This window comes from Pandoraea pnomenusa, from assembly GCF_040391475.1.
Classification (GTDB): Bacteria; Pseudomonadota; Gammaproteobacteria; order Burkholderiales; family Burkholderiaceae; genus Pandoraea; species Pandoraea pnomenusa_C.
Genome location: NZ_JBEBXS010000002.1, coordinates 115344 through 230686 on the forward strand (window position 1 = coordinate 115344; position 115343 = coordinate 230686).

At 64.9% G+C, this 115343-nt stretch carries 81 protein-coding genes (2 of these 81 cut by a window edge); 42 read left to right on the forward strand and 39 right to left on the reverse strand.

Annotation, left to right across the window (positions count from 1 at the left end; translation table 11 throughout):
* A protein-coding gene (locus ABWO90_RS03240) for a RidA family protein (protein WP_353189758.1) crosses the window boundary here: on the forward strand, window positions 1-38 show its 3' portion. Its footprint begins 316 nt before the window's first position; the window shows 38 of its 354 coding nt (coding positions 317-354); its start codon lies beyond the left edge, outside the window; its stop codon occupies window positions 36-38.
* A 15-nt stretch (window positions 39-53) separates the two neighbouring features.
* The gene (locus tag ABWO90_RS03245; protein WP_353189759.1) at window positions 54-1286 is read left to right on the forward strand and encodes an NAD(P)/FAD-dependent oxidoreductase; all 1233 of its coding nucleotides are present in this window, start codon (window positions 54-56) and stop codon (window positions 1284-1286) included.
* Between the two features lie 146 nt (window positions 1287-1432).
* Here the strand turns inward: ABWO90_RS03245 and ABWO90_RS03250 are convergent, their stop codons facing one another.
* Complete coding sequence (locus ABWO90_RS03250; protein WP_353189760.1) at window positions 1433-2890, reverse strand: M81 family metallopeptidase; 1458 nt, start codon at window positions 2888-2890, stop codon at window positions 1433-1435.
* 139 nt (window positions 2891-3029) lie between these two features.
* On the reverse strand, window positions 3030-4022 hold the full coding sequence (locus ABWO90_RS03255; RefSeq protein ID WP_353189761.1) for an ATP-binding protein: 993 nt from the start codon (window positions 4020-4022) through the stop codon (window positions 3030-3032).
* A gap of 365 nt (window positions 4023-4387) precedes the next feature.
* Between ABWO90_RS03255 and ABWO90_RS03260 the strand changes: the two genes are divergently transcribed.
* Both ABWO90_RS03260 and ABWO90_RS03265 read left to right on the forward strand, forming a co-directional pair.
* Window positions 4388-6706: a TonB-dependent receptor gene (locus tag ABWO90_RS03260; RefSeq protein WP_353189762.1), complete on the forward strand. Its 2319-nt coding sequence runs from the start codon at window positions 4388-4390 to the stop codon at window positions 6704-6706.
* 30 nt (window positions 6707-6736) lie between these two features.
* A complete protein-coding gene (locus ABWO90_RS03265; protein ID WP_353189763.1) occupies window positions 6737-8371 on the forward strand; it encodes a serine hydrolase domain-containing protein in 1635 nt (544 codons plus the stop codon).
* Between the two features lie 70 nt (window positions 8372-8441).
* On the opposite strand, the gene ABWO90_RS03270 is transcribed toward ABWO90_RS03265, so the two are convergent.
* From ABWO90_RS03270 to ABWO90_RS03300, 7 genes are read right to left on the reverse strand one after another with little or no spacing between them, the layout of a single operon-like run.
* Window positions 8442-10118: a serine hydrolase domain-containing protein gene (locus tag ABWO90_RS03270; protein ID WP_353189764.1), complete on the reverse strand. Its 1677-nt coding sequence runs from the start codon at window positions 10116-10118 to the stop codon at window positions 8442-8444.
* A gap of 16 nt (window positions 10119-10134) precedes the next feature.
* Window positions 10135-11151 (reverse strand): dipeptide epimerase, encoded by a 1017-nt coding sequence (locus ABWO90_RS03275; RefSeq protein WP_353189765.1) that lies wholly within the window; start codon window positions 11149-11151, stop codon window positions 10135-10137.
* Window positions 11152-11157: 6 nt separating this feature from the next.
* Window positions 11158-12510 carry an MFS transporter gene (locus tag ABWO90_RS03280; RefSeq protein ID WP_353189766.1) on the reverse strand — a complete coding sequence of 451 codons (1353 nt, stop codon included), beginning with the start codon at window positions 12508-12510 and terminating at the stop codon, window positions 11158-11160.
* A 56-nt stretch (window positions 12511-12566) separates the two neighbouring features.
* Window positions 12567-12995 carry an ExbD/TolR family protein gene (locus tag ABWO90_RS03285; RefSeq protein WP_353189767.1) on the reverse strand — a complete coding sequence of 143 codons (429 nt, stop codon included), beginning with the start codon at window positions 12993-12995 and terminating at the stop codon, window positions 12567-12569.
* Between the two features lie 29 nt (window positions 12996-13024).
* Entirely contained in the window at window positions 13025-13459 is a 435-nt protein-coding gene (locus ABWO90_RS03290; protein ID WP_353189768.1) for an ExbD/TolR family protein, read from the reverse strand.
* 4 nt (window positions 13460-13463) lie between these two features.
* Window positions 13464-14294, reverse strand: a complete 831-nt coding sequence (locus ABWO90_RS03295) for a MotA/TolQ/ExbB proton channel family protein (protein WP_353189769.1) — start codon at window positions 14292-14294, stop codon at window positions 13464-13466.
* A gap of 54 nt (window positions 14295-14348) precedes the next feature.
* Window positions 14349-14987, reverse strand: a complete 639-nt coding sequence (locus ABWO90_RS03300) for an energy transducer TonB (RefSeq protein ID WP_353189770.1) — start codon at window positions 14985-14987, stop codon at window positions 14349-14351.
* Between the two features lie 242 nt (window positions 14988-15229).
* Here ABWO90_RS03300 and ABWO90_RS03305 point away from each other — a divergent pair, with 242 nt between their 5' ends.
* Window positions 15230-15949 carry a response regulator gene (locus tag ABWO90_RS03305; protein ID WP_353189771.1) on the forward strand — a complete coding sequence of 240 codons (720 nt, stop codon included), beginning with the start codon at window positions 15230-15232 and terminating at the stop codon, window positions 15947-15949.
* A gap of 57 nt (window positions 15950-16006) precedes the next feature.
* Here the strand turns inward: ABWO90_RS03305 and ABWO90_RS03310 are convergent, their stop codons facing one another.
* From ABWO90_RS03310 to ABWO90_RS03355, 10 genes are all read right to left on the reverse strand, one after another.
* Complete coding sequence (locus ABWO90_RS03310; protein WP_353189772.1) at window positions 16007-17545, reverse strand: TolC family protein; 1539 nt, start codon at window positions 17543-17545, stop codon at window positions 16007-16009.
* Entirely contained in the window at window positions 17542-19722 is a 2181-nt protein-coding gene (locus tag ABWO90_RS03315) for a peptidase domain-containing ABC transporter (RefSeq protein ID WP_353189773.1), read from the reverse strand. The genes ABWO90_RS03310 and ABWO90_RS03315 overlap by 4 nt, the downstream gene beginning before the upstream one ends.
* A 2-nt stretch (window positions 19723-19724) precedes the next feature.
* A complete protein-coding gene (locus ABWO90_RS03320; RefSeq protein ID WP_353189774.1) occupies window positions 19725-20978 on the reverse strand; it encodes an HlyD family secretion protein in 1254 nt (417 codons plus the stop codon).
* Window positions 20979-21082: 104 nt separating this feature from the next.
* Window positions 21083-21274 (reverse strand): hypothetical protein, encoded by a 192-nt coding sequence (locus tag ABWO90_RS03325; protein WP_353189775.1) that lies wholly within the window; start codon window positions 21272-21274, stop codon window positions 21083-21085.
* A 44-nt stretch (window positions 21275-21318) separates the two neighbouring features.
* Window positions 21319-21489: a hypothetical protein gene (locus ABWO90_RS03330; RefSeq protein ID WP_353189776.1), complete on the reverse strand. Its 171-nt coding sequence runs from the start codon at window positions 21487-21489 to the stop codon at window positions 21319-21321.
* A gap of 228 nt (window positions 21490-21717) precedes the next feature.
* Window positions 21718-23526: an SLC13 family permease gene (locus tag ABWO90_RS03335; RefSeq protein ID WP_353189777.1), complete on the reverse strand. Its 1809-nt coding sequence runs from the start codon at window positions 23524-23526 to the stop codon at window positions 21718-21720.
* Window positions 23527-23555: 29 nt separating this feature from the next.
* The gene (gene ggt / locus ABWO90_RS03340; RefSeq protein ID WP_353189778.1) at window positions 23556-25217 is read right to left on the reverse strand and encodes a gamma-glutamyltransferase; all 1662 of its coding nucleotides are present in this window, start codon (window positions 25215-25217) and stop codon (window positions 23556-23558) included.
* 62 nt (window positions 25218-25279) lie between these two features.
* Entirely contained in the window at window positions 25280-25498 is a 219-nt protein-coding gene (locus ABWO90_RS03345; protein ID WP_353189779.1) for an EmrB/QacA subfamily drug resistance transporter, read from the reverse strand.
* Between the two features lie 10 nt (window positions 25499-25508).
* On the reverse strand, window positions 25509-27143 hold the full coding sequence (locus ABWO90_RS03350) for an L-lactate permease (protein ID WP_353189780.1): 1635 nt from the start codon (window positions 27141-27143) through the stop codon (window positions 25509-25511).
* 200 nt (window positions 27144-27343) lie between these two features.
* Window positions 27344-28015 carry a SagB/ThcOx family dehydrogenase gene (locus ABWO90_RS03355; RefSeq protein WP_353189781.1) on the reverse strand — a complete coding sequence of 224 codons (672 nt, stop codon included), beginning with the start codon at window positions 28013-28015 and terminating at the stop codon, window positions 27344-27346.
* A gap of 502 nt (window positions 28016-28517) precedes the next feature.
* Between ABWO90_RS03355 and ABWO90_RS03360 the strand changes: the two genes are divergently transcribed.
* From ABWO90_RS03360 to ABWO90_RS03380, 5 genes are all read left to right on the forward strand, one after another.
* Window positions 28518-30044, forward strand: coding sequence for a methyl-accepting chemotaxis protein (locus tag ABWO90_RS03360; RefSeq protein ID WP_353189782.1), 1527 nt, complete (start codon window positions 28518-28520; stop codon window positions 30042-30044).
* A gap of 40 nt (window positions 30045-30084) precedes the next feature.
* Window positions 30085-30597: a hypothetical protein gene (locus tag ABWO90_RS03365; protein ID WP_353189783.1), complete on the forward strand. Its 513-nt coding sequence runs from the start codon at window positions 30085-30087 to the stop codon at window positions 30595-30597.
* Window positions 30598-30686: 89 nt separating this feature from the next.
* Entirely contained in the window at window positions 30687-31283 is a 597-nt protein-coding gene (locus ABWO90_RS03370) for a TetR/AcrR family transcriptional regulator (RefSeq protein ID WP_353189784.1), read from the forward strand.
* 153 nt (window positions 31284-31436) lie between these two features.
* Entirely contained in the window at window positions 31437-31931 is a 495-nt protein-coding gene (locus ABWO90_RS03375; protein ID WP_353189785.1) for a hypothetical protein, read from the forward strand.
* A gap of 161 nt (window positions 31932-32092) precedes the next feature.
* Window positions 32093-32386: a hypothetical protein gene (locus tag ABWO90_RS03380; RefSeq protein ID WP_353189786.1), complete on the forward strand. Its 294-nt coding sequence runs from the start codon at window positions 32093-32095 to the stop codon at window positions 32384-32386.
* Window positions 32387-32431: 45 nt separating this feature from the next.
* Here the strand turns inward: ABWO90_RS03380 and ABWO90_RS03385 are convergent, their stop codons facing one another.
* Together ABWO90_RS03385 and ABWO90_RS03390 are read right to left on the reverse strand one after the other, a co-directional pair.
* Window positions 32432-33157 (reverse strand): ABC transporter substrate-binding protein, encoded by a 726-nt coding sequence (locus ABWO90_RS03385; RefSeq protein ID WP_353189787.1) that lies wholly within the window; start codon window positions 33155-33157, stop codon window positions 32432-32434.
* A gap of 41 nt (window positions 33158-33198) precedes the next feature.
* Window positions 33199-33963 (reverse strand): DeoR/GlpR family DNA-binding transcription regulator, encoded by a 765-nt coding sequence (locus ABWO90_RS03390; RefSeq protein WP_353189788.1) that lies wholly within the window; start codon window positions 33961-33963, stop codon window positions 33199-33201.
* Between the two features lie 354 nt (window positions 33964-34317).
* Here ABWO90_RS03390 and ABWO90_RS03395 point away from each other — a divergent pair, with 354 nt between their 5' ends.
* From ABWO90_RS03395 to ABWO90_RS03410, 4 genes are all read left to right on the forward strand, one after another.
* A complete protein-coding gene (locus ABWO90_RS03395) occupies window positions 34318-35307 on the forward strand; it encodes a 2-keto-3-deoxygluconate permease (protein WP_353189789.1) in 990 nt (329 codons plus the stop codon).
* Window positions 35304-36620: a four-carbon acid sugar kinase family protein gene (locus ABWO90_RS03400; protein ID WP_353189790.1), complete on the forward strand. Its 1317-nt coding sequence runs from the start codon at window positions 35304-35306 to the stop codon at window positions 36618-36620. The genes ABWO90_RS03395 and ABWO90_RS03400 overlap by 4 nt, the downstream gene beginning before the upstream one ends.
* A 68-nt stretch (window positions 36621-36688) precedes the next feature.
* Window positions 36689-37690: a 4-hydroxythreonine-4-phosphate dehydrogenase PdxA gene (pdxA, locus tag ABWO90_RS03405; RefSeq protein WP_353189791.1), complete on the forward strand. Its 1002-nt coding sequence runs from the start codon at window positions 36689-36691 to the stop codon at window positions 37688-37690.
* Window positions 37691-37799: 109 nt separating this feature from the next.
* Window positions 37800-38231 (forward strand): hypothetical protein, encoded by a 432-nt coding sequence (locus ABWO90_RS03410; RefSeq protein ID WP_353189792.1) that lies wholly within the window; start codon window positions 37800-37802, stop codon window positions 38229-38231.
* A 48-nt stretch (window positions 38232-38279) separates the two neighbouring features.
* Here the strand turns inward: ABWO90_RS03410 and ABWO90_RS03415 are convergent, their stop codons facing one another.
* The 3 genes from ABWO90_RS03415 to ABWO90_RS03425 are packed head-to-tail and all read right to left on the reverse strand — an operon-like array spanning window position 38280 to window position 41470.
* Complete coding sequence (locus ABWO90_RS03415) at window positions 38280-39044, reverse strand: class II aldolase/adducin family protein (RefSeq protein WP_353189793.1); 765 nt, start codon at window positions 39042-39044, stop codon at window positions 38280-38282.
* A gap of 48 nt (window positions 39045-39092) precedes the next feature.
* On the reverse strand, window positions 39093-40082 hold the full coding sequence (locus ABWO90_RS03420) for a substrate-binding domain-containing protein (protein ID WP_353189794.1): 990 nt from the start codon (window positions 40080-40082) through the stop codon (window positions 39093-39095).
* A 14-nt stretch (window positions 40083-40096) separates the two neighbouring features.
* Window positions 40097-41470 carry an MFS transporter gene (locus tag ABWO90_RS03425; RefSeq protein WP_353189795.1) on the reverse strand — a complete coding sequence of 458 codons (1374 nt, stop codon included), beginning with the start codon at window positions 41468-41470 and terminating at the stop codon, window positions 40097-40099.
* Window positions 41471-41663: 193 nt separating this feature from the next.
* Here ABWO90_RS03425 and ABWO90_RS03430 point away from each other — a divergent pair, with 193 nt between their 5' ends.
* On the forward strand, window positions 41664-43001 hold the full coding sequence (locus ABWO90_RS03430; protein ID WP_353189796.1) for a citrate synthase: 1338 nt from the start codon (window positions 41664-41666) through the stop codon (window positions 42999-43001).
* Window positions 43002-43073: 72 nt separating this feature from the next.
* On the opposite strand, the gene ABWO90_RS03435 is transcribed toward ABWO90_RS03430, so the two are convergent.
* Window positions 43074-43340: a hypothetical protein gene (locus tag ABWO90_RS03435; protein WP_353189797.1), complete on the reverse strand. Its 267-nt coding sequence runs from the start codon at window positions 43338-43340 to the stop codon at window positions 43074-43076.
* Here ABWO90_RS03435 and ABWO90_RS03440 point away from each other — a divergent pair.
* From ABWO90_RS03440 to ABWO90_RS03480, 9 genes are all read left to right on the forward strand, one after another.
* The gene (locus tag ABWO90_RS03440) at window positions 43327-43932 is read left to right on the forward strand and encodes an STN domain-containing protein (protein WP_353189798.1); all 606 of its coding nucleotides are present in this window, start codon (window positions 43327-43329) and stop codon (window positions 43930-43932) included. The two genes, ABWO90_RS03435 and ABWO90_RS03440, sit on opposite strands and share 14 nt — an antisense overlap.
* Window positions 43922-44425, forward strand: coding sequence for an RNA polymerase sigma factor (locus ABWO90_RS03445; RefSeq protein WP_353189799.1), 504 nt, complete (start codon window positions 43922-43924; stop codon window positions 44423-44425). The genes ABWO90_RS03440 and ABWO90_RS03445 overlap by 11 nt, the downstream gene beginning before the upstream one ends.
* Window positions 44426-44633: 208 nt before the next feature.
* Window positions 44634-45623 (forward strand): FecR family protein, encoded by a 990-nt coding sequence (locus ABWO90_RS03450; RefSeq protein WP_353189800.1) that lies wholly within the window; start codon window positions 44634-44636, stop codon window positions 45621-45623.
* A gap of 161 nt (window positions 45624-45784) precedes the next feature.
* The gene (locus ABWO90_RS03455) at window positions 45785-58030 is read left to right on the forward strand and encodes a filamentous hemagglutinin family protein (RefSeq protein WP_353189801.1); all 12246 of its coding nucleotides are present in this window, start codon (window positions 45785-45787) and stop codon (window positions 58028-58030) included.
* Window positions 58031-58102: 72 nt separating this feature from the next.
* Window positions 58103-58930, forward strand: coding sequence for an RNA polymerase sigma factor (locus tag ABWO90_RS03460; protein WP_353189802.1), 828 nt, complete (start codon window positions 58103-58105; stop codon window positions 58928-58930).
* 253 nt (window positions 58931-59183) lie between these two features.
* A complete protein-coding gene (locus tag ABWO90_RS03465; protein WP_353189803.1) occupies window positions 59184-59915 on the forward strand; it encodes a secretin and TonB N-terminal domain-containing protein in 732 nt (243 codons plus the stop codon).
* The gene (locus ABWO90_RS03470; RefSeq protein WP_353189804.1) at window positions 59912-60466 is read left to right on the forward strand and encodes an RNA polymerase sigma factor; all 555 of its coding nucleotides are present in this window, start codon (window positions 59912-59914) and stop codon (window positions 60464-60466) included. The genes ABWO90_RS03465 and ABWO90_RS03470 overlap by 4 nt, the downstream gene beginning before the upstream one ends.
* Window positions 60467-60556: 90 nt before the next feature.
* Window positions 60557-61603 (forward strand): FecR family protein, encoded by a 1047-nt coding sequence (locus ABWO90_RS03475; protein WP_353189805.1) that lies wholly within the window; start codon window positions 60557-60559, stop codon window positions 61601-61603.
* Window positions 61604-61822: 219 nt separating this feature from the next.
* Window positions 61823-74020, forward strand: coding sequence for a filamentous hemagglutinin family protein (locus ABWO90_RS03480; RefSeq protein ID WP_353189806.1), 12198 nt, complete (start codon window positions 61823-61825; stop codon window positions 74018-74020).
* Between the two features lie 84 nt (window positions 74021-74104).
* Here ABWO90_RS03480 and ABWO90_RS03485 read toward each other — a convergent pair whose 3' ends face one another.
* Window positions 74105-74740, reverse strand: a complete 636-nt coding sequence (locus ABWO90_RS03485; protein WP_353189807.1) for a trimeric intracellular cation channel family protein — start codon at window positions 74738-74740, stop codon at window positions 74105-74107.
* A 537-nt stretch (window positions 74741-75277) separates the two neighbouring features.
* Here ABWO90_RS03485 and macA point away from each other — a divergent pair.
* From macA to ABWO90_RS03500, 3 genes are read left to right on the forward strand one after another with little or no spacing between them, the layout of a single operon-like run.
* Window positions 75278-76525, forward strand: a complete 1248-nt coding sequence (macA, locus tag ABWO90_RS03490; RefSeq protein WP_353189808.1) for a macrolide transporter subunit MacA — start codon at window positions 75278-75280, stop codon at window positions 76523-76525.
* 41 nt (window positions 76526-76566) lie between these two features.
* Window positions 76567-78645, forward strand: coding sequence for a MacB family efflux pump subunit (locus ABWO90_RS03495; RefSeq protein WP_353189809.1), 2079 nt, complete (start codon window positions 76567-76569; stop codon window positions 78643-78645).
* A 41-nt stretch (window positions 78646-78686) separates the two neighbouring features.
* Window positions 78687-80132, forward strand: a complete 1446-nt coding sequence (locus ABWO90_RS03500) for an efflux transporter outer membrane subunit (RefSeq protein ID WP_353189931.1) — start codon at window positions 78687-78689, stop codon at window positions 80130-80132.
* A gap of 80 nt (window positions 80133-80212) precedes the next feature.
* Here ABWO90_RS03500 and ABWO90_RS03505 read toward each other — a convergent pair whose 3' ends face one another.
* Both ABWO90_RS03505 and ABWO90_RS03510 read right to left on the reverse strand, forming a co-directional pair.
* Entirely contained in the window at window positions 80213-81805 is a 1593-nt protein-coding gene (locus ABWO90_RS03505) for a sensor histidine kinase (protein ID WP_353189810.1), read from the reverse strand.
* 27 nt (window positions 81806-81832) lie between these two features.
* Window positions 81833-82435, reverse strand: a complete 603-nt coding sequence (locus tag ABWO90_RS03510; protein WP_353189811.1) for a response regulator — start codon at window positions 82433-82435, stop codon at window positions 81833-81835.
* A 687-nt stretch (window positions 82436-83122) separates the two neighbouring features.
* On the opposite strand from ABWO90_RS03510, the gene ABWO90_RS03515 reads away from it, so the two are divergent.
* From ABWO90_RS03515 to ABWO90_RS03545, 7 genes are all read left to right on the forward strand, one after another.
* Window positions 83123-86527: an autotransporter outer membrane beta-barrel domain-containing protein gene (locus ABWO90_RS03515; protein WP_353189812.1), complete on the forward strand. Its 3405-nt coding sequence runs from the start codon at window positions 83123-83125 to the stop codon at window positions 86525-86527.
* Between the two features lie 221 nt (window positions 86528-86748).
* Window positions 86749-87831 (forward strand): ubiquinol oxidase subunit II, encoded by a 1083-nt coding sequence (gene cyoA, locus ABWO90_RS03520; protein ID WP_502922532.1) that lies wholly within the window; start codon window positions 86749-86751, stop codon window positions 87829-87831.
* Window positions 87832-87834: 3 nt separating this feature from the next.
* Window positions 87835-89841: a cytochrome o ubiquinol oxidase subunit I gene (gene cyoB / locus ABWO90_RS03525; protein WP_353189813.1), complete on the forward strand. Its 2007-nt coding sequence runs from the start codon at window positions 87835-87837 to the stop codon at window positions 89839-89841.
* On the forward strand, window positions 89841-90476 hold the full coding sequence (cyoC, locus tag ABWO90_RS03530; protein WP_353189814.1) for a cytochrome o ubiquinol oxidase subunit III: 636 nt from the start codon (window positions 89841-89843) through the stop codon (window positions 90474-90476). Before cyoB ends, cyoC begins: the two co-directional genes overlap by 1 nt.
* Window positions 90473-90844: a cytochrome o ubiquinol oxidase subunit IV gene (gene cyoD / locus ABWO90_RS03535; RefSeq protein ID WP_353189815.1), complete on the forward strand. Its 372-nt coding sequence runs from the start codon at window positions 90473-90475 to the stop codon at window positions 90842-90844. Before cyoC ends, cyoD begins: the two co-directional genes overlap by 4 nt.
* A 2-nt stretch (window positions 90845-90846) precedes the next feature.
* The gene (locus ABWO90_RS03540; RefSeq protein WP_353189816.1) at window positions 90847-91785 is read left to right on the forward strand and encodes a LysR family transcriptional regulator; all 939 of its coding nucleotides are present in this window, start codon (window positions 90847-90849) and stop codon (window positions 91783-91785) included.
* Window positions 91786-91974: 189 nt separating this feature from the next.
* Window positions 91975-92658 (forward strand): hypothetical protein, encoded by a 684-nt coding sequence (locus tag ABWO90_RS03545; RefSeq protein WP_353189817.1) that lies wholly within the window; start codon window positions 91975-91977, stop codon window positions 92656-92658.
* A 39-nt stretch (window positions 92659-92697) separates the two neighbouring features.
* On the opposite strand, the gene ABWO90_RS03550 is transcribed toward ABWO90_RS03545, so the two are convergent.
* Entirely contained in the window at window positions 92698-93495 is a 798-nt protein-coding gene (locus tag ABWO90_RS03550) for an IclR family transcriptional regulator (protein WP_353189818.1), read from the reverse strand.
* A gap of 61 nt (window positions 93496-93556) precedes the next feature.
* Complete coding sequence (gene pdxR / locus ABWO90_RS03555; RefSeq protein ID WP_353189819.1) at window positions 93557-95023, reverse strand: MocR-like pyridoxine biosynthesis transcription factor PdxR; 1467 nt, start codon at window positions 95021-95023, stop codon at window positions 93557-93559.
* A 302-nt stretch (window positions 95024-95325) separates the two neighbouring features.
* On the opposite strand from pdxR, the gene ABWO90_RS03560 reads away from it, so the two are divergent.
* From ABWO90_RS03560 to ABWO90_RS03580, 5 genes are all read left to right on the forward strand, one after another.
* Window positions 95326-96393, forward strand: a complete 1068-nt coding sequence (locus ABWO90_RS03560) for an ABC transporter substrate-binding protein (RefSeq protein ID WP_353189820.1) — start codon at window positions 95326-95328, stop codon at window positions 96391-96393.
* 15 nt (window positions 96394-96408) lie between these two features.
* Window positions 96409-97236 (forward strand): ABC transporter permease, encoded by an 828-nt coding sequence (locus tag ABWO90_RS03565; RefSeq protein ID WP_353189821.1) that lies wholly within the window; start codon window positions 96409-96411, stop codon window positions 97234-97236.
* Entirely contained in the window at window positions 97233-98048 is an 816-nt protein-coding gene (locus ABWO90_RS03570; protein WP_353189822.1) for an ABC transporter permease, read from the forward strand. The genes ABWO90_RS03565 and ABWO90_RS03570 overlap by 4 nt, the downstream gene beginning before the upstream one ends.
* 40 nt (window positions 98049-98088) lie before the next feature.
* Window positions 98089-99225, forward strand: coding sequence for an ABC transporter ATP-binding protein (locus tag ABWO90_RS03575; protein WP_353189823.1), 1137 nt, complete (start codon window positions 98089-98091; stop codon window positions 99223-99225).
* Window positions 99226-99486: 261 nt separating this feature from the next.
* Entirely contained in the window at window positions 99487-100599 is a 1113-nt protein-coding gene (locus tag ABWO90_RS03580; protein WP_353189824.1) for a porin, read from the forward strand.
* Between the two features lie 169 nt (window positions 100600-100768).
* On the opposite strand, the gene ABWO90_RS03585 is transcribed toward ABWO90_RS03580, so the two are convergent.
* The 5 genes from ABWO90_RS03585 to ABWO90_RS03605 form a co-directional block, all read right to left on the reverse strand.
* Window positions 100769-102319 carry an acetolactate synthase large subunit gene (locus ABWO90_RS03585; protein WP_353189825.1) on the reverse strand — a complete coding sequence of 517 codons (1551 nt, stop codon included), beginning with the start codon at window positions 102317-102319 and terminating at the stop codon, window positions 100769-100771.
* Window positions 102320-102556: 237 nt separating this feature from the next.
* The gene (locus ABWO90_RS03590; protein ID WP_353189826.1) at window positions 102557-103525 is read right to left on the reverse strand and encodes a membrane dipeptidase; all 969 of its coding nucleotides are present in this window, start codon (window positions 103523-103525) and stop codon (window positions 102557-102559) included.
* A 103-nt stretch (window positions 103526-103628) separates the two neighbouring features.
* Window positions 103629-104429 (reverse strand): hypothetical protein, encoded by an 801-nt coding sequence (locus ABWO90_RS03595; protein WP_353189827.1) that lies wholly within the window; start codon window positions 104427-104429, stop codon window positions 103629-103631.
* On the reverse strand, window positions 104426-106153 hold the full coding sequence (locus ABWO90_RS03600) for a hypothetical protein (protein ID WP_353189828.1): 1728 nt from the start codon (window positions 106151-106153) through the stop codon (window positions 104426-104428). The genes ABWO90_RS03595 and ABWO90_RS03600 overlap by 4 nt, the downstream gene beginning before the upstream one ends.
* A 330-nt stretch (window positions 106154-106483) precedes the next feature.
* Window positions 106484-107200, reverse strand: coding sequence for a helix-turn-helix domain-containing protein (locus tag ABWO90_RS03605; RefSeq protein WP_353189829.1), 717 nt, complete (start codon window positions 107198-107200; stop codon window positions 106484-106486).
* A 273-nt stretch (window positions 107201-107473) separates the two neighbouring features.
* Here ABWO90_RS03605 and gabT point away from each other — a divergent pair, with 273 nt between their 5' ends.
* Window positions 107474-108766, forward strand: a complete 1293-nt coding sequence (gabT, locus tag ABWO90_RS03610) for a 4-aminobutyrate--2-oxoglutarate transaminase (protein ID WP_353189830.1) — start codon at window positions 107474-107476, stop codon at window positions 108764-108766.
* A gap of 10 nt (window positions 108767-108776) precedes the next feature.
* Complete coding sequence (locus tag ABWO90_RS03615) at window positions 108777-110207, forward strand: aldehyde dehydrogenase family protein (protein WP_353189831.1); 1431 nt, start codon at window positions 108777-108779, stop codon at window positions 110205-110207.
* Between the two features lie 46 nt (window positions 110208-110253).
* Here ABWO90_RS03615 and ABWO90_RS03620 read toward each other — a convergent pair whose 3' ends face one another.
* Together ABWO90_RS03620 and ABWO90_RS03625 are read right to left on the reverse strand one after the other, a co-directional pair.
* Complete coding sequence (locus ABWO90_RS03620; RefSeq protein WP_353189832.1) at window positions 110254-111420, reverse strand: NAD(P)H-dependent flavin oxidoreductase; 1167 nt, start codon at window positions 111418-111420, stop codon at window positions 110254-110256.
* Window positions 111421-111583: 163 nt separating this feature from the next.
* On the reverse strand, window positions 111584-112441 hold the full coding sequence (locus tag ABWO90_RS03625; RefSeq protein WP_353189833.1) for an oxidoreductase: 858 nt from the start codon (window positions 112439-112441) through the stop codon (window positions 111584-111586).
* A 116-nt stretch (window positions 112442-112557) separates the two neighbouring features.
* On the opposite strand from ABWO90_RS03625, the gene ABWO90_RS03630 reads away from it, so the two are divergent.
* On the forward strand, window positions 112558-113511 hold the full coding sequence (locus ABWO90_RS03630) for a LysR family transcriptional regulator (RefSeq protein ID WP_353189834.1): 954 nt from the start codon (window positions 112558-112560) through the stop codon (window positions 113509-113511).
* A gap of 43 nt (window positions 113512-113554) precedes the next feature.
* Here ABWO90_RS03630 and ABWO90_RS03635 read toward each other — a convergent pair whose 3' ends face one another.
* Together ABWO90_RS03635 and ABWO90_RS03640 are read right to left on the reverse strand one after the other, a co-directional pair.
* Window positions 113555-114622 (reverse strand): DMT family transporter, encoded by a 1068-nt coding sequence (locus tag ABWO90_RS03635; RefSeq protein WP_353189835.1) that lies wholly within the window; start codon window positions 114620-114622, stop codon window positions 113555-113557.
* 145 nt (window positions 114623-114767) lie between these two features.
* Window positions 114768-115343, reverse strand: the 3' portion of a protein-coding gene (locus ABWO90_RS03640; protein ID WP_353189836.1) for an oxidoreductase. 258 nt of this gene lie beyond the right edge of the window; the window shows 576 of its 834 coding nt (coding positions 259-834); the start codon falls outside the window, past its right edge — the gene reads right to left on this strand; the stop codon is at window positions 114768-114770.

Genomic DNA, 115343 nt, shown 5'->3' on the forward strand with positions numbered 1-115343 from the left:
GCTTCGAGGTGGAAATTGCCGTGACCGCGCTGGCGTAGCACTGTGAGGTGTTCATGAAATTCGACGTACTTGTACTCGGGGCCGGGATCGTCGGCACCTCGACGGCCATTCATCTTCAGCGTCGCGGCCTGAAAACTGCGCTCATCGATCGCGGCGCGCCCGGGCGAGAGACGTCGTATGGCAACGCCGGCCTGATACAACGTGAGGGCGTGTACCCGTACGCGTTCCCTCGCGACATCGGCGCGCTGCTACATTACGCGCGCAATCGATCCACGGACGTTCGCTATCACCCGTCGGCGTTGCCGAGCATCGCGCCATTTCTTGCGCGGTATTGGCACCACTCTGCACCTCGGCGTCACGCACAAATCGCACGCCGGTACAGCACACTGATCGAGCATTGCGTGACGGAGCATGATGCCCTGATCGCGAGTGCCGGCGCGAATGACCTTCTGCGTGAAGGCGGGTGGTTGAAGATCTTCCACACGGCGGGCGCACTCGAGGCCGCGTGTCGCGAAGCCGAGCGTTGGCAGACCGAATACGGGGTGCCATTCGAGCGACTCGATGCGACACAACTACAGCGCGACGAGCCTTCACTTGCCGCGTCGCTTGTCGGCGCCATTCGATACACGGCATCAAATTCGATACGTGATCCCGGCGAACTGGTGACCCGCTATGCCGACTACTTTGCGTCGATAGGCGGACGCATTATTCGTGGCGACGCGACCACATTGACGCCCAACTGGCGAGTGCAGACCAGCGAAGGGGCAGTCGAAGGTCGACATGCCGTCGTCGCGATGGGGCCGTGGTCCGACACGGTAACGCGCCCCTTGGGCTATCGGCTGCCACTGGCGGTCAAGCGCGGATACCACCGGCATTTCCAGCCCGAAGCCGGTGTAACGCTCAACCAACCCGTGTTGGACGCCGAACGCGGCTTCCTGTTGGCGCCCATGAGTCAAGGAATTCGTCTGACGACAGGCGTCGAACTCGCGCTGCGCGATGTACCCAAGACACCGGTCCAGATGGCGGCTGTCGAGCCGTTGGCGAGAGACCTGTTTCCGTTGGGCGCGCCGGTGGAAGCCGAACCATGGATGGGCTGCCGCCCCTGCACGCCAGACATGCTGCCGATCATTGGGCCGGCACCGGTCCATCGCGATCTCTGGTTCGCATTCGGCCACGCGCATCATGGTTTGACGCTTGGGCCGGTCACGGGGCGCCTGATCGCCGAGATGATCACGGGCGCGCCGACGCTGGTCGACCCTGCGCCGTTTCGTGCCGACCGATTCTGACCCGGCTTGTTCGGCGCAACCGAGGCAAAAAAATGCCCTTCGCGAGGAAGGGCAAAATTTGCCGGAGTTTTGGCGATGCCCGGCAAACGGTCGGGGCAGCCCGCTCAAAGCGGGACATGACAATGTTGGGCGCCGATGGCGTCGGATCAAACGAACGGGTTTTCGACGCGCGGCCAGTATTTGAGATCGCGGTGACGAAAGGGCAGGGCTGCGAAGTCGGGCGTCAGTGCGCCTGGCGCCGCGACGTGAACGATGGCCTTCGCACGCGGCGCAAATTCGGCCTGGAAATGCTGCGTCGATTTCACGATCACGAGTCGCTTGGCGTCCATCGCAATGCCGATGCCGGTAAACGCATCCACGCCCATGACTTGTGTCCGAACGGACGCGAGCACGATGTCCAGGCCGTTCGGCCCTTCGACCCAGACCGAGCGGCCCAGTGGCATCGACATCCCGCAAATGCTCTGCGAATGCGCGTCGTGCACGGCGCGCACGGTGACACGCAAGTCGACGGGATCGCCCGACGCAGCACCGCACTTCCCGCCAATGCGAAGGTCTAGCGTGGCGCCAACGCCGGCATCTGCGCAGATCTGAATCGCGCCCAGATCCCAGAAGCAACCCAACGCGACATTCGCGATGCTCCGCTCGATCACCCGCCGAAGGAGGAACGTGCTGTCCCCGGGCGCGCCGCCTCCCGGGTTGTCGGCGACATCGGCGACGACCACCGGCCCCGTGCCGACGGCCAGCGCCACGTCGAGCCCGTGATCCATGTCGTGCCATTTCGGCTGGATCTCGTGTCGCAAGGCCCAGAACTCATCGCCCAGTTGCCTGGCCAGGGCGTGGGCACGCGCCGGGTCACGGTCCGCGATCACCCAAAGCTTTGCGCCGGCCTCGGGGACATCGCCCCAGGGGAAGCCATGTCCCAGCGATACCGACAAAATGCCGTCGTGGCCCTCGAACGACTTCATGCGTCGGACGAAACCGGCCATCGGCTCCGACGTGGTGTGCCAAGCGCCGACCATGCGGCAGTCATGCACGCCGGTGACCGGGGAGACTTTCCCGTCGGCCGTTTGCATCACCAGCCGATAGACCTCATGCAACCGGTCGATCGCATCGGTATGCGGATACTCCTTGTACGCGATGAGAATGTTGGCCGCGCACTGCATCAGTTCGGTGAAATGGCAGTGAGGATCAAGCGTTGCGGCGATCGGCACGTCGGGGCCGACAACCTCCCGAATGCGCGCGAGAAGATCGCCTTCGCAATCGTCGTGCGCCTGCGCGACCATCGCCCCGTGCAGCATCAGTACGACGGCGTCGAGCGGCAGCGCGGCGCGTACCCCGGCGACGATTTCGTCGCGCAGCGTCTCGTAGACTTCCTGAATCACGGGGCCCGACGGTTGAGCCTCCGTGCTCAACCCCTCGACGATTTCGTGTCCGTCCGATTCGGCAAGTCGGCGAAGTTCGGCCAACAAATAGCCGACGCCCTCAGGTGAACGGATGCTGGCGTCGCCGCGGAAGATCCCGTACTCCTGAAATCCTCCCCACCCGGTGGGGCACGGTGCGAAGGTATTGGTTTCGGTAGAAAGATGTGCCGCGAAGATCTTCATGGCGAGTCCAGAGGTGTGAAAAAAACCATTGCACACACTCTATGGGGAGCGCATTGCCTGATTGTGAGCAGTGTGTATCCACATTGACACATAGGCCGCAGCACACGCGTTCAGGCACCGCCGTCGGTGCCGCCCACGGCTATCGCCTTGGCAGCATCACGCGGGCGATCAGGCCACCGTCTCTTCCGTTGAGCAGTGTCAACGATCCGGCGTGCCGCTTCACCACGTCGTTGGCAATGGCCAACCCGAGTCCGGTGCCGCCCGTGTCCCGACTGCGGGATTGCTCCAGACGAAAGAACGGCTCCAGTACCCGTTCGAGATCGCGCTCGGGAATGCCGGGGCCGCGATCGACGATATCGATCTGAACGGCCGCATCGCCGTCGATCAATTCGATTCGCGCCTCGCCGCCGTAACGAATGGCATTCGCGACCAGATTGGTCAGGCAACGCTTCAACGCCAGCGGCTGCGCGAGCAGTGGCGCGATGGCGCCCTGGACGGAGACTTTCTGACCGCGCTCCATCGCGTCCTCGGCGATGGCATCCATGAGGGCATCGATGTCGATGGGACTGACTTCTTCGGTGACCGCCTCGTTGCGCAGAAACGAAAGTGTGGCATCGAGCAACTGCGTCATTTCGTCGATGTCGGCCACCAACCGATCGTTGATCTCCGATCCCTCCAGCGTACGCACGCGAAGACGCATCCGCGTGAGCGGCGTGCGCAAGTCATGCGAGACGGCGGCGAGGAAGCGATTGCGGTCGTTGACCTGACGCCGAATCGCCGCCTGCATCGAGTTGAACACGCGCGCGGCCTGCCGCGCTTCGATCGGGCCCGACTCAGGGATGGGGGGCGCGTCCATGTTGCGGGACAACGCTGCGGCGCCCGCGGCCAGCGACTTGAACGGCATGGACAACATGCGTGCGCCGATCCAGGAGGAGACGAGCAACGGAACAATCTGCACGGTGGCGGCAAGTCCCCATTGCAGCCCGGTCGACATGCCCGGGGGCGGCTTGAAGGCGGCTTCGGAGTACAGCGTGTACACCAGTATTCCGGAGCCGACCTGTGTGAGGGCCACCATGACGAGCATGACAAACAGCAGCCGATAGAACGCGGAGTCGAACGATGGCTTTTGCATGAGGGTCGCGGCTGGCGCCGTAGAAGAGAACGCGAACATGGGCGCCATTATCCCGCCCGCATGTAGCGCCTTCGTCAACAGATTGTTTCAAGTCGGAAACATACGGGCGGGGGCATGTCTCGCGCAAATCCCGAAGGGACGAGACGTCACCGTCGGCGATCAATGTTTCACGCGCGATACAAAGTCCACATGAACCAGAAATATCGCACAAATAACGTTCATCCCGGAGCTAAGACTCGAGCGAGCGCGGACATCCCGCGTGAAACGATCCATACCGCGACGGCACAAGTGATGACCGAATGGCGGAAATCCCGGAGGAGACGACAGTGGCAATCAGTCAGCATCGCAGGCATACCGCAGTCACTTTGCGCCGAATCAGACTTCGACCGAACGGCGGCACCTGGCTGGTCGGCTCGCTTCTGGGGCTGGCGTCAGCGTATGGCCATGCCCAGGCCGTGACGCCGCCCGGCGCCGCTTCGGCGGTCAGTGCCGATGCTGGCGACGCCAACCCTCAGAGCACCGAAAACGCAGCATCCAACGGCGCTGCGCAAACCGTGACCCCGGCGACGGCGAAGGGCGGTGCGACACTCAACACCGTCGTCGTGACCGCGACGCGACGCCGTGAGCCGGCACGTGAAGTGCCCATGCAGATCAACGTCATTTCGGCCGAAGAGTTGCAGAAGAGCGGTGCGAAGACGATGTCCGATTTTCTGTCGTCGGAGCCCGGCGTCGATCTCAATTCTCAGGGCGGAAGCGGTGCCGGTCAGATCAGCATGCGGGGCGTGACCACCGGCGAGCAAACCGGCCCGACCGTGGGTGTCTATGTCGACGACGTGGCATTCGGCGGGAGCACGCTGTTCTCGCAGGGCGCGACGTTCGCGCTGGACATGAGCCTGCTGGACCTGAATCACATCGAAGTACTGCGGGGACCGCAGGGCACGCTCTATGGCGCAGGAGCGATGGGCGGGTTGCTGAAGTACGTCACGAACGAACCGGATACCAACGAGTTTTCCGGCCAGGCGAGCGCCGGCATGTCGACGACGAAGCACGGCGGCATCAGCAATACCGTCAGCGGGGTACTCAATATCCCGATCAAGAACGACGTGGCGGCGGTGCGCGTGTCGGCATTCAGCCAGCATGACGGCGGTTATGTCGATGCCGTCGGGCCGCAGGCGGGCAGTCGAATCGACCGGGGTGATACGTATGGCGCGCGCGCGTCGTTGCTCCTGACACCCACAAGTCAATTCACCGTGCGCTTGAGCGCCATCACCCAGAACATCAATCGCAACGCGCCGAACTACATCGCCTACGACAAGAGCGGTCAACCCGTCGATGGCGATCTGACAACGCGCGTCTATGCGCCGGAGCCGTTCCATCAGAACGTCCAGCTCTATTCACTGGGCGTGGAATATGACTTCGGATGGTCGCGCTTCAACTCGATCACGTCGTATCAGTCGGTGAAGTCGGACCAGCCGCAGGATCTGTCGGTGGTCTACGTGCCGGCGCTCGCTGCGCAAGGGCTGAATCTGGCGTCGGTCGTCGCGGCGAATGTGGCGTCGACGAACAAGGTGACGCAGGAATTCCGCATGACGTCCCCCGCGAATCGACAGCTCGAGTGGCTCGGCGGGCTGTTCTTCACCCGGGAGCGCAGCCAGTCGGATCAGGGTATCGTGGCGGGCTTCCCCGATGGAGGCTCTGCCTCGCTGTCCGGGCTGACGGCACCCAGCACGTATACCGAATATGCCGCGTATGGCGATGTGACGTACCACGTCATTCCGCGACTGGCGCTCACGGCAGGGATGCGCATCGCCCATAACAATCAGACGTTCGAGCAGACCACATCGGGTCTTCTGGGCGGGCCGCCGCAAACGATTTCCGCGCCGTCGTCCGACACGAGCAAGACCTACATGTTCACGGCCAGCTATGGTTTGACGGAGAACAGCAACGTCTACGTCCGCGCGGCGAGCGGCTATCGTCCGGGCGGACCGAACGCGCAGCTCATCAGCCCGATCACCGGGCTGCCCGGCAACGGCAATGCCACGTTCCAGCCCGACACGCTCTGGACCTACGAAGCAGGCTACAAGGCCGATCTGTTCGACAAACGGCTGTCGTTGTCCGCCACCATCTACGACATCGAGTGGAAGAACATCCAGCAGCTCGGCGCAGTGGAAGGCGTCAATCAGGTGCTCAACGCGGGCAACGCGCGCATCAAGGGGTTCGAACTCGCCAGCAGCTTCCGTCCGGATCGGCACTGGAGCTTCGGCGTGGGCTTCTCGTACATCGACGCCAAGCTGACGCAGGGAAATGCGTCCACCGGCACGCAAACCGGCGACCCGCTGCCGAACTCTGCGCGGCTCTCCGCCACGCTGACGGGGATGTACCGCTTCTCGATCGGTTCGTATGCCTCATACGTCGGCGTTGCCGAGCGAATGGTCGGCCGCCGTCACTCGGGGTTCAGCGGCAGCACCGGCCGACCGGATTACCTGCTTCCGGGCTATGCCGTGACGGACCTGATGGCCGGCATCGACTTCCGCAAGGCGAGCCTGAACTTCTATGTGCGCAACGTGTTTGACCGCCGTGCACTACTCGCTGCCGGCACTGCGCTCATGCCGCTTGGCGGCCCGGCGCTCGTTACCGTGGAACGTCCGCGCACCATCGGCGCCGTGCTGACGGTGCCGTTCTGATACGTATCAGGGATCATCGGAGAACTTCAAATGACGTTGCAGCAACAAGACGTGCAGGCTCGTCTCGACGCCCATCTGGCGCGATTCAACCGGAGCGATGCGCCAGGGCTCGTGGTCGGCGTGGCGCGCGACGGTCGGGCGTTGTACCGCAAGGGGTTCGGTATGACGAGCCTCGAACACAGTGTCGCCAATACCCCGGCAACTCGCATGCGCATCGGCTCGACCAGCAAGCACTTTGCTTGCCTGGCTGCGCTGCTGCTGGCGGAAGAGGGCAAGCTCGATATCGATGCAGGGGTTCGCACGTATCTCCCGGCGCTGCCCGAATTGGCGGGCGAACCCACGCTGCGCCAGTTGATGACGCATACCAGCGGCTATCGCTGCTATCTGGACCTGTCCGTGATCGCGCAAGGCATTTCGGCGATCGGGCGGGGCGTGCCGCTGGAAATCGAGCTGCGTCAGCGCGATGTCAATTTCCCACCGGGGGAGCGCATGATCTATTGCAACGGCGGATACCACCTGCTGTCGCAGATCATCGGACAGGTCAGCGGGATGTCGTTCGAGCAGTTTCTCGAGCAGCGGATCTTCCGCGTCATGGAGATGCACGACACGGAGTCCGTCGGCGACGACCTGCGAATTCGTCCGCGCATGGCCACGCAGCACGTGCCCGACGGTGCCGGTGGTTACTTGCGCGGCTTGTTTCCGAGTCTCGATGTCCTGGGCGAAGGCGGTATCGTCTCCACGATCGACGACATGCTGAAGTGGGCTGCACATCTGCGTCACCCCGTCAGACTGGGCAGTCCCGACACGTGGCGAGAAATGCTCACGATGCCGCGATATTCGAGTGGGGAAACCGGCATTTACGCGTTGGGCCTGATGCGAACGCGGTACCGCAACGTCGACACCATCCATCACGCCGGCGGCGTTTTTGGCGGCACGTGCCAGATGCTGACGGTACCCTCGCACGCGCTGGATATCGTTCTGATGAGCAACGGCGCGCCGGTCGATCCCGTCTCGCTGGCGACCGAGATCGTCGATATTGTGCTCGGCGATGACGTGCTCGGTGCCCCACGGCCGGCAGCGCAGCGAACGTCCGAAAATCCCGGTTTGCTCGGCAAGTACCTGAGCGTTGCGCCGCTTCAGTTTGTCGAGATCGTGGAACGGGACGAGGGGCTGCATGCCGTGACGCATAACCAGCCGCATCATCCGCAGCCACTGATCGCGGCCGAGCGCGGCTATCGTATCTTCGACGGTGCGGGGGCGCAAACGCGCGTTGTTCCGCACGCGCGTACGGCAGCAGGGGAAGTCCCGGCCATCGATTTCATCGAGAGCGGGCATGCCGTTACGCTGACGCGATATGACGGTGCCCCGCCGACCGAAGCGTTGGGAATGGCAGGGGTCTGCGGTCGATACTTCAGTCACGACGCCGACGCGCACGCCGTCGTCACGGTGGAGGAGGGGCGTCTGACACTGTCCATCCGTGGCGCGACCGGGGGTGCACGCTATCACCTGGACGCGTTGACGCCTGACGTCTGGACCTTCGCCCCCGCCGATGCCTCGGCACTGTCTACGGGAACGGCGCTTTTCGAGCGCCATGAAGACCGCGCCGAGCGCTTCTCTCTGTACACCTCGCGTACGCGCGCTCTCGCGTTCTCTCGCGTCGACTGACGGTGTCTCGTTGGAGGAGGGACGCTGTCCCCCCTCCAGCAATGTCGCTAGTCGCTGCCGATGTTGACGTTCAAGACTTGGCGAATCGAAGGTTTCTCGTTCGGGCGGTGTTGATGGAAATCCCTTCCACGTTCCCGGTGTCGGCGTGCCTGACGATGGAAATCGTGCCGGTGGCGAGCGCGTTCGTTGCGCTGGGCGCGAAGCGAAAAAGGTCCGTATCGACCGCAAAGACGTCGTAACGGCATTCGCCCGCCCGGCCCGCGATCACGAGCGACATGACGGCGACGTTCACGTCATGCTGTCCTCGTCCCGTTCCGAAGAGCGTCGCGCGAGCGTCGGCTTCTTCGCTGGCGTAGGTGCCACACAGCGCATTGACGTCTTCCATGCTGACCGGCGCCGGGGTTCCGATCCACCGAAAGGTTCTCTCGTGAGCGCAATGTGTGATGCGCAAGTGATCGGCATCGTCCGGATCGGTGGCGGTTCCCCACTGCAACCGGAATGTCCCGTCGCCGCTGGACTCCAGCACGAATTCGCACGGACTGCCTTCGGGGGCGTCATGTTGGTACAGCCAGGGAACGCTCGGTTCGAGCGGACCGCTAAGCGCCATGTCTGCGCCGCGCTCAGCTACGTCATATACGAGGTCGCCGTTCACTTCGCGGTAGGTGCCGGTTCGGGCGACGGCGGGAAGCCGTCTGACCGGCGTCGGCACGGGGTGCTTTGCCATCGGTCCCGCCAGCAGCACATCCAGCATGCGAAGCGAAAGCGCCGTTGGCGCAGGAATTGCGCCGTTACTCAGCAGCACGATATCGATGCCGTGCTCGGGAACGCACAGCATCTGGCATGAACCACCGACGACACCGCCGGCATGATGGATCAGCTCGCACCCGCGATATTGCGTGCGCTTCAGGCCCATCATGTAATCGCTGCGCAGACCGCTGGAGAAGGTCGGTGACGAGAGCAGCGTCTCCCATGTGGCGCGGCTTCCGATCGATTTTTCGCCACGCAAATGGGCGCACCACTTGAGCATGTCGTCGATGCAGGAGACGACACCGCCTTCCCCGAGAATCTCCCGCGAAGGGAAGATCCCCCGGTCGTACGATCCTGCGTCGTTCCTGACATGACTTGCGGCCACATCGCTTCGGATCTGAAAGTCGTCGGGCAGGCAGAACGTATCGTTCATGCCCAGCGGTTCGAAGATCTCGGACGACAGGAACGCTGAGAAAGACTGCGCGCTGACGCGTTCGACGACCCGGGATATCAGGTGATAGCCACCGTTGCAGTACATCATTCGCTCGCCGGCGGGAAAGTTGACGCCGGTTTGCCGGCGCTGAATGTCGAGCATGTAGCCGTCTGGCGGCACGGCCAACCCGTTGGTGAGCAGGGAGATGTCGAGCGCGCAGCGCTGACCGCTCGTGTGGAACATGAGCGAACGCGGCGTCGCGTCTCCGGCGATGCCCGTCAGCGCCGGCAGATATCGCCGGATCGGCGCATCGATGTCCAGCGCCCCCGCTTCACTGAGCAGCAACGCGGCGAGGCACGTCATGTGCTTGGTGGTGGAGCCGATCCGCAAGCGGGTTCGTACGTCCAGAGCGCGCCCGAGTCCGAGGTTTGCCATGCCGTAGGCACGACGTAACACGATCTCACCGCCAATGGCGGCACCGACAACCACGCCGGGCGCATCGCCTCGGTTGAACGAATCAAACAGCGCCGTCAATGCGCTCAGATCAAATGGCTCTCGTTCCGACACGGCATACCCTCCCGAGTCAATTCCGTTCGCACACTGCACTGTCCAGGCCCCAGGGGGTGTCGGGGCCCAGCACGTAGCCGCGCCGGTATTGGAAAGCGGGGCTGCGATCCTCTGCCAGAAAGCAGGGGCCGTCGAGGTCGACCCGATCGCACGACTGTCCGAGGAGGTAGGCCGGGGCGACGCCGAGCGAGGTGCACGGCATGCAGCCGACCATGACCGACAGCCCGAGGTTGCGGATGGGGGCGACCAGCGAAAGCGCTCGCGTCAGGCCGCCGCATTTGTCGAGCTTGATGTTGACGACGTCGTATCTGCGCGCGACGGCGGCGAGGTCGTCCAGATCCTGAAACGATTCGTCTGCCGCGAGGCGAATCGGATATTGCATGGATTCCAGGCACTCGTCCTGGCCCGTCGGCAGGGGTTGCTCGAGCAGGTCGACGCCGATGCGCTGCAAGACAGGCAACATTCGCATCATGTGTGCCGGGGTCCATCCCTGATTGGCGTCGACCGAGAGGGCGACGTCGGGGCACGCGGCTCGAATGGCGAGGAGCCGGTCGGCGTCCGGTGCGCTGCCGTCGAGCTTGATCTTCAGCGCCACGGCACCTTCGTAACGACGCGCCGCCTCGGCCATGGCGTCCGGCGAATCCACGCCGACCGTAAGCGATGTGCGCAATGGCCGCAGGTGGGCGTATCCCGCCAGTTGCGCGACCGTTGTCGCACGACGGCTGGCGGCCAGTGACCACAACGAGGCATCGACGGCATTTCGCGCGCCGCCGGCAGGCATCAGCGCAATGAGATCCTCACGGGAGATACCGCGCTCGATGTCCGCGCGCACGGCGGCAATCTGCGCGGCCATGCTGTCTGGCGTCTCTCCCCGGTAGTAGACGCCGGCCGCTTCACCGAGGCCTTCGTAAGGCCCGGATTGCAGCGAGACGACCAACACATGGGCCGCCTTGACGGTGTGACCCGACACATGGAAGGGGGTGGCCAGCGGCCACTGTTCAATGCGAACCGAAAGCGTGCAGGGAAGGCGCATGTGGGTTCAGGCGTAGCGTTCGATGGCAAGGCGCACGGCGCTGGCGGCGCTGCGCATGAGGAGACAGGCGACGATGAATCCGGTCAGTGCCACCGCAACGATGGCCCATATCAGGCCGGAGGCGGTGTGTTGCAGGTGATCCGACATCAGGCCGATCGCGACAGGGCTGCCCGACTGCATCAGCACCGTTGCCAGCACCCCGATGGCCGCGACTCTCGAGCGCAGATAGGGCGGGCAAATGCTCTGCATCAGCCCCGGAAACATGATCATGCCGGCAACGACACACATGAACTGGGCGCCGAAGAGGAAATAGACGTACGAGACCGACGGCGCGACCAGATAGCCGAGGCTGACCACGCAGGCCCCGAGGGCGCCCCACTCGCACACGCGCAGCGGTGCGAGCACGCCGAGGCGTGTGCCGAGGCGGCGCGCGACGAGCCAGCCGAGCACGCATCCGATGACGCTGCCTGCCATGGCGGCGCTGCCGAGTCCCGCGCCGGCCGTTGCCGGCGTCGCACCGAAGAAGCGCACCGCGACGACCGGCATCCAGCCCGTGACCCCGGCGAAGGCCATGTTGATGAGTGCGATGGCACCGAAGAAGCGGATCATCATCGGCATCTCGCGGCGGAAGTACTCGCTTGCGAGCGGTCCGCGCGTCGGCGCGTCGCCGGTCTCGGGCCGGGGGGCCGAATGTGCGTAGCGCGGCCGGATCATCGCGACGATCAGCACCAGCAACGGGGCGGGGATCGCGACGGCGAAGAAGGCGATACGCCATGTGGACGTGTTTCCCAGACCGAAGGGGAGCGCGCCGTGCATGGTTTCGATCCCCTGGATCAGCAACCCGCCGAGCGCCATGCCCGCACCGGCACTCAACAGATTGACGAGCGCAAACACGGAATTGGCGAGGATGCGCTGACGTGCGGGGAAGAGGTCGGGGAGCAAGCCATAGATGATCGGCATGAGCCCCGCTTCACCGATGCCCAGGCCGATCGACGCGATGAAGAGTGTCCAGAATCCGGTCGCGAGACCGCAAGCGGCGGTCGCCGCGCTCCAGAGCAGGATGCACAGCGCCAGCACGACACGGCGATCCACGCGGTCCGCGAGCCAGCCGATGGGGATCGCGGCCGCGCCCGCGAACAGCGCGATACCTGCGCCTTGCAGCAGCCCCACCTGAATGTCGGCGAGGCCGAACTCCGCGCGGATGAGTTCGGCCAGAAGCACCAGCATCTGCCGATCGACGTTGGCGAAGAACGTCACGATGACGAGGGCAAAGAGCCCGAGCCATGCGCCGATCCCCGCATATCGCTCGCGACGCGACGCGGTGGCATACCGCGGAATTTCGGTATTTGAGTCGAACATTTGAAATCCAGAATTTGTGCGTCAGCGCGCGAAGGCACCGGCGGCCAGACGCGCTGTCATTGCGCGAAACGCTCGTTGCCCACCAGTCCGATGCGTGTCACGCCCAGCCGTTGCGCCGACGCCATGACCGTGGCGACAGACCGGTACGGCGCTTGCGCGTCGGCGCGCAGGTGAAGCTCGGTGGGCGGCGTGGACGTCGCGGCTTCGGTGAGATGGGTTTCCAACTGGGCGCGGTCGCTGAGCGGCAGTCCGTTCCAGGCGAGCGCGCCGCTCGCATCGACGTCGACCTGCACGACGACCGGCGGCGCAGGGGGCGCGGCATTGGAAGGCGTTGGCATGTCGAGTTTTACGGCATGCGTCTGAATCGGAATGGTGAGAATCAGCATGATGAGCAGGACCAACATGACGTCGATGAGTGGCGTCGTGTTGATCTCCACCATGATGTCGCTGTTCTCGCCGGCACCCGATGACAGGGTCATGGCCATGACAGTCTCCTGGGGGAGCGCTTCGCGCGCTATTGGCGCGGCGGCGCTTCGGTAATGAAATCGACCTTGGCGATGCCCGCGCGCTGGCACGTCAGGACAACGCGTCCGATGGCGGCGTAGCGGGCATCGAGGTCGCCGCGAATATGCACTTCGGGCTGGGGCGACAAGACGGCGACCGCCTTGAGTTTCTCCAGCAACGTTGCGGCGTCGGGAATCCGTCGTTCGTCCCAATACACCTCGCCATCGCGGGTGACGGCGAGGACAACGTTCTGGGGCGTGGTCTGCAGCGGTTGCACCGCTTCCTTCGGCAGCGTGACGGGAACGGTGTGCGAGACCACCGGAATCGTGATCAGGAAGATGATGAGCAACACCAGCATGACGTCGACGAGCGGCGTCGTGTTGATGGTCGCCATGACTTCGTCATGCTCTGCGCCGCCGCTCCCGCCGGAAAGGGACATTGCCATGACATCACCCTACGCGAGCGACTTGCGAGGTACGGGTCGCCACGATGGCCGAAGCCGTCGTCTTTCCCGTGAGCAGCACGTTGTGCAGTTCGCTGCCGAACTCGCGCACCCGCTCCATGACTGCCTTGTTGCGACGCACAAGCCAGTTGTATCCGAGCACTGCAGGCACGGCGACCGCAAGACCGATGGCCGTCATGATCAGGGCTTCGCCCACCGGGCCCGCGACCTTGTCGATGGAGGCTTGCCCGGCAATGCCGATTGCGGTGAGTGCGTGGTAGATGCCCCAGACGGTTCCGAACAGGCCAATGAAGGGCGCGGTGGAGCCGACCGTCCCGAGAAAGGACAGGCCGTCCTGGAGTCGATTCGACACGCCGGTCATGGCGCGTTCGATGGCGCTCGCGACCCAGGTATTCAGGTCGACCTGATCGAGCAAGGCACCGTGGTGGTGGTCTCGCGCCGAGAGTCCCGTTTCCGCGATGTAACGGAACGGACTCCCTTCGTCGAGCATGCGCACCCCTTCGGACAGCGACGCGGCGTTCCAGAACTTCTTCTCTGCCGCACGTGCGCGACGCAGCACCTTGGCCTGCTCAAGCAGTTTGGCGACGATGATGTACCAGCTTCCCATCGACATGATCACGAGAATGAGCAAGGTCCCGCGGGCGATCATGTCGCCCCCTTCCCACAGGGCTTCCAGCCCGTAAGGGTTGGCGACGCTCGCGGCGGCATGGGCGTTGAACGAGGCGAACGCCGCCAGCAGCGATACGATGGCTGTCGGCGCTTTGATGCCGCGAGCCATTGGCGTGAGCGGCGTGGCACGATGGGGGAACTGAAACATGGTCGTCTCCTTGACGTGAATTCAGGGTTTGAGGATGGGCTGTTGAGAACAGCCTCAATTGAGTTGGAAATCGAACGGCACCTGAACGCGGACTTCCTGGCCCTGTGCCACGCATTCGAACTGCCGGACGGCGTTTTCGGCTGCCCGGTCCAGCACCGGGGCGGCCGATCGGGCGATACGAAGCTGTTTGATCTGACCGTCGGTGCCGACCACGAACTCGACGAGCACGTTGCCGGTGACGTTGTCGCGGAGCGCTTCACGCGGGTATCGGATGCCGGCGCGAACCTGAGCGGAGTTCGGGCAAACGACGCCGACATTGGCCGGTACCGGCTTGCTCACGGGCGGCGCTGGCGGCGCAACCGGCGCCGTGGCGACGGGCTTGTCGGCTTGTGCGGCGATGGCGTTCGGTTGCGGCGCTGTCTGCACCTGAACTTCAGGCGGTGGCACGTACGCCTTGGGTTGAACGACGGGGCGCGGCGGGGGCGCGATCTTTTTCACCGGCGGGGGCGGGGGCGGCGGAGGAGGCGGTTTGATCTCCTCGATGATTCGTGTCTCAATGGGGGCCTGAATGATCGTCGCGACGCGGGTCGCGAGCCCGCTGAGCAAGGCATACAGAATCAGTGCGTGCAGCAGTAGCGCCACTCCGATACCGAGCAGTCGCCGGGCGGGCGGTTTGGGTTGGGCGTAATTCATGACTACGTGTCTCCTGCCTGCTTATGTCTTGTGTGGAGTCACGTTACGGCGCAGGTATTTCTGTTTGATCTCAACTTTGTATCGGGTTTGATACATACGAGATGCCGCGCGCAGGGGGGCGGAATATTTCAAGACTGCAACAATGCAGCAAGATTGTTGGCACGTTCGTCGCGGATAATCAGCCGGCAGGGGAAAGCGGACGACGATCCGACGTGGTGGGAGACAAGAAGAGGGAAATGACAATGGCAACGCACGTACTTGTCGTCGATGACGATGCACAGATCCGCAGTCTGCTTTGCGACTGCCTTGCCGACTTCGGCATGAGCTGCATGCAGGCGGCGAACGGGGAGGAGATGCATCGCGTGCTCGAGCACAGCGATATCGACATCGTCGTGCTCGATCTGATGCTGCCGGACAGCGATGGTCTGACGCTATGCCGGGAGCTGCGCACGACGTCGGAGATTCCCATCATCATGCTCACGGCGCGTGGCGAGACCACGGACAGAATCGTGGGGCTCGAGCTTGGGGCAGACGACTATGTCGTGAAGCCCTTCGAGCCGCGCGAGCTGGTGGCGCGCATTCAGACGATATTGCGTCGCACCCGAACACAGACGAGGCCGTCCCCCGAGCCGAAGGACGAGCGTCGGTTCGCCGGGTGGCGCCTCAGTCTGATCGGCCGCCACCTCATCGCACCCGATAACACGGTCATTCCGCTCTCCAACGCGGAATTCAGACTCCTGAATGCGTTTCTCTCTGCCCCGGGACGCGTGTTGAGCCGCGAATATTTGATGGATACGGCGCGAGGCAAGTCCATCGATGCGTTCGATCGCAGCATCGATGTGCAGATTTCGCGTCTGCGCCACAAGTTGCGGGAAGACATCAAGGAGCCGCGCCTGCTGCGGACGATTCGTGGCGAGGGCTACATGCTCGACGTTCGCGCACGATCGGATATGGAAGCGTGAGTTCCGGTGCGCGCCGGGTCTCCGATGGGGGCGTTCGGTCTTGAACCGGCCGCCGGATCACGGCTCCTGGCGTACCAGCTCCGGAGAGAGTCGTCCGACGTCGGCGGCCAGTTGCAGGCGCGCGGTCTGCCAGCCGGTGTATGCCGCAATGCGCTGTTGCTCGGCATCCGTCAGGTCGTTCTGGGCTTTGAGCCATTCGAGCAGCGTGCCCACGCCCGCCTTGTAGCGTCCGAGCGCGACATCCGTCGTCTCTCTCGCATGTGTCAGCAACGTCTCGGAGAGCTGCAAGGCGTCGGCGCTGCTGGAGAACACTTCGTAATGACGCCAGACATCCGCTGCGATCCGGCGCTTGACCAGATTCAGCGTCTCGCGGCGCCGGTCGGCCTCGGCCTGCGCGTCGCGTACGCGATAACCACGCGAGAAGCCCTCGAACAAGGGGATCGAGATCTGCACACCGATACTTCGGTTATTGATCACCTGACGGCTCGTGACCTGCGTGATCGGCGTATCGCCACGGTCGGCCCAGGCCACGAAAGAAACCGTCGGACGTCCCTGGGCGCGTACCACATCGATGTTCGCCTCCGCCGCCTCGAGTTCCGCCTGTGCGGCCAGTACCTCCGGGTGACCGGCCAGCGCCTGGTCGAGCATCGGGCCGATGGCCCGACGCTCGGCGATGACATTGACAGGTGGCAAGGGGGCAAGGGGCAGTGCCGTGTCCGGGCGTGCGCCGATAGCCAGCGCCAGTTGCCCCAGCGCCAGACGCGCGGCGCTCTCGGCCTGCAGCGTGGCGAGACGCATTCGCGACCAGGTCGTCTCCGCCTGAAGTCGGTCGGCGCGCGCACCGATACCGGCACCCAGCCTTGCGGCGGCGGCGTCGTAGCTCTCTTTCGCGATGCGCTCCGCTTCGCGTGCCGAGCGCAGCACGCCTCGCCGGGCTTGTGCTTCGTAGTATGCCCTCACGACGTCGAGGAAAACTGTCTGCAAGCCCGCTTCGCGAGACGAGACGGCGGCGTCGACCAACGCCGTCTCGCGAGCCACCGCCGCTGATCGCTGACCGAAGTCGTACAGTACCCACATCAGGTTCAATGCAATGTCTGTGCTACGCGTGTTCAGCGAGGAATTGAATTCCGGCGAATCGTCGTAGGCGACACGCTGGTCGACGCGTGCGACGCTTCCCGTGGCCGTCACATTCGGAAGATAGGCCGCGCGAGCGATGCCAAGACGCGCCTGCCGTGCCTGCATTTCCGCCCACGACTGACGTGTTCGCGGGTCGGAGGCCAATGCCATCGAAACGGCATCGGACAACGTCAGCGGTGTGTCGATCCTGTTGACGAAAGGGGGGGCGATAGCGGACGCCACCGGGGCACCTGTTGCCGCGGCGGTGGGCATCGCTGGCATGGCGATTCTGGGCGACGAGGCGGACGTGGGTGCGCTCGGCGGCACATCGAGCAGCGCCGGTGGCGGCGGCACCATGGCATGCAGCGGGTCGTCCCAGCCCCACGCGTGAGCCGTTTGAGGGAAGCCACCCGAGATCACTGCGAGACCGGCGAGGAACCCCGACATGCAACGGCTGGCGGTACGGTGCACAGTGCTCATGCCGATGCGGCGTCCGCCTCACGCACGACCGCCGCTTCAGCGTGAAGCACCTGCCCCGCTCGCCGAACATCGTGGACGATACGCCCGGCTGCCAGCATCAGTTCACGCGACGCCGTCACGATCGTCTCGGGCCGGTGCGCGACGATGATGCGGGTGATGGGCAGCATCGCAACGGCGGCGTTGACCTCCCGTTCGCGCGCAACATCGAGATGGCTGGTCGCCTCGTCAAGAAACAGCACGCTTGGGCGTTTGTAGAGCGCACGCGCGAGTAATACGCGTTGCTTCTGTCCACCGGAGAGCACGGTGCCCATGTCGCCGACGAGCGTGTTGTAGGCCATTGGCATGGCGGCGATGTCGTCGTGAATGGCGGCGACTTGCGCGCAGTCGCCCACCCACGACAGATCGGCATGCGGATCGAAGAAACTGATGTTCTCGGCGATGGTGCCGGCGAACAGCGTGTCGTCCTGCAGCACCGTCCCCGCAAGCTGGCGCAGCTTGTCCAGTCCGACATGCCCCACGGGCACGCCGTCGAGCAGCACTTCGCCCTCGGTCGGCGGCAGGATACCCAGCAGCACATTGATCAGCGTCGACTTGCCGCCACCGGAAGCGCCGGTGATCGCCACCGATTCGCCGGCTTCGATCCGGAAGTTCACGCCGTCGAGCACATAAGGCTCATGCTCGCTGTAGCGAAAGCGAAGATTGCGTACCTCGATGACCGGCACCGACGGCGTATCGCTCAATTCGGCGGCGTCGCGCCAGGTTGCAGGCGACGCCGGTTCCGGCGCATGCAGCACGATATCGGCCAACCGCTCGCCCTGCAGTTGCATCATCTTCACATCCACCCACTTGTCGAGCAGCGCACTCACGCGCGTGTCGAACATCAGCTTGTAGGCCATGAACGCGATCAATGCGCCGACCGTGAACGTGCCGCCCAGCACGAACCGCGCGCCCAGCCAGACGATGACGATGGTCTCCAGGCCGAACAGTACGCCGCTCAATGCGCGATAGCCGAGCGCCATCTTCTGGATCATGAGATCGGCGTTGATCTGATTGACGAGCAGGGTGAGCCAGCGCGAGCGCCGTTCGTCCTGCTGACGGAACAGCTTGATGGTCTTTACGCCGCGCACGGTTTCGAGGAAGTGCGTCTGCTGCTTGGCGGTGTGGATGATCTGGGCCTCGGTGGCGTCGCGCAGCGGCACGAACCACAGCCATCGCCCGAAGGCATAGAGCGCCATCGTGCCTACGGCGATCCACGCGAGCGGTGCGCTGAACACGAACATCATGGCGAGGGTGAGGGTCATCACGAGACCGTCGAGCATCGCCTCGAGAAACGACGTTGTCAGCGTACGCTGGATGGCGTCGATGGCGCCGAAGCGGGAGACCACGTCGCCCAGATGCCGCTTCTCGAAATAAGTGATCGGCAGGCGCAGCAGATGCATGAACACGTTGCTGCGCCATTGCAGGTTCAGCGTGGTACCAAGGAACATCAGCACCCAGCCGCGTGCTACCGTGGTGACCTGCTGCATCAGCAGCAAGAGCGCGAAGCCGATGGCCAGCGTGGTGAGCAGGTCGCGATCCGCACTCGGTAGCACATGGTCGATGACCCACTGCATCAGGAACGGTTGCAGCACCATCAGCACTTCGAGCACCAGCGCCAGCATGACCACGTGCGTGATCGAGGCGCCGAGGCCGGTAATCCGCCCGATCAGGCGTTGCAGGCGCACCGGGCTGCGCTCGCGCAGGGGCGAGAACTGGGCTGTCGGCCAGAGTTCCAGCGCGACGCCCGTGAAGCTTCGCGAGATCTCCTCGAACGAGCATTTCCGGATACCCATCGCCGGATCGAAGATCGTGACCGTGCGGCTACTGACTTCGCGCAAGACCACGAAGTGATTGAACTCCCAATGCAGGATGCAGGGCAGGCGCAGCCTGGACAGCGCATCGATGTCGAGCTTGACCGGGCGCGAGGCAAGCTCCATGCGGGCGGCCAGTTGCACCAGTGCACCGAGCGTCAGCCCTTTGAGCGAGACCGGGAAGCGTCCGCGCAGTGTTGCCAGATCGGTCTCGTGGCCGTGATAGCCGGCGATCATGCCGAGACAGGCCAGCCCGCATTCCGCCGCCTCCGTCTGCAGCATGAGCGGCATGCGTTGGCGAAACCCCAGTGCCAGACGTTCAAGCATGATTACAGTTTCCCCGACAGGCTCTGGACGGGATCGAACGCCCATTGATAAAGACGGCGACGTTGTTGAAGCAGATCGGCCTCGACCTGCATGCCCGAGCGCAATGCCCACGGTTGGCCGAGCGGCGACGTCGGCGTGGTGTTGAACGAGACCGTGATGCGATATAACGGTTCGGCCGCTCCCCCGCGCTGTGCACCGGCGGCGTCGCCGAGTTGTTCGGCGGGCAGCGCGGTCTGCGCCACGGCTTCGACGACACCGGGCTGCTGCCCGAAGCGCTCGTATGGGTAGGCCTGATAACGCAACAGCACCTTGTCGCCGGGTTTGACCGCACCCACCGACCGGCTGGGTGCATAGAGTTCTGCCTGAAGCCGCGACCCGGCAGGCACGATGGCGGCCAGTGGCCGACGCGCGTCGACGGCCTGTCCGACGTCGGCCACGACTGCCGTGACGATGCCGGCCTGCGGCGCCACGATCACGGCGCTGCGCTTGGCTTCGCTCTGACTCAGGGCTTCGGCGTTGCCCGATAGCTCCCGGTCGATGGCGGCGAGCTGCTTCTCGTGCTTCAGTGCGAGTTCGGCGAGGGCGTTTTGCTGCGACGTCAGGTCGGCGCCAATGCGAAGCCGCTCGCGCATGAGCGTCTGCAACTGGCTGCGTTGGTCGAGGGCGTCGGCCTGTTTCTGGTCGGCCTGCTCTTGCGAGATGTAGCCCTGACCGACCAGACCGCGGTATCGCAAGGCCGTCTGCTCGGCAAGCGCAGCGCGTTCGCGCTGTCCGGCGATCTGCACGTCGAGCGCACCGGCCTGGCCGCGCAGTCCTTTGACGGTGGCTTCGAGGCTGCTGTGCTCACCGGCCTGAATCGCGCGAGTTTTCTCGCGCGAGTCCCGCAGGCTTTCGTCGCGCTGGCGCACTTGCGCGCTGATGGCGGCCTGTGTGGCGCCCAGTGCGCTCTGACGCTCGCCGGAGACCACAAACAGGACATCGCCGGATGTCACCCGTTGCTCGTCGCGCACGCGCCGCTCGACCACGATGCCGCTGTCGGGAACGTAGAGCTTGATCAGGCCGAGTTCAGGGACGAGTTGACCGTGAACGGTAGCGCGTTGGGTATAGCTGCCGAACGCCAGAAAGCCGATCACGGCGATGGCGAACGATGTCAGCACAACGGTGAGCAGGCGCATCGAGAGCGGTTGAACGAGGACGATCTCCCCGAGGGAGGTCGTCTTTTGCGCGGCAAGCGCTTCTTCGCGGAATAGGGGCACGGTGTGGTTAGGTGGGCGTCGGGTGCGGCATCACATGGGCGGGAGTGATACCCGGCGTCGATCACTCGCGCATGGAAGAACCGGCGCGAGTGATTTTCGTGCAATCAGAACGTCGGGCCGGGACCACTCGGCACGACTTTGGTCACGCCGGCCGCATTGGTTTGAAACGGCGGCAATTTCAGGTTGGAACGTGTCATGCCCACGCCTCCGCCAACCTGTGCAATCTCTGCTGTCGACAGTTCCACTGGCGGCTGGACTTCGGTGCTCTGCGGCTTGGTATCAGTCTTGATTGTCATGGTCAGCGCTTCGGAAAAATGAAGAGTGATATGTGGCGGGTGCGTCAGTGCGCGGACCTGAAGTCCGGCCCGTTCACCAGCGGCCGGGCGGTGCCGATCGAAGTGTTGACGAACTTGCCGGCGCCCCCGCCGACCTGTGCGATCTCTTCAGCAGTCAGTTCGGCGGGTTGCTCGACGTCGGGGCTTTGCGAGGTCTTGGGTGTTTCGGTTGCCATAGCGATGGTCTCCAGAAAACGAATCAGGCGAAGGCGCTGAGAGAAAGCGAAGACAGCCGTCGTGCCGGGCAATCCGCTCAAGTTATTGCGGCGGACCTCGGCGCACGACCAAAATGCGACCTTCGATTGGGATGCTAGCCATCGGGCCGGTAGGGCGCATTGGACTAAAGTCGTATACGCGATGCGTATCGGGGAGGGGGACGTCAGGCAGGGAGCTGACAGGGGCCGTTAGAAGGGCCAGTAAAGCGGGGCGATGATCACGACGACCGTCAACGACCAGAGCGCGATCAACAGGCCGATTTTCCAGTAATCGCCGAATGCATACGCGCCCGGCCCGTACGTCACGATGTTGACGGGCGTACTCATCGGCGTGAGGTGAGCGGCCCCGGCGCCCAGCGCCACGGCGATCAGGAACGGCGTGACCGACACGCCCAGTTCCTGCGCGGTCGCCACGGCGATCGGCACCATCACCAGTGCTGCAGAATTGTTGGAGATCACCTGCGTCAGCACGCACGCCACGAGAAACAGGCCGGCCATCACGGCGCGAGGCCCACCTGCACCAACGACCTGAATCACGTAATCGCCGAGCAGATAGGCGAGCCCCGTATTCGACATGGCGGTCGCCAGCGGGATCAGTGCGCCGACCAGAATGCAGGTATTCCAGTCGATGCGATACAGCTGATCCAGCGTGATGACGCGCATGAGCACCATCGCCGTCACGCACATCAGGGTGGCGACGGCAGCCGGCACGACATTGGTCGCGAGCATGACGACCAGCGCGGCCAGAATGATCAGGGCTTCACGCGCCCCCCGACCCAGCGCCACGGTTTGCCGCCGCACGGTTTGCGGCGCTTCGACCATCAACAGTTGCGGGTCGGAGAAGTGCTTGTCGAGCGCTTCCCACGTGCCGCGAAACAGCAAATGGTCGCCGGCGCGCAAGGCGGTCGGCACATTCCCGAGATCCTGATTGCCGCGCTGCACCGCGAGTACGATCAGATCGCCTTCGTGTGTCGCCATGCCGGGGAACACGGTTTGACCGATCAAGGCGGAGCGCGACGGAATGACGACTTCGGCGAGTCCCGAGGATCGATTGAACAGCGCGTTCGTGAGCGTGTGCGCCTCCGACACCGGCTCCCGGATCGCCAGACCGAGATCGCTGGCGAGTTGTGCGATGTTCCCCGAATTGCCTCGCACGAGCAGATGCTGCCCCTCGGCGAGCGGCGCCGCATCGATGGGGTGATTCTCGTCGTCCACCACGCCCAGCAAATCGACGCCCGGATACGGCGCCGGGTCGATGTCGCCAAACGTCCTGCCGATGAGGCGAGAGCCTGACCGGATACGCAGGCGGTACGTCCCATCGGCAATCCGGTATTGCTCGACCAGGGTATTCGCATGCTGGCTGAAGTCGGCGGGCAGCGCGCTCGACTGCCGCTTGGGGAGCAACAGCGGCCCGAGTACCAGAATGATGAAGAGCGTGCCCGCGAAGAGCGGCAGGCCGACGATGGACCACTCGAAGAAGCGGATGGGGGTGCCGCCGGCTGCATCTGCCGCATTGGTGGCGATGACATTGACCGGGCTGCCCAGCAACGTCAGCTTTGCCCCGGTCAGACAGGCAATCGACACCGGCATCATCAGTTGCGATGGCGGAATCTTCATGCGCACGCAGATCACGACGGCGATCGGCAACATTGCCACCACGGCCCCGTTCATGCCGATCAATGCCGTCGATACGGCACTCAGGATCAGGAGCGAGGCGATGAGACGCTTCGGGTGACTGCCCGCATGGCGAATCAGCCACTGTCCGGCCCAGGTGCCCACGCCGGTGGTCTCCAGACCGATACCGATGCCCAGCAACGCCGCGATGAAGACGATCAGCGGGTCACCGAACCCGCTGAGCGCCTCGTGCATCGTGAGTACACCGCTCAGGTAGAGCGCGATCAGCGACATGACCGCGACGACAGCCGCAGGCAAACGGTTCCAGATGAACAGCGCCATCGTCACGACCAGCACCAGCGACGTCACGACCATCGGATTCATCGACGACCGCCTCCTGACGAATGAGACCGCTAGTAGCCGAGCGCCGCACCGTCGCCGCGTGGATCGGCGCCGCCTTCATAGCAGCCGCGTTCGCGATCGACAAGAATGCCGTGCGCATGCCCCATGTTGTCGTTCCAGTCCGTGACCATCTGCACCGGCTGTCCGCGACGCTTGAGTTCCCGCACCACCTGATCGGGAATACGACCTTCGAGCGACATATTGCGCGACTTGGTGCCCCACGTGCGCCCCATGAGCCAGCGCGGCGCTTCGATCGCCTGTTGCACGTCGTAACCGAAGTCGATGATGCGCGTGATCATCGCCGCTTGTGTCTGCGGTTGTCCTTCCCCGCCCATCGAACCGAAGGCGAGGTAGGGCTTGCCGTCGCGGGTCATCAGCGCGGGAATCAACGTGTGGAAGGTCTTCTTGCCCGGCGCCAGGCAGTTCGGATGGTTTTCGTCCAGCGAGAAGAACGCACCGCGGTTCTGCATGATGATGCCGGTGTCGCCACCGGTCACGGCGCTGCCGAAGTCGTGATAGATCGACTGGATCAGCGAGACCACCATGCCTTCCTTGTCGGACGCGCAGAAGTAGCACGTGTCGCCGTCCGGGGGCAGCCGCGCGTGGGCGTGCGCATAAGCGATGCCGGCCGGCACCGTGGCGATGTCCAGCGCGTGTGCGGGATCGATCAGTTTGCGTCGTTCGTCGCCGTACGCTTTGGAGATGAGCTTGTCGACGGGGATCGAGACGAAACGCGGGTCGGTGAGCCATTCTTCCCGGTCGGCGAATGCGATTTTCACGGCCTCGGCCAGAAAGTGATAGTAGTCCGCCGTGCCGTCGCCCCAGGCGCGCACGTCGAACCCTTCGATCATGTTGAGAATTTGCAGCGGCGTGAAGCCCTGCGTATTCGGCGGCAGTTCGTAGACCGTATGGCCACGGTAGTCGGCGCTGATCGGTGTGACCCATTCCGCCTGGTACGCGGCGAAATCGCTGGCCGCCAGCGGCGACCCGGCAGGCCCGAGGCCCTTGCAGATGCGCTCGCCGATGGCGCCCTCGTAGAAGCCGGCGCGCGCACCGTTCTCCGCAAGATGTTGCAACGATTGCGCCAATGCCGCCTGCACCAGACGGTCGCCGTCGACCGGCACGCGGCCGCCCGGCAGGAAGATGGCGGCGGTTTGCGGGTACTGCTTGAGGATCGGCTCGTCCTGCACGGTCCAGTCGACCAGCGAGCGCGAGACCGGCACGCCGTCGCGCGCGTAACGGATGGCCGGACCGAAGAGGGCAGCCCAGGGCAGACGTCCGAAACGTTCATGCGCCAGACGCCATCCGTCGATCGCCCCGGGCACGGTCAGCACGGCCTTTGGCCCGCGTGCACCGATCTCGGTCGCACCCGCTTTGCCGCGATACAGGTCCAGCGTTGCCGCTTGTGCGGCGGGACCGCTGGCGTTGATGGCGTGGATCTGGCCGTCCGCCGGGTCGGCGATCAGCCAGAAGCCGTCGCCGCCGAGTCCGGCCATGTGCGGGTAGGCCACGCAGAGGACCGCGTTGGCCGCGATGGCGGCATCGACCGCCGAGCCGTCGCGTTGCAACATCTCGACGCCGGCCTGACTGGCCAGATAGTGTGGCGTCGCCACCATGCCTTGCGGGGCACGCGTAGGGGGGCGGCCCGTGCGGGGGCCATTGGCATGACTCATGATGTTTGACTCCTGTGCGGGAGATCCGTCGGCGCGCGAGAGGGCAGGGGATCGATCGCGGCTTACGAGGCGCGGTCGTCGAACTCCATGCCGGCGTCTCTCACCTTGTCTTTCGAGTGATCCATGAACCGCGTGATGATCGGCAGCGCACCGGCCGCGATCACGCACAGCAGTCCGATGGTCACGAGGAACCCGTTGTTGCCGGTCGAGCCGTGACTCACGACCGGAAAGGCGACAAACATCAGGATCAGTGCAAGCGTTTCGGCAACGAGCTTGTCCATGACATTCCCCTCAGGCGAGGACCACGAGGGCGACCGTCCCGATGCCGGTCAGGATCGCCACGATGATGGTCCACGGAATGGCGAGCCGCATGACGGCGCCCTCTTGTCCCTTGATCCCCGTGATGCTGGTGCCGAGCACGATGTTTGCGGGGCCGATGGCGTTGCCGTACGCGCTACCTGCGGCCTGGGCGGCGATGATGGCCTCTACCGGCATCGAGTGAAGCTGGGCGACGTCGCTCTGCAAGCCGCCGAACAGCACATTCGACGCAGTGCTACTCGACGTCATGAAGGCACCGAGCGCGCCGATCACACTGGCAATCCCGGCGTAGACGAGCGGGGGCGATACGTCGGCGATCCCGTGGGCAAGCACCATGGTCTGGCCACTGTGGTCAAGAATTCGGCTGGTCACCAGAAACGCGATCACCGGCAGCGACGCGGGCACGCCGTCCGTCAACAGCGAGCGGCCCAGGTTTTCCCCACCGTGGCGCGCTTGCCACGCCGCGTAAAACCCGTTGGATCGATAGACGACCCACACGACGACTGCGGCGATCAACAACATCGTTCCCGGGTGCGTCAGCAGGGAAAACGGCGCATATCGCGCAGTGGCCGCATTGGTGACGCCAAAGCCCGTGGTGACCTCGGGAAACGGCAAGCCGATTCTGAACTGGCGCAGCGCGTTGTTCAGCGGATCGATCAACTGAATGCTCAACGTGACGATGGTTAGTACTACATATGGCATGAATGCCATACCGATGCTCATCACGGGCTTTTCTGCGTTGATGTCGGTACGCACGGCCGATTCGTCCATGGCGGGGCGCTCGGGGACTTCTTCGACCGGTACGGGGTCACTGTAACGGCGCCAGCGCGAGAGCGGGTACAGCGCGATCATCGCCACGGCGGCGGCCAGGAATGTCGACAGTTCCGGACTGAGGAAGGCGAACAGCAGTTGTCCGACGCCGAGAATCGTGCCGAGGATCAACACGAGCGGCCATGCGTGACGCACTGCGGGGCCGCGTCCGTAGAGCCACACGATGAGCAGGCCGCCCATATATGTCGGGATGAGCAGCAGCAGGCAGGATTCGAATGCGGCGCGGGTCACGTCCTGCACCTCCGCCACCTGCAACGTCGCCAGCCAGCCGACCCCCAATGTGCCGAAGAATCGGGCCCATGCGTGCGCGATGATGGAAATGGCGGCCGCGTATACGGGTCTCACGCCCATGGCGAGCAGGAGGGGGGCCACGACCACAATCGGCGCGCCGAACCCCGCTATGCCCTGAAGAAACGACGAGAAGATCCAGCCAAGGGCGAGGATGATGAACAGCTCGTTGCGGCTGAAGCGCGAGATGCCGTGCCGGAGCGCGTCATAACCACCGGCCTGTTTCGTGATCTGGTAGAGGAGCAGGGCCGGCCACATCACGTACAGAATGAAGATGGCGTCCCAGATGCCCTTCGCACTGGCGACCGTCAAGGTCGAGATGGGGGTGCGAAAGGCGAAGAAAGCGATCAGGCCCGCAACGAACATGGCGCCGGGGCCCGCCTCGGGGGCCCGCCACCGAAGCGGCACAAGGAAGACCAGCAGGGCAACGATGGAGAGCGTTGCCAGAATCCAATGGAGCAAATCGACTGGAACGGAAGCGTAGGTCATTGTGCCACCTTCTTATCATCGCGTTTGCCGCCCCCGGTGCGAATCGTTTGGTTCTTTATATGTAAGTGATTAATACTAGGTGCTGACGAGATTTCCGCAAGCCGATTTTCCTTCGTCAGCCTGCGGATTCCCGCGGAAATGCCTGATTTGGATTACAAGATAAATAACCGCTTTCGCCGGTTTTCTTGTGTGAATCAGCGTCAGGGCATGAAGCCCGTCGGAATGAGATAAATCACGGTTTGTCCGGGTGGCAGTGCGAGGGCTTGTGCAGCGCCTGCGCCATTCACGGCGCCGACGGGAACCGTCCCAAGGCCGAGCGCCGTGGCTTGAAGCAACAGGTTCTGTGCCGCATGTCCCGCTTCGATGTCGGCGTAGACATTGGCTCTTGCCCCGTACCGCGCAACGAGCCTGCCGGGATCCGCTGCGACCACCAGCACGGCCGGCGCCGAGGTGATGGAGGTTTGCTGTACCGCAAGGGATTTCAACTGCGGTCGAAGATCGGCTGTCGTTCGTGATTCGGCTCGGTGCCCGCTCGGGAGGTAGTGAATCACCTCGGACGCCGTTACGACATAGAGGTCGAGCGCGTACAGGGCGCCTGCGGACGGCGCGGTTCGCTTGCCGTCTGTGCTCGTGATCCCTTGCCCGGCCCAAAGCAGTTGTCCGAGGGTGTCGAGCGGCAACGCCGCAGCGCCGAAGGCGCGCACGGATCGGCGTCGGGCGAGCGCCTCTTCGAGCGACACCTTGCCGGCCAGCACGGGCTTAGGCAATGCGATTTGATTCGGGTATTGCGCTGGCGCTTGCTGCGCCAGGCTGGCGGGACTTTCGGCAACCGCACTCGCAGCGATCAGGGCCAACACTTCACGACGTTTCATCGAGACCTCCCCGACCAAGCCGGATTCGCGGGTGTGCCGACCTTCACCGTCCGCCGAAACACGATGCATGAGACATTGATAATAGAAGCTAATCGGCGTTTCGCAAGGACCGCCCGGTGAACAAAGCACCCGAACGCCCGCTGGCGCCCGGGCCGGCGCGGCAATCGCCTCAAATCACCGTATGCCGCCATCTATCGCCGGGGCGATCCGAATGAGGTCCTGCGTACGTCGCCGCGAAGCCGGCAACGGCGCTATCGAAACATCGCGCGGATTAGGCCGCCGTTTTGGGTGTTATTCGGCGGCGTAATGACGATCCGATTGCGGCATAATCGCTGCGCATTGCAGCACATGCGTAATAGGCGGGACGCTATACATTCGAAGTCCGTAGAAAATTATTCAAAATGAATCGGGACTGAATCGGAGTAAGTCATGGGACGGCGGTTTGCCCGGCGTGCCGACACGACAACAGTTCCTCACACACCGGGACACCGGCTCCGCACCTATGAGTTTCCAACGAAAACTAGCCCTGTGCCTGCTCGTGCCGGCGCTGTTCTTCTGCGTAGCCCTCGGCGTCGCGCTGTGGGGGCAATTGCGAACCCAAAGCGACTTCGACCGGTACATTGGCGTCTATCAGGCGGAAGTGACCGGGCTTACCGAAATGTACGCGCAGGGCCTTCAGGCCGAGCAGGCGCTGCGTAATATCGCGCTCGATCCGGGCAATACGACCGGTCATGACAACTTCCGTCGCTCGAACGAGAGCTACGACAAGGCTTACGAGGCGGTGCGACGACTGACCGGCGGGGCAAGTACGGCATCGGCGATGGACGAGATTCGGCGATTGGGCGAAGCCCGTGCCCGTATTCACGAACGTGTGCTCGGTCTGATCACATCGGGTTCCCCGGAGGTGGCTGGGGCGCTCAACTCGGAGGAGACGCCCGCCTGGCGAGCGCTGCGAGGCGCGCTGCTCAAGCAGATCGACCTGGGTCGCGCGCAAGCGGCCACCGTGCATGAAGTCACCCAGCGCAACGCGCGCGAAGTTACGTTGCTCGTGATGGTGGTTGCCGCGCTCGGCTGTCTGGTCGCCGTCTTGCTGGGGTGGCAGATGCGGCGCACCGTGCATCGCGAGATCGGCGCCGATCCGGCGGTCGCACGGCATGCGCTCCAGCGAATCGCGGAGGGGGATCTCAACTCGCGAGGCGATGAAAGCAAGTGCCCACAGGACAGTCTGCTCGATGTGCTGTCGGCGACCCGTTCGAGTCTGGTGGACCTGATCGGCAACGTGCGCATGGCAGCAGCCGGCGTTGCCTCGGGTGCTCGGGAGATTGCGATGGGCAGCGTCGACCTGTCCTCGCGTACCGAGCAGCAGGCAGCTTCGCTCGAACAGACGGCGGCCAGCATGGAGCAACTGGCATCGGCGGTGAAGCAGAACGCCGATAGCGCGTCGCAGGCGCGGGACGTGGCCCGGAAGGCCTCCGGTGTGGCCACCGATGCGCAGGAAACCGTGGGGCGCGTGCTCCAATCGATGACGGCCATCAGCGCAAGCTCGGACAAGATTTCGGATATCACCAGCGCGATCGAAGGGATCGCGTTCCAGACGAATATCCTCGCGCTCAATGCGTCGGTCGAAGCCGCACGGGCAGGCGAACAGGGGCGCGGGTTCGCAGTGGTGGCGAGCGAGGTCAGGGCACTCGCGCTGCGTTCATCCACGGCGGCCAAGGAAATCGGTGAATTGATCGCGCACTCGGTGGCTGAGGTACGCGAGGGTTCCGATCTCGCGAATGCGGCGAGCGCCACGATGGTCGATGTGACGGCCGCCGTCGAGCAGGTCACGAGGATCATGGACGAGATTGCCAACGCGTCGGTTGAACAGACGCACGGCATCGATGAAGTGAGCCGGGCGGTGACGCAGATGGATGACGTGACGCAACAGAATGCCGCGTTGGTCGAGGAATCGGCGGCGGCATCGAAATCGCTGGAAGCGCAGGGCGCATCGCTGCAAAGCGCCATCGCTTACTTCCGGCTTGCCTGAGGACGATGTGACGGATTGCCGAGGCACGACGCCGACCCCTGTGTCGAATCTGCTTTCGCTCGCGCACGATACGCGCGGCGACCTGCATATTTGCCCGCGTTGGCCCGCACGTCGCGTGCATGTCGACGAACTGGCGTTGCGAAAACTGGCGGCAGCGCAAGCGGCGCTACCGCAGGGCATCACGTTGATCCTCACGCGTGGCTACGAGCCGAAGGCTGCCCGGATCGGCATGGCGCGACGCCAGTTCCGCGCCGTGGGCACCCGCGTGTTCCGGATGTGCTACCCCGCCCGAACGGGGGAGATCGCGGACATCTTCGGTAGCAACGGTCATGACATCGACGGGACGCACATCGATGTGTCGTTTCGCGTGAACGGCCACCGGGTTCGGATGTTGCCGCTCGGGGTATTCACACCGCCGGCGCTGCAAAAGCGCCGCGCGAAACGCTACGCGGCGGCGCTCGCTGCGGTCAATTCCGCACTGCTCGAGCAGGGATTCCGCCTCCATCGCAATCCTACCGAGCGCCTACAGATTCATTGCGATCTGATCCGATGACGAGCATTGCCATGATGGTAAGGAGCGAAGGGCTTGACGCGAAACCAACCAACTAGTAGATTGGCTGCTAATCCATCGACCGAAGCGCCATGAGTATCGAGCTGTCACCCCGAGCGACCGAGATCGCCAATCACACGAAGCAGTTGCTGGCCGCAGGCGGGTATCACGGCTTCAGCTATGCCGACCTGTCCGAACGGGTCCATATCGGCAAGGCCAGCATTCATCACCACTTCCCGAGCAAGGCGGATCTGGTGTTGACGGTGGTGGCGCTGCACCGGGAGCAGACCCGCGAGGGGCTGGCGTCGCTGGATCGGCAGGTGCCTGATCCGCAAGCGCGGCTGATGGCTTACACCGGCTACTGGGCGGGATGTATTCGCGACGGTGCGTTACCGATCTGCATCTGCGCCATGCTGGCGGCCGAGTTGCCGATGATCCCGCCGGAGATCGCGCACGAGGTGCGGCGCCATTTCGACGAACTGGCTGCCTGGATTGCGTCGGTGCTCGAAGAGGGTGTCGCAAAGGGGCAGTTCACGCTGGGCGCGAGCGCGCACGTAGAGGCGCAGGCGTTCATGTCCACGGTCCACGGCGCGATGTTGACGGCGAGGGCGCTGGGTAGCACGGAAGCGGGCGACGCCTTCGAGGCGATTTCGGGCGCCGCCATCGGTCGTTTGTGTGCTCGGCCGTGACCGTTGTATTCGTTCGCAGGACGCTTCGGCGTCCATTTTTTGAGGTGGGCAACCAACCAACTAGTTGGTTGTGTGTTTGATGTCTGTCGCCGTTCCCTCCGTCGTCTGGTCTCGCGCCTACTGGGGCGGCTTTTTGAGAAGGAGTGCCATACCATGCCACATCCCCTGTCCACGTTAGGCGTGGGCCATACGGTCATTAGCATCGTGACGTTCGTCGCCGGTCTTTACAGCTATGTCCGGTATCAAAGGATCGACCTCGCCACGTCGTCCGCCAGGTTGTATCTGGCGACGATGGTGATCTCGGTCGTCACGTCGTTCGGTTTGTCCAGCACCGGCGGATTCAACGCGGGGCATGCCCTCGGGATTCTGGCGCTGCTGGCGATTTCGGGCGGCTTGCTGGCGCCAAGGATCAACGCCTTCGGGCGTGCGCGACCGTATCTGGCGCAGTTCGCTTTTGCCTTCAGCTTCTTTCTGCTGATGGTGCCCGGCATCAACGAGACGCTGACGCGGTTGCCTGCCAGCCACCCGTTGGCGAGCGGCCCGGACTCGCCGCTGGTGCGCGGCACCCTGGTCGCGTGGCTGGGCGTGTTCGTATTGGGATCGGTCCTGCAGTTCCTGTGGCTACGCTCGCGTCGCGCTAGGGCATGAGGCGACGTCGATGGGCCGCCACAAACGTTCACAAATGATCACAACTTTCCAATAGCAGCGCGCGGTGGCGTATCCGAGAATGCGAGTGACCGCTTCCGCGCCACGTGCCAGGGTTGGCAACAGGTGGCGTACACATCGCACTTCTTCAGAGGATGGGCACCATGTCGACCTTGTCACGCACGAAACGCCTGGCAGCTTTGCTGCTGCTGGGCGCATCGGCCTTCGCTTCGGCGCATCCCGCACAACCCGGAGGGCCGACCGAAGTCGGCCTCAGCCTGTCGCCCGACAAGGCCACGCCGCCCGGTCTCGTCGACCGGGTGGACCGCGTGCGCATCGGTCTGTCCGACAGCGACACCCAACTGATCCTGCCGTGGTTCGTCACCGAGCTTGCCGATGGCGTGAACGAACGCAAGTCTCTGGAAGACGTGGCCAAGGGGCTCGCCCGAGGCGTTTGATGCGCGCCTCGATGCAAGCACCGGACGCCGCGCACACGCAGTCGGTTACGGTGCGACCGACACGCCCGTAATGCCGTGACGTCGCAGCGCGTCGGCGACAAATCCCGATGTCTTCATTTCTTGCACGAACGCGGCGAGGAACGCGTTGGCTTTCTCGCCGCGTCCGATCGGCAGGCCCATCGCCTGGCGAATCACCATGAAGCGCTCGCCGAGCAGCCGATAACCGGGCGTGCCCGCGATGTCGGCCTCGATCTGCTGCTTCACGCCTGCCGCGACGTCATATCCCCCTTCGAGGAACGTCTTCACCACTGCCGGCGAGGTCGGTGCGCGCACGATTTCGGCGTGCTCGAGTTCGCGCGTCAGGAACAAATCGTATGCACTGCCTTTGCCGACGACGACGCGGGTGCCCGCCTTGTCGACATCGGCGTTGCTCTTCACCGGCGACGCGTCGGCTACCAGGTAATAGCCTTCGATCAGGACATACGGTTCCGTGAACGTGATGGTTGCGGCGCGACGCGGATCCACGGCGAAGAAGCCGACATCCGCCTGCTCGGCGGACACCACGTCGACCGATTTCCCTGCCGCGTCGACCGTTTCCAGTGCGAGCGGCACACCAAGGCGCTGCGCCAGGGCGCCTGCCAGATCGACGGAAATGCCGCACGGTTGCGACTGCGCGTCGAGTCCGGCGAGGATGGGATTGCCGAGATTGATGCAGGCGCGCAGCACGCCCGTGGGCGCGAACACGGAAACGAGGGAAGGATCGAGTGTCATGGCGATAGGGCGAGGACGTGTCTGACTCGGAATGGGACGCTTCAGCTTACCGATTCGATCGTGATTTCGGCGTGCTTGCGGAATTCGGCGAGGGCGTCGTCGTCGAACGCCGCTTCGGTGACAAGTGTCCAGGCGCGCTCGAGCGGCGTCCAGTGTTGCTGGCTCGCGCGGTCGAGTTTGTTGGCCGTTACCAGCACATAGACACTCGCCGACTGGCGAATGATGCACTCCTTGAGCCACGCCTGTTCGGCCGACGCCTCACACAGGCCGCGCCCGGCAACCACGCCGTCGGCCCCCAGAAAGGCCTTGTCGACGGACACCCGCGAGAGCGCCAACTGCGCCAATGGTCCGAGCACGCTCATGCTCGACGGGCGCACATCGCCGCCCGGTAGCGTGTCCGGCCCCTTGTTGGCGGCGAGTGCGCCCACCGCCCGCAGGTTGTTAGTCACCACGTGAACCCCATCGCCTCCGGCCCGAAAGCGCGCCATGGCTTCGGTGGTGGTGCCGCCGTCGAGGAAGATGGTATCCCCATCGTCGACATGGGCGACGGCGGCGCGCGCGATGGCGTCCTTTTGCTCGCGAAAGCTCTCGCGACGCAACTCCAGCGACTCTTCGGGTTCGTGCATGCGCACCGGCGCGGCGGCACCGCCGTACGTGCGCACGATGCGGCGCTCGTCGGCCAGGGCGCGCAGATCGCGGCGCACGGTCGCCTCGGACATGCCGAAATGCGCGCACAGCGCGGCAACGTCGGTCATGCCGGACAGAACGGCTTTGAAAATCGCCTCGCGGCGGTTTGCAACTTTCATGGGTGTGTCGGAGAGCGGAGCGAGTCGGATCGAATCGAGACGCCGCGCGAGCGAACGGCAGGTTCGTCGCATGGCGCGCATAGTGTAGCCTGCCGTGCCGCGAAATCGTCGGGCAGGGTGGGCGGCGTTCGCGTGATCGCGGGACGCCCCTAAAATGATCGATTCGATCATTTTGCGTTCTGGCGAGCCGCCGGACGGTATCCCGATGGGCGAAGTCGCTCCGATTTCGGCCCGGGATAAACCCCTAGTCACAAAGTTTGCACATTTTTCTGGCAGCGATTAGACTTCCGCCTGCTTGAATCGATCAAAATAATGATCGATTAATCAAAAATTGATACCAGTCGGGAGACAACAATGGCTCAAATTCGTATCAAGCGCGCGATCGAACGCGTGCCGGGCGGGATGATGATCGTTCCCCTGCTGATCGGTTCGCTGATCGCGACGTTCATGCCGGACATGCCGAAGTTCTTCGGCTCGTTTACCAATGCGCTGTTCACGGGCGCGTTGCCGATCCTCGCGGTCTTCTACGTCTGCATGGGCGCAAGCATCGACGTCAAGGCGACGCCGTATCTCGTGAAGAAGGGCGGCGCACTGTTCGCCGCCAAGGTCGGTGCGGCCATCGTGGTCGGTATCGTGCTCGGCCATTTCCTCGGCGAAGCGCCGATCACGTCGGGCATGTTCGCGGGCATTTCCACGCTGGCCGTGGTCGCCGCGATGAACGACACCAACGGCGGCCTGTACATGGCGCTGATGGGGCAGTACGGCCGTTCGGAGGACGTGGGCGCATACACGATCATGTCGCTGGAGTCGGGGCCGTTCCTGACGATGGTGACGCTGGGCGTGGCCGGTCTGTCGGCGTTCCCCTGGCCGACGCTGGTGGGCAGCATTCTGCCGCTGGCCGTGGGCATGCTGCTGGGCAACCTCGACCGTGAAATGCGCGACTTCCTCGGCCGTGCCGTGCCGGTGATGATTCCGTTCTTCGCGCTGGCGCTCGGCGCGGGCCTCGATCTGCACAAGGTCTGGCAAGCCGGTCTGCTGGGCATCTTGCTGGGCTTCGCCGTTGTCGTCGTGACCGGCATTCCGCTGTACATCGTCGACCGTCTGACGGGCGGCACGGGCGTGGCCGGTACGGCCGCCGCCAACACCGCGGGCAATGCTGCCGCCGTGCCCGCGCTGATCGCCGCCGCCAACCCGGTCTATGAGGAAGCGGCCAAGAGCGCCACGCTGCTGGTGGCGGCGTGCGTCGTCGTCACGGCCATCGTCTCTCCGATTCTGACGGCCGCCGTAGCCAAGCGGGCAATGGCGCGCAGCGCCGGGACCGCCGCCAAGGGGGTTGTGCAGTGAGTATCTTGATTGTCGCCGACGATTTGTCCGGCGCCGCCGACTGTGCGATCGGCTTTACCAATGCCGGTCGCCGCAGCGTGGTGTCGCTCGATATCGACGGCTTCAATGCGGCCGCGCAAGTCGTGGCCATCGACACGGATACACGCCGCCTCGCGCCCGCGCAGGCGGCCGCACGTGCGGTAGCCGCGTGGGAGCGACTGGCGGCGCCGGGACGCCGGCTCTACAAGAAGATTGATTCCACGTTGCGCGGCAATTGGGTCGCGGAAGTGGCGGCATTGCAGCCACTCGCCGGACTGGCCCTCGTCGCGCCCGCGTTCCCCGCCACGGGCCGCACCGTGCAGAACGGCGAGGTCTTCGTGCGCGGCGTGCCGCTGGCACAGACCGACACGTGGCGGTTGGAGCACGACGGTCTGGAAGCGGGGCTGGCTCCCATGCTCGCCGCCGCAGGCATGACAACGCAGACGGTATCGGCCGGTCTGCTGCGCGGCGACGCCGAGACGGTTCAGGCCGCGCTGGACAACGTGATCGCAGCGGCGCACGCCGATGGCGTTGCGGCGCTCATCGTCGACGCCGAGACGGACGCCGATCTCGCCATGCTGGCTCGCGCCAGTGCGGCGCGCAACGACATTTTCTGGGTCGGTTCGGGCGGTCTGGCGCGCGAGCTGGCGGCGCTGCCGGAACTGTTCGCGCCGCAGGAACGCGCGGCAAACGCGCCGGAAACCGCTTTGGGGCGATTGCACGACATGGCGCCCCAACGTGCCAACGGCCGTGTGCTCACGCTCGTCGGCAGCCTGTCTGCGGTATCGGAACAGCAGTGCGCGCGTTTGCGCGACGATAACGCCGTTGTCGAATGGATCGTGCCGCCTGCTGTGCTGCGTGTGGGCGCATCGCATCCCGAAAGCACCGTGTGGTGCGAGCGGATTGGCGCGGCGATCGACGACGGTACGGATCTGCTGGTGCGCATCGGCCGCGACGACGCGTTTGACCCTGCCGAGGGTGCCCAACTCTCGGCGGCGCTGGCGACGTTGATCGCGCCGCACTTCACGCGCCTGTCGGGCCTTGTCGTCACCGGCGGCGAAACGGCGCGCGCGATGTTGAGCGCGGCCGGCATCGGCGCCCTGGAACTCCTTTCCGAAGTCGAACCCGGCGTTGCCGTGGGACGCCCCGCCAACGGTGCGCCGATGCACATCGTCACGAAGGCGGGTGCCTTCGGCGGAGAAGCGGCGCTGCACAGTGCCTACCGGCATTTGCGCACCCTCGCGGACGATGTCGCGACGCCAATGACGCCTGCGGCTTCGGCCGCGCGTCGATAAATCGCAGGACACGCGCCCGGACGACGTTCCGGGCCTTACCCCCCCAAACAGATACGAACGGAAACGCCATGAACCAATATCTGCCTGTCATTGGCATCACCATGGGTGATGCGGCTGGCGTCGGCCCGGAAATCATCGTCAAGAGCCTCGCGCACGACAGCGTCTATCAGCAGTGCCGTCCGGTCGTGATCGGCGACGCGCGCCGTCTCGAGCAGGCGATCGCCATCGTCAAGAAGCCGCTGAGCGTGCGCCGCATCAAGACGGTTGCCGAGGCGGCCTTCACGCCGGGCACGATCGAGTGCATCGACCTCGGCCTGATTCCCGAAGACCTGCCGTTCGGTCAGCTCTCCGCGATTGCGGGCGATGCGGCCTACCAGTACATCGCGCACGCGGCCAAGCTCGCGGAAGCCGGCGAGATCGACGCCATCTGCACGGCACCGCTGAACAAGGAAGCCTTGCACGCGGGCGGCCACAAATTCCCGGGACACACCGAGATGCTCGCGCATCTGACAGGCGTCGAGGAAGTGTCGATGATGCTCGTCGCGCCGCAGTTGCGCGTGATTCACGTGACGACGCACATCGGCATCATCGACGCCATTCGCAAGATCGAGCCGGGACTGGTGCAGCGCACGATCGAGCGCGGTCATGCCACGCTCGTGAAGGCGGGTATCGCCAATCCGCGCATTGCCGTGTGCGGCATCAACCCGCACGCGGGCGAGAACGGTCTGTTCGGCTACGGCGAAGAGGAAGAGAAGATCGTGCCGGCGGTGAACCTGTTGCGCGAGCGCGGGTGGGATATCGAAGGTCCGCTGCCTGCCGACACGCTGTTCTTCCGCGCCGGTCGCGGCGACTTCGATCTCGTGGTTGCGATGTACCACGATCAGGGCCATGGTCCCGTGAAGGTGCTGGGGCTCGAGGCGGGCGTGAACGTGACGGTCGGTCTGCAGGTGGTGCGCACGTCGGTCGATCACGGCACCGCGTTCGACATCGCGGGCAAGGGCATCGCAGACGAAGGCAGCCTGCTCGAAGCGTTGCGTCAGGGTACCGAGCTAGCCACGCGACGCGCCTGATCCCACGAAAATCAGGCTACACTCCATCGAAACACGGCCAAGCGCCGACTATTCGATGCGAGTCGTGCCGGCATGGTCTCGCATCTCGATCATCACGGGGATTCGAGACATGTCTGCCAGAACCATACTGCTTGCCTGCATGACTGCCGCCGGCGTTTTCACGACCGGCGGCGCATTCGCCCAGTCGTACCTGCAGAGCGGCGATCTCAACAGCATCCGCCAGTCGAACCAGTCTGTACCGAGCACTCAGCCGGGTGTCTCGATCTCGCCACCGGCGCCACGCCAGGAAAGCAGCGGCGGCATCAGCGCGCAATTCAATCAGGGCATGGCCGAAGGCGAGCGTCAGGCGCAGCGTCAGCGCGAAGCGTCTGCCGCGAGCAACATGCAGATGCGCAATCTGACCGAGCCGCAGCGCGCGCCGCCGGGCCGCTACCCCGGCGCGCCCACCGAGAATCAGGGCGCTATCCAATTTGACGGACAGGGGCAGTCGGCCTGCAAGCGCGACCCGGTGTCGGGTCAGGTGCAGTGCGGCTCGATGTAATGGCCGCGGTGGCACGTCAAGCCTTGGCTTGCGCTGCCACCCCGGCGGTCATTCGCCGCGCAACGCGGCCGCCTGACGCTTCCACAGCGTCCACGGGCGCTCGATCACGCCGAGATTCGTCGTATTCGTGAGTTTGCCTTCTTCGGCATCGAGATACGTCACGTCACCGCCGAGCGCGATGGCCTTCGACTGCATGCCGGCGTTCAACTCCGTGTAGATCGCGCGGTACACCGCAGCAGGCAGCGACGGTCCCGTGGCCACAAAGCCGTGGCCACGCATGAGGGCCACATCGGCGTCGCCGAGGGATTCCGCCAGCGCCTTGCCCTGATCTCCGTTGCGCACCAGCATGTCCGTGCAACCGAAGCAATGCCGAATGTCGAACACCGGTGCGCCGCTGCCCAGAAATCCCGCCATGTGATAGACCGGACGCAACCGCACCGACGACGCGGCAAACGGAATCACCGACGGCGAATGGCTGTGCACAATGGCCTTGACGTCGGGACGTGCCCGGTAGATTTCGCTGTGGATCCACGTCTCGAGATAGCGCTTGCGGGTGTCGCCGTCGACCGGTTCGCAGTCGAAGTCGAGCGTGAGGATGTCTTCCGGCGTGACCAGCTCGGGCGCCATCGATTGCGCGATCAGAAAGTGTGCCGGGTTGCGAGGATCGCGCACGCTTACGTGGCCGAAGCCGTCGAGCACTTCATGGTGCGCGAGGATGTGATTCGCGGCGGCGAGGTCCTCGCGCAATTGCAACATCGACTGCGCGTCGTGTTCGGTGACGGCAGGGGTGTAAGGGGTATGGACTTGCGTCATGGTGGTGTTCCAGAGGGGATAAGCTAAGGAGGTCGTCGGGCGCGGGGGTTACACCCGCACCGTGGCCGCGACCTCCGGCGGAAACAGATCGTCGGCATGCATCAGCCGGTGACAGACGCCTTGCTCGTGGGCAAAGCGCAAGAAGGCATCGAGCGTGACCTGGTTGGGCGCAACGCCGTAGGGCCACGGATCGCCGCCGAACATCGCTCGCGCTTGCGCCACACGCTGGCTCATCCAGGGCAGCGGGAAGTGCGAGCACGTGATGTCTTCGAGGCGCGCGATGCTGGCGTCCTTCGCCTGCGTGAAGGCCTTCAGGAGATTGTTGGCGATCCATCGATGCGCGTCGAAGCGGTCTCGGCGCATGACGATCAGATGCATGATCGGGAAAATGCCGGTACGCGCGAAGTAGTCGCGCTCGGCCGATTCGAAGTCCGACAGCAGCCGGACGATGTCGGCCTCGCGTCCCGGTGGCGGCGCGGGCGGTCGCGCGCTGAGGATGGCGTCGATCTCGCCGTCGAGCAGCAGTGTCGTGAGCGATTTCTCGGGCGACGCGCGGTAACGCACCCCTTCCGGCACGCGCACGGCGACCTTCTCGCGTCGGCCCGCCTGATTGACACCGCCCTGCACCCAGTCGACATCCGTGAGCGCGACACCCTGGTCATGGGCGAGCCATCCGCGCGAGTACACCGACGCCGTTTGCGCCCATTCGGGCACGCCGATGCGACGGCCGCGAAGATCGGCGGGGGTGGCGACGTCGCCGCCATTGCGTACATACAGCGACGACAGCCGGAAGACGCGCGACGGAAAGACCGGCAGGCCGATCAGGCGATCGTCGCCCTGAGAGCGCAGCGACGCATACTTCGCCAGCGACATCTCCGAGAGATCCCACTCCTGATAGTGCGTGGTGCGATAGAAGATCTCCTCGACCGGCAACACAGACGGGATCAGGTCGATACCTTCGGCCGAGATCCGGCCGGTGAGCAGATCGCGCACATGATCGTAATCGTTGACGGCGAGCGAAAGGGACAGCTTCGACATGGCGCGTTCCGGATTCAATGACCGAAGGCGGGCGCCTTGGGCAGGTTCTCGGGACGCGCCACGAGAAACACCAGAACGGCGGCCGTCACGAGCGCGGCGCCGAGCACGAAGAACATTGTGCCCGCGCCCCCGGTGATCTGTTGCAACACCCCGGCAATGGCCGGGCCACACATCGCGCCGACACGGGCGATGCCCAGGTAAAGCCCGACAGCAGTGCTGCGAATCTCCGTCGGATAGCTCACGGCGACGAGGTTGTTGAGCACCGTCTGCGTGCCGATCACGAACATGCCGGCGACAACGATACCGACGAACGTCACCGAACCGCCGGACGCCAGGGCGAGCGTGGCGATGGCCGCCGCACCGCACAGCCAGGCCAGCGACATGGCCAGACGTCGATTGCCGATGCGATCGGCGACCACACCGCAGATCAGACTGCCGAACGCCGAGGCGAAGACGAGCAGCGAGCCATACGCGAAGCTCGTCGACAGGTTCTCGCCGCGCTTGAGCATGATGGTCGGCAGCCAGCCCGACAGGCCGTAGGACGAAAACAGCGACAACGCACCCATCGCCCAGAAGCAGATCGTCTGACGACGGAACCCGGTGGAAAAGAGCGCGGCGACGGAGCCTGCCTTGACCCCGGCATCCGGTGAGGTAAACGTCGCATGTTCGAACTCTGCGGCGCGCGCAGGCCACAGGCGCTTGAGCTGGGCGCGAACTTCCTCCTGACGTCCGCGGCTGGCAAGAAACGACACGGACTCGGGCAGCACGAACTGCAGCGCGAGCGCCAATGCCACCGAGAGGCCGCCCACGTAGTACATGCTCTGCCAGCCGTACTGCGGAATCAGCCAGGCCGCGATGAAGCCGGAGGCCGTGGCACCGCCGATCCACCCGCAGGTGAAGAAGACGATGGTGAAGACGTTGGCGCTGCGCTTGGGCGCGATCTCGTTGATGTACGTGACGGCTACCGGCATGAGCAGGCCCAGCGAGATGCCCATCACGAACCGCAGACCGATGAACGAATTGAGATCGTGGGCGAAGCGGGCAATCGCGAGACTCATCAGCCCCGACAGCCAGATACCGGTCAGCAGCACGCGGCGGCGTCCGATGCGGTCGCTGAATAGCCCGGAGACGGCCGAGCCCGCAGCGAACCCTGCGAGCCCGCACGAGAGCAAGACGCCGATCTGGCTCGGCGACAACAGCCAGAGCTTCGTCACGTCGTGCACGATGTACGCGGCGTTGTAGAGGTCGAAGCCGTCGAACAGCAGGATCAGCGCCAGCAACGTGGCGAGCCGGTAGTGAAACGGCCCCAGCGGGGCAGATTGCAGCGCGTCGCGAACGTCGATGCGCTCGACGGCTGGCGACGATTGCCGCGAGAGGTCATGGGCCATACGTTGTCTCCGAAGGGGCGACCTGTCGGCGCCGGACGTACCGGGGCTGCAGTGTCTTTGTCGTGTGCTTCGGAGACGACTTTACTGGGCGGTTTTTTGTTTATCAATATTGATTTTTAAAGTCAATATGGCTGTGGCATCATGCGCCTCAGATCCGGCCGAACGCGACGTTTCGGCGCAACCGAGGGAGACAATGACGCAGCAGACCGACCTGATGACGCGCGAAGAAGCGCTGGCGTTGCTCGACATCAAGCCCGCCACGCTTTACGCCTATGTGAGCCGCGGCCTGATTCGCGCGCGTCCGCATGAAGACGGGCGCAAGAGCCTGTACCTGCGTCGCGACGTGGAGCGTCTGGCGACGCGAAAGCGGGGGCGCGCGCCGACCGGCGCCGTAGCGGAATCGACGATGCGCTTCGGCGATCCGGTGCTGTACTCGGCCATCACGCAGATCACCCCGCATGGTCCGCGCTATCGCAACCGGCTGGCGATCGATCTTGCCGGAGGCGGAGCGTCGTTCGAATCGGTGGTGCACTTGTTGATCACCGGGATCTGGCAGGACAGCATTGCGGAGTGGCCGATGCAGGACACGCCGCCGGACGTGCTGCGTTTTCTCTCGACGTACAACGGGCAGGTGGCCAGCGCCGACATCGGCAACCTGCTGGGGATGGTGCCGTTTGCGATGGCCATGCACGGACGCGGGGCCCGCGAGCTTGCCGACGGCACGGCGGTGCCGGCGGCGCGCGCGATGCTCCATTGCATGGCGGGCTGTGTGGGTTTTCTCGGTCCGAAACAGTGCCATGTCGCCCGCGAAGGTGGGGAGAGCATTGCCGCGCATATGCTTCGTGCCGCCGGTATCGCCCACACACCGTTGCGCCTGCGTGCGATGAATACTGCGCTGGTGGTGTTGGCCGACAATGAACTTGCACCGGCGACGTTCTCGGCACGGGTGGCCGCGTCGACCAACGCCGATCTGTTCGGTTGCGTGGCCGCTGCGATCGGTTCGCACATCGGCTTCACGACCGGCACCAGCACCGAGAAGATCGAAACGTTGTTGTTGTGTGAACCTTACGACGCGCTCGATAGCCGTGTGGACCGGGTGCGCGAGTATGGGGCGAGCCTGTTCGGTTTCAACCATCCGCTGTATCCGGGGGGCGACGCGCGCGCCGATCTCATGATGCAACGGGCCGACGAACTCGCGCAGGAGAAGGGTAAGGGGGGCAAGGGAGTGATGAGCGCGACGTCGCGCAAGAACACGCGCCTCACGCTGGAATTCCTGGAGCGCATGCGCACGGAACTCAACGCGCATCCGGGGCTGTCGACGGGGCTGGTGACGCTGGCGCGCGCGCTCGACCTGCCCGACGGGGCATCGACTGCCATGTGGATCGTCGGCCGCTCGGCGGGCTGGGTGGCCCACGTCATGGAGCAACGCACGCAGGCGTTCATGTTGCGCCCGCGTGCCAAATATGGGTACGGCGGACCGGTGACCACCGAAACGTTCGAGACGTTCGAAGCGCCTGCGGCGCGTGAGTGACGCCGCCTGCTGACATCCCGACCGGTGTCAGACGGGGTTCCATCAGAAGAAACGCCGCATGTAACAAAAAATTCATGTCGGACTGCTAGCCTGCGCGAAGACTTCAATTCCGCACGCCACCGGGAGCGCTTCACCCGCCCGGACGAGCCGTGCGCCAAGTAGCGCGGACATGCTCAGAAACATAGCGAAAAGCACGCCGCAGCCGATATTGTTACTGTGCATCGCGATGATCTGCTCCTGCGCTTGCCCTGCCCGTGTCTGGGCGACAGACGTCGCTTCCGGTGCCGTCGCGCCGGCCGAGGCCGGTGCCGGTGCGCAGCCGCTGATGTCGTTCGACATTGCTGCGCAGCCCTTGCAGGCCGCCCTTGAAGCCTACGGTGCCGCCACCGACATTTCCCTGCTGTACGACAGTTCCCTGACCGCAGGGCGCATCTCCGCGCCGGTGCAGGGCGAGATGTCTGCCCGTGCCGCCCTGCAAATGCTGCTCGAGGGCAGCGGATTGACACCGCGCTACACCGGCGCGAAGACCGTGGCACTCGTGCCATCGCGTCGCGCGTCGTCCGATGTCACGGACAACATCGATGCTGATCCCGCTGCCGCCAGACGTTTTTTCGGACTGGTGCAGACGCGCGTGCACGACGCCTTTTGTGCGCAGCCGGTGCTGGCACAAGGGGCGCGTCGTATCGCCCTTCGCCTGTGGATCGATGCCGCCGGCGTGATCGGCCCGGTTGCGCTGCTTGGCTCCAGTGGCGACCGGAGCGTCGACACGCTGGTCGTGAACACATTGCAGGGTGTGCGCGTGGGCGAGGCGGCACCGGCGACGCTGGCACAGCCCTTTACGTTCGTGGTGCTGCCCAAAGCGTCGGGACGCAATTGGGACTGCGAGACGGCGAGCGATGCGTCGAAGACCGGAGGCGTGCATGGCCGATAGTGCACGCGCCACGCTGCGGGAACTGCTCGTGCAGCGCTACGGACAACTCAAGACGCTGCTGGCCCGAAAGCTGGGCTCGTCCGATCTGGCTGGCGATGCGTTGCAGGACACCTGGCTGCGGCTGGAGAGTTCGGAAAACATCGAATCGGTGCGCAATCCCGGGGCCTACCTGTATCGCATGGCGTATCACGCCGCGATCGACAAGCAGCGCGCCGAGGACCGCCGGTTGAGTGTCGGCGAGATCGAGACGATGCTTGATCTGGTCAGCCCGTCGCCGGGCCCGGCGCAGATCGCCGAAGCCAATTCCGACCTAAACGAACTGGCGCGGGTGCTGGCGCAGATGCCCCAGCGCCGTCGCGACATCTTGCTGGCCGTGCGGCTCGACGGGCTGGCGCAGCGCGAGGTGGCGGAGCGCTTCGGCATTTCGCTGCGGCTCGTCGAACTGGAATTGAAGAAGGCACAGGAATTCTGCGCCGAGCAAATGGAGCGATAGCAAGCGAAGTCAGGCAAATGCGTGCGCCCGCCACGACTTGATGACGGTTGTGCGACGCAGACGAAGAAAACTGGAAAAATATTTGCGGGATCCGGTCGCGGGAAACGTCATAGAGATGTGACGCCCCCGCGCCGGGGCAGAATCGCCGCCGGCAATGGAAGCGATGCCGGGCGGCGCCGCAAGCAGAGGATCGACAGACACACCCGACATGAAGGCAGCACCCGACAGCCCGACCCGACCCGCGACGACGCAGACCCTGCGGCGCGACGCCCACGCGTGGGTGCGGCGCCTCACGTCCGGCGAAGCCACCGTCGCCGACGCGCAGGCACTCAAACAATGGTGCGACGCGAGTCCGGCGCACGCCGCCGCATTTGCCGAAGCACGCAACCTCTGGCGCGATCTCGGTCCCGCCGGGGAAATGGCGCGTGCGCGCACGCGTGATGAAGCCCGCCGCCCCACCCGCATCGGCCGCCGGATGTTCCTGGGGGGCGCGCTCGCGTCGGCCGCAGGCATCGGCGCGGCCGTCATCGCACCGACGGGGTTCTGGGGCGCCATGGCGTCGATGGCAGGCGCCGACTATCGCACCGCCACGGGCGAGCAGCGTCAGGTCGCGCTGGCAGACAACGTGACGGTCGATCTGAATACCCGTACCAGCATTGCGCTGACCAACGACGACGTGGCTTCCCGCGCGCAGCGCGGCGTGAAGCTGCTCGACGGCGAGATCGCGGTCGACGCGTCGCGCAGCCCGGCGCCCTTTGTCGTGGCGGCGGGCGACGGCCGTGCCATCGGCACGCAGGCGAATTTCGAAGTCCGCAACCTGGAAACGCGTGTGTGTGTCACGTGTATCAGTGGCGGCGTGCGCGTCGAGGTTGGCGGCAACCGCGTGCAACTCGCGGCACGGGAACAGGTGATCTACGAAGGGCAACGCCTCGGGCGTGCCGTGGCGGTAGATACGAGCGCGACGTCGGCGTGGCGTTCGGGCGTGCTCGTGTTCCGCAACACGCCGCTCGCAGACGTGATCGGCGAGATCAATCGATATCGCGCCGGACGCGTGATGGTCTTCGACAGCCGTCTCGCACAAAGCCGTCTGAGCGGACGATTCCGCATCGACCGGATCGGCGAGATCTTCGCGCAAATCGAGACGGTATTGGGTGCGAGCGTGACGCAACTGCCCGGTGGCATTTTGGTGGTCGGCTAGCGGATATTTCGGGAACGGCGGGCCGGGACGGATTCGGGCGCATGCGAAATTTTCCTGGTCGGCTTTGCGGGTTTGGAAAGTGAGCGTCGTCATCAAAGGGAAGGCCGCCTGCATCGATGCGATGGCGACGGCCGCCAACCGATTGCCACTGCTGACCCGACATGCAACCGAACCCTTTCGTCTCGCTCGCTTCGCCCGACTCCACCGACTCGTCACGCAAGCCGCATCGCCGCCGGCTAGGGCGCGTGATTCGCAGCCTGCATCGCAAGCCGCTCGTTCAAGCCGCCGCGTTGACGTTGCTGGCGTCGTCGGCTGCCCATGCCCAGCAAGCGTTTAGTAGTGCATGGTTTGCTGCGCGTGGCGCAGCGCAGGCCACGGCCTCGCAGACGGGACGCCTGCCGAACGGCATGCCGGTGACCTCGCTCATGGACCCGTCCGCGCAGCAGCAGCAGGCCAACGCGCAGTTGCAGCGCTCAATTGCCAATCTGAGTGCTGCGGCGCAGAGCATCGCCGCGATGCAAGCTGCCCAAGCGAATGCGCGCACCGCAGCAGCGAATAGCGATGCCACGATTCCCGATGGCCTTGCGGAAGGCGGCCTGAAGGTCGACACCAACAGCCTCACCAAAGGCTGGATCAACGCGCAAGCGCCGACGCAAAGCACCGTCAACGGCAAGACCAACGTCAACGTCCAACAGACCGCCGACAAGGCCATCCTGAACTGGGAGACGTTCAACGTCGGGCGCAATACGTCGGTAAATTTCGCGCAGCAAAGCAACTGGGCGGTGCTCAACCGTGTGAACGATCCGCAGGCGCGTCCGAGCCAGATTCAAGGGCAGATTCACGGCGACGGCACGGTCCTCGTTCTGAATCGGAATGGTGTGATCTTCGGCGGAACGAGCCAGGTCGATACGCGCAATCTGGTGGTCGCCGCCGCAAAGATGAGCGATGCACAGTTTCAGACCGGTGGTCTGTATGGCGCGAACGGCACCACGCCAAGCTTCACCGATGCGCTTGGCAAAGTCGAAGTGCAGCCGGGGGCGAACATCACGACGCGGACGCCGACCTCTGTGACGCAAGGTGGCGGCTATGTGCTGATGCTCGGCAAGGAAGTGAGTAACGCAGGCACCATCGTCACGCCGCAGGGGCAGGTGGCGTTGGCATCGGGCGACAGCTTCGTGATTCGCAAGGGCTACGGTACGGATGCGAACACGCCATCCACCACGCGCGGCAATGAGATCTCGCCGCAGTTCGCCGCACAGAGTACTGCGGGCAAAGTCGTCAACACGGGCCTGTTGATGGCGCCGGAAGGCGACATCACGGTCGCCGGGCGCGATGTGCAGCAACTCGGCGTCGTCGTCTCGACGACGACCGTCAATACGCGCGGCACGATCCACTTGCTGAACTCCGCAAGCGACACGCTGGGCAAGGTGACGCTGGGCAACGGCGCGCTCACGTCGGTGTTGATCAGCGACAGCGGCGCTACTGCGCTCGACAGCCAGCGCACGGCGCTGATGCAGGACTCGACAGCGCAGAACGCTCTCCGCGCGGGAACGTCTTCAGGCTTGTTCGACAACCTGTCGAAGCTCTCCGATCGGCGCGATCAGTCGCGCGTGGAGATCGTGAGCGGTGGCAACGTCGAATTCCAGGGCAACTCGCTCACCCTCGCCACAGGCGGTCAACTGGCGGTCAGCGCGACGGGCCGAAGCTTTGTCGCCAACGGCGCACAACTCGACGTTTCAGGCGCCGTCGGCGTGTCGCTTTCGATGGACAGCAACAACGTCAAGGTGAACGTGCAGGGTAACGAGCAGCGCGACGCGCCGGGCAACCGCGATAACGCCGCGCTGAACAACGCGAACGTCTATATCGACCGTCGTCGCCTGATCTATCTCCCGGCCGCAGTAGGCGGCTACGCCAACGAGCGTTGGTACACGCCGGGGGGCCTGCTGGAAGTCGGCGGCTATCTCGCCAATCAAGCGCACGGCATTGGCGAATGGGCAGCGCAGGGTGGCACGGTGACGCTCGGCGGCACCGAGGTTGTCACCCAAAAGGGCGCGCTCATCAACCTGTCGGGCGGCTCGCTCAACGTGCAGACGGGATACCTGAATCAGTCCTGGCTCAAGGGGGCGGACGGTCAGCTCTACAACGTCAACAGCGCGCCGTCGAATGTGCTCTACACGGGCGTGTACAAGGGCTTCGAAGTCGATCACCCGCGCTGGGGGACGACGGCCACGGAGACTTACGCGAACCCGCTGATCGCACCGCAACGTGTGCTGCAAAACGGCTACACCGTGGGCCGCGACGCAGGTCGCCTGTCGATCTCCGCGCCCACCGCCGTGCTCGAAGGCGATGTGGTGGCCAACGTCTACACCGGCCCGGTGCAGACGCAAGCGCGTCCGTCGAGCCTGACCGATGGCTACGCGCTGAGCCAGTTCGCCGTACCGCGTGCCGGGTCGCTCACGCTCGGGCAATACACGGGCGTGGGTCGCACGGGCGCCTTTACGACCGATGTCGTGATCGGTGGCATCGCCGACATTACCTCGGCCTTGTCGGTGGCCGACACGCTCGACCCCGCGCGCGCCAACACCCTCTGGCTCGACGCCTCGCGCTTGAATGCCACGGGCTATGGCGAAATGGATCTCGTGACCTCGGGCGACGTGAAGGTGCGCGGAGATCTGCGCCTGGACAACGGCGGCCGCCTGTCGCTGGTCGCGCCGTACGTCGACGTGTCGGGCAATCTGACGGTGCCGTCGGGGACGGTCAACATCTCCAACACGTACCTTCGCGCGGGGGACAAGTACGCTACGGCACTCTTCTCGCCTAACGGCACTGTCGGGCTGACGTTGTTGCCTGGCGCGCGCATCGATGTGCGGGGCCTCTGGGTCAATGGCAGCACCGACCCCGGGTCGATGTCCAGGGTGGCGTTCATCAACGGCGGCAACGTCACGCTCGATTCGACGAGTGACCTGACCCTCGGCGACGGCAGCGTGATCGACGTGTCCTCAGGCGCCGCCATCCTCGCCAATGGCAAGGTCCGGGGCGGCACGGGCGGTAACGTGACGCTGATCGCCGGCAATTCGGCGGGCAACGTCAGTGTGAACGTCGGCACGCTCATCCTGAACGGCACGATCAACGCCTACGGCGTGAACGGTGGCGGCAAGCTGACCGTCTCGACCCCCGACGCCATTATGATCGGTGCGAACGCCGCGCTCGCGGGCGGCGAACTGGCGGCCGGCACTTCGGTGGATATTGCCGTGAAACTGGCGGAACCCTACACGGTGCCCGCCGGCACTCCGCTGCCGTTCTCCTCGATCGACGCCCACACCCGGCTGATCATGGACGTGCCGTTCCCGGTGCCGATCCAGCTCGATGTTGCGCCGACCGTGCCGACGGCGGCGGACTGGGTGGTGCCGGATGGCGTGACCGTGTTCGCGTACCGGGCCGGGCCGAATTCGGACTACGACCGCTATTACGCCGGCGCCACGGTGCCCAAAGGCAAGCTGATCAACAACATCTTCGGCACGAACAGCAGCGACGGCTCCCTCCCGACCGGCACGATCATTCCGTCGAGCGTGTTCCCCGTCGGCTTTGCGATCCGTCCGTACCGGATCGTGTACACGGCGGGCTCGGTCAGTAACGTCGATGTGACGTATCCGGTGGGCGTCGTCATTCCGGCGGGCACGACCCTCGCGCGCACCGTCGCTGTCACGCCGGTCCCGATGTTCAACGCAGGGACATCGGGCAGCAATACGCCGTTCTTCAGCGCGGGGTTCTCCGGCTACGACATCAATGGCGGTCAGGGCCTGCGTGTCGATAACGGTGTGACGCTCGCGCCGGTCATGCCGGTCTATCGTCTTACGGCGGACAGCATGACGGCGCCGACGGGCAGCGACCCGTCGAAGGTCATGGCGCTGACGCTGCCGCCGCTGGTTGCCGAGAACGCCCAGACTGCCACGCTCACGCAGCGCGCCGGGGTCAGTCTCGCGCTGCGCTCCGTCGGCAAGGACTATCAGGGCAACCTGGCTGGCGGTGAGGTCAACATCGGCAAGGGGGCGACGATTGCCGTCGACCCGGGGCAGAGCCTCACGCTCGATGCCTTCGGTCGTATCACCGTCGACGGCTCACTCATTGCGCGCGGCGGGAAGATCGCGTTGACGTCGGAAGCCGACAACGTACTGGCGAGCGCGCGCAACTTCGACGCGAGCGGCAAGAACCTCGGTATGTCGATCTGGCTGGGGCCGACGGCACTGCTCGACGTCTCCGGCTTCGGCTACACGGCCAGGGATGCCACGGGGCGCCAGTACGGCACGGTGTCGGATGGCGGCAGCATCACGATCAACGGCGGCCCGTCGTTCGTGATCGTTCGCCCGGGGGCACAGCTCAATGCCGATGGCGCGGCGGTGAGCGTCGCCACGTCGACCGTGTCGGGACAACCGTCGAACGCGAAGGGCACGATGACGCTCGCCTCCAATGGCGGCACCGTCTCGCTCAGCTCGATGAGCGGGTTGATGCTCGATGGCGACGCCCATGCCAAGGCGGGGGGGGGCGGTGCTTCGGGCGGCGATCTGTCGCTCTCGCTCATCACGGCGCAATTCGAGGATCCGTGGGGGCAGTTGCCGGGCAACGTCACCGTGCCGGGGCAGTTCGTGGTGACGCAAACGCGAGCCGTACCTGCCGCATTGTCGGGACCGGAAGGTGTCTCCGCGCTCACGTTCGGCAATGCTGCCGTCAGTGTCGACCAGATCAGGGACGGCGGATTCAGCGGCGTATCGCTGATGACGACCGACATGATGATCTTCCCGGGCGACGTTTCGCTCTCGCTCGACAAGCGCCTCAATCTCACGGCGAATGCCTTCACGTCCTCGGCACCCCAGACCGGCACCGTCGTGCCGTCGAGCAACACCGTTCGCCTTGCCGCGCCCTACGTGAGCCTGACCGGCACGCCGTCAATCTTCAGGGACGGCTATCGTAGCGGTAGCATCGGTGCGCCGAGTTCGGCCCCGGTTCCCACGACGGCGACGTTCGAAATCGATGCGAATCTCATCGATCTGCAGGGCCCGCTGTCGTTCTCGCCGAACCTGTCGACACCGGTGACAGGTTTTCTCACGACACGTCTGGTTAGTCAGGGCGATATCCGCTTCCTGCCCACGCCAACGATCCAGCAGGGCACGACGTTGCTCTCGGCCTGGGACATCGAGCTCGACGGCGCGCAGATCTATCCGACGACCGGCGCGGCCGCGAACATCGTGGCGGGCCAGCGAAACCTCGACTACGACGGTACGCTCACGCTCGGCAGAACCACATCGAGCGTGCCCGATATGCCGATGTCCGCCTTCGGCACGTTGACGCTTTCCGCGCCGAACATCCGTCAGGGCGGCATCCTGCGCGCGCCGCTGGGTCGCCTGATCTTCGGCCAGACGGACGCCGCCGTGCCGGGCGAGGGGGCGCGCGAGGTCAAGTCCATCGAACTGCTGCCCGGAAGTATCACCTCGGTGTCGTCCAACGGGCTGACGATGCCGTACGGCGGCACCTTCGACGGCGTGACGTACAGCTTCAATGGCGCAAGCGTTACCCCGCTGCAGGCGGGCGGCATCACCGGCGCGGGCTGGGGGATCAGTTCCGGTATCAGTCTGACGGGCGACGCCGTGACCGTCGACAGCGGCGCGCTGCTCGACCTGTCGGGCGGCGGCACGCTCACCGGCGCGGGGTTCGTGTCCGGTCGCGGCGGGTCGGTCAACGTGCTGGGTACGCCGCTGGTCAACGCGAACCCGACCATGAAACTGAGCAAGGCGAGCGACAAGGTCTACGCCATCGTGCCGGGTTACGCGTCGAGCTACGCGCCTGTCTCGCCGGAAAACGGTGCGGGCGATCCGGCCGTGGGCCAACGCATCTCCATTGGCGATGGCGTACCTGGTCTGCCTGCAGGCACCTACACGCTGCTGCCGTCGAACTACGCGTTGCTGCCCGGTGCGTATCGCGTCGAGATCGGCGGCACCGGACAGATGCTGCCGGGCGTACCGACGGCGGCGGGCAACGGCACCTATCTGGCTGCCGGCTATCTGAGTACCGCCAACACAAGTGTGCGCAGTCAACTGCCATCGACACTGCTGGTCACGCCGGGTACGGCCGTGCGCAAGTATTCCCAGTACAACGAGCAGAGCTACAGCGACTTCCTCGCGACGCAGGCCTCGCAGTTCGGCAACCTCGCGCCTTTGCTGCCGCGCGACGGCCGCGCGCTCGACATCGTGCTCGCAACGCCCTCTACACCAGCGACCGGGCCGGTGTTCTCGTTCCAGGGGCAGGCCAACTTCCAGGCGGCGCAGGGGGGCATCGCCGGACAGGCGGCCGTGGAGAACATTGGTGAAATCACGGTGGGAACGCCATCGGCCGGATTCAGCGGCGTTTCGGTCGGGGCGAACGATCTCAGTGCTATCAACGCGCCGCGCCTGAGCATCAACGGCTACGTGTCGGCGAGGGTTGGGCAGTACGTGTTCGGCGGCAGTGGCGGTAGTGGCGGCATCGTCAACGATCTGTTCGTGCGCGACGGCGTGACGCTGTCGGCCGGCGAGCTCTACCTGATCGGCAACAACATTACCCTCGGCAATGGCGTGACGCTCACGACTGTCGGGAAGGGACCTGCGCCGTTCGATACCGCGTCGACCGGCATGCCCTACGTCGCGGGCAAGTACACGGTGCTTGGCCTCTCGAATGGCGAGATCGAGTTCGGCGGCGCCCAAACGAGTCGGGGCAGTATCACCATCGGCGCAGGCTCGGGCCTCTTCGCCGAAGGCTCGCTGGTCTTCTCGACCAATGGGGCCTCGACGCTCGACCCAACGTCGCGCTTCGGCGCACGCAACATCACGCTGGCCGTCGGCTCGCTCAATGTCGGCGATGCCGCGCAAGTGGCCGCCGCAGGCAATCCGGCGGGCATGCTGTTCAATCAGGCCATGCTCTCGACGTTGATGCGCGGCGACCCGGCAAGCGGTGCACCCGCGCTCGAGAAGCTCACGCTGGGCGCGGCAGGCGCGATCAATGTCTTCGGGAGCAGTCAGCTCGACACCCGCGGCTCCGGTGTGAGCGTCGTGCTCAAGGCCCCGGCGATCTACGGTTACGGTGGCGCGGGCGACCACGCGACGATTGCGGCCGATCAACTGACATGGAATGGTGTGGCCGACGCACAGGCGCCGGCACTGGTCGGCGTGCCGGGCAGTGGCGCATTGAGCCTGATCGCGAAGGAAATCGATCTCGGTACGTTCGCGCCGGTGGATACGACAAGCGTCACGCGCACGGTGTATGGCTTCGGCAACGTCGATCTCACTGCCAGCGACCGCATCGTCTCGGCGGGCAACAGCAAGCTCTTCGTGTATCAGGCGCCAAGCACGCAAAGCGGGGACGTGTTCGGTCAGAGCGGCACGGGCGGCAACCTGACGCTCGCCACGCCGCTGCTGACCGGCGCGCAGAAGTCGATCATCGCTTACACGGCGGGCGGCGCGCTCGATGTCGTGGCCCCGGCTGGCACCACGCCAAGTGCGGTCACGTCGAGCGTGGCGGGGGCGGAGATCGATCTGAGCGCCGATACGGTGCGTCTCGGCACGACGGTCCTGTTGCCGAGCGGCAAGCTCGCTGTCGACGCCACGCACGACATCGTGCTCGCCGATGGCAGCCGCATCGACCTGAGCGGGCAGACGTCGCGTATTCAGGCAGCGACCGTCTACGGCTTCGGCGGCACCGCGCTGTTCACGAGCGCACAGGGCGGCGTTTCGCAGTCGTCGGGTTCGATCATCGACGTCTCGGCACAGAACAACAACGCGGGCACGATCACCGTCGACGCCAGTACCGGCGCCGTCGCGCTGGGCGGTCAATTACTCGGCAGCGCGAACGCAGGGTTCGTCAGCGGCGACTTCGGCGCGTCGGCCGGGACTTTCGCGGATTTCGCCGGACTCAACACGCTGCTCAACGGCGGCGGCTTCTTCGATTCGCGCAGTTTCGTGCAGAAGCAGGGCGATCTGGTGGTCGGCGACGGCGTGAAGGCGCACAAGGTCAACCTGTCGGTCGACAACGGCAGCCTGACGGTGAACGGCACGATCGATGCGTCCGGCACCTCGCCGGGCACGATCCGACTTTCCGCAGGCAACGGGCTCACGCTCGCCGGCACAGCAGTGCTCGACGCGCATGGAAAGAAGCTACAGGTCGACAGCTATGGCGCACCCATCGAATCGAAGAATCGTGGTCATATCGAGCTGACGACTTCGGGTGGCCGAATGACGCTCCCGCCGGGGGCGACGCTCGATCTGAGCACACCGGATGGCAAGTCTTATGGGGACGTTGTGCTCAACGCGATGCGCACGGGCGAAACCTCGGGCGATATCGCCATCGACGCGTCCGGGCCGTTGACGATTCGCGGCGCGAACAGCATCGCGCTCAACGGGTTCTGGACGTACAACCTCGCGCCGGGCAGCGCGATCTCGCAGGCAACGCTCGACGGCTACGACACCGCGAGCACGACGTTCATGAACGCCGCGGCGGGCAACGGTGCACTGGCTGCACGCACAGCAGGCCTGTCGGCGTACGGCAACGCCTACCACCTGCGCCCGGGCGTGCAGATTGCCTCAACCGGCGATCTTTCGACGATCGGCGATATCGATCTCGCGAAGTACCGTTACGGCGCGTTGGCCAACCGCGACCCGAATTCGGCGACGTACGGCGCAGGCGAGCCGATGGCGCTTGCGATCCGGGCGGGTGGCAATCTGACCATTGGCGGCAGCCTCTCGGACGGGTTCCGGTCGACGAGCGGCACACCGGCGGTCTACAGCGCGATCGACTACGCGAACGACCCGAAATCCGAACTGTGGAGCCCTGGCGACACGGGATTGAATAATCCCAGCTACGCGTTCCAGATCACGGTGGCATTGACGGCCGATTGGACGGTACCCAACGACGCGTTCTACCAACAAATGGTGACGGACTACGGCGTCCCGTTCGTGGATAGCAACGGCCGCCCCTACGGGCCCGGCGACATCATTCGGGCCGGCACCTTGCTCGATCCCGGACCTTCGGCGGGGGGGAACGACTATCTGTTCTTCGAAGTCGGGAATCTGCCCGCCATCGGGCGCGTGGTCTCTCCCGCCGTCCCCGGAGCCGCGCCTACCTCGCCGATGGCAGCCATGCTCGCTCCCGGTTCGCTGTCGGCGTCGGTGCGCCTCGTCGGTGGTGCCGATCTTGCGGGCGCCGACCAGCGCGCCATGCAATCGACGCGTGCACTGGCCGGGAGCGGCAACGTGACGCTGAGCGACGCCGCGTACACCAGCGCACAACGCGCCACGGCGTTCAGCGTGCTGCGCACCGGCACGGGGAGCCTCGAGATCCTGTCCGGCGGCAGCTTCAGCGAAGCCACGCCTTATGGCGTCTACACGGCGGGCATGGCGTCGGCGCCGATCCTCGCGGCCGACGGCAGCAATCCATACAACCTGCCGGGCACGGCGTCGGGCGGCGCCGTGCAGGTCTGGTATCCGGAGCATGGTGGCGACATGCTGCTCGTCGCGCAGCAGGACGTCACCGGCAATATCCAGATCGCCGATAACTCGGTGCGCTACAACAACAGCAACCTCACGTCGAACTGGTTGTGGCGTCAGGGCGGCGCGGGGCTGACGCAAGACCCGGCGGCATGGGGCATCAACTTCGGCTCGATGGCGCAGGTCAACCCGTATAGCCTCACGCAATCGATTGTCGGGTTCCAGGGCATTGGCACACTTGGGGGCGGGAATCTGACCGTCGACGCTGGGCGCAACGCGGGCGTGGCGACGACGGGCGATGTATGGAAATCGACCGGGCTCGACCTCGCCGTCGCCTCGACCGGGCGCGTGCTCTCCGATGGAACGGTGGTCCAGACCGGCGGCGGCGATGTGAGCCTGAAGGTCGACGGCATGCTCAACGGACGGTCGTCGCTGGCGCAGCAGTCCGACCGACCGTCCGATTACTTTGGCAATGTCACGAATCTGCGCGGCGACGCGAGCATCGATGCGGGCTCGATCGGCACCATGGCGCCGTTCGGCAACGGCAGCTACTGGAAGTCGTTCGATCCGCGCGTGCAACTGCTGACGACCATCAAGGGCGTGACGCAAACGCGGGGGCCGACACTCGTGCCGGGCGACGGGACGGTCAGCATGAGCGCACGCGGCGATCTGGTGCTCGGCGGCGTTGGTGATGCGGGCATGATCCCGACCCCGGACGTCAATGGCGGGTACTACACCAGCAGTACCGGCGCCGTTGGCAAAGGCGGGTTCACGCAGTTCACACTGTTCCGGCCCTCCAGCAAGGTGTCCTTGTTCTCAGCCGGTGGGGATGTGATGCCGATGGACGGAGGCGCCTCCGGCAACGCGCTCAACAATGCGGGCACGTTCTTCCCGGGTGGCCTCAGCGTGACAGCCGCCAATGGCGACATCCGCTTCAAGACGGCCATGACGCCGGATGATCCGAGAACCGACCTGGAGTTGATCGCCTCGCCCGTCGGGCAGCTCGAGATGTATGCGGCTGGCACGATCTACGGTCAGGGCGGAACCATCTCGATGTCCGGCGCCGACATGGCGGCATTGGCCACGCCGCAGCATGTCGTCTTCCAGACGTTCAACGACGGGACACTCAACAGCGCGTCGATCGATGCGGCCATTCGTCAGAATGCCCGCACGCCGCTCGCTTATGGCGAAGACACCGTGACGTCGGCGCTTCATACAGGCGACAGCGTGCCTGCACGCATCTATGCCGGCGTGGATATCGACGATCTTGGGCTGGGCAAGACGCTCAAGATGGTCAACGACCCGGTGGCGCGGTTCATCCCGTCGCACACCGCCTGGTACGTTGCCGCCAAGCCGTTCGAAGTCATGGCGGGGCGCGACATCGTCGGCATGGGCACGGTGCCGGACACGTTCGCGAACGTGACCGGCAGTGACATCACATTGATGCAAGCCGGACGCGACATCCTTTACCAGTCGGCGAACATTCTCGGACCGGGGCTGTTGCAGATGCAGGCCGGGCGCAATCTGTATCAAGGCTATTACGGCATGCTGACGAGTGTGGGCGACGTGATTCATCCGTCGAACACGAGCGGCGGTGCAGGGATCTCGGTATTGGCCGGGGTAGGTGCCAACGGCCCGGACTACGCGGGCTTTGCCAGGGCGTACTTCGATCCGGCGAACCAGTTGCCCGGCGGCACCGCGCTGGCGGGCAGCGGCAAGGTGGCGCACGCCTATGGCGACGAATTGGTGACTTGGCTGAAGGATCGTTTCCGCTACGACGGCACCCCGGCCGATGCGCTCGCCTATTTCCTCGCGTTGCCGACCGCCCAGCAAGGCGTATTCGTGCGCGACGTGTACTTCAGGGAGTTGCTGCTCGGCGGCCGTGAATACAACGACTCGGGCAGCCCGCGCTACGGCAGCTATCTACGCGGACGCGACGCCATTGCGACGCTGTTTCCCACGAACGATGCCGCCGGCCACGCCATCGACGAAAACGGCGCGATCACGATGTTCAGCAGCGTGGTCGGGATGAACAACGTCAACGGTGTGAACATTCCGATCACCAGCGACGCCGGGGTGCGGACCAACTTCGGCGGCAGCATCCAGATGCTGTCACCGGGCGGGCGCACGCTGGTCGGCGTCGAAGGTGTCACACCGGGCGCGATGGCCGGTGTCGTCACGCAGGGCGAGGGCGACATCCAGCTCTACAGCCGCGACAGCATTCTGCTCGGCCTGTCGCGCGTGATGACGACCTTCGGCGGCAACATCCAGGCATGGTCGGCGCAGGGCGACATCAACGCCGGTCGCGGCTCGAAGACCACCGTGCTCTACACGCCGCCCAAGCGTGTGTACGACAACGTCGGCGATGTGGCGCTCTCGCCGTCGGTGCCGTCGAGCGGGGCGGGTATCGCAACGCTGGCCCCGTTGCCCGAAGTACCGGGCGGCGACATCGATCTGGTCGCGCCGCTGGGCACCATCGACGCGGGCGAAGCCGGTATTCGCGTGTCGGGCAACGTCAACTTCGCGGCACTCGCGATCGTCAATGCGGCGAACGTGCAGGTGCAGGGCAAGTCGACGGGCCTGCCGGTGATCGCCGCCGTCAACGTGGGTGCGCTGACCAACGCGAGCGCCACGGCTGCGCAAGCCGCGACAGCGGCGCAGGACGCAATGGCACGAGACCGCGCGGCGCAGCGTCAGAGCGCCCCGTCGATCTTCTCCATTCGCATGCTGGGCGGCCCGGATGCCGGGGCGCCGTCAGCCGATCGGAAAGGCGCGTCGTCTGCACCGCAGGCCCGGGCGGGCTATGACCCGTCGAGCGCCTTCCAGCTCGTCGGCAATGGTGAGTTGACCGAAGCACAGAAGATGCAACTCACGCGCGAGGAAAAGGCACATCTGTGACGGCGTGGGCAACGTTACAAAAAATAATCTGCGGATTTGCCCTTCGATATCCGTCATGTCATTGAGGCTTGTATGAAATGGCAGACAGAAGCGTTCATGGGTATCGGGGGGCACACAATGTTCGCGCGCAGACAATATACGGAGGCCGGGGGCACGGCCGACACGGCGGTGGAGATGGGCACGGCAAGCAGTTTGGCCGACGCCGTCTCCGCCGCCGAGGCGCAGGAAAGCGCCAGGGCCGGGCAGACCGGCGCGGCGATTCAGGTACTGCGCGAGTGCCTCGAATCGAACTACCAACGTTTGTTGCGTCGGCTCTCGCGCCGGATCGGTTGTTCCGATACGGCCAGCGACAGTCTGCATGAGGCGTGGGTGCGACTGGGCAGCGCGACGTTGCCCGATGCGGTACACAGCGCCGAGACGTATGTGTTCCGAATGGCCTACAACCTGGCGGTCGATCAGATGCGCGGACGGCGCATGTGGGAATCGCTCGGCGACGAACACGAAGCGTTCGACGGGCTGCCCGATCGCGGGCCGGGCCCGGAAGCCGTCGCCGGGGCGCGTTCCGAACTGGCCGCGCTCTCCCGGGCGTTAGGTGAAATGTCGGGACATCATCGGCGCGTGCTCATGGAGTTGCGCGTCGACGACCTGACGCGAGAGGAAGTGGCCGCCCGTCATGGCCTGTCGCTGCGCAAGGTCGACACACTGCTGCGCCAGACGCTCGACTACTGTGCCATGCAGACCGGCCGGATGCCTTCCGGTGGCATCGGCGAATCGCGCCGCCCGGCCAAACGAATCTCGACGCCGGTGGCCGCCGCGGTACCGGTTACCGACCCTGTCGACTGCGCGACAGTTGCCACCGCGGTCAAACCGCAATCGCCCTGTTCGCTCACTGACGCCTGACCCGGTGGGTGTCATATGCGGGCACAGTACCGGTCTCCGGCCGGGGCCGGCACCTCCGCCCACGGATCACCCTCGCACGTGCCCTGCCGGCATTGTCGTAACGTCGACCGACCCCGGCTGACGGTTAGACGGCTGCCATGCCGCAAGAACGTCGTTTGTCACTGAAAATTCACAATATTCAACGACATTGCAGGCGAGACAAAGAGACTGCGGCAAGACGTCCGATTAGCACTCCGACAATCGTCCCATCGAGATGACAGGCAATCCGCCATCGGCCGGCGCGCTTCTGCTGGCAAGCGCGATGTGCGGCTTGAGTTACCTGAGCGCTTCCGGGGCCGTACACGCGCAAGCGCAGGCGGCCGCGACGAATGCGAGCGCGACGGCGGGCGAGCGGCAGTTCACGTTCGATATCCCCGCGCAACCGCTCGACATGGCATTGGAATCGTTCTCCTCCGTATCCGGACGCTCGGCGCTGTTCAGCAGCGCGCTCGTTGCCGGGCGCACCGCATCGGCCGTAACGGGTCGGTACACGGCGCTCGAGGCGTTGCGCGTGCTGCTGGCGGGCACGGGGCTCACGGTGGAGACTGCCAGGAGCCAGGATGTCGCCACGTTCGTGTTGGTGCCTGCCTCCGTGCAAACGGTGGAGCGCGAGGCCCGCGAACGCGACGAGGCTGCGCGCATCACCCATTACGACGCGCTGGTGCAATCGGATATCTGGCAGGCGATCTGTGCCGATCCTCGCACGGCAAAGACCCGGTATCGGGCGTTGCTGCGCTTTCGCGTGGCGCCCGACGGCCATGTGGTCGACGTGCGCATCCTCTCGGAGGCGGGGGAGACCCCGATGGGCCGCGCGCTCGTCGACACGCTCTCTCGGGCATGGGTTTCCGAGCCGCCGCCGCCCGACATGCCCCAGCCCTTCGCCATGCTGATCCTGCCCGAGTCGCGCGGCGGACCGGCGTGCCGCCCGGGAGCCCGGCCATCATGACGGAGGAAGTTCGGCTGGCCTTGATGGCCTATCTGTCGAAACGCTACGGCGATCTGAAGCGCCACCTCGTGCGCTCGTTACGCAGCCCCGAACTGGCGGAAGACGCCTTGCACGACACGTGGCTGCGCCTGACCCGGCTCGAGGATCAGGAAACGGTGCTCAATCCCCACGGTTTCCTGTTGCGCATGGCCACGAACATCGCCATCAACCACCTGCGCAGCAATAGCCAGCAGGCCAGCGCGAGCGAGATCGACGAGATCCTCGAGATGCCCGACCCGGCACCCGGCCCCGAGCAGACCGCGCAGGCGCGTGCCGAGATGGAGGCCCTCATGCGGGTGATCCAGCGTTTGCCGCAGCGTCGCCGCGACGTGTTGCTGCTCGTGCGCTGGGAGGGCATGTCGCAAAAGGAAGTGGCCGAGCGCCTGGGGGTGACGGTCAGTGTCGTGGAGCACGAACTGCGGCGCGCACAGGACTTCTGCGCCGAACAGATGACGCGTCGGGAAGGTCCGGAAAGGACGCCTGCAAAAAAAGTTGGCGGAAATGCGCCATGAAACATGTCATCTCTATGAAGACCAAAAAATTTGTGGCGCCGCGAATGGGAAAGTGTGGCGCCGATGACTCGCTCGTGTACGCGTAAGACCATGACCACACCTCAGCCAACCGGTAACCCGGCGGATCGGAACGAAGCGCTCCATCAGGAAGCGCGGATCTGGCTCGCCCGTCTGAGCGGTGGCGACGTGCGACAGGTGGATTTGCACGCGTTCCGCCGCTGGCAGGGCATGAGCGCCGCGCACGCGGCGGCGTTCGACGATGCGAAGCGGCAGTGGCATGCCATGCGCCCGGCGATTGGCGAGCTGCTTCGCTCGGATTCGGCGGCAGCGGCACGTCATCGTCGGCTGGCCCATGGCGATGGACGGAATGTGATTGCCGAGACGAATCCCGAAGCGCGCGGGAACGTTTTTGCAGGCCGTCGTGCGTTCCTTGGCGCGGGTCTGAGTGCCGCGGCGGCCGCGGGTATTGCGGCGGTATATCCGCCATTCGGTCTGTGGCCCTCGGCAAGTACCTGGACCGCCGACTACCGCACCGCGACCGGCGAGCAGCGCGATATTTCGCTGGCCGGGCGCGTCAACGTTGCGTTGAACACGCAGACGAGCGTGCGCCGGGAAACGCTCGATGGCCGTACCGAGGGGCTGAAGCTGCTGACCGGCGAGGTTGCCGTCGATCTGGACGCGACGCGCAACGCGTTCGCGGTAGTGGCGGGGGCCGGACGTGCCATGGCCGACTCGGGACGCTTCGAAGTGCGCAATCTCGACGGGCGCGTATGCGTGAGTTGCCTGGAGGGTTCGGTGCGGGTGCTGCATCCTGCCGGGGAGCGGCACCTGGCCGCGCGCGAGCAGACCGTGTATCGCGATGACGTCATCGGCGGTGTCGCGGGGATCGAACCGGCCGCAGTATCGGCGTGGCGGCGCGGCGAACTCGTCTTCCGCCAGACGCCGCTCGCGAAGGTCATCGAAGAAATTAATCGCTATCGGCCGGGTCGTGTCGTGTTGCTGGCCGAATCACGTCGCAGCGATCCCGTGAGCGGCCGCTTTTCCATCGCCATCCTGAATGAAGCGCTGTTGCAGATCGAGCGCTCGTTCGGCCTGACGTCGCGCGCGTTGCCCGGCGGGTTGCTGATCCTGAGTTGACGTTGTGCCGCGACGCCGGGCGTGAGGTGCAGCGCGGTTCCGTTCGAACGGTTTCAAAAAAGTTGGTGGATTTTGTGCAGTGCGCGTGTCTTTAGGAAGACGCATCCACCACAGGCTGAATTCCAGATGAACACACGCGGGCACCAGGGCGCAGCAACGAATCGTCGACGCCGTCAGACACTTCCGGCGCGGTGGCGCGCCGTCTCTGTCTCTCCCATCATGCAGGCCGTTGCCGTGGTACTGGCCAGCGGTAGCCTGTGGAACTCCGCACACGCCCAGCAAGCCTTCAGCAGCGCGTGGTTTGCTGCGCGTGGCGCGGCGCAGGCCACGGCCTCGCAGACGGGACGCCTGCCGAACGGCATGCCGGTGACCTCGCTCATGGACCCGTCCGCGCAGCAGCAGCAGGCCAACGCGCAGTTGCAGCGCTCAATTGCCAATCTGAGTGCTGCGGCGCAGAGCATCGCCGCGATGCAAGCTGCCCAAGCGAATGCGCGCACCGCAGCAGCGAATAGCGATGCCACGATTCCCGATGGCCTTGCGGAAGGCGGCCTGAAGGTCGACACCAACAGCCTCACCAAAGGCTGGATCAACGCGCAAGCGCCGACGCAAAGCACCGTCAACGGCAAGACCAACGTCAACGTCCAACAGACCGCCGACAAGGCCATCCTGAACTGGGAGACGTTCAACGTCGGGCGCAATACGTCGGTAAATTTCGCGCAGCAAAGCAACTGGGCGGTGCTCAACCGTGTGAACGATCCGCAGGCGCGTCCGAGCCAGATTCAAGGGCAGATTCACGGCGACGGCACGGTCCTCGTTCTGAATCGGAATGGTGTGATCTTCGGCGGAACGAGCCAGGTCGATACGCGCAATCTGGTGGTCGCCGCCGCAAAGATGAGCGATGCACAGTTTCAGACCGGTGGTCTGTATGGCGCGAACGGCACCACGCCAAGCTTCACCGATGCGCTTGGCAAAGTCGAAGTGCAGCCGGGGGCGAACATCACGACGCGGACGCCGACCTCTGTGACGCAAGGTGGCGGCTATGTGCTGATGCTCGGCAAGGAAGTGAGTAACGCAGGCACCATCGTCACGCCGCAGGGGCAGGTGGCGTTGGCATCGGGCGACAGCTTCGTGATTCGCAAGGGCTACGGTACGGATGCGAACACGCCATCCACCACGCGCGGCAATGAGATCTCGCCGCAGTTCGCCGCACAGAGTACTGCGGGCAAAGTCGTCAACACGGGCCTGTTGATGGCGCCGGAAGGCGACATCACGGTCGCCGGGCGCGATGTGCAGCAACTCGGCGTCGTCGTCTCGACGACGACCGTCAATACGCGCGGCACGATCCACTTGCTGAACTCCGCAAGCGACACGCTGGGCAAGGTGACGCTGGGCAACGGCGCGCTCACGTCGGTGTTGATCAGCGACAACGGCGCTACCGCGCTCGACAGCCAGCGCAGCGCCATGATCAAGGACTCGGCTGCGCAGGACTATATCCGTCGTCAGAACCCGGTAGGACTGTTCGACAATCTCTCTCGTCTGGACGATCGCCGCGATCAGTCGCGTGTCGAGATCGTGACGGGCGGTAACGTGGACTTCCAGAGCGATTCGCTCACGCTTGCCACCGGCGGGCAGATCGCCGTGAGCGCCGCAGGCCGCAGTCTTGTGGCGACGCGTGCACAACTCGATGTTTCCGGCGCCGTCGGCGTATCGCTGTCGATGGACAGCAATAACGTCAAGGTGAACGTGCAAGGTAACGAGCAACGCGACGCGCCGACCAATCGCGACCAGGGCGTACTGAACAACACGAACATCTGGATCGACCGCCGCCGGTTGCTGCACGCGGCAGCGGGCACCGGCGGGTACACCACGGATCGCTACTACACGGCGGGCGGCCTGCTGGAGGTTGGCGGGTATCTCGACAATATCGGTCACGGAATCGGCGAGTGGTCCGCGCAGGGCGGCACGGTCACGCTTGGGGGCAGCAACGCGATCACGGAGGCCGGGTCAGTGATCAACGTGTCGGGCGGTTCGCTCAACGTGCAGACCGGCTACCTGAATCAGACGTGGCTAAAGGGGGCCGACGGACAGCTCTATAACGCCAACTCGGCGCCGGCGGGCACCTCCTACACGGGCGTATACAGCGGCTTCGAGGTCGATCACCCGCGCTGGGGCACCACGGCCAAGGAATCCTATGCCAGTCCGCTGATCGCCCCGACGCGCGTCTTGCAGAACGGCTACACGGTCGGACGCGATGCGGGACGTCTGATCGTTTCGACCCCCACAGCGTCGTTGGCGGGCGACGTTGTGGCCGCAACCTATCAGGGGCCGTCGCAGGTCAAGGCGAGCGACGCGACGATCGGCGACGGCTATGCGCAGGCGCAACAGGCTGCGGCCCGCGGGGCAGAGCTCGTGCTCGGCAATTACCTCTCGAGCGCGAACTGGACGCCGTCGAATGGTCTCACGGGCGTCTTCTACAACCTGTCGCCGGTGGCGAATACCATCGTCTTCACCGGCGATGCCCCCGCTGCGGGCAGCAGTGCGACCGGGCCGGGCAATACCGGCAACGCGACCAACACGTTGTACGTCGACAGCCGCTATGTCAGCCTGTTCGGTCTCGGTGCGATCCGGGCGGCAGCCAGCGAATCGCTGCGTGTCGATGGCGCGCTGAGCGTGGCTTCCGGCGGCACGATCGCGCTGTATGCACCGCAGATCGACGTCAATGCGGGGTTGACCGCGCATGGCGGCGCGATTGCATTGGGCAATGTGATCGCGAGCGTTGGCGATACGGGTGTCCGGTATGAGGGCGTGCTGAACAGTGCCGCACCTGCCAGCCGGGCGAGCGTGACTGTGGCGGAGGATGTGCGCTTCGATACCACGGGCTTATGGAGCAATCTCACGCTCGACGGCAACCGCACCGCGGCGCTGCCGTTCGTGGGGGGCGGCGACATCGCATTGATCAGCACCGGAGACGTGAGCGTGGGGGTGGGCGCGATGTTCGACGTGTCGTCCGGCGCGGTCATGCGCGCGAACGGCACCGTCGACGGTGGCGCGGGCGGCGATGTGACCCTCGATGCCGGACACAGCGTGAACGACGTTGCCACAACGGGCCGTCTTACCTGGCTGGGCGATGCGCGCGGCTACGGGCTGACCGGTGGCGGCACGTTCAAGATCGGCACGGCGGGTACCGTCACCATCGGTCAGAACGCCAACGGTGTTGCGGGCGCCTCGACGCCGCAGGTGTCGCTCGATCCGGCGACATTCCAGCGCGGCTTCTCGAACTACATCGTGAATGCGCACGACGGTCTGACAGTCGCCGACAACACGTTGCTCGATGTGATCATGCCGATCTTGCGTGCCGATCCCGATCTGGCGCGCAACGTGAGCATCGGCAGCGATCCTTCCGGCGTGCTCTCGGTATGGACGCCTCCGCGCTACCTGGAGAACCCGCTGACGGCGACGCTGACACAACGCGCGGGCGCGAGCCTGTCGTTGATCGCCGGCTACGGCGGATCGAACGGCAATGTCCCGCTGACGATCGGCCACGGGGCGACTGTCAGCGTCGATCCGAAGCAATCGATCACCTTGAACAGCCAGGGGCAACTGACGGTCGACGGCGCGCTCAACGCCTGGGGCGGCAGCATCGCGCTCGCCGCGACGGGGCAGAACGCAGGTGGCTACGTCAACGACGCGACGCGTTCCGTGTGGATCGGCGAGGATGCACGGCTCGATGCCGCAGCGCGCGCCTATGTCGCCTACGACACGCTCGGCCGCGCGTATGGCGTGGCACCCGACGGCGGCAGCATCACCGTGAACCCGAGCGACGCCTATCTCGTCGTCAGGCCCGGCGCCGTGCTCGACGCGTCCGGTGCGTCGGCCGTCGTGGATCGCACGGCGGGGACCGCCGCGCTCGTCACCCCCGATACGACGACGCTCGCTGGCAACGGTGGCAGCATCACCCTGCACTCGAACAGCGGTTTCGCGCTGGATGGTACGTTACGCGCCGCCGCCGGTGCGTCAGGCGTGGGGGCGACGGGAGGCACGCTCGGCGTCTACTTCGACACCCGAGCCTATGTGAACGCCGGGTCGCTACCCGCACAGTTCGCCACGCTGAACGACATTACCCTCGTGCAGGACGCGCCGTCGCCCGATGCGTCGGCCAGTCCGTTACAACACGGCAAGGCCATCATCGGCGTGAACAAGCTTCACGACGGCGGCTTCGACAACCTCGTGCTCTCCACGCACGATCGCTTCGTCTTCCAGGGTGACCTCGATTTGTCGCTGGCGGGCAGCGTCAATCTCAAGGGCGGCCTGCTCACGGTGTCGACACTCACGCCGGATGCACAGGTGCGCATCGCCGCGCCCTATCTCCGACTGGACGGCGGCTCGTGGGATGCCCCGTCCATCATCGACCTCAGCACTTACGCGCCCGGCATCTACAACGTCGGTGGCGGGCAGGCATCGGCAGGTCATAGCGCGCTGACGTTCTCGGGCAATCTGATCGATGTGGCAGGAAAGGTCGTTTCCGGCGCAACGGCGTGGGAAGGGATCGGCACCGTGGGCGGCGTCACGGCCCCGCAAACGAACGTCGCGCAGGACGGCTTTGCCGACCTGTCGCTCGTGAGCACCGGCGACATCCGGCTTAACGGCGGCCTGAATGCGCAGGGCAACATCAATCTCACGGCCGCGCGGATCTACCCGGTGTCGTCGGCCTATGCGGCAGTCATTGCGGGCGACCGCTCGACCGGTATCGCGCCGGACAGTCGCCTGACGATTCGCTCGAACGGCAGCGCCACGTCAGACGTGCCGTACTCCGTGTACGGTCAGTTGATCCTGATGGGCGGCACGGTCGATCAGGGCGGCGTCGTGCAGGCACCGTTGGGTACCGTGTCGCTGAACACGACCGGCGGCAACCTCGGTACCGACTGGAATCAGGTGGTGCTGTTCTCGCAGAGCGGCAGTCTGGTGCCCACGCAGTCGAATCCCGTCGTGATCCTGCGCAACGGCAGCCTCACGTCGGTCAGTGCGGCCGGCCTCGAGATTCCCTATGGCGGTACCACCGATGGTGTGACCTACAGCGGCCTGAACGCAGGCGGACGCTACGCCACACAGTATTACCTTGGCGATACCTTCGTCATTCGCGGCGATTCGAGCGGGGTGAAATCGCCCGACCGGCTCATGCTCGTGACCGGCATCAACATCGGCGCGGCGCATCTCGTAGGCGAGTCCGGCGCGGTGCTCGATCTCTCGGGCGGCGGCACGTTGCACGGCGAGGGCTTTGTCTCGGGGCGCGGCGGATCGGTCAACGTGCTGAAGACGCCGCTCGTCAACGCGAACCCGGCAGCGAACCTCTACAGCAAGGCCGGCGATCAGGTCTATGCGATCGTGCCGGGTTACAAGAGCCAATACGCGCCGGTGATCCTTGACAAGGGGGCGGGTGATCCGGCCATCGGCAAGCAGATCACGATCGGCGAAGGCGTGCCCGGCCTGCCCGCAGGGACTTACACACTGATGCCGTCGAGTTTCGCGCTGATGCCGGGCGCGTTCCGCGTGGAACTGGGCGGTGCCCTGGCGCTGCGTCAGAGCGCCAACGGCGCGAACGTTGGCGTCGTGTCGACGGGCGACGGCTCCTGGACGACGACCGGCGTGCAGAGCACCGCAGGCACAGGGCAACGCGACAACCAGTTGACGCGCGTGATCGTGACCCCGGGCTCGACGATTCGCAAGCTCTCGCAGTTCAACGAAACATCAATGAGCGAATTCCTGCTCGCCCAGGCGAAGCAGTTCGGCTACGTGCGCTCGCGTCTGCCGGAAGACGGCAAGATCCTGAACGTGACGTTCATGCCGTCGACCACGGCGGACGAGGCGCTGAGCTTCAGCGGCACAGCACGCTTCGATGGCGCGACAACGCCGGAAGTGACCGGTGTCGACGGTGCGATGGTGGTCATGGCGGGCACGTCGGTGATCGAAGTGCGGGCGCCGGGCACGACAGCCACGCCCGGCATGGCATCGCTCATCGATCGCGATCTGAACGCATTTGCCGCGCCGTCGCTCGGTTTGGGCGGCATCTGGGCGTACTTCGATGGCAACGGATCGCAGGGCGACAGTGCGCGTCTGTACTTCGGTAACGACGGGTGGAGTCACAACGGCGTGACGGTACGCAGCGGTGCCAACGTGCACGCGGGGCAACTTTTCCTCGTGGGCGAGGCGATCAACGTGGAGAACGGGGCCAGCCTCGATACGCGAGGCTTTGGCGACAACGTCATCGACTCGCGTTACGGTTACGTCTACGCGACGGGGCTGCTGGCGGGGCAGAACCTCATCTATCATCCGGCGCTGCTGGCGGTCGGCAACGGCTGGTTCGATCTGCTGCCGTCTGACGGCATGGGCACGGTCAGCGTGGGCGACGGCGTGTCGCTGCTCACGCCGGGTACCATCGCCTTCGCGGCGCCGGGCGGCCTCACGCTGGGCGACGTCAATCTCGGGGCGCGTTACCTGACGGTCTCGCAAAACCAGATCAACATCGGTGACACGGCCGCGATGACGGCCGCACGCAATGCGGGTGTGCTGCCTGCCGGCTGGCAGCTCACGCAGAACGTGCTGGACAAGCTGCTGCGTCCAACGACGGCCTCCGGACTGCCGCCGCTCGAGCGCCTGACCCTCACGGCGGGCGGCGCGTTCAACTTCTTCGGCTCGGCCACGCTCGACACCGGCGATTCCCCGGTGCAGATGGTGTTCAACTCACCGGCGTTCTACGGACTGGGCAGCACCACCGATGTCGTGCGTCTGTCGACCGCGCACTTCCTCTGGAATGGCATCTCGACGGGTGCGGGCACCTCGGACAATCCTTATGCGTCGCTGGCACCCGCAGGCGTAATCGCGGGTGGGCCCGGCACCGGTACGGGAAAGCTCGTCGTCAATGCGAAGACCATCGAGTTCGGATACGACGACCTCACGCAGCCTCAGAGCCAGACACCGCTCGACCGGCTGGCGCTCGGCTTCTCGGGCGTGACGCTGCAGGCCTCCGAGCAGGTGACGGCGAACCATCTCGGCACCCTGACCATCGGCGGCACGCAGGCGGCCGACGGTTCGCGCAGCGGCGGTGATCTGACGATCGTCACACCGCTCGTCACCGGCAAGGCCGGCTCGTCCATGGGCTACAACGCTGGCGGCGCCATTTCGCTCGCCACACTGCCTGGCGTCAGCCCGGCGGCCACCGACGCCCTTCACGATCTCGGTGCGACGCTGGCATTCAAGGGCGGCAGCCTGTTTCTTGACACGGCCGTGGCCTTGCCGAGCGGCAAGTTCTCTGTCGATACCGACGGCGCATTGATCATCGGCCCGGCGGCCCATCTGGATCTTGCGGGGCGCGACACGACGTTCTTCGACGTGACGCAGCCGAGCTGGGGCGGAAAGGTGCTCCTCGCGAGCGCGAACGGCGACATCAACCTGCAGAACGGTGCGCTCATCGACGTCTCGGCCCGACACGCAGCGGCCGGTTCGTTGAGCCTGAGCGCACCGAAGGGACAAGTGTTCGTCGACGCCACGCTGGCGGGCACCGGCGGCGCGGGGCAGGCGAGCGGCCAGTTCGTGCTCGACGTCGGGAGCCTGACGAACGACCGATTCTCGACGCTCAATCAGACGTTGACGGATAGCGGTTTCCTCGCTGCGCGCAGCTTCCGCGTGCGTCAGGGCGACCTCACGGTGGGCGACGGCGTGCGCGCCGGGAGCGTGAGCATCTCGACGGACAACGGCAATCTCGCCGTGACCGGCACGATCGATGCGACGGGCACGACCCCCGGCACGATCATCCTTTCGGCGATGGGCGATCTGATGCTTGCGGGCACCGCCGTGCTCGACACCCGCGCGAGTACGCTGGTCACCGACAGCTATGGCGCCAGCGTCGATGCATCGAATCGCGGCAGCATTGCCCTGAGCGCGACTGCCGGTACGGTGCGACTCGCAGGCGGGGCGCGATTCGACATGCGCTCGCCGGACGGCGTTGCCCGTGGCCAGATCGATATCAACGCGCCGCGCACGAGCGAAACGGGCGGCGACATTCGTATCGACGCATCGGCGCAGCCCGACATTCGCGGCGCACGCAGCGTGGCCGTGAATGGCTTCTGGAAATACTCGCCGGGCGACGCCAACGGCACGGTCACGCAGGACAACGGCGACGTCTCGGGGGCTCCCGTCGGACCGGACGGTGTCGTGGGTCTCGCACAGATCGACGCACGCAGCCGCCAGTTCATGGACAACGCCGCAAACAACGCCGCGTTACAGTCGCGTCTTGCCGGTCTGGCGTCATACGGGAACGTCTTCCACTTGCGCCCGGGCGTGGAAATCTCCAGCGCGGGCGACATCAACACGAAGGGCGATCTTGACCTCTCGGCGTATCGCTACGGCAGTGGTGTCGTGGCTGGCGTGCGCGGCTCCGGCGAGCCGGGGGTGCTGGTGCTGCGCGCTGGCGGGGATTTGAAGATCAACGGCAGCGTCACCGACGGATTCGGGCTTCCCGTTTCCTCACCGGACGGCGCAATCTACCAGACGGTGCTCTCGGCCGTGACGCTCGCCGGCCCGTACACGGTGGCCGCGGGAGGTATGACACTCGGCGTGGGCACGAAGCTGCCCGCCACGGGCACGCTCAACTTCAACCTCAACGTCGCAACGAACACGCAGCTTTATCTTTCGAGTACCGACCTGCTGCCCATCGATGTGGTACTCGCGGGCTCGCCGATCTCAGGCAACCGGCTCAAGTCGGGCGTGGTGACGACGGCCGACATCATCCTGCCGCAGGGCTACACGATGAAGAACGGTACCGTGGTCGGCGTAGGCGGATACCTGATTCCGGCCGGTACGAACACCAGCAGTCTGGTGGGCATCACCGGCACGACCGTCAACAACTTGCTGTTGCCGCCGGGCACGATCCTCAAGGCGGGCATGAATGCCATTCAGTTCAGCGACACGGGCGCCTACATCATGAAGGTGGCGGCGATGGTCTGGCCTGCCAACGTGTCGATCGCGCCGATCAAGAACTACACGCTGACCGATCCGCTGGATCTGGCACAAGGCAGCACGTTGCCGACCGGCACCTATGTATCGACGGGCAGTGCACAGGTCGGGGATCGTCCCATCTGGGCCATCGCGCCGATGCTCGATCCGGGCATGCAGTCGTGGTCGATGCGACTGGTCGGCGGCGGCGATCTCACGAGCGCGGACTCGCGCGCCGTGCTCGGCGCGACGCAGAGCGGCAATATCGTGCTCAATGATCCGTTCACGATCAACGTCCTGGGCAAGGGCGCCGGCAATCCGGGCGCGGGCATCAGCGTGGTGCGTACCGGCACCGGCGATCTCGATCTCTACGCCGCAGGTGACTATCAGCAACTCTCGCCGTTCGGCGTCTACACCGCAGGTACGTCGGTGGCCGGTACCGGCGCGGGCACGGCATGGAACGCGCCGCGTGCGCTCGCGGCGGACGGTACTTACCTTGGTAATGTCGTGAAGTCGCGCGCGGCCTATGAGGCCACGCTCAATGCACAACGCATGTGGTACACGCAGGATGGCGGCAACTTCACGCTTTCGGCAGGCGGCGACATCCTCGGCTGGCAGGAGCCCAATTCGGAGATGGTCGGGAACTGGGTGTGGCGTCAGGGCGGCGCCGCGTTGAATCAACCGACCGGGTGGGCGATCAACTTCGGCACCTATGCGCTCGACGGTGGCTCGATACTCGGGTTGGCGGCGTTCTCTGGCATGGGCGCGCTGGGCGGCGGCGCCGTCAACGTTCGGGCGGGCGGCAATATCGGCACGGACGACACGACCAACAAGCGCAACATCGTGGTGGCGGTCGGCGGCTCGGGGCGCGTGACGGACGGGGGCATTCTCCAGACCGGTGGCGGCGCGCTGAACGTGAGTGCGGGCGGCAACATCTTCGGTGGCATGTACAGCGACATTCGCGGGAATACGACCGTGTCGGCCGACGGCAATATCGGCGCCATGCAACTGCGCGACTACGGTGTGGCGCTACAGGAGGACCCGCGCGGACTGAGCAGTCACAAGCCGTATTCGGCGCTGGGTCGCGACGGCGCCAACGTGGCGCCCGGCGACGGTTCCGTGACGTTGCAGGCGCTGGGCGATCTGGTGATGGGGCGCGTGGTCGACCCTGGACGCGCGGAAGAGCGCGTGCAGACGCGGACAACGCTCAATGGCGTGGCCACGAATGCGGCCAGTTGGTTCACGCTCTGGCAAAACGATACGGCGCTTTCGCTTTTCTCGGCGGGCGGCAATGCCTCGCCGCTGGGCACCGCGACACCGGAGTACAGCTGGTCGGTGTACCTTCCGCCGATCCTCGATGTGACGGCCGCTGGCGGCAGTATCTATCTGGCGCCACGCCAATACGTCGATTATCTGATGCCCTCGCCGGACGGGCGCTTGCAGCTCCTCGCGAGCGGCAGCGTGTCTGGCGTTAGCCGGAACAATCCGAGCAATGCGGCGTCCGCATTCGGGCTGCTGGGCACGTCGTTGTCCTCGATCGCCACGCCGGGCCGCCCGGGCTGGCAGACGGCCAGCGCGTCCAACTATTGGAACGGGGGCACGTCCTTCGACAGCAATTCGTTCGAGACGATCTACGACACAGTTTTCAACTCGCAGTCACAGCGATACACGGGGCGAGGCGGCGGCCTTTTCGTCTTCGGCCCGAACACCCTGACCGACACGAGCGCCGACGGCAACAGTCCGATCTCGCGCATCTATGCGGTCAACGGCGACATCCAGAGTCTGAACATCGGGCAGATCCGCACGTTCTACACGCCCGCGGGCAATGCCACCTACTACTGGGCGTCCAAGCCCGTGCAGATGATCGCAGGCGGTGACATCGTCAATACCAGCGGTCTCGTCAACCAGACGAGCGCCTCCGATGTTTCGATGCTGGCGGCGGGTGGCAACATCTTCTACAACGGCGCCAACGGCTACGGGTTCACGGTGACCGGACCGGGCACCTTCGAAGTTTCGGCGGGCGGTGACATTTATCTCGGCAACTTCGCCAACTTCACGAGCCTGGGCCCGCTGATTCCAGGCGACAAGCGTGCGGGCGCCGACATTGTCGTGCAGGCGGGGTTGGGCGCAGGCGCGCCCGGCGTCGGGCAGACAGACGTCACGGGGTTCGCCCGCCGCTACTTCGATCCGTCAAATCTGGCAGACGCATCGCACCCGCTCGCCGGGCAGACCGGCAAGGTAGCGAAGACCTACGACACCGAACTGCTCGACTGGCTGCGCTCGCGTTTCGGCTACACGGGCGATGGCGGCGCGGCAGCGCTCGCCTGGTTCCTCGCGCTTCCGCCGGCGCAACAGCGCGTGTTCGTGCGCGACGTCTACTACGCCGAGTTGCTGGCCTCGGGCCGCGAGTACAACGACGAAAGCGGCAAGCGCTTCGGCAGTTACCTGCGCGGTCGGGAGGCCATTGCCACGCTCTTCCCGCAGACGGATGCGACCGGACAGCCCATCGTCCGCAGCGGCGGCCTGACGATGTTCCAGGGCGCTTCGACGAACGGCGGTATCCGAACCGTCTCCGGCGGCGACATCGAACTGCTCGTCCCGGCGGGACAGACCACGCTTGGCGTGGAGGGGGTAACGCCTTCCACCTCGACGGCTACCGTACCGGCCGGTCTGTTGACGCAGGGCGAAGGCGCGATTCGGATCTACAGCGAGGGCAGTATTCTGCTGGGCCTGTCGCGCGTGATGACGACATTCGGCGGCGCGATTCAGGGCTGGTCGGCCGAAGGCGATATCAACGCGGGGCGCGGCGCAAAGACCACCGTGCTCTATACGCCGCCCAAGCGCGTGTACGACGCGTGGGGCAACGTGACACTCTCGCCGAATGTGCCGAGTTCGGGTGCGGGGATCGCCACGCTCAACCCGATTCCTGAGGTCAAGCCGGGCGATGTCGATCTGGTCGCGCCGCTGGGGACCATCGACGCGGGTGAGGCCGGTATCCGGGTGTCGGGCAACGTCAACTTCGCGGCGCTGGCGGTGGTCAATGCCGCCAACGTGCAGGTGCAGGGGAAGTCGACGGGCCTGCCGGTGATCGCGGCGGTGAACGTGGGGGCGCTGACCAACGCGAGCGCCACGGCCGCGCAAGCCGCCAGTGCCGCGCAGGACGCCATGGCGCGTGAGCGTGTGTCGCAGCGTCAGGGCCAGTCGTCGATCTTCACGGTGCGCATGCTCAGTACGATGAGCGGCACGGGCGGGCAGGGTGCGGCACCGGGCGGTGCGCAGGAAGACGGCAGCGTGCAGGGGGCCGCGCAGACCGGCACCTACGACCGACGCAATCGCGTGCAGATCGTGGGGCACGGCGGCGATCTGAGCCCCGGTACGGTGTCGTTGCTGACGCCCGCCGAGCGCGCACAGTTGCGCGCGGATCGTTGACGACGATGGAATGGGCGGGAGCGGCGAGCGTGTGCCCGCCGTGTTGAAAAGGCGCCGGAGGCCGAAAAACCTCCGGCGCGTGTATCAGTGCATCGGTTCTGCCGGGGTCTCGTTTTCGAAAGTACGGAAGCGCCAGCCGAACCACACCGCCAGCATCCGGATGACGAAGCCCGCGACGAAACAGACGGTCGTCGCGATGCCGTTCGATACGCCCCAGTAAAGCATGGCCACGTACATCGCGCCCGCGATGCACGCCACGCTCGCATACATCTCACGGCGCAGCACCAGCGGCACCTGTCCGCACAGCAGATCGCGCAGCATCCCGCCACCAATGCCCGTGAGCACGCCCGAGAGCACTACGATCACCGGACTCGTGCTCACCGTCATGCCGATGTCGCAGCCCAGAATCGTGAAAGCCGCCAATCCGATGGCGTCGACCGTGATGAATGTCATGCGCAGCCGGTGAATGTGACGGGCCACGATCGACGTGAGCGTGGCCGCGCCGAGCGTGAGCAGCAAGTACTCCGGGTGCGCGATCCAGACGAGCGGATGGCGGCCGAACAGCACGTCGCGAATCGTGCCGCCGCCGAGCGCCGTCACCATGCCGACGAAGGCCAGGCCGAATCGGTCCATGCCGCGCTGCATCCCCAGAATCGCGCCCGACATCGCCTCGGTCACGATGGCGATCAGGTACAGCGCGTAGAAGATCTCAGTTTTCATAATGTCCCTTCGAATGCCGGGGGAATATATCACTTCGTACGATTTTCCCCGGGATCGGGCCATTCGGGGCGTACGCCGCACTGTGATTTGTACAAGTTTTCAGTGCCAACGGCCGATGAGACACTGCTTTCAACGAAACGACGCGGCATGAAGCCGGTCATCCAGCCGCTCCCGCGAGTCGTTTTCCCACAACATCGAGGAGTCCTTCATGCGCTACGTTCCCGGTCTGTTCCCCAAGGTCATCGCGGGCCTGATCGCCAGCTTTCTGCGTATCCGGCCCCTGTAATGCGCACGCTTTTCCAGGTTCACAGCCTGTTTGTCGTCGTCGTTGGCGGACTGTCTTTGGTGCGCGCGTGCTGGCGGATCGTCTGCAAAGTCGCCAAACCCCTTAAACTCTCAACTTTTTGTGCTCCGAACCGTACCCCGAAGCGGTGATCGGGCCGGCCTGCTTCATTGGCAGACCGACCGGCCAGTCTGCGGCAACGGATCGGCGCAGCGTTTCTTTCGACGTGCCTTTTTGATCGCCCACTTCGTTCCATGATCCAGTTCATTCGCCGCCGACGCTATCTTGTCGCCAGCCTCGTTGTGCTCGTCATTCTCGTGGTGCTCGGCCTGCGTAGTCTCGCGACGCCGAAGCCGCCGCAGTACATCAGTGCCAAAGTCGAGCGCAGCGACCTCGAAAACACCGTCCTGGCCACCGGTACGCTGGGCGCGTTCCAGCAGGTGGATGTCGGCGCGCAGGTCACCGGTCAGTTGAAGTCGCTCAAGGTCAAGCTCGGCGATACGGTCAAGAAGGGGCAATGGCTCGCGCAGCTCGACCCGGTGCTCGCGCAGAACGGCCTGCGTTCGGCCGAAGCCGACGAGCAGAACCTGCAGGCGCAGAAGCGCACCGCACAGGCGCAACTCAAGCAGGCTGAACTGGCCTTCGCACGCCAGCGTCAGATGCTGCCCGACGAATCGACGTCGCGTCAGGATTTCGAAGCGGCGCAAGCCACGCTGGACACGCAACGTGCCACGCTGCTCGGCCTGGACGCACAGATCCGCAAGGCACGCGTGCAGATCGAATCGGCCCGCGCGAGTGTCGGCTATACACGAATCGAGGCCCCGATCGACGGGGAAGTCGTCGCCATCGTCACGCAGGAAGGTCAGACCGTGGTTGCGCAGCAGCAGGCGCCGGTGATCCTGAAGCTGGCCGATCTGGGCACCATCACGGTCAAGGCACAGGTCTCCGAGGCCGACGTGATTCGCGTCGAGCCGGGGCAGACCGCCTATTTCACGATCCTCGGCGATCCCGACAAGCGCTACTACGGCAAGCTGCGCGCCATCGAACCGGCGCCGCAGAACTTCCTCGACACGCAAAGTACGATCGGCGGTGGCGCCACGCGCAATAACACGGCCGTGTTCTACAACGCGTTGTTCGACGTGCCGAACCCCGATCATCGTCTGCGTATTTCGATGACCGCGCAGGTCAACGTGCTGCTCGGCACGGCGAAGCAGGCGTTGAGCGTGCCGGTGGCGGCGCTGGGCAAGCGTGTCGAGGCAAACCGCTACGAAGTGCGGGTACTGGGCGACGACGGCAAGGCCACGACGCGCCAGGTCGTGACGGGGCTGAACAACAACGTGCGTGTCGAAGTGCGCGAAGGCCTGTCGGTCGGCGAGCGCGTCGTGATCGGCGAGGCGAGCGACGGTGCGCCGGTGACCGATACGGCAGACAAGTCCGATGCCTCCGACAAGTCCGGCAAGTCCGACAATTCGGACAAGCCGGCCAACGCCGGTCAGGCATGATCGCGCCCGATCACCAATCCTGGGAACAAAGGACGTCGAGCATGTCGAGCCACATCGACCCTTCCGCCACCGGCCCCGCACCGCATCCGATGCTGGAACTGACGGGCATCACCCGCCGGTTCCCCGCCGGGGATCGCGACGTCGTCGTGCTGCGCGATGTGCATCTGAGCATCGCGGCCGGCGAGATCGTCGCCATCATGGGGGCGTCCGGTTCGGGAAAATCCACGCTGATGAACATTCTCGGGTGTCTCGATCACCCGAGTGAGGGCAGCTACCGCGTGGCGGGCCGCGAAACCCGCGATCTGGATGCCGACGCGCTGGCCCAACTGCGCCGCGAACACTTCGGTTTCATCTTCCAGCGCTATCACCTGTTGCCGCACCTCGACGCCGCGTCGAACGTGGAGATGCCGTCCGTCTACACCGGTACGCCGCACGCGGCACGCCGTGCGCGTTCGGTCATGCTGCTCCAGCGGCTCGGGCTGGCCGATCGTACGGAACATCGTCCCAACCAGCTGTCGGGCGGCCAGCAGCAGCGCGTGAGTATCGCGCGCGCGCTGATGAACGGCGGCGAAGTGATTCTTGCCGACGAGCCGACCGGGGCACTGGATACCCGCAGCGGCAAGGAAGTCATCCGCATCCTGAAGGAGCTCAACGCGCTGGGGCACACGGTCATCATCGTGACCCACGACGAGAACGTTGCCGCCCACGCTCGCCGCATCATCGAGATTCGCGACGGCGAGATCGTGGCCGACCGCACGAACACGCCGGTCGCGGTGGCACCGGACACGGCCCCGGCGGACGATGTCGAGGAAACGCCGGCCGAGCACGCCTCGGCCGCCGCAGCGGCGTCGCGCCATCCGGACCCGGCGGCCACCGAAGCCAGTCATGGCGGCGCGATCCCGCCGCGTCGCTGGCGCAGCGGCTTCGACCGGTTTGCCGAAGCGTTCCGCATGGCCTGGATCGCCTTGGTCTCGCACCGGCTGCGCACGTTCCTGACGATGCTCGGCATCATCATCGGCATTACCTCCGTGGTGTCGATCGTGGCCATCGGCGAGGGCGCAAAGCGTTACATGCTGGCGGAGATCGGCAGCATCGGTACGAACACGATCAACATCTATCCGGGCAAGGACTGGGGCGACAACCGTGCCACGACCATCCAGACCCTTGTGCCGGAAGACGTGCTGGCATTGAGCGAGCAGGTCTATGTGGACAGCGCCACGCCGGAAACGGCGCGCAGCCTGCTGCTGCGGTACCGCAACGTCGACGCCAGCGCGATGGTGACCGGCGTGGGCGAGCACTACTTCCAGGTGCGCGGGCTGAAGATCGCGCAGGGTATTGCTTTCGGTGCAGACGAAGTGCGACGCCAGGCGCAGGTCGCGGTCATCGACGAGAACACGCGACGCAAGCTGTTCGGGTCGAACCCGAACCCGCTCGGCGAAGTGATCTTCGTGGGCAACCTGCCGTGCGTGGTGATCGGCGTGACGGCCGAGAAGAAGAGCGCATTCGGCGACATGAAGAGCCTGAACATCTGGGTGCCGTACACCACGGCGGCGGGGCGACTGTTCGGTCAGCGCAACGTCGACAGCATTACCGTGCGCGTGCGTGACGGTCAACCGAGCAAGGCCGCAGAAAAGAGCCTGGAAACGCTCATGACGCAGCGCCACGGGCGCAAGGACTTCTTCACCTACAACATGGACAGCATCGTGAAGACGGTCGAGAAGACCAGCCAGTCGCTCACGTTGCTGCTCTCGCTGATTGCCGTGATCTCGCTGGTCGTGGGCGGCATCGGCGTGATGAACATCATGATCGTGTCGGTGACCGAGCGCACGCGCGAGATCGGTATCCGCATGGCGGTCGGCGCGCGTCAGAGCGACATCATGCAGCAATTCCTGGTCGAGGCGGTGATGGTGTGCCTGATGGGCGGCGCGATCGGTATTGCGCTGTCGTTCGGCGCGAGCTTCCTGTTCTCGTTGTTCGCCGAAAAATGGAAGATGGTGTTCTCGATGGGGTCGGTCGTCACGGCATTCCTGTGCTCGACGCTCATCGGGGTGGTGTTCGGCTTCATGCCTGCGCGCAATGCCGCGCGGCTGGATCCGGTTGAAGCGCTGGCACGCGATTGAGGTATTGCCGAATGACCCGAACTGTTCCGATGGCCCCTGCGATGCGCATTTCGACCCCGCAGTCCCTGACTCGCACGGTGCTGGCGCTCGCCAGCGCGGCCGCGTTGCTCGCCGGTTGTGCCGGTGTGCGCCACGATCCGCTGCCGGCCGTGCCGGTGCCGGCGCAATGGACAAGCGGTGCCGATGCGCAGGCGACGACAGCCGCGCCGGCTCGCGCGGCCGCCGTGATTGCGCCCGACTTCTGGCGCGCGTTCGGCGACCCCGTGCTCGACCGGCTCATCGCCGATGTGCTCGCTGCGAACCCCGATCTGGCGGTGGCCGGTATTCGCGTCTACCGCGCTCAGTTGCAGGCGGGGCTGGCCGATACCAACCTGACGCCGAGCGTAACGGTCCAGGGCTCGGGCGGCGTGAAGCGCACGCTCGACACGCACACGATGAGCCGCAACAGTGCCCTGTCGGCCAGCGCCAATTACGAGCTCGACCTGTGGGGCAAGCTCGCCGCCCAGCGCGATGTTGCGCAATGGGAGTACGAGGCGACGGAAGCCGATCTTCAGGCGACGCGTCTGTACATCATCGGCCAGACCGCGCAGTACTACTGGACCCTCGGGTATCTGAACCAGATCATCGCGTACTCGGAGAGCAACATCGCCTACGCCGAGCGCGTGGTGGCGCTGGCGCGCTCGCGCTACGGCGCCGGCGCTGTCTCGGCGCTCGACGTGGCGCAGGCCGAACAGTCGCTGGCGGACCAGCGCGCCACGCTCACGCAGCAATTGCAGCAACGCACCGAGAATCGCAACGCGCTGGCGATCCTCTTCGATCGGCCGCCCGAGCAAGTGGCGCCCGAGCCGTCCACGTTGCCCACGCAGGCGTTGCCTGCCGTGCCGGCGGGGTTGCCGGCGGAATTGCTGGGACGTCGCCCGGACTTGCGCGCGCTGGAATTGCGCCTGCGCGAGTCGCTGGGGAACGTGGATATCACGCGCACCAGCTTCTATCCGACGCTCACGCTTACCGGTTCGCTGGGTACGGCGAGTAATTCGCTCGAGCGGGTGCTGATGAATCCGGTGGCTTCGCTGGGGGCGGGGCTGGCCCTGCCATTCATCCAGTGGAACACGATGCAATTGCAGATCAAGGTGTCGAAGTCGCAGTACGAGGAGAACGTCGTCAACTTCCGCAAGAGCCTGTTCACGGCATTGAGCGAGGTCGAGAACGCGCTCTCGGCGCGCGATCAGCTCACTCGCGAGAGCGAGCAGCGGGTGCTGTCGCTCACGCAGGCGCAGCGAGCCGAGGCGTTGCAGCGATCGCGCTATCTCGCTGGCGCCATCGACATCCAGCCATGGCTGTTGCAGCAACGCTCTCTGCGCGACTCACAGGCAGCCGAAGCCCTGGTGCGACTGAACCGTCTGAATAACCGCATGACCCTCTACAAGGCGCTGGGCGGGGCGGGCAACGCATCGGATGTCGGGACGAACGCCAGTTCGCCAGCCTGAGCGTCAGGCGGCACAAACAGACGCACCAAATCAAAAGGCCGGCATTTGCCGGCCTTTTGTCATGTCGCGGGGGCGACACATCAGGCGTCGGGCACGCTCGTCTCGGGTGCCTTCGGCAGCGTGATCGTGAAGGTGGTGCCAACACCGACCTGGCTGGTCACGTCGATGGTGCCCTTATGGAACTCGATGGCGGCGTACACCACCGCGAGCCCCACGCCCGAGCCGTCTTCGAGCACCGCGTTGCTGCGCGAGCGGAACGACATCTGGAAGATCTCCTTGAGCTCCTCTTCCGGGATGCCGGTGCCGTTGTCACGCAATACGACGCGCAATGCCTCGCCCGCATCCGCCACGCCGATATCGATGGCGGGCTGCGCCATCGTGTACTTGGTGGCATTGCTCACGAGGTTGATGAACGCGTGGAACAGCACGTTGCTGTCGCCGATCATGCGACTGTCCAGACCGGGCGGCGCCTGCACCGTGATCGTCGCGTTCGGGAACATGTCGGACCCGACGCCACGCACGTCTTCGAGCAGGGCAACGAGCGACAGCTCGGTGCGCTTGCCGAACTTGGGATCGTCGAGCGAAGCGCTTTGCGCGGCGTCCAGCCAGTTCTGGATCAGGCTGTTGAGCTTGGCCACGGCTTCGCGGATCTTCGTATATCGCGGACGCGAATCGGCTTCCTCGTTGCGCGGGCTGAGCAGACGCTGCGCATGCCCGTCGATCACGCTGAGCAGGGTGCGGAACTCATGCGTGGCCATCGAGCGGAACGTCTTCTGGAAGTTATTGAGCCGCTCTTCGTTGGCCAGCGCCCGTTGCAGGATCGTGTTCTTCGCGGTGGCGAGCTTCTGGTTGCGCACGAGCGACGACGTGCTTTCCTGGAACTTGGCCAGCGAGCGCGACAGCGTGCCGATCTCGTCGCCGCGCGAGAGCCACGGCAGGCGAAGCTTCTCCTTGCCCGATACGGCGTTGCCCGACATGCGGATCAGTCGCGTAAGGGGCTTGAGGATCACCGTGTCCACGTAGATCAGGCACAGCAGCGTGACAACGATCATGACGGCGATCAGCGCGTCGATCTGCAGCAGACGGTTGCGGGCGGTGGCGTTCTTGGCCTCGACTTCCTTGATCAGCGCCTCGGTGCTGCGAAATACCAGTGAGCCGAACGTACTGTTCGCCTGCGTGTACTTGTTGTTCGAGTCGCCGCGATAGAGCTTCGCCGCATCGTTCAGCTTGCCGCTCTGTGCAAGCTGGAACACCTGATTCGATGTGCGCCGGTACTGCGCCCACTGCGAGAGAAATTTCGAGAAGGCGAGACGGAATTCGTCGTGGGTGAGGACCTTTTGGTAGCGCTCGGAGGCGGCCCTGATCTTGGTGTCGAACTCGTCGGCAGCGGTGCGGATATCCGCGAGCGCCTTGGGGGACATCGGGGCGAGCGCTTCCGATTCGACGGTGCGGAAGTCGGAAATATAGTCGTTGAGTTCTTCGAGCACGCTCAGATGCTCGATCTGCGAGCGTTCGGCGGCAATGGCTCGCTGCTGCGACGCGTCGACTTCGCGATGCACGATGACGCCTACGGCGATCATGGCGGCCAGGCACAGCGCGAGCAGCAGGTACATCCGTCCCCGGATCGGGAGCGGCGTTCCGGAAGACGATGAGGCTTTGGAGGCTTTAGACATGCGGCAAAATCCGGCGCGGCGATGCGCTCAAAGCTGAATGATGTTGAGCAGGGCGGCACGTACCACGGCTTCGGTGCGCGTGGCGACGTTGAGTTTCTCGCGGGCGTTGTCGATGTGGAAGTCGACCGTGCGTTTGCCGAGATCGAGAATGATCGAGATCTCGGCGGAGGTCTTGCCGCGCGCCGACCATTGCAGCACTTCCACTTCACGCCGGGTCAGCCCGAACGGCAGCGGCGCGCCGTCGTCCGGCTCGTCGTGCGCCGTGTATTTGCGGATCACGGTGTCGAGCACGTCGAAATCGACCGGCTTGAGCATGTACTCGTCGGCGCCGGTGCTGTGCCCGCGCATGATCGATTCCTTGTCGGCATTGCCCGTGAGGAAGATGAACGGGATCTTGCGCTCGCCCTGGATGATGCCGCGTGCGCTTTCCAGGAACTCGAAGCCGGTCATGCCCGGCACGTTCACGTCGCACAGGATCACGTCCGGCATGAACGATGCGAGCGTCGCCAGGGCGGTCGTGAAGTCGTGCGCCACCTTGACGGTATAGCCCCGATCCGTCAGATCTTCGCGGATCAGGTCGGCTGAGTCGTGGTCGTCCTCAATGCAGAAAACTTTGGTGGGAGATGACATCCCGCTGGCCCCGGTTTTTATGTGGAATGCCGAAATCGTACTAAAAAATTGCGGCACAACGAAATTTCGCTCAATAAACGCCGGTCCCGGAAGGCAAAAAGGACCGCGCTGCGGTCCCTTTTTGCGATGGGGAGAGGCCGGCTCAGAAGCCGAATACGTGGCCGACGTGAACGGCGCACTGCATGCCGGTCTCCACGCAGGCGTCGTTGCAGAGCAGGCTGTCGATGAATTCGATGAAGTGCGTCATGGTCGTTCTCCGTATTCGGATTTCGGATCAGGTCAGGGCTCGGATCAGCCGAAGATCGGGGCGATGGTGCCGATCAGGCCGAGGAGGGAGGCAAAGCCGTAGGTCACGAGTGCGGGCATGGTGTTTCTCCTTGTCTTCATTCAGTGGGTCGGGTTTGGCGGCTGTCGCTTCGTTGCTGCTTCTTTGCTGCTTCGTTGCGCTGGCCGTTGAATGAAGTATCGTCATCGACCCCTCGCAGCGAAACTGTGATTTATACAACCGAGGGGCATTTCGGACGAATCTGGCATGCCAGGAACGAAAAAGTCCTTGTGACACAAGGGTTTGCGGGTGTTCATCCCCAAACCCCGTATAAATCGCAGTGACGCGTCGGGGTCCGCTCCGTACCATTCGCTTCGTATTACAAAGCCTTACAGAAGCGATAAATGGATACGGAGTACTGAATGAGGACGATTCGGATGACCTGCGTCGCATTTGCGGCGCTTTGCACGATAGCGTCGGCCGCCCACGCCACGCCCACGCCCGTTGATATTGCGGACCAGTACGGCACGCCGTTCATCAAGGCGTTGCTGTTCTCGCCGACAGACGGTGCCTTTGCCACTGGCGGTCCGAACAACGATACGCCCCAGATCTCCAGCGGCGTCCTGTCACCGATGCAGGCGGACCAGATCCGGGCTGCGTTGAACTATTGGGCGGAGATCATCAAGGTGGCGCCGGGGAGCTCGCCGGCGATCATCAACGTCGGGATGACCACCGAGGAAGGGGCACACGCGTACAGCCCCTATGTGTATAGCGCCGACAGCGAGTCCGCCACCGGTAACCAGAACCCGACGCTCGTTCAAGCGGCATTGCAGAACAGCAACCTGGTTCGCGCCGATTATCACGGCGCCCACGGCGAAATCACGTTGGGTGAATTGGGCTTCTCGACGGCGCCCTACGCGGCGTCGCAAATCCCGCTCAATTCGAGTGCCGACCTGACTGCGGTGATGGCGCACGAAGTTGCGCACGCGCTGGGCGTCGGGACCAACATGTACATCGGGCAATACACCGCGAGCGGCTTGCCTTACGCCCGGTTCGCGACGGTCCTGGACGCCTGGTCGGCGCATGTGTACGACGACAATGGCAATCCGGCCCAGCCGGGGCAGGTCATCATCTCGCCAGCGAACAAGGCGATGTATGATCCCACCGTATTCGACATTCGCAACGACAACGGCTACTTCACCGGTGAGCATGTGCAGGAAGTGCTCGCGGGCGCCTTGAACGGGCATATACCGCTCAAGGCGATGTTCGAGGAGACCACCTACGATTCCCCGGTGCTTTCGCACATCGAGCTCAAGAACAGCCTGATGAGCCACCAGACGTACCGTAACTACACGGGATTCATGGAGGCGGAGCTGGCGATGTTGCAGGACATCGGCTACGACATCGACCGCCGCAACTTCTTCGGCCGCTCGATCTACGGGGACAATCTCAGCCTGATCAACGACAACCCGTTCTTCGGCCGAAACGCCGACGGCACGGCGTATGTGCCGAATTCCTACAATACGGCAACGCAAGGTCTCGGTCTGCACGTCTACGGCAGCTACAACACGATCTCGCAACGCGCCGACCTGCTGACCATCGGCGCAGGCGGGGCGGGGATTCGCGTGGACGGCGAAGGCAACAACCTGACGGTGCTGCCGGGCACGCGCATTTACGCCGACGGCACCAACGGCCGCGGCGTGATGTTCACCTACGGCAAGAACCACAGCTTCGTGCAACGCGGCGATGTTCAGGCGCTCGGCACGAACGGTATCGCCGCGAGCTTCGACTTCGGTCACAACGCGTTGGGTGATTTCGGCACGAAAGGGACTAACGGCGACTATCGCGGTTCGTACATCTTCGTGAAGTACGACAACACCGACCCGAACAACCCTGTCCCACTGGCCTTGCTCGACGAACTCAATGGCCCGCTCGTCTCGCGCGCCGACATCACCGGCCGACTCGCAGGCAGCTACGCGTCGCTGTACATGTCGGAGAACGGCTACGTCGGGCAGATCAACATCATGCGCGGGGCGGCGTTGTACGGCGACGTCATCTCGAAGTACGCCCAGCTTGACGATAACGGCGCGCTCCGCCTCACGCAACTCACCTTCGGGCTGGCCCCCGATGCGAACGGTGTTGCCACGGCCCAGGCAGACCCCACGTTCAACCTGCGGTTCGACGGCAACATCACCGGCAGCAATCTGTCGCTCGACCTGGTGGGCGGTACGACCCAGATCAATGGCGATCACACGGTGTACGACGTGTCGGTGCAAAACGGCGCGACGCTATCCGGCAACAGCCGCTACGCGCTCAATTCGGCCGGGATGTTCGTCAACGCCGGCACGGTCGCGCCGTCGCTGGCAGGCGGATTCATCAGCATCGCCGGGGATTACACGCAGACGAGCACCGGCCGTCTTCTGTCGTCGCTGTCGGGTGACGGCACGTTCAGCAAGCTGATGGTGGCCGGCACTGCGACGCTGGACGGCACGCTCGCCATTGCGCCGCAACGCAGCTGGTATGCGAGCGGCTTTACGGTCACCTCGAACCAGTTCCTGAATGCGTCGAGCATCAACGGCGCGTTCGCCAGCGTGACGGCACTGCTCGCGTCGCCGACGCTGCTGGCGACCACGTCCGCGCTCGGCAACAACACGTACCAGGTGCAGATCGCGCGTGCTGCGAACGCTTACTCGCAATACGGCACCGACGGCAACAGCCGTCAGGTCGGCGCGGCGCTCGACAAGATCGCGGGCAGTGTGGGGACGGACCTGCAACCGCTGGTTACCGCGCTCGACTTCTCGGCGGCCAACGGCAGCGACATCGCCAAGGCGCTGCCGCAGCTCACGCCGGCGGCTTATGGCGCGATGTTCACGGGCGCGCTGCTGCGTGAGCGACAGATCACCGATATGGTGGCGGCTGCGGTGGGGGCCGACGGTACGAAGGGCGCGAGCGAAGGCGCGCTCTCGGGCAACTGGCGCGGGTTTGCGATGCCGTTCGGCAGTGGTTACTGGCGGGGTCGCAACGGCGACATGGCAGGCGCCAGCGGCAACACTTACGGTGTCGTGTTCGGCGCCGAGCGCGTGGTGGGCGAAGGGCGCGACTGGACGTTTGGCGCGCACGGCGCCATCAGCGGGCAGTCGACGCGCCTGGACGGGCAAACGCCCGGCTCCGGCAAGACGACGGCGCTCGACATCGGTGTACACGCGCGCTTCGCGCCGGACCCGAGCGCCGGTCTGCACGCGTTTGCGCTGGCCCGTGTCGGTGTCGAAGACGGTCGCGTCGATCGCGCCATCGCCGTGAATGGCTACACCGCCTCGCCGCGAGGCACGTGGACGGGAGCGACGGCGTCGGCCTCTGTCGGCGGCGGCTGGCGCTGGCAGTTGAACAGCACGACGAGTGCCGGCCCGGTGGCAGCGCTCGACTACACCGCGCTTTATCGTCCGAGCCTCACCGAAGACAGCACCAACGGCGCTCGCCTGCATCTGGACGGCAAGACGTTCAACTCGCTGCGTACGCGTCTGGGCGGTGAGGTGCGCTTCGACCTGCCGATGATCGCGGGCAATGCGCTCACCGCCAATCTGCAGGCCACGTGGAACCACGAACTGTTGAACGGCGCGATCACGCAGACCGCCAACTTCGCCGGTTATCCGGGCACCACGTTCACCTCGCGCACGGAAGTCGTCGGGCGCGACAGCCTCGGCCTGCAGGCCGGCGTGTCGTATCGCATGGCCAAGCGCATCGTGTTCGGCGCTGCAGTGTCCAGCAACTTCTACAAGGCTGGAAATGCAGACATCGCGGGATCGGTGTCGGCCACCTGGCGGTTCTGATGTCGGCAGGCAGACTGCCATCGCAATACCGGTAGCGCGCTGCGCACGTGCTGCCGAGAAACGCCCGGAAGCGAGTCTTCCGGGCGTTTTTATTTTCATTGGTGCCGGGGTCTTATGATCGCTCATCGGTTCCCAAGTGCGTCATTATGTTGCGATGTATGGAATATGTAGATGCGTAGCATTCGAAACGCAAATACTGTATCCATACATTGAGGCTATAAATGTCCATGCATAATGTCTGGCCCCCCAAGGGAGGGCGGGCGGACAAGTCACCCGGCGCGCGTTGGCGCACGCTATGCGCGCAGGCGGCTGCGCTGATCGCGATGGTGCCCATGAGCGGTTGCACGCTCGAGCTGCTCGACCCCAAGGGCAGCGTCGGCGAGCAGGAGAAGCATCTGATCCTCATCGCGCTCGGCGTCATGCTGCTGGTCGTCGTGCCGGTGATCGTGCTCACGCTGGTGTTCTTCTGGCGCTATCGCGAAACCAACACCGCCGCGAAGTATTCGCCGAAGTGGGCGCACTCGACCAGGATCGAAGTGGTCGTTTGGACCATTCCCGTCGTCATCGTGGTCTCGCTGGCCGTGATGATCTGGGAGACGACGCACAAGCTCGATCCTTATCGTCCGATCGAACCGACCGGGGCGAATGCCGCGGCGCCGGTGCGCGTCGAAGTCGTCGCGCTCAACTGGAAGTGGCTGTTCATCTACCCGGACTACCACGTCGCCACCGTCAACAAGCTGGTGCTGCCGGTCGACACGCCCGTGGAGTTCAAGCTCACGGCCGAGTCGCTGATGAACGCGTTCTTCATTCCGCAACTCGGCAGCATGGTCTACGCGATGTCGGGCATGCAGACCAAGCTGCATCTGATCGCCAACCAGACGGGCACCTATGCGGGCATGTCGTCGGCCTATAGCGGCGCCGGCTTCTCCGACATGCACTTCAAGGCGCACGTTGGCTCGCGCGAGGACTTCGACAAGTGGGTGCGCGAAGCGCAGTCCGCCCCCGACACGCTCGACGCCGCGACCTACGTGAAGCTCGAACAACCGGGCACCGGCGCACCGGTGGGTGTGTACGCCAACGTCATGCCCGGCCTGTTCGATGCGGTCGTCGGCAAGTACATGGGCCCGATGGACGGCGCATCGCAAGGCATGCGTGTCTCGGGGAACGCCATCGACGACATCATCGCCGCCGCCAATTGCCGCGTCGACGGCCAACTGGATCGCCGCGCGCTTCTCGCGCAGCGTCCCGAGCGCGAGGCCGGTGCGGTGACGCAACCCGCTGCCCAGCGCGCGCTCACGGAGTAAGTCATGTTCGGAAAACTCGATCTCGACGCCATCCCGCTGCACGAGCCCATCATCATGGGCACGCTCGCCATGGTGATGCTGGGCGGTGCAGCGCTGCTGGGCGCCATCACCTATTACCGGAAGTGGGGCTATCTCTGGAAAGAGTGGATCACCTCCGTCGACCACAAGCGCATCGGCGTGATGTACATCGTGCTCGCGCTCGTCATGCTGCTGCGCGGTTTCGCCGACGCGATCATGATGCGCACGCAGCAGGCCATTGCTGCCGGCGGCGACGCGGGCTATCTGCCGCCACATCACTACGACCAGATCTTCACGGCGCACGGCGTCATCATGATCTTCTTCGTGGCCACGCCGCTCGTGCTCGGCCTGATGAACGTGATCGTGCCGTTGCAGATCGGTGCACGCGACGTGGCGTTCCCGTTCGTGAACTCGCTCTCGTTCTGGCTCTCGGCCGTGGGCGCCGTGCTCGTGATGATGTCCATGTTCGTGGGCGACTTCGCGGCCACTGGCTGGGTGGCGTATCCGCCGCTCTCGGAGTTGGGATACAGCCCGACCGTGGGGGTGGACTACTACATCTGGTCGCTTCAGATATCGGGGTTGGGCACCACGCTGACCGGCATCAACTTCATCGTGACGATCCTGCGCATGCGTGCGCCGGGCATGAATCTCATGAAGATGCCGGTGTTCACGTGGACCGCGCTCATCACGAACATCCTGATCGTTGCCGTGTTCCCGGTGCTCACCGCCACGCTCGCGCTGCTTACGGCCGACCGTTACCTCGGCATGCACTTCTTCACGAACGAGCTGGGCGGTAACGCCATGATGTACGTGAACCTGATCTGGGTCTGGGGTCACCCCGAGGTGTACATCCTGATTCTGCCGGCCTTCGGCGCGTTCTCGGAAATCATCGCCACGTTCTCGCGCAAGCCGCTGTTCGGCTACAAGTCGATGGTCTACGCAACGTCGTCGATCGGCATTCTGTCGTTCTTCGTGTGGCTGCACCACTTCTTCACGATGGGCTCGGGCGCGAACGTGAACGCCTTCTTCGGGATCATGACGACCATCATCTCGATCCCGACCGGCGTGAAGCTCTTCAACTGGCTGTTCACGATGTATCAGGGCCGTATCCGCTACCACTCGGCCACGCTCTGGACCATCGGCTTCATGGTGACGTTCGCCATCGGCGGCATGACGGGCGTGCTGCTCGCCGTGCCGGGGGCGGACTTCGTGCTGCACAACTCGCTGTTCCTGGTCGCGCACTTCCACAACGTGATCATCGGCGGCGTGGTGTTCGGGTGCCTGGCAGGCATCACGTTCTGGTTCCCGAAGGTGTTCGGCTTCACGCTCAACGAGCGCTGGGGCAAGATCTCGTTCGCCTGCTGGCTCGTTGGCTTCTACCTCGCCTTCATGCCGCTGTACGTGCTCGGCTTCAAGGGCATGACGCGCCGCATGAACCACTACGTGCAGCCCGACTGGCAGCCGTATCTCGTGGTGGCAATGGTGGGCGCGGTCCTCATCGGCCTGGGTATTCTGGCCTTCGGCGTGCAGCTTGTCGTGAGCATTCGCGACCGCAACGCCAATCGTGACCTGACCGGCGACCCGTGGGACGCGCGCAGTCTCGAATGGGCCACCTCGTCGCCCGCACCGTTCTACAACTTCGCCCACGTGCCGCACATCGACTCGCTCGAACAGCATTGGGACGACAAGGAGCGCGGCCTGGCGTGGCGTGAGCCGGCGCAGTACGAAGACATCCACATGCCGCGCAACACCGGCACGGGCTTCCTCGTCTCGGTGGCGAGCGGCGTGATGTGCTTCGCGCTCGTGTGGCACATCTGGTGGTTGGCGGGCGCGGGGCTGGCGGCGTCCATCGCCATCTTCCTGTGGCGCTCGTACGACCGCGACGTCGACTACTACGTGCCGGCGGCTGAAGTGGAGCGTATCGAAAACGCCCGCTTTGCCGACCTGCGTGCTGCGCAACCCGCGCGCTCTTCCCTGCAAAAGGCTGCCTGATGTCCTCGGCAACGCTTCATTCCCCTCACGGTCACGGCGCGAAGGCGCCGACCCACGATCACGCGCACGGCCATCACGATACCGGCGCGACCACGACGCTCGGCTTCTGGATCTACCTGATGAGCGACTGTCTCATCTTCTGCGTGCTGTTCGCCACGTTCGGCGTGCTCGTGCAGAACACGGCGGGTGGCCCGACCGGGCGCGAGTTGTTCGAGCTCCCGTTCGTGCTCGGCGAGACGATGTTGCTGCTGCTCTCGAGCTTCACGTTCGGGCTGGCGTCGCTGTCGATGCGCCCCGGTAACGAACACGTGGTGCAGCGCTGGCTGTGGATCACGTTCGCCCTCGGCGCGGCCTTCGTCGCGATGGAAGTCTATGAGTTCTCGGCCCTGCTGCATGAAGGCGCGGGTCCGGGCCGCAGCGCATTCCTGTCGGCGTTCTTCACGCTCGTGGGCACGCACGGCCTGCACGTGACGTGCGGCTTGCTGTGGCTTGTGGTCATGATCCATCAGATCGGGCGCTTTGGCTTCGATCCCGTGGTGCGCCGCCGTCTGCAATGCCTGAGCCTGTTCTGGCACTTCCTGGATCTGGTCTGGATCTGTGTCTTCACCTTCGTCTATCTGCGGGAGTTCGTATGACGAGCGCTCAAGTCCACGACCACGGCGCGTATGCCTCGCAAAGCCATCTGCGCGATTACGTCATCGGGTTCTTCCTGTCGTTGGTGCTCACGTTTGCGTCGTTCGGCGCCGTCATGCTCAAACTGGTACCGGACGGCATGGGGCTCGCAGCCATCGTCGTGCTGTGTGTGGCGCAACTCGTCGTGCAACTGGTGTACTTCCTGCACATCGGAGCGAAGCGCAGCCAGCGGCAGAACTCCGCCATCTTCCTGTGTACGGCAGGACTGATCGTGATCATCGTCGCCGGATCGCTGTGGGTGATGCATAACGCCAACACCAACATGATGCCCACGCATATGTCCATCGATCGGGCCAAACTGCGCGACTGATCATGGATCGCCTCAAATGCATGGAGGTGTTCGTGCAGGTCGTGCGTGCCGGCAGCCTGTCTGCGGGCGCGGCGGCCTGCGCCATGACGGCAGCGACCGCCGCGCGCCATGTGCAGGCGCTCGAAGCCCGGCTCGGTCAGCCGTTGCTGCGACGTCAGGGGCGGCGTCAAGTGCCGTCGGCGCTGGGAGAGCGGTACTACGTCGAATGTGCCGAGGTACTTGCACGCGTGGAAAACGCCGACGCGCTCGGTGACGGCGGGGTGAGCGCGGCGTCAGTTGCCACGGCGATGTCGCGTCCCATCGGCCAGCTTCGCGTGAGTGCGCCCACGACCGTGGGTTCGCACCTGCTGATGCCGATATTCGCGGAGTATTTGCAGGCGCATCCGGACGTGGCGCTCGATCTCGCCCTCAAGGATCGCGCGGTCGATCTGGAGGAAGAGGGGATTCATGCGGCCTTTCAGGCCGGGGGCAATCCGGAGCCGGGGCTCGTGGCGCATACCTTGCGCGGGGTGACGCGCGTGGCCTGCGCGTCGCCCGGCTATCTCGCACGACGCGGGGTGCCGCGGCAGCCGTCCGATCTCGCCGGACACGATTGCCTGGGCTTCCGCTATGACGACGTGCTGCGCCGCTGGCATTTCGCGGACGCAGGTGAGACCGGCGTGCCGGCGCGCGACGTCAGGCTCATCGCGCACAATCCGCTTGCGCAGTTGCAGGCGGCGGTGTGCGGCATGGGCATCGCGCTTCTGCCGGAGTACCTGCTGGCGCCGGAAGTCGAGGCCGGGCGGCTGGTTCGCGTGCTCGAGGCCGACGCGCAGCTGGGCGAGCCGATGCATCTCGTGCATCTGGCCGGACGCTACGTGTCTTCGAAGCTTGAGGACTTCGTGCGCTACATGGTGGCGAAGCTCGGGCCGGATGCGTGCCCGGTCGCCCGCTCGGCGTAGGGTGACGAAAGGCGTCGTGGGACGGACGCCACGACGGTACTTCGGTGTACTGGCGGGTGTTGACGGCGCGCGGCAGCAGCGTCACACATTTGCCGATCACATCGGCTAAGATGCATCCATCGACGTCGTGGCCGATGCGATATCTCCGAGAGCGGGGCCGTTCGAGCCCGCCAATCCAACATTCCGTCAATGAACTTACGTGGCAAAGCCTTGCGGCGCCCGCTCGTGCGGGCGTTTGCGCGTCCGTTGGTACGCCTGCCTGCGCGTGCGTTTGCGAGCGTGCTGAGCATCGCACTTTGGACGGCAACGGCGCCCGCGCTGGCGCAGCCGCCACAGTACCGCAACGATGCCGAGTTGATGGGCGCGGCGATTGCGTCGCCCGAAGGCGTGGGCGAGGTGCTGGCGCGGCTCGTGCAGAAATGCGGGCTGTATGGCGCGTCGACGCGCGCACACGGCAACTCGGCCCTGCGCGCGTGGCAGGCGCGTCACCGCGACTATCTGGCCGAAGGCCGCCGCGTGCGTACGGAATTACAGGCGGCTTACACCGACCCTGACGCACGCGCGCACTTCGACGAACTTCTCGGCACGCAGTTGCCGATGCTCGTCGAGCGACAGTTCGTGGTGTATTCGCGCAGCATCGACGATCAGCCGACCGAGGCGGAGAAAGCCGATCTGTGCGACGGCTATTTCACGGCCGTCGACGACCTCCAGTTCGATCTCAAAGTGAACGACCCGGCGCTCGCGGCGTTCTTCGACCGGCGCATTGCGGCGCGCGGTGCCTCCGAGGGCGGGGCGGGAGCGGCCAGTGCCGCAGGTGCGGCGGACGATGCGGCCGGGCCACCGGTATCGGCGAGCGCGCCGGCGGCTCAGTGAGTGGCACGCGCCTCGCCATGTCGTGCCGGCGAGGGGGGCCTAGCGATGGATGCCGATGTGCTGCCCGCGATGCATCGCGCTCAGCGCCGTGGCCGCATCACGCAGCGGCCCGAGCAGCGCTTGCGCATCGAAGCGCGACACCGGACCGACGAGCGAGAGCGCTGCATAACATTGTTGCTGGGCGTCGTCGACGGGCACGGCCACGGCCATGACGTCCGGCATGTCGCGTTGGCTCGATGTCGCATAGCCGGTCGCTCGTGCTGCGGCGATCACGTGCGGGTCGGCCAGCGTGCCGCCTGCGTGCAGCAGCGCGTCGAGCGTGGCTTGCGGCAGGAAGGCTGCGAGAATTCGCCCGGACGCACTGCCGTCCAGCGTAAGCACGGCACCGACGCGCAGCTCCGCCTTGAGCACCCCATGTGGCTCGGCGCGCCGCGCAATGCGAATGCGTCCATCATCGACCACCGCCAGCGAGGCCGTCTCACCGGTGCGATCGGCCAATTCCCGCAATACCGCCTCCGCGCGATCGCCGAGGCTGGCATGGGCCAGTGCGGCGTCGCCCACACGGGCCGCGTGCAGGCTTAGCCGGTACAGCCCGTCGTGTGTGAGTTCGACCCAGCCCGCACGCACGAGCGTGAGCAAGCGCTGGTAGACCGTCGCACGACTGCCGCCGACGATGCGTGCGAGATCCACGAGGCGCATCGGGCTGACGGACTCGCCCAATGCGTCGAGGACTTCAAGTGTTTTCAGGGCGGACGACAGCGGCCGCACGCCGCCTTCGTCATCGGATTTGGCGTCGGGTACGTCGTTGGCAGCGGCAGCGTCTGGCTTCTTGTTCACGCAGTATCCATCGGAGTCGAAAGGGTTCGGGGCGGCGTTCGCTTGGTCGCTTGGTCGCGGCTCACGCCAGTAGCGACGCGAGCTTCGCCAGGGACGGTTCGATATCGTCGTCGGGCACGCAACCGTAACCGAGCACGAGCCCGTGCAACGGGGGTTGCTCCAGATAATAGCGGGACAGCGGCAACGCGATCAGACCGAGTTCCTGGGCCCGCGCCGACAACGACACGTCGTCGACCTCGGGTGCGAGGCGCACCGTCAGATGCAGCCCGGCATTGCTGTCGGCGGAGATCAGCCGGGCGTCGCCCATGTGCCGCCGGATCGCGTCCTGGAGCAGCGCACGACGCCGGCCATAGATCAGCCGCATGCGCCGAATGTGCGCGGAATAATACCCTTCGCCAATGAAGTCGGCCAGCACGGCCTGCTCCATCCAGCGTCCCTCGCGGTAGAGCTCCGCGATACCCAATTGCAGCGGCTCGACCATCGCCTTCGGCACCACGAGATAGCCGATGCGCAGTCCGGGAAACAGCGTCTTGCTGAAGGTGCCCGCGTAAAGCACGCGTGCGCCCGGCTCCAATCCTTGCAACGAAGCGATCGGGCGCCCCGCGTACCGGAATTCGCTGTCGTAGTCGTCTTCGACGATCCACGCATCGTGCTTTCGCGCGTATTGCAGCAACTGCCGCCGGCGGGCGAGCGACATCACGTGCCCCAACGGATATTGATGCGACGGCGTGACGAAGATCAGTCGCGGCGGCTTGCGCCAGTCGGCAGGCGAGGGGTTCAGCCCTTCCGCATCGACAGGAATCGAAATGGTCTCCACGCCGTAGGCCTGCAGCACCTTGTGGATGCCCCAGTAGCCGGGGTCTTCCACCCAGGCGCGATGGCGAACGTCGGTGAGCATCTGTACGCACAGGTGGATCGCCTGATGGATCCCCTCGGTGATGATGATCTGCTCGGGTTCGCACGCGACGGAGCGCGCCGAGCGCAAATGTTGGGCGAGGGCCTTCTTGAGCGCTGGATGACCGCCGCCGTAACCGTAGGTCAGGTTCTCCGGGGTACGGCGACGCCAGTGGCGTTCGACGAGACGCGTCCATTGCTTGAGCGGGAAGGCGTCGAGATCCGGCACGCCGGGCATGAAGGCGCCCGCCTGACGTCGTGAAGCACGGGCATTGAGAATGAGGCCGCGCCCGCGTTGCGACAGCGTGACTTCCGCATCGGGCGGCACGTCGGGGGCGCGACCGGGGCGGGTTGCCATGGACTCCTCGGGAATCGCATCGGTCACGAACGTGCCGTCGCCCGTGCGCGAACGCACATAACCTTCGGCGCGCAGTTGCTCGTAGGCGTAGAGCACGGTGTTGCGGGAGATGGCGAGTTCGCGCGCAAGGTCGCGCGAGGCGGGCAGCCGCGTGCCGCCCGGCAGCCGCCCGTCGAGGATCGACGCTCTCACGATGTTGTACAGCTGCCGATTGCGTGGGACATCCGCGCTGGGTTCGAGATGCTGAAGGATCAGATCGGACAGCAAAATCTGCATGAAGGCGGCACCTTGGGGCGCTATTGGCCCCACAATGAGAGTTTTTGCACCGATATGGTGCAATTAAGTGGCGTCACGGCAATGCCATCGGCGGATAATACTGCACGATAGTGCCAAAACATCGGAAAAATAAGGCGCAAGCAGGGATTACCCGAATTTGTTGCTCGGGAATTGGTTCCATCAAACATTCATTGATCGGCACTATTTGATGTGACCAATTTAAATTCTAATACGTGCAAAGCGCCAGATTGGTACCACCCCGATCGCTCCCCCGGGAGCGTTGAGTCGATTGCGAGGAACACGTGAAGAACGAAACATCGAATCCGTCGGCAGGCCGCCGTTCCGTCATCAAGCTTCTGGGGGCGGCTGCGGGAGCCGCGGTCTCCGCACCTTTTGTCCAAACGGCACGCGCTGCCGACCCGCTGTTCGTCAATACGTGGGGCGGCGACTGGGAGAAGGCTGCCGCGGCGCATCTGTTCGAGCCGTTCACCAAGGAGACGGGCATTCCGATTCGCACCGTGTCGCCGGTGTCGTATGCCAAGCTTGCGGCACAGGCGCGCACCGGGGTGTACGAATTCGACGTCACGACACTCGGGGGCGGTGAACTGATCCGCGCGGTCGAAGCGGGCCTGGTCGAGAAGATCGACACGAGCATCATCGACATGAAGCAATTGCCGCCGGGCCAGGCTTACATGAGCGGGATCGCCACGCACGCCTTCGCCACGGTCATCGCGTCGCGCAAAGACAAGTTCCCTCACGGCGGGCCGCAGAACTGGGCCGAATTCTGGGACACGCAACGCTTTCCCGGTCCGCGCAGCCTTCAGCGCTACGCCGCGCGAGTCGTGCCGCTGGCGCTGCTGGCCGATGGCGTGCCGACCAACAAGGTCTATCCGATGGATCTGGATCGTGCGTTCAAGTCGTTCGACCGCATCAAGAAGGACGTGCGTGTCTGGTGGACGCAGGGCCAGCAGTCGCAACAGCTGTTGCGCGACGGCGAGGTCAACGCCGTGGCGATCTGGCATGGCCGCGCGCTCTCGCTGATTCGTCAGAATGCGCCGGTGGATCTGGTATGGAACCAGGGCGAGATCGATCGCGCTTACTGGGTGGTGTCCAAGGGCACGCCGCGGGCCAAACAGGCGTGGCAGTTCATTGCCTCGGCGCTCAAGGCGGAACGACTGGCGAAGTTCTGCATGCAGGCCGATTACAGCCCGGTCGATCAACGCGTGTTCCAGTACATTCCCGACGCGCAGGCCAAGGGCATGCCGACGTATCCGGCGAACTATCGCCTGACGTTCGAGCAGGATCTGGCCAAGATGGGGCCGCAACTCAATGAGCTGTCGCGTCGCTTCGATCAGTTCGTGGTTCGGTAATCGGGTCGGCGCGTCATGCACAAGCTTCGCCCATATCTCTTACTCGCGCCGTTGGCCGTTTTTCTGACGGCGTTCTTTCTGGTGCCACTCGCGCAGGTGCTCTGGTTGAGCTTCACGGAGCCGACACCGGGGTTTGCCAACTACGTCCATTTCTTTGCCGACCCGTTCTACCTCCGCGTGCTCGGCATGACGTTCCTCACGTCGCTGCTCGTCACGGTGTGTTGTCTCGTGCTGGGATATCCGCTCGCCTACTGCCTCGCGCAGGCGAGCGCCCGGTTCGGCGCCGGCATTCTGCTGGTCGTCGGCATGAGCTACTGGACGAGCTTCCTCGTGCGCAGCTACGCGTGGATGATCATCCTCGGCAATAGCGGGCCGATCATCGGCCTGCTGCGTGCGATGGGCGTGGAAACCCCGCCCGAACTGCTCTTCACGCGCTTCTCGTCGACGCTGGGGATGGTGCACGCACTGCTCCCGCTCATGACCATTACGCTGTACTCGGTGATGAAGAAGATCGACCCCGCGCTGGTGAAAGCCGCCGCCAATCTCGGGGCGAATCGGTTCGCGGCGTTTCGGGCCGTGTTCCTGCCGCTGTCGTTGCCCGGTGTCGTCAACGGTTGCACGATGGTGTTCATCGTGTCGCTGGGCTTCTATGTGATGCCGGTGCTGCTGGGCAGCCCGAGCGAACAAATGATGGCGGGACTCATCGGTCAGCAGATGGAGGAATTCGGCAACTTCGGCGATGCGTCGGCGATGGCCGTGGTGCTCGCATGCACGACGCTCAGCCTCTACGCCATCTACAACCGGTTCTTCGGTCTCGACAAACTCTGGAGCAAAGGCAAATGAAAGCGCTCAAGTGCTTTGCCGTCATCATGGCGATTCTGATCGGTGCACCGTTGCTGGTGGTGATCCCGATGTCGTTCTCGGCGTCGGAATCGTTCCAGTTCCCGCCGCCGGCCTGGTCGGCGCATTACTACACCGCCTTTTTCGCCGATCCGACCTGGACCGGGCCGGCGCTCAACAGCCTGCTGATCGGGCTGGGCACGGCGGCGCTCACGCTGGCGCTGGTCATTCCGGCATCGTTCGCACTGGTGCGCTACGAATTCCGCGGACGCGCATTCGGCAGCCTGCTCATTCTGCTGCCGCTGACGGTGCCGAACATCGTGGTCGCGCTGGGGTACTTCTACTACTTCGGCTCGCTGCGTCTGACACAAACCTATCTCGGCGTGATTCTGGCGCATACGTGTCTGTCGACGCCGATTGCCTACCTGATTCTGTCGGCGAGCCTGCGCGGCTACGACCGCACGCTCGAGCGGGCCGCGGCCAACTGCGGCGCCACGCCGTTGCAGGCGTTCTGGCTGGTGACGTTCCCCGTGTTGCGCCCGGGCTTCCTGGCCGCCGGCATGTTCGCGTTCATCCACTCGTTCGACGAGGCGATCGTGTCGCTGTTCATCTCGGGACGCGATGTGTCGACACTCCCGCGCAAGATGTTCGACAGCTTGCGCACCCAGGCCGACCCCGTGATTTCGGTGGTCTCGACACTCCTGCTGGCGCTGGTAGTGATCGGCTCGCTTACGCCGATCGTGGTGCGACGCGTGAAGGCGCGTCGTCAGGCAGCGCTGCAGCGCTCGGCCATGCAGGCGGTCGCCGTTGTTTGACGACGCTGTCCCGCTCTATGTCACAGAGGTATCCATGTTTATGAAGTCGATGCATTCCGCCGGTGTCATGGCCAGTGCCAGTGCGGCGTCCCCCACGCTGACCGATGCCTACCTGCATGTCAGCCAGTTGTGCAAGTCGTACGACGGTGTTCACCGCGTGGTGGACGACGTCGACCTCGAGATCCGCCGGGGCGAGTTCGTGACGTTCCTCGGGCCGAGTGGTTCGGGCAAGACGACCACGCTGTCGATGATTGCCGGATTCGAGACACCGACGGCGGGCGATATTCGCGTGAACGGCCGCTCGCTGGTGCAGATTCCCGTGCATCAACGCAATATCGGGCTGGTCTTCCAGAGCTACGCCTTGTTTCCGCATATGACGGCAGCGCAGAACGTGGCGTTTCCGCTGCGCATGCGCAAGGTCAATGCGACGGATCAGGCCAGGCGTGCCCAGCGCGCATTGGAGATCGTTGGCCTCGGGCAACACGGCGCTCGCATGCCGTCGCAGCTCTCCGGCGGCCAGCAGCAACGCGTGGCGTTGGCGCGTGCGCTGGTGTTCGAGCCGGACGTGCTGCTGCTCGACGAGCCGCTTTCCGCGCTCGACAAGAACTTGCGCGTGCAGATGCAGATCGAGATCAAGCGTCTGCATACGGAGCTGGGCATGACAACGGTCTTCGTCACGCACGATCAGGGCGAAGCGATGACCATGTCCGATCGCATCGCGGTGTTCAACGCGGGCCGCGTGGAGCAGTTCGCGGCGCCGCTCGATCTCTACGGCGCGCCGTGCACGCGCTTCGTGGGCGAGTTCATCGGCGAGAGCAATTTCATCGAGGTCAGCGTCGTGGATGCGGCCAAGGGCGAATACGCCTCGTCGGCGTTCGGTCGCGTGAGGGCGTCAGCATGCACCCACGCGACGGGCTCGACGGTGTCGTTGCTGTTGCGGCCAGAGTGGATTCGGCTCGGTGCCGGCGGCGGAACGGCCTGTTCGGCCGGTGTGAAGGATGCGCAGCTGGAAGTGAAGAATGTCATTCACTACGGCGACAGCGCGTTGGTGATCGGCGAGAGCGCGGGCCTGCCGCTGCGCGTGAAGGTGCCGAACATCGACATGCAGGGGGTGACGGTCGGCAGCCGTCATCCGATTCACTGGGATCCGATCCATACGCACGTCTTGAGCGACTGATCGAACGGATTCCGGCCGGACGCGGACTTGCGGCCTCGTCCGGCCTTTGTTCCCGAGCCATGAAGCATTGGAGATAACGCCCCCGTCACGAGGGGCGATGGGAGCGCTTTTGCCTATGCAAAAGCGTTGGGCGGCGCTCGTTCTGCACACGATGGGCAGGCGGGACGCAAAACACAAGATCAGCCCTCCCGGTTGCCGTGCCCTGAGAGCAAGCCTCGCGCGAGCGAGTTACCAGAGCACACATCAGCAAGGAGCAGGACCATGAAAACGACGGGAGCCCCTAACGGCCTGACGGCCCGCGCGGCATCGATTTGTCTCGCGGCCGGGATGTCGGCGTTTGCCGGCGCAGCCCAGGCACAGACGAACATCCAGCTGTACGGCGTGATCGACACCTATGTGACGGGTATTTTCAGTAGCGGCCGATCGGCCTATGGCGTCGACAGCGGCGGCCTGCAGGTCTCGCGCTGGGGGTTGCGCGGCTCGGAAGGGCTGGGCGGACAGCTGAAGGCCAATTTCCAGCTGGAAAACGGTTTCAACATGAACAATGGCACGGGGTCGGTCGCGGGCGGCATGTTCAACCGTCAGGCGTGGGTCGGATTGAGCCACGAGAACTACGGCGAGTTTCGCATCGGGCAACAGAACAGCGTCTTCTTTATGTTCCTGGGCAACATCGCGGCGTTCTACGGCGGTACGTATGGCGCCGGGCTGGGCACGGAGTCGGGCTACAACTTCCGCAATTCGAACGACATCATGATTGCCACGCCGCGTGTGGCGGGTTGGCGCGCGGAGTTGCACCACGCGCTGGGCAACGACCCGCAGAACAAGGCGAACGGCACGTCGTCGCAAGTGGCCATCGAGTATCGCGGGAACGGCGCGTATTTCCTCGCGGGATATGTGGAAGCGCGTCCGCTGGTCAGTGCGCCCAACGCCTACAAGGGCGTGGTGGATCGTCAGTTCGCAATCGGCGGCAGCTACGACATCAAGCCGTTCCGGCTGTACCTCGGCTATTTCAAGAACAAGCAATCGGACGATACGATCAACAAGGATCTGTATTCGGTGAGCGCGGCGTGGTTCATTACGCCTGCCGATCAGTTGAGTCTCGGCTATACGTACATCGACGTGAAGGCGGATGCGGCGAACAGCGATACGGCGGTGTTTCCCGGCAGGGGGCACGCGAATCACTTCGGGATGATGTACTTGCATTCGCTGTCCAAGCGCACGACGCTCTACGCGTCGGCGGCGTACATCACGAACTCGAAGGGGCTTCGGTATGCGGTGGGTGCGGCGCAGGCCCCGAGCGGCACGCTGCTCAACCGTCCGGATGCCGGCGACAACACGACCGGCGTGCAATTCGGCGTGCGGCATACGTTCTGACAGCGTCGGGGCGAATGTCCCAGCGATGACATGCGCCTCCGGGCGCATTTTTTTTGCGAGTTCCAACGCCCCAAAAAAAGAGCCGCTTGCGGCGGCTCGGAAGGGTTGCAGTGCTCGTTTGACGGCGCGCTCCAGGCGCCGCCGTCGTTATCCGGTCATTGTCAGATTCTCAGATGCGGGCCTCGATCAGAAACGGGCCGGGCTGGCGCATCGCCGTGGCAAACACATCGTCAAACGCTTCGATGGTCGCCACGCATGCGGCTTCCACGCCCATGCCAGCCGCGAGCCGCACCCAGTCGAGTGCCGGATCCACCACGTCGAGCATGCGACGTGCGTTGTGTCCGGCCTCGCCCGCGCCGACCTGTTTCAACTCGTTGTGCAAGATCGCGTAGCCGCGATTCGCGAAGATGATCGTCACCACGTCCAGACGCTCGCGCGCCTGTGTCCACAGCGCCTGAAGCGTGAACATGCCGCTGCCGTCGGCTTGCAGGCACACGACCTTGCGGCCGGGGCAGGCGACTGCCGCTCCCGTACTCATCGGCAGTCCGGAACCGATGGCTCCGCCGGTCAATGCCAGGAAGTCATGCGGTGCGGCACCGGTCGTGTGTTTGAAGAACGCGTGTCCCGATGTGATCGCCTCGTCGCAGACAATGGCGCCCTCGGGCAGGCGGCGTCCCACCACCGCCGCGATACTCGCCGGGGTCAGCGCACCGGTCGGGCGCTCCGGCGTCGTCGGGGCTGCGAGTGTGAGCGGTGCGTCGGCTTTCACGTTGAGCCGGTCGGCCAGTGCTTGCAGCGAGGCCAGCGCGTTGTGACCGCGCTGTGTGAATCGAATGACTTCGCAGCCCGCAGGCAGCATGTCGCTGGGCTTGCCCGGATAGGCGAAGAAGCCCACAGGGGCTTTGGCGCCGATCAGCACGAGTTGCTCGACGTCTTTCAGGTCGGCGACGCAGGCGTCGATGTTGTACAGCACGCGCTCGATCGGCACGCGTCCCGCACCGCGTTCGATGCGCGCGTTCGATTGCTGCGCGAGCAGTCGCGCCCCGGTTGCCTGTGCGATACGCCCGGCGACGGCCAGCGCATCGGCGCGCAGTCCTTTGCCGGAAATCAGCAGCAGTGTCCGGCGGCCGTTGCGCAACCGCGTTGCCACGTCATGGAGGACCGGATCGGCGGGAATGCCATCGTCCGTGATTGCCGACGCCACGGGGGCTGCGCGTGTCGTCTCGCCCCATGCCGCATCGGCGGGCAGAATCAGCGTCGCCACGCCGCCACCGTTCGCGCGTGACGCGGCGATGGCCTGGGATGCGCGTTCACCGACTTCGTCGCTGTGACCGATACGCCCGACCCATGCCGACATCGGCTGCGCGAGCGATTCGATATCGCTCGTCAGCGGTGCGTCGAAGGGCAGGTGATACGTGGCATGCTCGCCGACGATATTGACGACCGGCGTACCCGCGCGCCTGGCGTTGTGCAGATTCGCCAGGCCGTTTGCCAAACCCGGCCCGAGATGCAGCAACGTCGCCGCAGGTTTGTCCGCCATGCGGGCATAGCCGTCGGCAGCACCGGTCACAACGCCTTCGAACAGGCCGAGCACGCATCGCATGGCCGGTTTGCGGTCGAGCGCAGCGACGAAGTGCATCTCGGAGGTACCCGGATTGGCGAAACATACGTCGACATCGCCCGCCAGCAGCGTGTCGCACAAGACATCGGCACCGTTCATTTCGCGCCACTCCTCACTTTGCTCATTGCCTCACTCCTTGCCTCACTCCTTGCCTCACGCATTGCCGCATTATCCCGGCATCGTCGGGGCACCTCGCCGCAGCGGCGCAGGTGCCCCGGTCTGCGGGGCGCCGGGCGATGTCCCCACGACACCACGCACCCGAGGCTTCCCGCAGAACGTTGCCCGTAGGCGTGCGCTCTCGCGAGCGCGCGCCACCTTCAACTTCCGTCACCGTGCTCAGCCGCCAAAGACCTCGCGATAGACGCGCAGCCAGTTGCCGTGCGTGATCTTGTCGACTTCGGCCTCGGAGAAGCCGACTTCGCGCAGACCACCGTGCACGTCGCCCAATTGATGGACTTCCTGGAACCATTCCGGGCGGGCCGCCTTGCCCGGACGTGCCGCCGATCCTGCGCCGTAATCGACACTGCGTGTCCAGTGACCCATGCGCATCCAGTCGAGATCGGTCTGTGTCGTGTTGTGGCTGCGGTCGGTGCCGATGGCCACGTGATCGATGCCCGCGATGTCCACGGTGCGCGCCACCAGTTCGCACCAGTTGCGCACGGTCAGGCAGAAGTAGTCGCCCGCGATGTTGCGATAGGCCGCGCAGCCGATCACACCGCCGTTGTCCCGCAGGGCGTGCAGCACGTCGTCGGTCTTGTTGCGCTTGTGCGGGAAGACCGAATCCGGATTCGCGTGCGTGATCGCGACCGGCTTCTCCGAGTACTGGATGGCTTCGAGCGAGGTCTTGTTGCCGACGTGAGAGACGTCGATCAATACGCCCGCTCGGTTCATTTCGCGAATGACTTCCTTGCCGAAGCGTGCGAGACCGGAGTCGTGTGCTTCATAACAGCTGCCGCCGAGGCTGTTCTGGTTGTTGTAGGTGAGTTGCATCACGCGCACACCCATGTCGGCAAACAGTTCGACGTAGCCGATGCGGCCTTCCAGATGGTCGGTGTTCTGGAAGCCCATGAGCACCGCGACTTTGCCGTCGGCGATCAACGCCTCGATCCCGGCTGCCGTCGTGGCAATGCCGAAGACGTCGGCGTTGGCCATCGCCATATTGCGCCATTTGACGATGGCGTCCATCGACGCGACCGTGCCTTCCCAGAATCCGAGCGTGTTCGTCACGCAGCCGATGTTGCCCTTCTTGAGGCTCTCGAACACTTCACGGTCGAAGTGACCGCATTGCAGACCGTCGATAATCATTGCCTTTGCTCCTGAGGAACGCGCCCTCGGCCCATTGCTCCGGGCGCGCTGTTTGATGCGAATGTCGTTTCGTCGCGCTTGCTTGCCAGGCGTGACGTCGGTGTCAGGCCGGCGTGTCGCCGGTGGCGGCTTCCCGGGGCTCGATACGCGTGAGCAAGGAGAAGTCGGTGTCGTCGTCCGTGGGCCGGCCGATGACCGTGCCCGTCTCATCGACGATGTTCGCGCCCGCGTGGCGTCGCGAGACGACGTTGTCCGGCGCCAGCGCGCCCAGCGCGAGGTGATACATCGACCACCAGAGCGCCGCGTCGACCGGCAGACCGTGATGAATGATGCTGCGCAGGGCGTCGTCCGCAGCGTCCTTCGGCGGCAGACGGCGTGCGAGCAGGGTGAGCGTCACGCGCCTGCCACCGGTGGTGTCGGCGTCCGTAGCAACGTGCACGCTCACGTTCGCGCCATGACGTTGGGCGAGCCAGGTGATCACTTGCAGCTCATGCGGCTCGGTGACGCCGGTCGCGTCCAGCTGCGTTGCTTCGCGTTCGGCATGCTCGGCAAGCAGCAGGTCGAGCAGCATTTGCGCGACGACCCAGGCGTGCTGCTGGCAGCACTCGACCTGCAGCGGGGCCGTCAGGTGCGCCGGGCCGATTTGCAACGCGTCGGGCTTTGCTTGCCGCAGGGTTTCGTAGCTGTCCATGAAGTGCCGGAAGCCGCCCATCCGGGGCAACGATGCCGTCGTGCCGACAGGCGTTGCGGTACGACGCGCTTCGGAGATCAGGACACACTCGCGCACGGCGTTGTTGAAGCCGTAGGGCATACCCGTCTCCAGCAGTGCGCGGTCGAGGGTCAGACGGGCTTCGCGCAGGCTGATTTGCAGCGTGCCCGTCAGGGTGGTGCAGGTCGAACTCATTGCTTGGGCTCCAGAGGGCAGAACCAGTCGTGATCGGCGCCCGCACGAATGGTGTCCGGCGTGGGCGCGCCGAGGAACAGCACACCGCGCAAATTGCGGCCGAGATAGTCGCGCGGGCGATCCACGCCGTGAATCGCGACGTTGAGCAGGCGCACGATGTGAATCGGAATGAAGTCCTCGCCCATGATGTTCATCTGCGGCGAGTGGTACGGCAGGCCGCGTAGCGACTGGATACGTGCCACGATGGCGCGCAGGTGCGGATGACGCAGCAGCACGTGCGCCATGCGGGTTTGCGGCGGTACGCCTGCCAGCACGTGTTCGAGCTGTTGCACGTAGCGCGGCAGGTCGAGGCCCAACTGATGCGCGTCGCCGACTTCCTCGCGCGGGCCGCGTCGCGGCTCCTCGGCCGTCGCCGACTTGTACCAGACGTAACGGCGCGACGCCTCCGTCGTCAGATCCATCGCCAACGCCCATGCGTACTCGGCGTGCAGGATGTCGCGCAGGAAGCCTGCCGTCATCTCCGGCTGCACCGGCATTTCTTCTTCCGCGTCGAGGGCATCGGCGACCAGGCGATCCGCGAGCTCCGGTACGAGTTCGATGTACATGGCGAGGAGCGTTTCATGCGCTTCGACATGAATGTCGTTTTCCAGGGCGTCGGCCAGCACGTTCAGCGCATATGTGGCGCGACGGCCGCGCACGAGACCGGTGCGGTACAAGGTGTCGACGTCTTCACGCGCCTTGGCCAGTTCGCTCGCGACCAGTGCGCTCGGCGCAAAGTGCTCGTACTCCATCCGGTCTTCGCGACGGAAGGCGATGGCGCGGTCGAGCAGGTTGCGCAAATGCAGCACGACGGGACTGCCCGCGTCGACCTTGAGCGACTTCGCGGCCACGATCGCCTGTTCGCGTGCCGTGAGCCAGCGATTGATCAGGTGCGGGTGGTTGTGCAGGAAGAAGATGAGGCCCAGCGCCGACCCGTTGCCAATGCCCAGGAACTGCTGGTATTCGGGGGAGAGTTCGACGGCCTTCGACGAGCGCGCCTGCGCGAGGCGATTCACCAGATCGACGGCGAAGACTCGCATCATGTAGGCCGATGCCATCTGCGCAGCCAGCGTCTTGCGCAACGGGTGGCGGCGCTCAAGCGCTTTGTACGAGCGCGTGCCGAACGTGCCGTTGCCATCGATACCGGTGTTGCGCATCAGGTAGCAGACCTGCGCCACCGTCTCGATGTCGGGCTGACGGCCCGCGGCCAGGGCCTCGACGGCATGGGCGAAAACGCGTGAGCTGCGGTTCGCGCGTGCCCATGTGAGGGTGTTCGGCGTGGCGCGGCCTTCATACAACTTGGGCAGTTCGGCTCGGGTTTGCGCGATCTGGGCGTCGGTCGCGGGGCCGTCGAGCAGTCCGCCCATCATGTCCCACGCGCGTCCGATGATGCGGCCGGTGCGTCCCGCCTCCTGATATTCGAACGAACTCAATACGAAGTCGAGCGGCACACCGTTCGCGTCGATGCGGTAGTGCGCCGTGCCGCGCGACTGGGCGTCGATATCGAAGGCCAGTCGCTGGATATCCCAACGCTCGTCGACGGCCTGACGCATGAAGCTGCGTGTCATCGACAAACGGCTGGGTTGCAATGCGGCCAGGCGCTCCGGACGCATCAGGACATCGGGATGTCGCGCACGCGGGGGCGCATCGCGATGATCGGCAATTTCGGTAGGCACGGCGGCCATGACGGACATCTCCAGAATCGGCCCGAAGCGGGGCCGGTAAGGTCTGCATCCATCCGGAGTGTTCGTCGAATGGATGTATTCTATATGAATACGTATGATTCATATGAAATCATCGTAGCGGAAAAGATCCGTGGAGGGAAAGCGTTTTTTGCGACAAGGCAACGACGACGGGCCGGAAAGCCGCATGGGGCGGGGCGTTGCGCCCATTGCGGCGCGTGTGTGCGTGGCGTGCGAAAGCGGGGATCGGAAAAAAATAAAGCCCGGCGATGGCCGGGCTGTGGGACTTCATGCAACGTGGATGCGGCCGGATGCGGCCTCGGCGGGGAAGCGTCAATACGACGGTGGCGTAATGACCCACACGATTTCGGTCGGCGTGTTGCCGGGGTTGCGATAACGATGCGGGGTATGACTCTCGAATGTGAAACTGTCGCCTGCTTCGAGCACGAAGTGCTGCTCGCCGACCCAGAGTTCGAGCGTGCCGTTGATGACCACGCCGCCTTCTTCGCCGCGATGCTGATAGGCGTCGCCACTGTCGGATCCCGGCGCCATGACCGACCACAGCAGTTCCAGTTGGCCGCTCAGGTTGGGCGAGAGCAGGTAGTCGGCGATGCCCGAATCGAACGTCAACTGGCGGCGGCGCTCACGTCGCACGACGACACCGCCATCGGATGGCTCCGCACTTTCGCCGTGGGGGAAAAACCAGCTCACCTGAACACCGAGCGCCGCAGCGACATCGTGAAGCGCGCCGATCGTGGGCTTGCTCTTGCCGCGTTCGAGCTGACTCAAGAAGCCGATGGATTTGCCGCAAAGCGCGGACAAATCCTGGAGGGACAAGCCGCGAGCTTTGCGAAGGCTCTTGATTTCGGGGCCGATCCAGTCGAGGGGCGCCGCGTCGTCGGTGCTGCCCGATGCCTGCACGACACTCGGCGCAGGCGATTTGGCTGCGACTTGGCGAGCCGTCGGCGAAGCGCCTCGCTTCGTGCGCGCGGCCGCCTGCCCGGCGGTGTCGCCGTGCGGTGCAGTCCCCGATTTCTTGTGTACTGGCATCCCGATCCCCAACGTGTTGCGCGAACGACTCGCTCTCGCGCATCGCGTCCCGAATTCTAGCCGACGGGCCGGCATTCCCGGCACATGGCCGCCGGTGTCAGCCGCAATCTGCCCGTTCCGGCATTCATCGAAGGAAAAATTGTTTGCGATAATTTTCACATTAATGAAAATTAATTGCAAAATTTTCACGTCAAATCTACACTGATCCGGCCATCATCGGCACACCGAACCGCCGGCGCTGACCGGCCACGCATTCTTGACGAGATCCACTTCATGTTGAATTCAGCCCGCAGCAACGCATCGCTCCAGGCGCGCAAGGACGCCGCCTGCGCAAAAGGTATTGGCGTCATGACGCAGCACTTTACGGCCCGTGCCCAGAACGCCGAGATCTGGGACGTGCAAGGCAATCGCTTCATCGATTTCGCGGGCGGCATTGCCGTGCTGGCGACGGGGCATCGGCATCCGCGCATCGTCGCTGCGGTGCAGGCGCAGTTGGAACAGTTCCACCACACGTGCTTTCATGTCACGCCGTATGAAGGCTACGTGGCGTTGTGCGAGCGGCTGAACGACATCACGCCGGGCCAGTTCGCCAAGAAGACGGCGCTCTTCACCACGGGCGCCGAAGCGGTCGAGAACGCCATCAAGGTGGCGCGTGCCGCCACCGGGCGCAGCGCGATCATTGCGTTCTCCGGCGCCTTTCACGGCCGCACGATGATGGGCATGGCGCTCACGGGCAAGGTCGCGCCGTACAAGTTGGGTTTCGGGCCAATGCCGGCCGAAGTGTTCCATGCACCGTACCCCGTTGCGTTGCACGGCGTGAGCGTGGACGACAGCATGGCCGCGCTCGAATCCCTGTTCAAGACCGACGTCGATCCGCGCCGTGTGGCCGCGATCTTCATCGAACTGGTGCAGGGCGAAGGCGGCTTCTACGTCGCGCCTCCCGAGTTCTTGAAACGCCTGCGTGCGCTGTGTGACACGCATGGCATTCTGCTCGTGGTCGACGAAGTGCAGACCGGCTTCGCGCGTACCGGCAAGCGCTTTGCGCTCGAGCATCACGAAGTGGATGCCGACCTGATCACGATGGCGAAGAGTCTTGCCGGCGGTTTCCCGCTCTCGGCGCTGACGGGACGCGCCGAAGTGATGGATGCCGCAGGCCCGGGCGGTATCGGCGGCACCTACGCCGGTAACCCGTTGGCTTGTGCTGCCGCGCTCGCCGCCATCGACGTCATCGAGGAAGAAGGCCTGACGGAGCGCGCTTCGGTGCTGGGGGAACAGTTGACGTGCATGCTCGACGGGTTGCGTCGCGACGTGCCGGAGATTGTCGACGTGCGCGGACTCGGCGCCATGATCGCGGTGGAGTTCGGCGCCGCGGGTACCGGTGCGCCGGATGCCGAGATGACGCGCCGCGTGCAGGCCGAAGCGCTCAAGCGCGGATTGTTGCTGCTGATCTGCGGCGTTCACGGCAACGTCATCCGCTTCCTCTTCCCGTTGACCATCGAGGACGAGATCTTCGCGGAAGGTCTGGCGGTGCTTGCCGATTCGATTCGTGCGGCACGCGCCGCGTGAGGTCGTAGCGATGAAACCGAACTACATCAATGGCGCGTGGGTGCCGGGCGTGGCGTCCACCCCGAACATCAATCCGTCAGACACGAACGACATCGTCGACGCGTTCGCCCGTGGCGATGCGGCGACCACACGCGATGCGATCGCCGCTGCGCGCGACGCAGGCCCGGCATGGGCCCACGCAACGCCTCAGGTACGTGCCGACGCGCTTGACGCCATCGGTACCGAACTCATTGCCCGCAAGCAGGAACTCGGCGAATTGCTGGCGCGAGAAGAGGGCAAGTCGCTGCCCGAATCCGTGGGCGAAGCGGCGCGTGCGGGACAGATCTTCAAGTTCTTCGCCGGTGAGGCGTTGCGTCAGGGCGGCGAGCATCTCGCGTCGCTGCGTCCCGGTATCACGGTCGACATTACGCGTGAGCCGCTCGGTGTCGTGGGCATCATCACGCCGTGGAACTTCCCGTTGGGGATTCCGGCGTGGAAGATTGCACCGGCACTCGCGCATGGCAACACCGTGGTGTTCAAGCCGGCCGATCTCGTGCCGGCGTCGGCGTGGGCGCTGACCGAGATCATCAGTCGGGCGGGCCTGCCTGCCGGGACGTTCAACCTCGTGATGGGCCGTGGGCGCGAAGTCGGTCAGGCGCTGCTCGAATCGCGCGACGTGCACGGCATCAGCTTCACGGGGTCGGTCGCGACGGGCAAGAGCGTGCTCATGAGCGCGGCGTCACGTCTGGCCAAGGTGCAGATGGAGATGGGCGGGAAGAACCCGTTGATCGTGCTCGACGATGCCGACCTCGACGTCGCCGTCGAATGCGCCGTGCAGGGCGCCTATTTTTCGACCGGGCAGCGGTGCACGGCTTCGAGTCGGCTGATCGTCGACAAGCGTATCCATCGGCGTTTTGTCGAGGCGCTGAGGGCACGACTGGCGACGCTGCGTATCGGCGATGCGCGAGATCCGGCGACCCAGATCGGGCCGGTCGTGAGCGACGCGCAATTGCAGACGGACCTCGACTACATTGCCATCGGCCGTGAGGAGGGCGCCACATTGGCGTTCGGTGGAGAACGCCTGTCGCGCGCGACACCGGGCTACTACCTGTCGCCGGCGCTGTTCGTCGACGCGCACAACGACATGCGAATCGCTCGCGAGGAAATCTTCGGGCCGGTGGCCTGCGTGATTCCGGCCGACGGTTACGAGCATGCGCTGGCCCTGGCGAACGATACCGAGTTCGGATTGTCCGCCGGCATCTGCACCACGTCGCTGAAGTACGCGAATCACTTCAAGCGACATGCGCAGGCGGGTATGACGATGACCAACGTGTCGACGGCCGGCGGTGATTATCACGTGCCGTTCGGCGGACGGAAGGCGTCGAGCTACGGTGCGCGCGAACAAGGACGCTACGCGGCCGAGTTCTACACGACGGTGAAAACGTCGTACGTCGCGGCGTAGCCCGCCGCAATGCGTGGGCGTCGCCGGGGCGATGGCCCCGGCGATGCTACGCCGGTACCGTCGGCGCCGCGTCGTCCGGGCGCTCGCCGGTGAGCAGATAGCGCATCAGATCGGCAACGGGGCGAATGCGTTCGCCAAACGGCAGTGGATCGCGGCCACGGAAGAAGAGGCCGCGCGCCACGTCGCCGCGCACGGCCTGAGCGAGTTTCAGATCGATGCAGAACTGGCCGATACGTGCGACACCGTCGCGTAGTCCACAGGCCTGAAGGCAGTCGAAGCCTTCCAGACACTCGCGCACCTTCGCCTTGGCCTGCAACGCAGACTCGCGCGACAGGTACTTCTTGAGCCATGGCGTGAGCACAGCGCGCGCGGGCAGTCCCGCGACACTGGTGAACTCGGCGATGTCCTCCGGCCGGGCGCTTGCCAGCACCGCCTTGAAGTCCGGGTGGGCGTCCGATTCCTCGGTCACGGCGAAGGCCGTTCCCAACTGAACGCCCGCCGCGCCTTGCGCCAGCCAGTGACGAACCTGTTCATGACGGTGGATGCCGCCTGCCACGATCAACGGCACGGCCGCCCAGTCGATGCCCAATGTCGCGTAGATCTCACGGCATTCCGTGAGTACGCGTTCGAACGAGAAACGCGCGTCGCCCAGGTCTTCGATGCGCGACGCGCCGAGGTGGCCGCCCGCATGCGCTGGATGCTCGATCACGATGGCATCGGGCAGGCGGCCTTTCTTCATCCACTTGCGCAGCACCAGGCTTACGCCGCGCGAGTCGGACAGGATCGGGATAAGTGCCACGTGCGGGTGCGACGCGGTGAGTTCGGGCAAGTCGAGCGGCAAACCGGCGCCCATGACGATGGCGTCGGCACCGCTCTCGCAGGCCTGACGCACTAGCGCAGCGTGCGCGCTGACGGCTTTCATGACGTTCACGGCCACGAGTCCATTGCCGTTGGCGATGGCCTTGGCTTCGCGAATCTCGCGATCGAGGGCGATGAGATTGACCGCCTCGATGGCCGTCTTGTCGCGCGTGCCTTCCACCTGAGCGAGCAAGTCCGGGTGATGGTGGCGCAGGTCGATGCTCGCAATCGTGCCCATGCCGTTGTGCCGCGCCACCGTGCCCGCCAGCCGGTGCGCGGAGATGCCGATTCCCATGCCGCCCTGTACCACCGGCACCAGCCGGCGGCCGGCCAGCGTCAACCATTGCTCGTTCATGTCAGTTCCGTTCGTCGAAGTAAACGCTCGCGGGGCGTTGGCCAATGGCCCGCGCCCGCGAGATGGCAGTCTGGCATCTGCCCGACGAACGGATGTTGCGATGGGTCAAGCACGCCAGTGCTCAGGCGGCGCTATCGGTGCGGCATGACGTCGCAGTCGTGGCTCAGGCGGCGAAGTCCGTTGAGGCCGACAGCGCTTTCCACTCGTCCGTTTCCTGCGCGACGTAGGCGTTTTTCGCTGCGATGGCCGCCAGCGTGTCCGTGCCCAGCGGAAGGCGCATCGGCGGTTTCGCTGCGTCCACCAGTGCGATCATCGCGGCCGCGAGCCTGGCCGGGTCGCCCGGTTGATTGTGGTTGATCTCCACGGCCTTGCGGCGTACCGCGCCCGAGGTGGCGTCGTAATCGCCAATGATGTCAGGGGCGACGACCAGCGAGGACGCGTCGAGAAAATCGGTGCGGAAGTACCCCGGTTCGACGACGGTTGCGTGAATGCCCAGCGGCGCCAACTCCGCATGCAGTGCTTCCGTAATGCCCTCGACGGCGAACTTCGTCGACGAGTACACACCGAAGCCCGCTGCGGCCCGATACCCGCCAATCGACGAAATGTTGATGACGTGTCCCGCGCGGTTCGCGCGCATCGTCGGCAACGTTGCGCGCGTGACATTCAGCAAGCCGAAGACGTTGGTGTCATACATGCGGCGCACATCCTTGTCGGCAGATTCTTCCACTGCCCCAAGAAGGCCAAAGCCGGCGTTGTTGACCAGCACGTCGATTCGGCCGAATTTCGCGATCGCCGCCTTCACGGCCGCCTGTGCCTGCGCCTCTTGGGTCACGTCCAGCGCAACCGGCAGCAAGGCCGCCGACTCGCCAAGGCGCTCGGCGATGGCCGCGACGTTTCGTCCGGCGGCCACCACGGCGTTGCCGTCCGCGAGCGCGGCCTCGGCAATCAAGGCACCGATACCGCGCGACGCGCCCGTGATGAACCATACGCGCTTGAAACCACCCTGTTGAACGTCAGCCATGATCTCTCTCCTATGTGTGATGAAGTGATGCCATGGTAGGACCGACGATTGACGCAAACTAGCTGGCTATTACTTGGTTCATAATCAACTTTTATTTGTCAATCCGGGCGTCGAGAATGAATGGAATTCGTGCGATCACCGTCTTTGTGCGCGCGGCCACGCTGGGAAGTTTGCGCAGTGCGGCCATCGATCAGGGAATATCGCCGCAGGCCGCGAGCCATGCGGTCATACAGCTCGAGAAGGACCTCGGCGTACGATTGTTTCATCGGACCACACGCAAGCTGAGCCTGACAGAGGAGGGGCAACGGTTGCTGGACAGCGTGAAGCCGGCGCTTGCGACGCTGTCTTCCGCGCTGGACGACGCTCGGCGCTCAACGGAAGACGTGGGGGGCGTGTTGCGTGTGAGTGCACCCCGGGCGCTCGGGCTGCCGGTCCTGTGGCCGTATTTCGAGGAATTCCAGAAGCGCTATCCGAATGTGCACCTCGATGTGCAATTCGACGATCAGTTCACGGATCTCGTCACCGACCGCGCGGACGTCGGATTTCGCGGAGGACCGCCGCCATCGGGCGGCTCGATTGCGCGTCGGCTGGTGCCGATTCAGTTGATCGTGTGCGCGTCGCCGGAATACATCGAGCGCCACGGTGCGCCGCAGACCATCGACGATCTCGCCCAACATCGCTGTACCGGGTACCGTCGCGCGAACACGGGCAAGCTCGCACAGTGGGAGTTCCGGATCGGCGACGAGATCGTTCATCGCGACGTGCCTGCGGTCGTCTGCGTGAACGACACGGAAATGGAAACGCAGGCAGTGCTGACGGGGCTCGGTATCGGGCAATTGGCCAGCTTCAATGCAACGACGCACATCAGAAGTGGTCGCCTCGTTCCGTTGCTGACGGATCACGTCAGTGAGTACGGCATGATCTATATCTACTATGGCCATCGAACCGAACAGTCGCTGCGTGTGAAGACATTCATCGACTTCATGGTCGAGCGCATGGCAGGCAACCGGGATTTTTTCCTCGACCCGCGCGAGCTTCTTCCCGGGCGGCCGCCGAAACGAGGACGTTGAGCCCTGCCCGGTGTTCAGGCGGCGCCGTCGCTGCGGCCTGGCACTACGCGGTGGTCTCGGTATTTGCCGTGGCGTCCGGCAACGTCGACGCTGCCACCTTTGCGCTTGCGCCGGCAGACGCCCCTTGCACGGTGCCAAGCGCGATGCCGCCGACGATGAGGGCGAGCGCAATCCAGACGTCGAGCCCGAGCGACTCGCGCAGGATCAGCGCGGAGGCCAGCGTGCCGACAACGGGCACGCCGAGCAGGCCGAGGGAGGTGACGCCCGCCGGAAGCTGGCGCGTGACCACCCCCGCAAGCCAGTACGCGATGCCGCCGCCGATCACGCCGCCGTAGGCGAGCAGGCCAGAGAATCCCGCCCATCCCTGCACGCGTGGCGCGCCGTCGACCACGGCGGCGATCGTGCACATCACCACGCTGGCCAGCAGCAATTGCCAGGGGCTCAGCGCGAACGGCCCGTTCACCCAGCGGTGGGCGCGCATATGGACGATGGCCACCGCCCAGACGAACGCCGCTGCCAGCACGAGCGCGTTGCCGAAGACGGCCTGATGGTCGTGCCAATCGAACGCAAGCGGGTTGAACATGACGCCGAGGCCGACGAGACCGCAAGCGAGACCCGCGAGGCGTCGCGGCGTGAGCGCTTCGCCCAGCCAAAGGCGTGCCGCAGGCATCACCCAGAGCGGCGTGGTGTAGGCGAGCACGGCCGAGCGTCCGGCGCTGACGTACTGCAGGCTGAGCGCGACGAGCAGCGAGAAGACCGTCATATGCAGCAGGCCGACGCTCAGAATGACAGGCAGGTCACCGCGTCGCGGCAACACCAGCCGCCGGGTGAGCGCGCAGATCACGAACAGGGTCGTCATGCCGATGACCGAGCGCAGCGCGGCACTCCACCATGGGGAGACGTGAGCGAGCAACGCCTTGCTCACCGGCCAGTTCACGCCCCACGCCACCACGACGATGGCGAACAGGATTCCGGCATGCGAGCGCACGGACGAACGGTGGGACGAGAGACGTTGCAGGCTGGCAGGCAGGTTCACGCGCACGAACTCCCGGGTGCGAGGGTTGAAGCGAAAGGCATTGCGCCGGGCGATGACCCGGACGCCATGCGCCATGTCGTCACGTTAAGGGAGTCGTGGCGCATGGAAAAGCGCCATAGTGCAGGGAAACGGTGGTGCCAGGCGATGCCATCGGGCGACGGTACCGATCGTTTGCGACTTCGCGGGAAGTGCAGACTTGACGACGCCGTCTCGACCGTTGTCAGCCGTCAGTCGAAACGGTGACAGCCTCCCACGCATCGATTTCGTCGCGCAACGCCGACAGCTGGTTGCGGACAAGCGCGAGGGCGTCGCTGCCGAGCAGCAGGTGCGCCGGCGGGTGATCCGCCGCAATCGCGGCCAGCATGGCTTGTGCCGCTTTCGCCGGATCGCCCAGTTGCTTGCCGCTCTTTTCCTCCCGGGCCTGCCGGATCGGATCGAAAATCTCGTCGTAGTCCGGAATCGAGCGGGGCGTGCGCGTCATCGAACGCCCCGCCCAATCGGTACGAAACGAGCCCGGCGCCACGGCGGTCACGGCAATGCCGAAAGGCTTGACCTCTTTGCCCAGCGCTTCCGAGATGCCTTCGAGCGCAAACTTGCTCCCGCAGTAATAGGTGATCCCCGGCATCGTGATGTGGCCGCCCATCGAGGTGATATTCAGGATGTGGCCGCGGCGTCGCGCACGCATGAACGGAAGCACGGCTTTCGTCATGGCGACCGCCCCAAACACGTTCACCTCGAACTGCCGGCGCATTTCCGAGAGCGGCGATTCCTCCATGATGCCCTCGTGACCGTAGCC

Bases quoted from the DNA above. Each gene is read 5' to 3' on its own strand.
- ABWO90_RS03245 (WP_353189759.1), top strand. From the start codon at position 54: ATGAAATTCGACGTACTTGTACTCGGGGCCGGGATCGTCGGCACCTCG.
- ABWO90_RS03250 (WP_353189760.1), bottom strand. From the start codon at position 2,890: ATGAAGATCTTCGCGGCACATCTTTCTACCGAAACCAATACCTTCGCA.
- ABWO90_RS03255 (WP_353189761.1), bottom strand. From the start codon at position 4,022: ATGCAAAAGCCATCGTTCGACTCCGCGTTCTATCGGCTGCTGTTTGTC.
- ABWO90_RS03265 (WP_353189763.1), top strand. From the start codon at position 6,737: ATGACGTTGCAGCAACAAGACGTGCAGGCTCGTCTCGACGCCCATCTG.
- ABWO90_RS03275 (WP_353189765.1), bottom strand. From the start codon at position 11,151: ATGCGCCTTCCCTGCACGCTTTCGGTTCGCATTGAACAGTGGCCGCTG.
- ABWO90_RS03280 (WP_353189766.1), bottom strand. From the start codon at position 12,510: ATGTTCGACTCAAATACCGAAATTCCGCGGTATGCCACCGCGTCGCGT.
- ABWO90_RS03285 (WP_353189767.1), bottom strand. From the start codon at position 12,995: ATGGCCATGACCCTGTCATCGGGTGCCGGCGAGAACAGCGACATCATG.
- ABWO90_RS03290 (WP_353189768.1), bottom strand. From the start codon at position 13,459: ATGGCAATGTCCCTTTCCGGCGGGAGCGGCGGCGCAGAGCATGACGAA.
- ABWO90_RS03295 (WP_353189769.1), bottom strand. From the start codon at position 14,294: ATGTTTCAGTTCCCCCATCGTGCCACGCCGCTCACGCCAATGGCTCGC.
- ABWO90_RS03300 (WP_353189770.1), bottom strand. From the start codon at position 14,987: ATGAATTACGCCCAACCCAAACCGCCCGCCCGGCGACTGCTCGGTATC.
- ABWO90_RS03305 (WP_353189771.1), top strand. From the start codon at position 15,230: ATGGCAACGCACGTACTTGTCGTCGATGACGATGCACAGATCCGCAGT.
- ABWO90_RS03310 (WP_353189772.1), bottom strand. From the start codon at position 17,545: ATGAGCACTGTGCACCGTACCGCCAGCCGTTGCATGTCGGGGTTCCTC.
- ABWO90_RS03315 (WP_353189773.1), bottom strand. From the start codon at position 19,722: ATGCTTGAACGTCTGGCACTGGGGTTTCGCCAACGCATGCCGCTCATG.
- ABWO90_RS03325 (WP_353189775.1), bottom strand. From the start codon at position 21,274: ATGACAATCAAGACTGATACCAAGCCGCAGAGCACCGAAGTCCAGCCG.
- ABWO90_RS03330 (WP_353189776.1), bottom strand. From the start codon at position 21,489: ATGGCAACCGAAACACCCAAGACCTCGCAAAGCCCCGACGTCGAGCAA.
- ABWO90_RS03335 (WP_353189777.1), bottom strand. From the start codon at position 23,526: ATGAATCCGATGGTCGTGACGTCGCTGGTGCTGGTCGTGACGATGGCG.
- ggt (WP_353189778.1), bottom strand. From the start codon at position 25,217: ATGAGTCATGCCAATGGCCCCCGCACGGGCCGCCCCCCTACGCGTGCC.
- ABWO90_RS03345 (WP_353189779.1), bottom strand. From the start codon at position 25,498: ATGGACAAGCTCGTTGCCGAAACGCTTGCACTGATCCTGATGTTTGTC.
- ABWO90_RS03350 (WP_353189780.1), bottom strand. From the start codon at position 27,143: ATGACCTACGCTTCCGTTCCAGTCGATTTGCTCCATTGGATTCTGGCA.
- ABWO90_RS03355 (WP_353189781.1), bottom strand. From the start codon at position 28,015: ATGAAACGTCGTGAAGTGTTGGCCCTGATCGCTGCGAGTGCGGTTGCC.
- ABWO90_RS03360 (WP_353189782.1), top strand. From the start codon at position 28,518: ATGAGTTTCCAACGAAAACTAGCCCTGTGCCTGCTCGTGCCGGCGCTG.
- ABWO90_RS03370 (WP_353189784.1), top strand. From the start codon at position 30,687: ATGAGTATCGAGCTGTCACCCCGAGCGACCGAGATCGCCAATCACACG.
- ABWO90_RS03375 (WP_353189785.1), top strand. From the start codon at position 31,437: ATGCCACATCCCCTGTCCACGTTAGGCGTGGGCCATACGGTCATTAGC.
- ABWO90_RS03380 (WP_353189786.1), top strand. From the start codon at position 32,093: ATGTCGACCTTGTCACGCACGAAACGCCTGGCAGCTTTGCTGCTGCTG.
- ABWO90_RS03385 (WP_353189787.1), bottom strand. From the start codon at position 33,157: ATGACACTCGATCCTTCCCTCGTTTCCGTGTTCGCGCCCACGGGCGTG.
- ABWO90_RS03390 (WP_353189788.1), bottom strand. From the start codon at position 33,963: ATGAAAGTTGCAAACCGCCGCGAGGCGATTTTCAAAGCCGTTCTGTCC.
- ABWO90_RS03395 (WP_353189789.1), top strand. From the start codon at position 34,318: ATGGCTCAAATTCGTATCAAGCGCGCGATCGAACGCGTGCCGGGCGGG.
- pdxA (WP_353189791.1), top strand. From the start codon at position 36,689: ATGAACCAATATCTGCCTGTCATTGGCATCACCATGGGTGATGCGGCT.
- ABWO90_RS03410 (WP_353189792.1), top strand. From the start codon at position 37,800: ATGTCTGCCAGAACCATACTGCTTGCCTGCATGACTGCCGCCGGCGTT.
- ABWO90_RS03415 (WP_353189793.1), bottom strand. From the start codon at position 39,044: ATGACGCAAGTCCATACCCCTTACACCCCTGCCGTCACCGAACACGAC.
- ABWO90_RS03420 (WP_353189794.1), bottom strand. From the start codon at position 40,082: ATGTCGAAGCTGTCCCTTTCGCTCGCCGTCAACGATTACGATCATGTG.
- ABWO90_RS03425 (WP_353189795.1), bottom strand. From the start codon at position 41,470: ATGGCCCATGACCTCTCGCGGCAATCGTCGCCAGCCGTCGAGCGCATC.
- ABWO90_RS03430 (WP_353189796.1), top strand. From the start codon at position 41,664: ATGACGCAGCAGACCGACCTGATGACGCGCGAAGAAGCGCTGGCGTTG.
- ABWO90_RS03440 (WP_353189798.1), top strand. From the start codon at position 43,327: ATGTCGTTCGACATTGCTGCGCAGCCCTTGCAGGCCGCCCTTGAAGCC.
- ABWO90_RS03435 (WP_353189797.1), bottom strand. From the start codon at position 43,340: ATGTCGAACGACATCAGCGGCTGCGCACCGGCACCGGCCTCGGCCGGC.
- ABWO90_RS03445 (WP_353189799.1), top strand. From the start codon at position 43,922: ATGGCCGATAGTGCACGCGCCACGCTGCGGGAACTGCTCGTGCAGCGC.
- ABWO90_RS03450 (WP_353189800.1), top strand. From the start codon at position 44,634: ATGAAGGCAGCACCCGACAGCCCGACCCGACCCGCGACGACGCAGACC.
- ABWO90_RS03455 (WP_353189801.1), top strand. From the start codon at position 45,785: ATGCAACCGAACCCTTTCGTCTCGCTCGCTTCGCCCGACTCCACCGAC.
- ABWO90_RS03460 (WP_353189802.1), top strand. From the start codon at position 58,103: ATGAAATGGCAGACAGAAGCGTTCATGGGTATCGGGGGGCACACAATG.
- ABWO90_RS03465 (WP_353189803.1), top strand. From the start codon at position 59,184: ATGACAGGCAATCCGCCATCGGCCGGCGCGCTTCTGCTGGCAAGCGCG.
- ABWO90_RS03470 (WP_353189804.1), top strand. From the start codon at position 59,912: ATGACGGAGGAAGTTCGGCTGGCCTTGATGGCCTATCTGTCGAAACGC.
- ABWO90_RS03475 (WP_353189805.1), top strand. From the start codon at position 60,557: ATGACCACACCTCAGCCAACCGGTAACCCGGCGGATCGGAACGAAGCG.
- ABWO90_RS03480 (WP_353189806.1), top strand. From the start codon at position 61,823: ATGCAGGCCGTTGCCGTGGTACTGGCCAGCGGTAGCCTGTGGAACTCC.
- ABWO90_RS03485 (WP_353189807.1), bottom strand. From the start codon at position 74,740: ATGAAAACTGAGATCTTCTACGCGCTGTACCTGATCGCCATCGTGACC.
- macA (WP_353189808.1), top strand. From the start codon at position 75,278: ATGATCCAGTTCATTCGCCGCCGACGCTATCTTGTCGCCAGCCTCGTT.
- ABWO90_RS03495 (WP_353189809.1), top strand. From the start codon at position 76,567: ATGTCGAGCCACATCGACCCTTCCGCCACCGGCCCCGCACCGCATCCG.
- ABWO90_RS03500 (WP_353189931.1), top strand. From the start codon at position 78,687: ATGCGCATTTCGACCCCGCAGTCCCTGACTCGCACGGTGCTGGCGCTC.
- ABWO90_RS03505 (WP_353189810.1), bottom strand. From the start codon at position 81,805: ATGTCTAAAGCCTCCAAAGCCTCATCGTCTTCCGGAACGCCGCTCCCG.
- ABWO90_RS03510 (WP_353189811.1), bottom strand. From the start codon at position 82,435: ATGTCATCTCCCACCAAAGTTTTCTGCATTGAGGACGACCACGACTCA.
- ABWO90_RS03515 (WP_353189812.1), top strand. From the start codon at position 83,123: ATGAGGACGATTCGGATGACCTGCGTCGCATTTGCGGCGCTTTGCACG.
- cyoA (WP_502922532.1), top strand. From the start codon at position 86,749: ATGTCCATGCATAATGTCTGGCCCCCCAAGGGAGGGCGGGCGGACAAG.
- cyoB (WP_353189813.1), top strand. From the start codon at position 87,835: ATGTTCGGAAAACTCGATCTCGACGCCATCCCGCTGCACGAGCCCATC.
- cyoC (WP_353189814.1), top strand. From the start codon at position 89,841: ATGTCCTCGGCAACGCTTCATTCCCCTCACGGTCACGGCGCGAAGGCG.
- cyoD (WP_353189815.1), top strand. From the start codon at position 90,473: ATGACGAGCGCTCAAGTCCACGACCACGGCGCGTATGCCTCGCAAAGC.
- ABWO90_RS03540 (WP_353189816.1), top strand. From the start codon at position 90,847: ATGGATCGCCTCAAATGCATGGAGGTGTTCGTGCAGGTCGTGCGTGCC.
- ABWO90_RS03545 (WP_353189817.1), top strand. From the start codon at position 91,975: ATGAACTTACGTGGCAAAGCCTTGCGGCGCCCGCTCGTGCGGGCGTTT.
- pdxR (WP_353189819.1), bottom strand. From the start codon at position 95,023: ATGCAGATTTTGCTGTCCGATCTGATCCTTCAGCATCTCGAACCCAGC.
- ABWO90_RS03565 (WP_353189821.1), top strand. From the start codon at position 96,409: ATGCACAAGCTTCGCCCATATCTCTTACTCGCGCCGTTGGCCGTTTTT.
- ABWO90_RS03570 (WP_353189822.1), top strand. From the start codon at position 97,233: ATGAAAGCGCTCAAGTGCTTTGCCGTCATCATGGCGATTCTGATCGGT.
- ABWO90_RS03575 (WP_353189823.1), top strand. From the start codon at position 98,089: ATGAAGTCGATGCATTCCGCCGGTGTCATGGCCAGTGCCAGTGCGGCG.
- ABWO90_RS03580 (WP_353189824.1), top strand. From the start codon at position 99,487: ATGAAAACGACGGGAGCCCCTAACGGCCTGACGGCCCGCGCGGCATCG.
- ABWO90_RS03585 (WP_353189825.1), bottom strand. From the start codon at position 102,319: ATGAACGGTGCCGATGTCTTGTGCGACACGCTGCTGGCGGGCGATGTC.
- ABWO90_RS03590 (WP_353189826.1), bottom strand. From the start codon at position 103,525: ATGATTATCGACGGTCTGCAATGCGGTCACTTCGACCGTGAAGTGTTC.
- ABWO90_RS03595 (WP_353189827.1), bottom strand. From the start codon at position 104,429: ATGAGTTCGACCTGCACCACCCTGACGGGCACGCTGCAAATCAGCCTG.
- ABWO90_RS03600 (WP_353189828.1), bottom strand. From the start codon at position 106,153: ATGGCCGCCGTGCCTACCGAAATTGCCGATCATCGCGATGCGCCCCCG.
- ABWO90_RS03605 (WP_353189829.1), bottom strand. From the start codon at position 107,200: ATGCCAGTACACAAGAAATCGGGGACTGCACCGCACGGCGACACCGCC.
- gabT (WP_353189830.1), top strand. From the start codon at position 107,474: ATGTTGAATTCAGCCCGCAGCAACGCATCGCTCCAGGCGCGCAAGGAC.
- ABWO90_RS03615 (WP_353189831.1), top strand. From the start codon at position 108,777: ATGAAACCGAACTACATCAATGGCGCGTGGGTGCCGGGCGTGGCGTCC.
- ABWO90_RS03620 (WP_353189832.1), bottom strand. From the start codon at position 111,420: ATGAACGAGCAATGGTTGACGCTGGCCGGCCGCCGGCTGGTGCCGGTG.
- ABWO90_RS03625 (WP_353189833.1), bottom strand. From the start codon at position 112,441: ATGGCTGACGTTCAACAGGGTGGTTTCAAGCGCGTATGGTTCATCACG.
- ABWO90_RS03630 (WP_353189834.1), top strand. From the start codon at position 112,558: ATGAATGGAATTCGTGCGATCACCGTCTTTGTGCGCGCGGCCACGCTG.
- ABWO90_RS03635 (WP_353189835.1), bottom strand. From the start codon at position 114,622: ATGGCGCATGGCGTCCGGGTCATCGCCCGGCGCAATGCCTTTCGCTTC.